Annotated in this window: 114 protein-coding genes, 2 tRNA genes and 1 pseudogene (1 of these 117 only partly in view); 52 read left to right on the forward strand and 65 right to left on the reverse strand. The window is 61.4% G+C overall.

The window, feature by feature from the left end:
- From NA8A_RS00005 to NA8A_RS24970, 4 genes are all read left to right on the forward strand, one after another.
- Window positions 1-414: hypothetical protein (locus NA8A_RS00005; protein WP_009449152.1), on the forward strand; the 414-nt coding region annotated here is incomplete at its 5' end.
- Between the two features lie 88 nt (window positions 415-502).
- Entirely contained in the window at window positions 503-2,806 is a 2,304-nt protein-coding gene (locus NA8A_RS25620) for an ICP22 family protein (protein WP_009449153.1), read from the forward strand.
- Between the two features lies 1 nt (window position 2,807).
- Window positions 2,808-3,227 carry a hypothetical protein gene (locus NA8A_RS00015; RefSeq protein WP_009449154.1) on the forward strand — a complete coding sequence of 140 codons (420 nt, stop codon included), beginning with the start codon at window positions 2,808-2,810 and terminating at the stop codon, window positions 3,225-3,227.
- The gene (locus tag NA8A_RS24970) at window positions 3,220-3,780 is read left to right on the forward strand and encodes a hypothetical protein (RefSeq protein ID WP_143088159.1); all 561 of its coding nucleotides are present in this window, start codon (window positions 3,220-3,222) and stop codon (window positions 3,778-3,780) included. The genes NA8A_RS00015 and NA8A_RS24970 overlap by 8 nt, the downstream gene beginning before the upstream one ends.
- A gap of 206 nt (window positions 3,781-3,986) precedes the next feature.
- On the opposite strand, the gene NA8A_RS00025 is transcribed toward NA8A_RS24970, so the two are convergent.
- Together NA8A_RS00025 and NA8A_RS00030 are read right to left on the reverse strand one after the other, a co-directional pair.
- On the reverse strand, window positions 3,987-4,328 hold the full coding sequence (locus NA8A_RS00025; protein WP_009449156.1) for a helix-turn-helix domain-containing protein: 342 nt from the start codon (window positions 4,326-4,328) through the stop codon (window positions 3,987-3,989).
- Window positions 4,325-4,699: a type II toxin-antitoxin system RelE/ParE family toxin gene (locus NA8A_RS00030; protein WP_040671444.1), complete on the reverse strand. Its 375-nt coding sequence runs from the start codon at window positions 4,697-4,699 to the stop codon at window positions 4,325-4,327. Before NA8A_RS00030 ends, NA8A_RS00025 begins: the two co-directional genes overlap by 4 nt.
- A gap of 79 nt (window positions 4,700-4,778) precedes the next feature.
- Between NA8A_RS00030 and NA8A_RS00035 the strand changes: the two genes are divergently transcribed.
- Genes NA8A_RS00035 through NA8A_RS24260 form a run of 4 tightly spaced genes read left to right on the forward strand, consistent with a single transcriptional unit; the run spans window position 4,779 to window position 6,310 of the window.
- Window positions 4,779-5,555, forward strand: a complete 777-nt coding sequence (locus NA8A_RS00035) for a glycoside hydrolase family 108 protein (protein ID WP_009449158.1) — start codon at window positions 4,779-4,781, stop codon at window positions 5,553-5,555.
- Window positions 5,555-5,806: a hypothetical protein gene (locus tag NA8A_RS00040; RefSeq protein ID WP_009449159.1), complete on the forward strand. Its 252-nt coding sequence runs from the start codon at window positions 5,555-5,557 to the stop codon at window positions 5,804-5,806. The genes NA8A_RS00035 and NA8A_RS00040 overlap by 1 nt, the downstream gene beginning before the upstream one ends.
- Entirely contained in the window at window positions 5,718-5,963 is a 246-nt protein-coding gene (locus NA8A_RS25410) for a hypothetical protein (protein ID WP_086006145.1), read from the forward strand. Before NA8A_RS00040 ends, NA8A_RS25410 begins: the two co-directional genes overlap by 89 nt.
- Before the next feature lie 5 nt (window positions 5,964-5,968).
- Window positions 5,969-6,310, forward strand: coding sequence for a DUF1515 family protein (locus NA8A_RS24260; RefSeq protein ID WP_009449160.1), 342 nt, complete (start codon window positions 5,969-5,971; stop codon window positions 6,308-6,310).
- Window positions 6,311-7,065: 755 nt separating this feature from the next.
- Here NA8A_RS24260 and NA8A_RS00055 read toward each other — a convergent pair.
- The 13 genes and pseudogenes from NA8A_RS00055 to NA8A_RS00115 form a co-directional block, all read right to left on the reverse strand.
- Window positions 7,066-7,353 carry a hypothetical protein gene (locus NA8A_RS00055; protein ID WP_009449161.1) on the reverse strand — a complete coding sequence of 96 codons (288 nt, stop codon included), beginning with the start codon at window positions 7,351-7,353 and terminating at the stop codon, window positions 7,066-7,068.
- Between the two features lie 143 nt (window positions 7,354-7,496).
- A pseudogene (locus NA8A_RS00060) lies at window positions 7,497-7,733 on the reverse strand (magnesium chelatase domain-containing protein); the annotation flags it as partial.
- 235 nt (window positions 7,734-7,968) lie between these two features.
- Complete coding sequence (gene gshB, locus NA8A_RS00065; RefSeq protein WP_009449163.1) at window positions 7,969-8,916, reverse strand: glutathione synthase; 948 nt, start codon at window positions 8,914-8,916, stop codon at window positions 7,969-7,971.
- 226 nt (window positions 8,917-9,142) lie between these two features.
- Window positions 9,143-9,484, reverse strand: a complete 342-nt coding sequence (locus tag NA8A_RS00070; protein WP_143087939.1) for a septal ring lytic transglycosylase RlpA family protein — start codon at window positions 9,482-9,484, stop codon at window positions 9,143-9,145.
- Between the two features lie 82 nt (window positions 9,485-9,566).
- Window positions 9,567-10,238, reverse strand: a complete 672-nt coding sequence (locus tag NA8A_RS00075) for a class I SAM-dependent methyltransferase (protein ID WP_157174124.1) — start codon at window positions 10,236-10,238, stop codon at window positions 9,567-9,569.
- Between the two features lie 58 nt (window positions 10,239-10,296).
- Complete coding sequence (locus NA8A_RS00080) at window positions 10,297-11,382, reverse strand: glycosyltransferase (RefSeq protein WP_009449166.1); 1,086 nt, start codon at window positions 11,380-11,382, stop codon at window positions 10,297-10,299.
- A 143-nt stretch (window positions 11,383-11,525) separates the two neighbouring features.
- Window positions 11,526-11,909 (reverse strand): hypothetical protein, encoded by a 384-nt coding sequence (locus NA8A_RS00085; protein ID WP_074896611.1) that lies wholly within the window; start codon window positions 11,907-11,909, stop codon window positions 11,526-11,528.
- 181 nt (window positions 11,910-12,090) lie between these two features.
- Window positions 12,091-12,175, reverse strand: a tRNA-Leu gene (locus tag NA8A_RS00090).
- Window positions 12,176-12,324: 149 nt separating this feature from the next.
- Complete coding sequence (locus tag NA8A_RS00095) at window positions 12,325-12,945, reverse strand: 2,3-bisphosphoglycerate-dependent phosphoglycerate mutase (protein WP_009449168.1); 621 nt, start codon at window positions 12,943-12,945, stop codon at window positions 12,325-12,327.
- Between the two features lie 34 nt (window positions 12,946-12,979).
- Window positions 12,980-13,795 (reverse strand): 4-hydroxy-tetrahydrodipicolinate reductase, encoded by an 816-nt coding sequence (gene dapB / locus NA8A_RS00100; protein WP_040671448.1) that lies wholly within the window; start codon window positions 13,793-13,795, stop codon window positions 12,980-12,982.
- A gap of 14 nt (window positions 13,796-13,809) precedes the next feature.
- Window positions 13,810-15,684, reverse strand: a complete 1,875-nt coding sequence (locus tag NA8A_RS00105; protein WP_009449170.1) for an ABC transporter ATP-binding protein — start codon at window positions 15,682-15,684, stop codon at window positions 13,810-13,812.
- Window positions 15,685-15,779: 95 nt separating this feature from the next.
- The gene (locus NA8A_RS00110) at window positions 15,780-16,547 is read right to left on the reverse strand and encodes a sulfite exporter TauE/SafE family protein (protein WP_009449171.1); all 768 of its coding nucleotides are present in this window, start codon (window positions 16,545-16,547) and stop codon (window positions 15,780-15,782) included.
- Between the two features lie 11 nt (window positions 16,548-16,558).
- Entirely contained in the window at window positions 16,559-17,533 is a 975-nt protein-coding gene (locus NA8A_RS00115; RefSeq protein WP_009449172.1) for a complex I NDUFA9 subunit family protein, read from the reverse strand.
- 232 nt (window positions 17,534-17,765) lie between these two features.
- On the opposite strand from NA8A_RS00115, the gene gyrB reads away from it, so the two are divergent.
- Window positions 17,766-20,213 (forward strand): DNA topoisomerase (ATP-hydrolyzing) subunit B, encoded by a 2,448-nt coding sequence (gene gyrB, locus NA8A_RS00120; RefSeq protein WP_009449173.1) that lies wholly within the window; start codon window positions 17,766-17,768, stop codon window positions 20,211-20,213.
- Between the two features lie 96 nt (window positions 20,214-20,309).
- Here the strand turns inward: gyrB and NA8A_RS00125 are convergent, their stop codons facing one another.
- Complete coding sequence (locus NA8A_RS00125) at window positions 20,310-20,798, reverse strand: cytochrome b (RefSeq protein WP_240532710.1); 489 nt, start codon at window positions 20,796-20,798, stop codon at window positions 20,310-20,312.
- Window positions 20,799-20,976: 178 nt separating this feature from the next.
- Between NA8A_RS00125 and NA8A_RS00130 the strand changes: the two genes are divergently transcribed.
- Together NA8A_RS00130 and NA8A_RS00135 are read left to right on the forward strand one after the other, a co-directional pair.
- Window positions 20,977-21,603 carry a CGNR zinc finger domain-containing protein gene (locus tag NA8A_RS00130; protein ID WP_009449175.1) on the forward strand — a complete coding sequence of 209 codons (627 nt, stop codon included), beginning with the start codon at window positions 20,977-20,979 and terminating at the stop codon, window positions 21,601-21,603.
- Between the two features lie 57 nt (window positions 21,604-21,660).
- A complete protein-coding gene (locus NA8A_RS00135) occupies window positions 21,661-22,167 on the forward strand; it encodes a hypothetical protein (protein ID WP_009449176.1) in 507 nt (168 codons plus the stop codon).
- Between the two features lie 160 nt (window positions 22,168-22,327).
- Here the strand turns inward: NA8A_RS00135 and lepA are convergent, their stop codons facing one another.
- A complete protein-coding gene (lepA, locus tag NA8A_RS00140; RefSeq protein WP_009449177.1) occupies window positions 22,328-24,136 on the reverse strand; it encodes a translation elongation factor 4 in 1,809 nt (602 codons plus the stop codon).
- 129 nt (window positions 24,137-24,265) lie between these two features.
- Here lepA and NA8A_RS00145 point away from each other — a divergent pair, with 129 nt between their 5' ends.
- The 3 genes from NA8A_RS00145 (at window position 24,266) to NA8A_RS00155 (ending at window position 27,508) form a co-directional block, all read left to right on the forward strand.
- Window positions 24,266-24,757 (forward strand): MarR family winged helix-turn-helix transcriptional regulator, encoded by a 492-nt coding sequence (locus NA8A_RS00145; protein WP_009449179.1) that lies wholly within the window; start codon window positions 24,266-24,268, stop codon window positions 24,755-24,757.
- Window positions 24,754-25,863, forward strand: coding sequence for an HlyD family secretion protein (locus NA8A_RS00150; RefSeq protein ID WP_009449180.1), 1,110 nt, complete (start codon window positions 24,754-24,756; stop codon window positions 25,861-25,863). The genes NA8A_RS00145 and NA8A_RS00150 overlap by 4 nt, the downstream gene beginning before the upstream one ends.
- Window positions 25,864-25,972: 109 nt before the next feature.
- Window positions 25,973-27,508, forward strand: coding sequence for a DHA2 family efflux MFS transporter permease subunit (locus tag NA8A_RS00155; RefSeq protein WP_009449181.1), 1,536 nt, complete (start codon window positions 25,973-25,975; stop codon window positions 27,506-27,508).
- A 19-nt stretch (window positions 27,509-27,527) separates the two neighbouring features.
- Here the strand turns inward: NA8A_RS00155 and NA8A_RS00160 are convergent, their stop codons facing one another.
- Window positions 27,528-28,745 carry a cation:proton antiporter domain-containing protein gene (locus NA8A_RS00160; protein ID WP_009449182.1) on the reverse strand — a complete coding sequence of 406 codons (1,218 nt, stop codon included), beginning with the start codon at window positions 28,743-28,745 and terminating at the stop codon, window positions 27,528-27,530.
- Entirely contained in the window at window positions 28,745-29,584 is an 840-nt protein-coding gene (locus tag NA8A_RS00165) for a C40 family peptidase (protein ID WP_009449183.1), read from the reverse strand. Before NA8A_RS00165 ends, NA8A_RS00160 begins: the two co-directional genes overlap by 1 nt.
- 136 nt (window positions 29,585-29,720) lie before the next feature.
- Here NA8A_RS00165 and NA8A_RS00170 point away from each other — a divergent pair, with 136 nt between their 5' ends.
- The 5 genes from NA8A_RS00170 (at window position 29,721) to mbfA (ending at window position 34,520) form a co-directional block, all read left to right on the forward strand.
- Entirely contained in the window at window positions 29,721-30,422 is a 702-nt protein-coding gene (locus NA8A_RS00170; RefSeq protein ID WP_009449184.1) for a CerR family C-terminal domain-containing protein, read from the forward strand.
- Complete coding sequence (locus NA8A_RS00175) at window positions 30,419-31,384, forward strand: HlyD family secretion protein (protein ID WP_009449185.1); 966 nt, start codon at window positions 30,419-30,421, stop codon at window positions 31,382-31,384. Before NA8A_RS00170 ends, NA8A_RS00175 begins: the two co-directional genes overlap by 4 nt.
- A gap of 35 nt (window positions 31,385-31,419) precedes the next feature.
- Window positions 31,420-32,337, forward strand: a complete 918-nt coding sequence (locus NA8A_RS00180; RefSeq protein WP_009449186.1) for an ABC transporter ATP-binding protein — start codon at window positions 31,420-31,422, stop codon at window positions 32,335-32,337.
- A complete protein-coding gene (locus NA8A_RS00185) occupies window positions 32,334-33,467 on the forward strand; it encodes an ABC transporter permease (protein ID WP_009449187.1) in 1,134 nt (377 codons plus the stop codon). The genes NA8A_RS00180 and NA8A_RS00185 overlap by 4 nt, the downstream gene beginning before the upstream one ends.
- 69 nt (window positions 33,468-33,536) lie before the next feature.
- Window positions 33,537-34,520, forward strand: coding sequence for an iron exporter MbfA (mbfA, locus tag NA8A_RS00190; RefSeq protein ID WP_009449188.1), 984 nt, complete (start codon window positions 33,537-33,539; stop codon window positions 34,518-34,520).
- A gap of 5 nt (window positions 34,521-34,525) precedes the next feature.
- On the opposite strand, the gene NA8A_RS00195 is transcribed toward mbfA, so the two are convergent.
- From NA8A_RS00195 to NA8A_RS00205, 3 genes are all read right to left on the reverse strand, one after another.
- Window positions 34,526-34,873 carry an antibiotic biosynthesis monooxygenase family protein gene (locus NA8A_RS00195; protein WP_009449189.1) on the reverse strand — a complete coding sequence of 116 codons (348 nt, stop codon included), beginning with the start codon at window positions 34,871-34,873 and terminating at the stop codon, window positions 34,526-34,528.
- Entirely contained in the window at window positions 34,870-35,202 is a 333-nt protein-coding gene (locus tag NA8A_RS00200) for an NIPSNAP family protein (RefSeq protein WP_009449190.1), read from the reverse strand. Before NA8A_RS00200 ends, NA8A_RS00195 begins: the two co-directional genes overlap by 4 nt.
- A gap of 67 nt (window positions 35,203-35,269) precedes the next feature.
- The gene (locus NA8A_RS00205) at window positions 35,270-35,485 is read right to left on the reverse strand and encodes a DUF1127 domain-containing protein (protein ID WP_009449191.1); all 216 of its coding nucleotides are present in this window, start codon (window positions 35,483-35,485) and stop codon (window positions 35,270-35,272) included.
- Window positions 35,486-35,554: 69 nt separating this feature from the next.
- Here NA8A_RS00205 and NA8A_RS00210 point away from each other — a divergent pair, with 69 nt between their 5' ends.
- Entirely contained in the window at window positions 35,555-36,235 is a 681-nt protein-coding gene (locus tag NA8A_RS00210; protein ID WP_009449192.1) for an ArsR/SmtB family transcription factor, read from the forward strand.
- Window positions 36,236-36,605: 370 nt separating this feature from the next.
- Here the strand turns inward: NA8A_RS00210 and NA8A_RS00215 are convergent, their stop codons facing one another.
- The 4 genes from NA8A_RS00215 to dut form a co-directional block, all read right to left on the reverse strand.
- Window positions 36,606-36,974, reverse strand: a complete 369-nt coding sequence (locus NA8A_RS00215) for a DUF1850 domain-containing protein (RefSeq protein ID WP_009449193.1) — start codon at window positions 36,972-36,974, stop codon at window positions 36,606-36,608.
- Window positions 36,971-39,061 carry a TRAP transporter permease gene (locus tag NA8A_RS00220; protein ID WP_009449194.1) on the reverse strand — a complete coding sequence of 697 codons (2,091 nt, stop codon included), beginning with the start codon at window positions 39,059-39,061 and terminating at the stop codon, window positions 36,971-36,973. The genes NA8A_RS00215 and NA8A_RS00220 overlap by 4 nt, the downstream gene beginning before the upstream one ends.
- Before the next feature lie 199 nt (window positions 39,062-39,260).
- A complete protein-coding gene (locus NA8A_RS00225; protein ID WP_009449195.1) occupies window positions 39,261-40,217 on the reverse strand; it encodes a TAXI family TRAP transporter solute-binding subunit in 957 nt (318 codons plus the stop codon).
- 234 nt (window positions 40,218-40,451) lie between these two features.
- On the reverse strand, window positions 40,452-40,937 hold the full coding sequence (gene dut, locus NA8A_RS00230) for a dUTP diphosphatase (protein ID WP_009449196.1): 486 nt from the start codon (window positions 40,935-40,937) through the stop codon (window positions 40,452-40,454).
- 183 nt (window positions 40,938-41,120) lie between these two features.
- Here dut and NA8A_RS00235 point away from each other — a divergent pair, with 183 nt between their 5' ends.
- The 5 genes from NA8A_RS00235 (at window position 41,121) to NA8A_RS00255 (ending at window position 45,147) form a co-directional block, all read left to right on the forward strand.
- On the forward strand, window positions 41,121-42,710 hold the full coding sequence (locus NA8A_RS00235; protein ID WP_009449197.1) for a peptide chain release factor 3: 1,590 nt from the start codon (window positions 41,121-41,123) through the stop codon (window positions 42,708-42,710).
- A 187-nt stretch (window positions 42,711-42,897) separates the two neighbouring features.
- The gene (locus NA8A_RS00240; protein ID WP_009449198.1) at window positions 42,898-43,557 is read left to right on the forward strand and encodes a peroxiredoxin; all 660 of its coding nucleotides are present in this window, start codon (window positions 42,898-42,900) and stop codon (window positions 43,555-43,557) included.
- A gap of 207 nt (window positions 43,558-43,764) precedes the next feature.
- Window positions 43,765-44,112, forward strand: a complete 348-nt coding sequence (locus NA8A_RS00245; protein WP_009449199.1) for an MliC family protein — start codon at window positions 43,765-43,767, stop codon at window positions 44,110-44,112.
- Window positions 44,113-44,179: 67 nt separating this feature from the next.
- A complete protein-coding gene (locus NA8A_RS00250; protein WP_009449200.1) occupies window positions 44,180-44,533 on the forward strand; it encodes an ArsR/SmtB family transcription factor in 354 nt (117 codons plus the stop codon).
- A 65-nt stretch (window positions 44,534-44,598) separates the two neighbouring features.
- Complete coding sequence (locus NA8A_RS00255; protein WP_040671540.1) at window positions 44,599-45,147, forward strand: SRPBCC family protein; 549 nt, start codon at window positions 44,599-44,601, stop codon at window positions 45,145-45,147.
- 95 nt (window positions 45,148-45,242) lie between these two features.
- Here NA8A_RS00255 and NA8A_RS00260 read toward each other — a convergent pair whose 3' ends face one another.
- The 7 genes from NA8A_RS00260 to ubiE all read right to left on the reverse strand — a co-directional run bounded on the left by NA8A_RS00260 (window position 45,243) and on the right by ubiE (window position 51,553).
- Window positions 45,243-46,160, reverse strand: a complete 918-nt coding sequence (locus NA8A_RS00260) for a pirin family protein (protein ID WP_009449202.1) — start codon at window positions 46,158-46,160, stop codon at window positions 45,243-45,245.
- Between the two features lie 143 nt (window positions 46,161-46,303).
- A complete protein-coding gene (locus tag NA8A_RS00265) occupies window positions 46,304-46,828 on the reverse strand; it encodes a GNAT family N-acetyltransferase (protein ID WP_009449204.1) in 525 nt (174 codons plus the stop codon).
- Window positions 46,825-48,069, reverse strand: a complete 1,245-nt coding sequence (gene coaBC / locus NA8A_RS00270) for a bifunctional phosphopantothenoylcysteine decarboxylase/phosphopantothenate--cysteine ligase CoaBC (RefSeq protein WP_009449205.1) — start codon at window positions 48,067-48,069, stop codon at window positions 46,825-46,827. The genes NA8A_RS00265 and coaBC overlap by 4 nt, the downstream gene beginning before the upstream one ends.
- A 12-nt stretch (window positions 48,070-48,081) precedes the next feature.
- The gene (locus tag NA8A_RS24890) at window positions 48,082-48,507 is read right to left on the reverse strand and encodes a type II toxin-antitoxin system VapC family toxin (protein WP_009449207.1); all 426 of its coding nucleotides are present in this window, start codon (window positions 48,505-48,507) and stop codon (window positions 48,082-48,084) included.
- Complete coding sequence (locus NA8A_RS00280; protein WP_009449208.1) at window positions 48,491-48,748, reverse strand: FitA-like ribbon-helix-helix domain-containing protein; 258 nt, start codon at window positions 48,746-48,748, stop codon at window positions 48,491-48,493. Before NA8A_RS00280 ends, NA8A_RS24890 begins: the two co-directional genes overlap by 17 nt.
- Before the next feature lie 443 nt (window positions 48,749-49,191).
- Window positions 49,192-50,766, reverse strand: a complete 1,575-nt coding sequence (gene ubiB, locus NA8A_RS00285) for a 2-polyprenylphenol 6-hydroxylase (RefSeq protein WP_009449209.1) — start codon at window positions 50,764-50,766, stop codon at window positions 49,192-49,194.
- 10 nt (window positions 50,767-50,776) lie between these two features.
- A complete protein-coding gene (gene ubiE / locus NA8A_RS00290; RefSeq protein WP_009449210.1) occupies window positions 50,777-51,553 on the reverse strand; it encodes a bifunctional demethylmenaquinone methyltransferase/2-methoxy-6-polyprenyl-1,4-benzoquinol methylase UbiE in 777 nt (258 codons plus the stop codon).
- Window positions 51,554-51,747: 194 nt separating this feature from the next.
- On the opposite strand from ubiE, the gene upp reads away from it, so the two are divergent.
- The gene (gene upp / locus NA8A_RS00295; protein WP_009449211.1) at window positions 51,748-52,377 is read left to right on the forward strand and encodes a uracil phosphoribosyltransferase; all 630 of its coding nucleotides are present in this window, start codon (window positions 51,748-51,750) and stop codon (window positions 52,375-52,377) included.
- Window positions 52,378-52,476: 99 nt separating this feature from the next.
- Window positions 52,477-53,049 (forward strand): TIGR02281 family clan AA aspartic protease, encoded by a 573-nt coding sequence (locus NA8A_RS00300; protein ID WP_009449212.1) that lies wholly within the window; start codon window positions 52,477-52,479, stop codon window positions 53,047-53,049.
- A 42-nt stretch (window positions 53,050-53,091) separates the two neighbouring features.
- Here the strand turns inward: NA8A_RS00300 and deoA are convergent, their stop codons facing one another.
- The 6 genes from deoA to NA8A_RS00330 are packed head-to-tail and all read right to left on the reverse strand — an operon-like array spanning window position 53,092 to window position 59,252.
- On the reverse strand, window positions 53,092-54,408 hold the full coding sequence (gene deoA / locus NA8A_RS00305; RefSeq protein ID WP_009449213.1) for a thymidine phosphorylase: 1,317 nt from the start codon (window positions 54,406-54,408) through the stop codon (window positions 53,092-53,094).
- A gap of 4 nt (window positions 54,409-54,412) precedes the next feature.
- Complete coding sequence (locus tag NA8A_RS00310) at window positions 54,413-55,219, reverse strand: purine-nucleoside phosphorylase (protein WP_009449214.1); 807 nt, start codon at window positions 55,217-55,219, stop codon at window positions 54,413-54,415.
- Window positions 55,216-55,611, reverse strand: coding sequence for a cytidine deaminase (locus tag NA8A_RS00315; RefSeq protein ID WP_009449215.1), 396 nt, complete (start codon window positions 55,609-55,611; stop codon window positions 55,216-55,218). Before NA8A_RS00315 ends, NA8A_RS00310 begins: the two co-directional genes overlap by 4 nt.
- A complete protein-coding gene (locus NA8A_RS00320) occupies window positions 55,611-56,582 on the reverse strand; it encodes an ABC transporter permease (protein WP_009449216.1) in 972 nt (323 codons plus the stop codon). The genes NA8A_RS00315 and NA8A_RS00320 overlap by 1 nt, the downstream gene beginning before the upstream one ends.
- Window position 56,583: 1 nt before the next feature.
- On the reverse strand, window positions 56,584-57,723 hold the full coding sequence (locus tag NA8A_RS00325; RefSeq protein WP_009449217.1) for an ABC transporter permease: 1,140 nt from the start codon (window positions 57,721-57,723) through the stop codon (window positions 56,584-56,586).
- Window positions 57,720-59,252 carry an ABC transporter ATP-binding protein gene (locus tag NA8A_RS00330; protein ID WP_009449218.1) on the reverse strand — a complete coding sequence of 511 codons (1,533 nt, stop codon included), beginning with the start codon at window positions 59,250-59,252 and terminating at the stop codon, window positions 57,720-57,722. Before NA8A_RS00330 ends, NA8A_RS00325 begins: the two co-directional genes overlap by 4 nt.
- A gap of 257 nt (window positions 59,253-59,509) precedes the next feature.
- On the opposite strand from NA8A_RS00330, the gene NA8A_RS00335 reads away from it, so the two are divergent.
- Both NA8A_RS00335 and NA8A_RS00340 read left to right on the forward strand, forming a co-directional pair.
- Entirely contained in the window at window positions 59,510-59,713 is a 204-nt protein-coding gene (locus NA8A_RS00335; RefSeq protein ID WP_009449219.1) for a SlyX family protein, read from the forward strand.
- Window positions 59,714-60,071: 358 nt separating this feature from the next.
- On the forward strand, window positions 60,072-61,748 hold the full coding sequence (locus NA8A_RS00340) for an RNA-directed DNA polymerase (RefSeq protein WP_009449220.1): 1,677 nt from the start codon (window positions 60,072-60,074) through the stop codon (window positions 61,746-61,748).
- 344 nt (window positions 61,749-62,092) lie between these two features.
- Here the strand turns inward: NA8A_RS00340 and rpsA are convergent, their stop codons facing one another.
- The 4 genes from rpsA to aroA form a co-directional block, all read right to left on the reverse strand.
- On the reverse strand, window positions 62,093-63,796 hold the full coding sequence (gene rpsA / locus NA8A_RS00345; protein ID WP_009449221.1) for a 30S ribosomal protein S1: 1,704 nt from the start codon (window positions 63,794-63,796) through the stop codon (window positions 62,093-62,095).
- 143 nt (window positions 63,797-63,939) lie between these two features.
- Window positions 63,940-64,593, reverse strand: a complete 654-nt coding sequence (cmk, locus tag NA8A_RS00350; RefSeq protein WP_009449222.1) for a (d)CMP kinase — start codon at window positions 64,591-64,593, stop codon at window positions 63,940-63,942.
- Between the two features lie 3 nt (window positions 64,594-64,596).
- The gene (locus NA8A_RS00355) at window positions 64,597-65,301 is read right to left on the reverse strand and encodes an SDR family oxidoreductase (RefSeq protein ID WP_009449223.1); all 705 of its coding nucleotides are present in this window, start codon (window positions 65,299-65,301) and stop codon (window positions 64,597-64,599) included.
- A gap of 29 nt (window positions 65,302-65,330) precedes the next feature.
- A complete protein-coding gene (aroA, locus tag NA8A_RS00360; protein ID WP_040671542.1) occupies window positions 65,331-66,668 on the reverse strand; it encodes a 3-phosphoshikimate 1-carboxyvinyltransferase in 1,338 nt (445 codons plus the stop codon).
- A gap of 307 nt (window positions 66,669-66,975) precedes the next feature.
- Between aroA and NA8A_RS00365 the strand changes: the two genes are divergently transcribed.
- The 3 genes from NA8A_RS00365 (at window position 66,976) to NA8A_RS00375 (ending at window position 69,420) form a co-directional block, all read left to right on the forward strand.
- Window positions 66,976-67,383, forward strand: a complete 408-nt coding sequence (locus NA8A_RS00365) for a TIGR02300 family protein (RefSeq protein ID WP_009449225.1) — start codon at window positions 66,976-66,978, stop codon at window positions 67,381-67,383.
- A gap of 167 nt (window positions 67,384-67,550) precedes the next feature.
- Window positions 67,551-67,626, forward strand: a tRNA-Ala gene (locus tag NA8A_RS00370).
- A gap of 204 nt (window positions 67,627-67,830) precedes the next feature.
- Window positions 67,831-69,420 carry an ABC-F family ATP-binding cassette domain-containing protein gene (locus NA8A_RS00375; RefSeq protein ID WP_009449226.1) on the forward strand — a complete coding sequence of 530 codons (1,590 nt, stop codon included), beginning with the start codon at window positions 67,831-67,833 and terminating at the stop codon, window positions 69,418-69,420.
- 18 nt (window positions 69,421-69,438) lie between these two features.
- Here the strand turns inward: NA8A_RS00375 and NA8A_RS00380 are convergent, their stop codons facing one another.
- A complete protein-coding gene (locus tag NA8A_RS00380; RefSeq protein WP_009449227.1) occupies window positions 69,439-70,437 on the reverse strand; it encodes a LysR family transcriptional regulator in 999 nt (332 codons plus the stop codon).
- A gap of 115 nt (window positions 70,438-70,552) precedes the next feature.
- Between NA8A_RS00380 and NA8A_RS00385 the strand changes: the two genes are divergently transcribed.
- From NA8A_RS00385 to NA8A_RS00400, 4 genes are all read left to right on the forward strand, one after another.
- On the forward strand, window positions 70,553-70,888 hold the full coding sequence (locus NA8A_RS00385) for an EthD family reductase (RefSeq protein WP_009449228.1): 336 nt from the start codon (window positions 70,553-70,555) through the stop codon (window positions 70,886-70,888).
- A gap of 30 nt (window positions 70,889-70,918) precedes the next feature.
- Complete coding sequence (locus NA8A_RS00390; protein WP_009449229.1) at window positions 70,919-71,908, forward strand: TRAP transporter substrate-binding protein; 990 nt, start codon at window positions 70,919-70,921, stop codon at window positions 71,906-71,908.
- The gene (locus NA8A_RS00395; RefSeq protein ID WP_009449230.1) at window positions 71,899-72,408 is read left to right on the forward strand and encodes a TRAP transporter small permease subunit; all 510 of its coding nucleotides are present in this window, start codon (window positions 71,899-71,901) and stop codon (window positions 72,406-72,408) included. Before NA8A_RS00390 ends, NA8A_RS00395 begins: the two co-directional genes overlap by 10 nt.
- Before the next feature lie 83 nt (window positions 72,409-72,491).
- Window positions 72,492-73,796, forward strand: a complete 1,305-nt coding sequence (locus tag NA8A_RS00400) for a TRAP transporter large permease (protein ID WP_009449231.1) — start codon at window positions 72,492-72,494, stop codon at window positions 73,794-73,796.
- A gap of 26 nt (window positions 73,797-73,822) precedes the next feature.
- Here NA8A_RS00400 and NA8A_RS00405 read toward each other — a convergent pair whose 3' ends face one another.
- On the reverse strand, window positions 73,823-74,638 hold the full coding sequence (locus NA8A_RS00405; protein WP_009449232.1) for a hypothetical protein: 816 nt from the start codon (window positions 74,636-74,638) through the stop codon (window positions 73,823-73,825).
- A gap of 62 nt (window positions 74,639-74,700) precedes the next feature.
- Here NA8A_RS00405 and NA8A_RS00410 point away from each other — a divergent pair, with 62 nt between their 5' ends.
- The 3 genes from NA8A_RS00410 to NA8A_RS00425 are packed head-to-tail and all read left to right on the forward strand — an operon-like array spanning window position 74,701 to window position 77,904.
- Entirely contained in the window at window positions 74,701-76,380 is a 1,680-nt protein-coding gene (locus NA8A_RS00410; RefSeq protein ID WP_074896580.1) for a thiamine pyrophosphate-binding protein, read from the forward strand.
- The gene (locus tag NA8A_RS00415; RefSeq protein WP_040671457.1) at window positions 76,380-76,559 is read left to right on the forward strand and encodes a hypothetical protein; all 180 of its coding nucleotides are present in this window, start codon (window positions 76,380-76,382) and stop codon (window positions 76,557-76,559) included. Before NA8A_RS00410 ends, NA8A_RS00415 begins: the two co-directional genes overlap by 1 nt.
- Window positions 76,552-77,904 (forward strand): amidase, encoded by a 1,353-nt coding sequence (locus NA8A_RS00425; RefSeq protein WP_009449234.1) that lies wholly within the window; start codon window positions 76,552-76,554, stop codon window positions 77,902-77,904. Before NA8A_RS00415 ends, NA8A_RS00425 begins: the two co-directional genes overlap by 8 nt.
- A 7-nt stretch (window positions 77,905-77,911) precedes the next feature.
- On the opposite strand, the gene NA8A_RS00430 is transcribed toward NA8A_RS00425, so the two are convergent.
- From NA8A_RS00430 to NA8A_RS00440, 3 genes are read right to left on the reverse strand one after another with little or no spacing between them, the layout of a single operon-like run.
- Complete coding sequence (locus tag NA8A_RS00430; RefSeq protein ID WP_009449235.1) at window positions 77,912-79,390, reverse strand: tripartite tricarboxylate transporter permease; 1,479 nt, start codon at window positions 79,388-79,390, stop codon at window positions 77,912-77,914.
- A 13-nt stretch (window positions 79,391-79,403) separates the two neighbouring features.
- On the reverse strand, window positions 79,404-79,910 hold the full coding sequence (locus NA8A_RS00435) for a tripartite tricarboxylate transporter TctB family protein (protein WP_009449236.1): 507 nt from the start codon (window positions 79,908-79,910) through the stop codon (window positions 79,404-79,406).
- Complete coding sequence (locus NA8A_RS00440) at window positions 79,907-80,869, reverse strand: tripartite tricarboxylate transporter substrate binding protein (protein WP_009449237.1); 963 nt, start codon at window positions 80,867-80,869, stop codon at window positions 79,907-79,909. The genes NA8A_RS00435 and NA8A_RS00440 overlap by 4 nt, the downstream gene beginning before the upstream one ends.
- A 200-nt stretch (window positions 80,870-81,069) precedes the next feature.
- On the opposite strand from NA8A_RS00440, the gene NA8A_RS00445 reads away from it, so the two are divergent.
- Window positions 81,070-81,864 (forward strand): IclR family transcriptional regulator, encoded by a 795-nt coding sequence (locus NA8A_RS00445; RefSeq protein WP_240532711.1) that lies wholly within the window; start codon window positions 81,070-81,072, stop codon window positions 81,862-81,864.
- 136 nt (window positions 81,865-82,000) lie between these two features.
- Here NA8A_RS00445 and NA8A_RS00450 read toward each other — a convergent pair whose 3' ends face one another.
- The 3 genes from NA8A_RS00450 to NA8A_RS00460 form a co-directional block, all read right to left on the reverse strand.
- On the reverse strand, window positions 82,001-82,900 hold the full coding sequence (locus NA8A_RS00450) for a dihydrodipicolinate synthase family protein (protein WP_009449239.1): 900 nt from the start codon (window positions 82,898-82,900) through the stop codon (window positions 82,001-82,003).
- 108 nt (window positions 82,901-83,008) lie between these two features.
- Entirely contained in the window at window positions 83,009-84,082 is a 1,074-nt protein-coding gene (locus NA8A_RS00455; protein ID WP_009449240.1) for an ABC transporter ATP-binding protein, read from the reverse strand.
- Between the two features lie 105 nt (window positions 84,083-84,187).
- On the reverse strand, window positions 84,188-85,576 hold the full coding sequence (locus tag NA8A_RS00460) for an FAD-dependent oxidoreductase (RefSeq protein ID WP_009449241.1): 1,389 nt from the start codon (window positions 85,574-85,576) through the stop codon (window positions 84,188-84,190).
- A 127-nt stretch (window positions 85,577-85,703) separates the two neighbouring features.
- On the opposite strand from NA8A_RS00460, the gene NA8A_RS00465 reads away from it, so the two are divergent.
- The 5 genes from NA8A_RS00465 to NA8A_RS00485 are packed head-to-tail and all read left to right on the forward strand — an operon-like array spanning window position 85,704 to window position 90,471.
- Complete coding sequence (locus NA8A_RS00465; RefSeq protein WP_009449242.1) at window positions 85,704-87,038, forward strand: ABC transporter substrate-binding protein; 1,335 nt, start codon at window positions 85,704-85,706, stop codon at window positions 87,036-87,038.
- Window positions 87,039-87,096: 58 nt separating this feature from the next.
- Window positions 87,097-87,999: a carbohydrate ABC transporter permease gene (locus NA8A_RS00470; RefSeq protein WP_009449243.1), complete on the forward strand. Its 903-nt coding sequence runs from the start codon at window positions 87,097-87,099 to the stop codon at window positions 87,997-87,999.
- Complete coding sequence (locus NA8A_RS00475; protein ID WP_009449244.1) at window positions 87,996-88,853, forward strand: carbohydrate ABC transporter permease; 858 nt, start codon at window positions 87,996-87,998, stop codon at window positions 88,851-88,853. The genes NA8A_RS00470 and NA8A_RS00475 overlap by 4 nt, the downstream gene beginning before the upstream one ends.
- A gap of 26 nt (window positions 88,854-88,879) precedes the next feature.
- Window positions 88,880-89,878, forward strand: a complete 999-nt coding sequence (locus NA8A_RS00480; RefSeq protein ID WP_009449245.1) for a dihydroxyacetone kinase subunit DhaK — start codon at window positions 88,880-88,882, stop codon at window positions 89,876-89,878.
- A complete protein-coding gene (locus NA8A_RS00485) occupies window positions 89,875-90,471 on the forward strand; it encodes a DAK2 domain-containing protein (protein ID WP_009449246.1) in 597 nt (198 codons plus the stop codon). Before NA8A_RS00480 ends, NA8A_RS00485 begins: the two co-directional genes overlap by 4 nt.
- A 90-nt stretch (window positions 90,472-90,561) precedes the next feature.
- Here the strand turns inward: NA8A_RS00485 and NA8A_RS00490 are convergent, their stop codons facing one another.
- Window positions 90,562-91,224: a GntR family transcriptional regulator gene (locus NA8A_RS00490; protein WP_051017931.1), complete on the reverse strand. Its 663-nt coding sequence runs from the start codon at window positions 91,222-91,224 to the stop codon at window positions 90,562-90,564.
- 170 nt (window positions 91,225-91,394) lie between these two features.
- Between NA8A_RS00490 and NA8A_RS00500 the strand changes: the two genes are divergently transcribed.
- The 6 genes from NA8A_RS00500 to NA8A_RS00525 all read left to right on the forward strand — a co-directional run bounded on the left by NA8A_RS00500 (window position 91,395) and on the right by NA8A_RS00525 (window position 97,818).
- Window positions 91,395-92,342, forward strand: a complete 948-nt coding sequence (locus NA8A_RS00500; RefSeq protein ID WP_143087919.1) for a tripartite tricarboxylate transporter substrate binding protein — start codon at window positions 91,395-91,397, stop codon at window positions 92,340-92,342.
- Complete coding sequence (locus tag NA8A_RS00505) at window positions 92,333-92,794, forward strand: tripartite tricarboxylate transporter TctB family protein (protein ID WP_009449250.1); 462 nt, start codon at window positions 92,333-92,335, stop codon at window positions 92,792-92,794. The genes NA8A_RS00500 and NA8A_RS00505 overlap by 10 nt, the downstream gene beginning before the upstream one ends.
- A gap of 1 nt (window position 92,795) precedes the next feature.
- Window positions 92,796-94,280, forward strand: coding sequence for a tripartite tricarboxylate transporter permease (locus NA8A_RS00510; RefSeq protein WP_009449251.1), 1,485 nt, complete (start codon window positions 92,796-92,798; stop codon window positions 94,278-94,280).
- Between the two features lie 46 nt (window positions 94,281-94,326).
- Window positions 94,327-95,763 carry an aldehyde dehydrogenase gene (locus NA8A_RS00515; RefSeq protein ID WP_040671551.1) on the forward strand — a complete coding sequence of 479 codons (1,437 nt, stop codon included), beginning with the start codon at window positions 94,327-94,329 and terminating at the stop codon, window positions 95,761-95,763.
- 37 nt (window positions 95,764-95,800) lie between these two features.
- A complete protein-coding gene (locus NA8A_RS00520; protein ID WP_009449253.1) occupies window positions 95,801-96,700 on the forward strand; it encodes an NAD(P)-dependent oxidoreductase in 900 nt (299 codons plus the stop codon).
- A 170-nt stretch (window positions 96,701-96,870) separates the two neighbouring features.
- Complete coding sequence (locus NA8A_RS00525; RefSeq protein ID WP_009449254.1) at window positions 96,871-97,818, forward strand: LysR family transcriptional regulator; 948 nt, start codon at window positions 96,871-96,873, stop codon at window positions 97,816-97,818.
- Window positions 97,819-97,881: 63 nt separating this feature from the next.
- Here the strand turns inward: NA8A_RS00525 and NA8A_RS00530 are convergent, their stop codons facing one another.
- The 7 genes from NA8A_RS00530 to NA8A_RS00560 all read right to left on the reverse strand — a co-directional run bounded on the left by NA8A_RS00530 (window position 97,882) and on the right by NA8A_RS00560 (window position 104,350).
- Entirely contained in the window at window positions 97,882-98,853 is a 972-nt protein-coding gene (locus tag NA8A_RS00530) for a TRAP transporter substrate-binding protein (protein ID WP_009449255.1), read from the reverse strand.
- 17 nt (window positions 98,854-98,870) lie between these two features.
- Window positions 98,871-100,145, reverse strand: coding sequence for a TRAP transporter large permease (locus NA8A_RS00535; protein WP_009449256.1), 1,275 nt, complete (start codon window positions 100,143-100,145; stop codon window positions 98,871-98,873).
- Window positions 100,146-100,148: 3 nt separating this feature from the next.
- Window positions 100,149-100,688 (reverse strand): TRAP transporter small permease, encoded by a 540-nt coding sequence (locus NA8A_RS00540; protein WP_009449257.1) that lies wholly within the window; start codon window positions 100,686-100,688, stop codon window positions 100,149-100,151.
- Between the two features lie 26 nt (window positions 100,689-100,714).
- The gene (locus NA8A_RS00545; protein WP_143087920.1) at window positions 100,715-101,623 is read right to left on the reverse strand and encodes a dihydrodipicolinate synthase family protein; all 909 of its coding nucleotides are present in this window, start codon (window positions 101,621-101,623) and stop codon (window positions 100,715-100,717) included.
- A 162-nt stretch (window positions 101,624-101,785) separates the two neighbouring features.
- Window positions 101,786-102,499 (reverse strand): GntR family transcriptional regulator, encoded by a 714-nt coding sequence (locus NA8A_RS00550; protein ID WP_009449259.1) that lies wholly within the window; start codon window positions 102,497-102,499, stop codon window positions 101,786-101,788.
- Window positions 102,500-102,597: 98 nt separating this feature from the next.
- Complete coding sequence (locus NA8A_RS00555; protein WP_009449260.1) at window positions 102,598-103,620, reverse strand: acyltransferase family protein; 1,023 nt, start codon at window positions 103,618-103,620, stop codon at window positions 102,598-102,600.
- Window positions 103,621-103,795: 175 nt separating this feature from the next.
- Complete coding sequence (locus NA8A_RS00560) at window positions 103,796-104,350, reverse strand: PadR family transcriptional regulator (RefSeq protein ID WP_009449261.1); 555 nt, start codon at window positions 104,348-104,350, stop codon at window positions 103,796-103,798.
- Window positions 104,351-104,421: 71 nt separating this feature from the next.
- Between NA8A_RS00560 and NA8A_RS00565 the strand changes: the two genes are divergently transcribed.
- Window positions 104,422-105,015, forward strand: a complete 594-nt coding sequence (locus NA8A_RS00565; RefSeq protein ID WP_177203374.1) for a hypothetical protein — start codon at window positions 104,422-104,424, stop codon at window positions 105,013-105,015.
- A gap of 170 nt (window positions 105,016-105,185) precedes the next feature.
- Here NA8A_RS00565 and NA8A_RS00570 read toward each other — a convergent pair whose 3' ends face one another.
- The 6 genes from NA8A_RS00570 to NA8A_RS00595 form a co-directional block, all read right to left on the reverse strand.
- A complete protein-coding gene (locus NA8A_RS00570; protein WP_009449263.1) occupies window positions 105,186-105,893 on the reverse strand; it encodes an ABC transporter ATP-binding protein in 708 nt (235 codons plus the stop codon).
- Complete coding sequence (locus NA8A_RS00575; protein ID WP_009449264.1) at window positions 105,890-106,648, reverse strand: ABC transporter ATP-binding protein; 759 nt, start codon at window positions 106,646-106,648, stop codon at window positions 105,890-105,892. The genes NA8A_RS00570 and NA8A_RS00575 overlap by 4 nt, the downstream gene beginning before the upstream one ends.
- The gene (locus NA8A_RS00580) at window positions 106,645-107,532 is read right to left on the reverse strand and encodes a branched-chain amino acid ABC transporter permease (RefSeq protein ID WP_009449265.1); all 888 of its coding nucleotides are present in this window, start codon (window positions 107,530-107,532) and stop codon (window positions 106,645-106,647) included. The genes NA8A_RS00575 and NA8A_RS00580 overlap by 4 nt, the downstream gene beginning before the upstream one ends.
- Complete coding sequence (locus NA8A_RS00585; protein ID WP_009449266.1) at window positions 107,532-108,395, reverse strand: branched-chain amino acid ABC transporter permease; 864 nt, start codon at window positions 108,393-108,395, stop codon at window positions 107,532-107,534. The genes NA8A_RS00580 and NA8A_RS00585 overlap by 1 nt, the downstream gene beginning before the upstream one ends.
- 67 nt (window positions 108,396-108,462) lie before the next feature.
- Window positions 108,463-109,683 carry an ABC transporter substrate-binding protein gene (locus NA8A_RS00590; protein ID WP_040671559.1) on the reverse strand — a complete coding sequence of 407 codons (1,221 nt, stop codon included), beginning with the start codon at window positions 109,681-109,683 and terminating at the stop codon, window positions 108,463-108,465.
- A 42-nt stretch (window positions 109,684-109,725) separates the two neighbouring features.
- Window positions 109,726-110,727, reverse strand: partial view of a metal-dependent hydrolase family protein gene (locus tag NA8A_RS00595; protein WP_009449268.1) — the 3' portion only. Its footprint extends 234 nt past the window's final position; 1,002 of the gene's 1,236 nt are visible here — the last part of the coding sequence; its start codon lies beyond the right edge, outside the window; its stop codon occupies window positions 109,726-109,728.

A 110,727-nucleotide genomic window follows, 5' to 3' on the forward strand; every position in this document is an offset into this window, starting at 1 on the left:
AAGTTCTTCAAGATGTATGGGCCAAGTGGTAATGTCGCCTATGCTGAAGGTGGAACCACCATTCTTTCTGCCACAGGGCTATCTGGCTCAGTTGGCGATGTTTGGGAAATCCAAATCCGGGAAGCATATATTCAAACGAATCTTTCGCAAACTGGCGCCTCCACAAAGTTTGATATCGGCATATATTTCGATGGTGAATCGTCACCGCGGTTTGTGCTGGTTGAAATCACTGGCACCTTCGATTCTCTCACCTCTGGTTCGGCGCGAGAAGACAGTTTTTATTATATCTCCGTGGACGATGTTGCGACACACACGATTAGCCTGAAGGCTCGGCGCTCATCCGGCGGACTCGCATCCGGCAGCCGCATTGCCCGCGCCACCATGAACATTCGCCGCCTGACGCCGTCGGCCTAAACCAAACCTGAAATCACCATCTGCAGAGCATCGCCGCGCTTTTCATCAGCGCGCGATAGCCCTTGCGCATATGTGAGGAAACCCACGCATGCCGATCATCAAGCCCTCGACCGCGTTCAAGCAGAGTGCCGATTGGGTTTCGGCGGAAGTTCGCGCCTACATGAAAGATCAGGTCTCCACGCATGTCGATACCGTGGCCGATGTGCGCGACAATGATTTCGAGCAGACGCGGTTTATCTTCGTCAAATCCAAAGCTGCGCTCTATCGCCTCGATCTGTCCAGCGGTGCGGCTGACGATGGCGATACGGTCCTGCGTGACAATGTCGGCCGGCGATATGTTAAGGTGGCCGGCTCCACCATTTCCCTGCTTGGCATCCCGCAAGTTGATGACCTCACGGCTCGGGGAGATTATGACAATGAGGACCCTGGTTTTATGGTCCTCGTGTCCGATACGGGATCGGGCAGGGCCGCGATCTACACCATGAGCGATGGCGGATCGGGTGATTGGAGCGATCCGGCTTATTTGACTGGCACTGAAGGGCCGCCCGGCACTCCCGGTCCCGCTGGCGAAGGCTTCAACCTCGCCGGGGAGTGGGACAACAGCACCAGTTACGATGCCAACGACACTGTTTGGTTCGGCAGCCGCACTTTCGCATCGAAGGTGGATGGGAATGTCGGGAACGAGCCTCCTAGCGCCGACGAGGATGACGAATACTGGCAATTCGTCCCGGCCGCACAGGGCGCGAAGGGCGAGAAAGGTGACAAGGGAGACAAGGGAGATCAGGGCGACACGGGTCCAGAGGGGCCTCAAGGCCCCGAAGGCCCTCAGGGTCTAAAAGGTGATAAGGGCGACAAGGGGGATACTGGACCTGCTTGGGACGGATGGCAGGGCGAGTGGGCAACATCGACCGCCTACGAAAAGTTAGATACCGTCGAGCGGGGCGGATCGTCCTATATCTGCACATCCGCCCACACATCAGGTTCGACCACAGAGCCGGGGGTAGGGGCCGATTGGCAGACTGTCTGGGATCTTGTCGCGGCCAAGGGACAGGATGGCGCAGGCACAGGCGATGTTGTCGGGCCGCCCGGTGGCGTTGTCGACAATGAGATTCCTCTTTACAGCGGAACGACTGGAAAGCTTATCAAGGGTTCCGGCCTGAATGTTTCTCAGATTGCTTTGACGGCATCTTTGGGTGATGCCGCTTTTCGAAATACTGCGACCAATTGGGCCGGTAACGCCACAGACGATAACGTTATTCCTCGTTTGGGTTATGTTGCAAATCTTGTTTTACAGGATTTTGGAGATTATTACACCGGGACTTCAGCGCTGAATATCGATACCGATTGCAATGCAGGATTCAAGGGCCTTGTTGCAGCCACTGGTACGAATACTGGAACATTCCCGCCATATTCTCCCACTCAATCGTTTTGGCACATTCAGGTCGAAAATATCTACTCACAGGACTTATCGCTGCGCATCATAATGCGTGCAGTCACTTACCCGCCAACCACAACGGGCACCACTTCACCGGTCATTTATATTCGTCACAAGGGAAACGACACGAGTTGGGGCCCATGGACCCGGGTAATGACCGATGCGGGGGGTGAGTTCAAAAGCGGCATCAGCTTCGGTTCGCAGTGGGCGGCGGATGCCAGCAACCTCTCCAGACACATTGCCCTATACGGGTCAACGGTGGGCATAAATGCCTACAGCAACGGAATGAACCATGTCGTCGAAGACGGCTACACTTTTTCTTGGTATCAGGGTACCAGTCGTGCGGCTCTGATCTCCGACTCGGGCCATTTCTATTCAAAAGGTAGTATGTATGTCGGTGGCGTTCGCTCCAGCAATGGCTCAGCGACCCTTGGCTTCAAGACTTTCGCCTCTGGCGTCTATGATACCGCAAGAATTGTTGCCACGGGTGGGACTAGCGGCGACACAGGTTCGGCCACCTTGGCCGCTAGTTGTTCCGCTTTCAGTGTCAACGGGAATATCGTATGGGATGCTGGAAATTTCGACCCTGACGATTATGCTACGCTGACCGGCGCAGAAGTCATCTCCGCGAAGCGCATCATGCCTCGCGTGTTCATTTCGACAACCGCCGCATCGATAACCCCGGATCTCGATTCATACGATCAATATTCCCTGTCCGCCCAAGCGGCTGCCCTTACCATCAATGCGCCTATCGGCACGCCGCAGGACGGCGAAAAACTTATGATCCGCCTCAAGGATAATGGGACATCTAGGGCGCTGACGTGGGGCGCTGGTTTCCGTGGCATCGTCGACGCATTGCCGTCCGCAACCGTTCTCGGAAAGCAGATGTATTTCGGCTTTCTCTACAACAGCGGAGCTGCGAAATGGGATATGATCGCTTACGCTGTGGAGCCTTGATATGAGTGACCGCATTTTCACCATTCTAGATCCTTGGCAGGATTGGGTGACGGCGTGCCGCGATGCTGATTCCAGCCGTGAAGGCTTCGACCCAGATGAGGGGAATTGTCAGATAACGACTTTTTCCCGATCTGTCGGAGAAGTCACGATTGAAGAAGCCTTGCGTTCTATGGAATCCATAGATGACGCCAGAAAGATTATGGCTCTTCGTTGGTCGATCATGAATATGTGGGGTGCGATGAGCCCTGCGCTTCAGGATTTGTTCCTTTGGTCTATTTCGTCAAGCCCGCAAACGTGTGCCGCAATCTATTCGGCGCACGATGGAATGACGCCAGCGCACTATGGCGTCCTTTGGAATTCATTTAAGGACGTTATGACTGTTGTCGCAGCGCGCTTCGAGAAGGATCCGAAGCATGGTTGATACAGGTTGGAAAGCAATCAGCACTGTCGTTTCGGAAACGGTGAGCGGCGCAACAGTATGGACCAACTCAGGAGACGCTGGTGATGGCGTCTACTACGGAACATATTCGACCGCTGTAGACGTCGCCAAAGATGGCGGATTGACCGACCGTCTGAAGGCTACAGGTTTCGGCTTCTCTATACCGGATGGGTCAACGATACTCGGAGTTGAAGTTCGTTACAGATGGTGGGCGGAAGGCACTTCTGACGATGGCCCAAGAGATAATTCTGTCCGCCTTGTGGTAAGCGGCTCTCTGGCGGGCGATGACAAGGCTACAGGTACGCAGCTTGCATATGAGACAAATCAGTCTCGTACCTATGGCGGGGCCGCTGATGTTTGGGGAAACTCTCTGACGACTGCCATCGTGAACGCTTCAAACTTCGGCGTTGCTCTCCAGATGCGCAATGACAACAGTCTCAACAATCGTGATATCCGCGTCTACACCATCGAAATTCGCGTCACATATGAGGAGCCAGAGGTAGGAAATACCGGAGCGTTCTTCTCGTTTTTCTGACTTCAACACCAACAGGAAAGACAGAATTCACTCTCTGCTCGCTACCGCTTAAATGGCCTTGAACGGGATTCTGGAGTGAAGTCACCTCAGTGCGCTTCTCTCGCACATCCATTCCACAATGAAAGGAAACTGGAGATACGTGGCGTCAGGCGCATACACAAAGCCCCGCACGGGGCGGGGCCAAGTAGTAGGTGTTTTGATATCTGCTACATGGCAGCGGCCATAGAGCCGTTGTCATCATCGTGGTTAGATTGCCTGATCTCCTCAAGCATCTTGCGAACAAGCTTGGGGTTCTTGGCGATCATCAGCAGGTATACGCGGGCATTGTCCAGCGGGCGGCTGCGTCCCTGTTCCCAATCGCGAATTTGCGAGATGGAAAAGAAAAACTCGGCCGCAAAATCCTCTTGCGACAGCCCAAGGGCCTTGCGAATAGCTTTGATATCGATCTCGGCAGGAACATGAAGCTTGCGCGGTTTGGCCGTGCCACGGGCGACGGCCAATGCCTCGTTCATGCCCTCCGCGATCTGGTCGAAAACCTTTTTGCTCATGTCCGTTCTCCAGAAGCGAGCGGCAATACACGCCGCCCATACTCATCAACAATCTGATCCGAAATCTTTTTCAGACCGTTACGTTCCGCTTTGGAAAGGGAAACCTTTTGGCTCTTGCCAAAGACGGTAAGCAGAAACACCGGCAGATCATCGCCCGAGAATAGGGTGATTGTACGAACGCCGCCGCTCTTGCCTTTATTATTGCCCCGAATGCGAAACCTGACTTTGCGACACCCGCCCGTACCGGGGATTTCATCCCCGGCATCAGGATTGTTCGCGAGGTACGCAATCAAATCCTGAATGTCCTCATCAGACATGCCCGCCTCTTCGGCAGCACGTCGAAAGCTATTGAGTTCAGCTACGGTTTGCATGGCTCGTGATTACGGGAAATACGTAGTTCGGTCAAGTTGAATTTCAATCCACCCAACACCATCAGAGAAGGAAACTGCAATGGACCGCAATTTCGCGCGGGCGCTTCCGCTTGTCCTGAAACATGAGGGCGGATGGGCCGACAATCCGAAAGACCCTGGCGGCGCGACAATGAATGGGGTCACGCTGGCCACCTTCCGCCGCTATGTGAAGGCGGACGCCAGCAAGGCCGATCTGCGCGCTATCTCCGATGATCAGGTGGCAACCGTCTATTATCGACACTATTGGGCGGCGGTGAACGCGCAGGCGCTTCCGTCAGGCATCGATTATGCGGTGTTCGATTTTGCCGTGAATTCCGGGCCAGCCCGCGCGGCAAAGTATCTGCAATCCATCGCTGGCGTGTCTGTCGATGGGCGCGTTGGTCCGCAGACTATTGAAGCCGTATCGGCCATGGATGCTGCCAAGGTCATCAACAAGCTCTGCGACGCTCGCATGTCGTTCCTGCGCAAGCTGAAGCATTGGCCTACATTCGGGAATGGCTGGACGCGTCGTGTCGATGATGTGCGGCGTGATGCGCTTGCTATGGTTGGGCAACCGGCAGACGTAAAGGAAGTCACTGTAACGAAGCCTGTTGTCCCTGAGGCCGTCGAAGAGAAGGTCAAGGAAAAGACCGGGCTCTGGCAGAAGCTCACGGGTTTCTTTGGTGCAGGTGGTGTCGGCGGCGGGCTCTTATGGGGTGTTGACTGGCAGACGCTCGCAGTGATCGCAGGGGCGGCAATTCTGGTGCTGCTTCTGATCGTTCTCTTGCGCCGGCAGATCGTCAACGCAGTGAAGGATATCCGGGAAGGGCTGGCGTGATGCTTGGCTTCATCCTCTCACCCATAGGGAAGGCCGTGGGCAGTGTTCTGACGGTCGCAGCTCTAGTGGTCGGCGTCTACGCCTATGGCTATCAGCGCGGTCGCACGGTCGAACAGGTAGCTTTCGCGCGAAAGATCAATCATGAAAACAAGGAGGCCGGCAATGCGGCTGAAGACTGGCGGGCTCGCTATCGCCGCTGCGCTGAGCGTGACGGGCTGTACGACTTCGAAACCGGTGCCTGCGACGAGTGACGGCCTGCGCTCCGTGGTCGGAACGTCGCTGATCGGGGCGAAAGGGGCAACCTCGCGCGATCAAGGCAAGATTGATGAGACGGTTGCAGGTCTCTGCGGTGCATCGATCTGGACGCCATCGGAATGCGCCCGCCATGGGCGAGCGGTTTGGGAATAGCGGGCATGACTCAGGCAAGCGTGGAGCGCACCCTTGGGCAAATCCTGGGGGAGCTCAAGGGGATCGACGATCGGCTGAAGCGCGCCGATGACAGCCGCGCCGTGGTGCATCGCCGCCTCGATGAGGTGAGCGAACGCCTTTCGCATGTGGAAGGTGAGGTCGAGGCGACTAAGAAGACGGTCAACGACATGAAGCCGGTCACCGATGATATGGCGCAGTTGCGCACTCAGGCTGCCGGCGCCGGAACACTCGGGCGATGGCTCATTCGGATCGGCATCGGGGTGGTAACGCTCGCGAGCTGGATCGTTGCTGGGTACACGTGGCTGACGGGACGCCCGCCGCCGTGATTTGTGCAACATGTGTCACATTTTCACCTGCAGGACGATAGGGCGGGGCATTGGCGCGGTGCGGTGCCGCGTCAAACAAAGGTTGTGGGCCCGAACCTTTACGGGGTGGCCGGAAGTAGGCAAGTTTTCCGGCTTAACCCGCTGATCCTGTTCGCTTGAGGGGTGGCCGGTTCATCCCCCAATGGGGGAAGTTCGATCACGCCCCGCCGTGCCATGCTTCGGCAGGTCCTTGGTTTCATGAGATGTTTCGACCAATTGCGGGAAAATCCCGTGTTTGGCCGATTCATCCGCCATTGGCGGAAGTCGTTGATTTCCAACGGCTCAAATCTGAGCGCCCCGCCGTGGGGCGAGTGAGCCGGTTGGTTTGCGCCAGCGTGGCGCGAACTGGAAACGAGCCCAGATTTGGACCCATGGGTCCGGTTTGCGCTCCCCAGAAATGGGGGCCTCACTGCCGATCTTATAACGGTGATAAGATGCGTCCAGATTTGGACACATCGGCAAGCGTTACCATCTGGGTAACGGACGTGCGCCACGGCGGCGCGGGTAGGAGGCTTATCCTTCGCGCCCTGACCTTTCCGCATCCTCCCCAACTGCCCCGCTGGCCTCGCGCTGGCGGGGCTCTTTTTTGCGTTTGGGGATGGCGGATGAGTATGACGCGGCACCGCACGGCGTCAATGTCGGAAAATCCGACAATGAGATTGCAAACCGGACGTTGCCCATGGGCGACAAAGCAGACACAGGGGACGGACTTCAGGTCAATCCCAGGGCTTGATGATCACTCCACCGTTAGGGCGGAAGGTCAGGCGAAAGACGGCTTTGGGATAGACGCCTTCGCTCTCAGCCGGCCCGCAATACACCTTCGTGACGGTGCCGTAGGCATCCTCTCCTTTGGCGTAGGCCAGCTTCACCAAGGGGCAATTAAAACCTGCTTGCCGGATGCCCGCGGCTACGTCCCGAGCCATCACTGGTGTCACATCGATTTCGCTGCTGTTCGCTGGAACAACGGCTGCAGCTAGGGCCGCGCTCGCAATAAGAGCTTTCAAGGTAGCCTCCCCAATAAAACGAGGCGAAGGTGCCGCAGGTGGGGCGGGCGGTCAATGCTGCCTTCGCGCCAGCGGTGAGCATTCAGTGAGCGAATATTCTAAAATCCCACAAGCTATTGTTTTACATGGGACAAATAGAATTAGTGGCTGCCCTCTTTGGGCAGGTCCGCCGGCGCCAGATTTACGGTGACCTTCTTGGGCGGCATGGAAAGGCCGGACGCGTGAAGCGCTGCCTGCACGCGCTCGCGGCTTTCCGCCACCGCCTTGTCGGCAAGCCCCACGATCTGCATCCCCATTTTGCCGGGCGCCACCATCACCTGGACGTCGACAGGAATGGCTTCAATGCCCTGAAATGCAATCGTGCGAACCCGCGAAACCATACCTGCCCCCGGAACACCACTCGGCTGTCAGCGGCAGTTGATGAAATGCACGCATAACAAGCATCTAATGATTTAATACAACCATACAAAACCAGCTTTTTTCGATCAAATCAAGAACATTAAGAGAACAATTTTCCGCTTGGGTTGCAATAAGGTTGCAAGCGGTTGCTCCAGGAGAACAAAAAGCCCGGCCGTTTCCGGCCGGGCAGGGTCTGAACATCCAGTGCGGATACGATTATGCGGCTGCGCGGCGGGCTTCCACGGCATCCCAGAAGAGAGCTGCGATATCGGGACCGCCAAACCGTTTCACTTCGCGCACGCCGGTGGGCGAGGTAACGTTGATTTCCGTCAGCCATCCGCCAATGACATCAATGCCGACCAGGGTGAAGCCGCGTTCGCGCAGGGAGGGGCCGATGCGAGCGCAGATTTCATGTTCGCGATTGGTCAGTTCGGAGGGCTCGGCCTTGCCGCCCACATGCATGTTCGAACGGGAATCGTGCTCTGCGGGCACGCGGTTGATCGCTCCGACGGGCTCGCCCTCGATCAGCAGGATGCGCTTGTCCCCGCCGCGCACCTCGCTGAGATAACGCTGGACGATGAAGGGTTCGCGAAACGCCTGCATGAACATTTCCAGAAGCGAGGCGAGGTTGCGGTCGCCCTCGCGCAGGTGAAAAATGCCTGCTCCCCCGTTTCCGTAAAGCGGCTTGACGATAATGTCGCCGTGCTGGCGACGGAAATCGTCGACCTCGCGCGGGTCGCGGGTGATCAGCGTTTCGGGCATCAGGTCGGCGAATTCGGTGACGAAGATCTTCTCGGGGCTGTTGCGCACCCAGGCCGGATCGTTGACCACGAGCGTCCTCGGGTGGATACGCTCCAGAATATGCGTTGTGGTGATGTAGTTCATGTCGAAGGGCGGATCTTGACGCAGGAGAACCACATCCATCGTGGAAAGATCGAGCCGCTCCGGTTCACCGAGCGTGAAATGATCTCCCTTCACGTCGCGCACCGTGAGGCGTTCCGCCCAGGCAATGACCTTGCCGTTGGCCATGGACAGGCGGTCGGGCGTGTAGTGCCAGAGGGCGTGGCCGCGCGCCTGGGCTTCCAGCGCCATGGCGAAGCTTGTGTCGCCGGCGATCGAAATGGTGGAAACATGGTCCATCTGTATGGCGACTTTGAGCGACATGGGTGGGACTCCAGGCAGGGGCTCGAAGAGAGCTTGAGACGAGGGCTAGAGCATTCCGCGGCCAAAGGTAACTCACTGGCTTCGCACGAATGCGGCTGAGACCAACAGATAAGAGGGGCAGATGACGGCGCAAGCCCCCTTATGTCAAGCGACGTTACGGCATGCTTCCTTGAAAGAAAATCAACCCGCCCAACGGTGCCCCGCATGAATGCGCAAAAGCAAAAAGCTAGCGCGCCTCGATGCATACCTTTGTGTGGCCGGCCTTGATGAAGCCGAGCCTCGAAGCGGCAGCCTTGGAGAGATCGAGAATGCGCCCGCGCACGAAGGGGCCGCGATCGTTGATCCGCACGACGACGCTACGGCCGTTGCGCTTGTTGACCACGCGCAGCTTCGTGCCGAAGGGCAGGGAGCGGTGGGCGGCAGTCATTGCAGCAGGGTTCATGCGTTCCCCGGAGGCGGTTTTTGAGGTCAGTGCATACCAGGAGGCGCTGCCGCACTGGGCGAAGGCAGGGGTAGCGAGTGTCCCGAGCAAAAGCACGGCAAGCGGCATCGCCACGCGGCGATGCATTCCATGATGCTTCATGAAGTTTATCCTGATCCGAAATACTGCCGCGCCGATAAAGGCGAAATGCGGCGAGGAAACGGCAAGATCAGTTGCGCACCTTGCGCATGAAGGCGCAGGCCGGCAAACCGTCTTTGTTGGTGAGTGTCAAAACGGGGTCGGCGATAGACTTCAGAATGTCGTGCGCGGGCCCGGTGGTGGGCCAGTCTATATCATCGAGAACGACGATGCCGCCGACCTTGAGCTTCTTCGCATAAAGGACGACATCCTCGGCAGCGTTGAAGACGGAGTGGGCGCCGTCGATATGCAGGAAGTCGATCCTGTCGAAAAGCACATATGCCTCCCGCGAAGGACATTCGAGCACTCGGATTTGCCGGGTAAGGTCATGCTTCGCTATGAAGGCGAGGAAGTTGCGTTTGATGCCGGGGAAATCGACCTCTTTCCACCAGGCGTCATTTTCCTCGCTGGTGAAGTGTTCGGTGGCAACCGCCGGGCTCCATGTTTCGATACCATAGACCACGCCGCTACCGTTTTCCCGCAATGCCGCCGCACAGGGCACGATTGAGCGCCCGCCGAAAATTCCGATTTCAACGCAGATGTCGGGCTTTTCCTGCCTGATGAGATCAACGAGCGCCGCAGCCTTTTCCCGGCTGCACCAGCCTTCGAGCTTCTCCTCGGCGAGACACAGGACTTCCCGCACGGAGCCGGGTTCTGCTGATTGGCCGCGCTTGCTGCTCAAGCTCGATGACAATTTTCTCATGGCACCATGTAACATATCCTGCCCCCCAGTTGCCCAATGTCTTTGCGCTGCAGAGTGATCAGGATCCGCCCAGACGTCCCAGAAGGCCTTCGGCCATCGCAGTCCAGCTATGATTTCCAGCGTAAGCAAGCGCGTTTTCAGCCAGCTGTTTCTGCAGGGTTTTATCTGTCGCCACTTTCTCGATTGCCTCGGCGAGGGCTTTGGGATCCTTCGGCGGCACCAGCTCGAAGCAGCCGGCCTCCTCCTGAATTTCGCGAAAGGTTATCGTGCGTGATGCAATGATCGGGCGTCCATGACATATGCCCCATGTCACAGCGCCCGAGCCTGCCGGTCCGTTCTCGTGATAAGGAGCCAGAACGATGTCCGTCCGCTCCATGATCGCGGGAATATCCTCTTCTTCCAGCCAGCCGGTTATCTCGATGCGCGGGTCCTGGGCTTCCTGCAGGCGGCGATACGTGTCGTCCAGCGTGTTTCCCGGGTGTTCTCCGCCGGCGATCAGAAGCCGGTATTTGCCGGGCAGCAGATCGAGAGCGGCCAGAATCTCATCATATCCCTTATATTTGGCAATAAAGCCGAAGATTGTCAGCGTGACATCGCCAGCGGAGGATTTCTTTTTCCTGATCTTGTGCGGTTCAGGGAGGGGGTGGCGGGTCGCCCAGATTGCTTGTTCCGACAATCCCGCTTCCAGATATTGCTGACGTGCCGTTTCACCATGCACCACGGTGAAAATGCGTGGGTTCTCGTTGATAAGGGTGCGAATGCGTTTCCAGTAGTGGCGTTTCTTGGAAAGGAAACGGCGCGAGGTTCTCGGTTCCGAATGAAAGATGATGGCGGTTGGCTTGTTTGCCGCAACCACGGATTTCATCACATGGGCAAAGACTTTCTGTGCGACGCCCGATGGAAAGCGCCCACCGAAAAGTCCGTATTCATGCTGGATGATGAGTGCATCGCAGCCGGCAAGCTTGGCTTCGAAGCTGTCGAAGCAGTATGGCAGCTGACGGGGGGAGAGCTTGCGGGCGGTGGCCACATCAACGGGATGGATATCGACCGAATGCCCCTTGTTCCGAATGGCGTGCACCAGCGCGTCATTATACGTCGCGATGCCGCAGCGTTCACCAAAGGTGGAAAGTGCCAGAATATGCATATGTATATTTATCTGAACTGGGTGAGTGTAACAATGCCCGATCGGAAAGGAGTACTGAAGCACAAAGGCTGTGCGGGCTGTAGTTACGAAAGCCCAGCGTTATTGCAAAATAATCCAGAAGGCTTCCGGAGCGACGGAAGACCTCAAAGGGTTTGCATCGCCTCGCCCGGAAACATGAGCATAAAGGCGGCCATGCCGGTCAGATAGGCCACAGCCACGATCCCGCCGAGAAACAGCGCGAGGGCCGCCAGGGCGTTAGGCCATTCTCGGGTCTGGAAGAGGTAGATGGCGAGTCCGGCCGGGACGAAAAGAAGCGTCATTACCTTGCTGAGCGTGCTCCGTTCCTTGCCCAGAACAATCGCATCCTCTGCCTGCCACCAATAGGCGAGAAAGAGGATCCCGATCAGCTGGACGAAGTCGTTCCAAGTCATGCCGCTCGCGCCGTAAGGCCAGAAAATCACGTCGAGCACAACGCCGATGGAAATGAAGACGGCAAGGGCGAGATAGATCAGGTTACGTTTTCTCACCGGCATCTCTCCGCCATTTCGCATTATTTCATGGAGCATAGGCTATCGCCCGAGGCAAGCCGAAGGCCGGGCTGTCTGAAGCCACCGCTAAGAACTGCAACGCCGTTTTGCGTCGAAGATGTTCAATTGTCTGGAAACACAAAGCGCGGATGAATTGGCAGGTGGTCACGCGCTGGAAAGATGGTGCCCAGGAGAGGACTCGAACCTCCACGCCTCGCGGCACACGGACCTGAACCGTGCGCGTCTACCAATTCCGCCACCTGGGCAGGTGTGCGCTGCCGATGTAAGGGCCAAGCCCTGATATGTCAACGCGAATTCTCGATCCTGCGGTGGAATTTTAAAGCCGCCGGCGTGCGGCTCCGAAGATCGGCGTGCGAAGCCGGCTGGCCCGCTTCGCACGCCGTATTCGCATGTCTCAGTCTTCCAGGATTTCCTTGGAAGCCACGGTGGAATCCGCGTTCAGCCTGTAGATGATGGGCACGCCCGTGCCGATCTCCATCTTGACGATCTCATCGCCGCTCAGCCCGTCGAGCGCCATGACGAGCGAGCGCAACGAATTGCCGTGCGCCGCCACAAGAACCGTCTCGCCACGCAGCACATGCGGCAGAATGTCGTGCAGGAAATAGGGCCACACGCGTGCACCCGTATCCTTCAGGCTCTCGCCTCCGGGCGGCGGCGTGTCATAGGAACGGCGCCATATGTGAACCTGTTCCTCGCCCCATTTCTCGCGCGCATCATCCTTGTTCAAACCAGAAAGGTCGCCATAGTCGCGTTCGTTGAGCGCCTGGTCGCGGATCGTCTTCAGCCCGTCCTGGCCGAGTTCATGGAGAATGTGATCGCAAGTCACCTGCGCCCGAGAAAGCGCGGAGGTGAAGGCGATGTCGGGCTTGAAGCCGAGCGCTTTCAGCTTGCGGCCGGCTTCCTTTGCCTCCTCATGACCCTTTTCGGTCAGGCCCGGGTCGCGCCAGCCCGTGAACAGGTTCTTGAGGTTCCATTCGCTCTGTCCGTGGCGGACGAGGATCAGGGTTCCGGACATGGATGCTTCCCTTGCAGTTTCGAAAAATGGACAATCACGGATTGAGCCCGAGCACGTCGAGCATGGAATAAAGGCCGGGCTTGCGCCCATGTGCCCACAGCGCCGCCTTCACAGCGCCCCGGGCGAAGATCGACCGGTCGTCGGCATGATGCGAAAGGGTTATCCGCTCGCCTGGGCCGGCCAGGATCACCGAATGCTCTCCCACCACGGAGCCGCCGCGCAGGGTGGCAAAGCCGATGCTCGAGGCTTCGCGCGGGCCGGTAATGCCGTCGCGTACGCGCACGCTGTGCTCTGCAAGCGAGATGGCGCGTCCCTCGGCTGCCGCCTGGCCCAGCAGATAGGCCGTGCCCGAAGGCGCATCCACCTTGTGGCGGTGGTGCATTTCCAACACCTCGATATCGAAGTCGTTGGCATCGAGCGCTCTGGCCGCCTGCTTCACCAGCACCGCGAGAAGGTTCACACCAAGGCTCATATTGCCCGACTTGACGATGGTCGCATGGTGAGCCGCGGCCTTGATCTTTTCGTCATGCTCGGCCTCGCAACCCGTGGTGCCGATCACATGGACGATACGTGCCTGGGCGGCATATCCCGCAAATTCGACGCTTGCCGAAGGGCTCGTGAAATCCAGAACGCCATCGGCCTTGGCGAAGGCCGCCAGGGGATCGTCGGTAACAGGAACATCGATGACGCCGACGCCCGCGATTTCACCGGCGTCCTTTCCCACGAAGGGAGACCCCTTGCGCTCCACTGCGGCAGCGACGCGAACGCCCTCCATCCCCTGAATGGTCCGGATGAGTGTTTGCCCCATGCGGCCCGCGGCGCCGACGATCACCAGCCCCATTTCGCTCATTGCCCATCACCCATTCACTTGGTCTCCTGTGCCGCAGGCTCGACCGGCGCCCCAGTGCTGGCTTCGGTGTTTGCCCCGATGCTGGCTCCGATGCCGGCCGTAGTGTTGGCAAGCAGATCCTCGCCCTTTTCGCTCTGCATCTTGTGGAAGCGTGCATAAATGCCGTGGGGTTTGCGCACAAGGGAGGCATGCGTGCCTTCCTCCACCAGGTGACCCTCTTCCAGGACGATGATGCGGTCGGCGTTGACCACGGTCGAAAGGCGATGCGCGATCACCAGCGTTGTGCGCGTCTTCATGATCTGTTCGAGCGCTTCCTGCACGCGCGCCTCTGATTCATTGTCTAGCGCCGAAGTCGCTTCGTCGAGCAGGAGGATGGGCGCGTCGCGCACGATGGCGCGGGCAATGGAAAGACGCTGGCGCTGCCCGCCGGAAAGTGTTGCTCCGTTCTCGCCCACCAGCGTGTTGTAGCCTTCGGCCTGCTGGCGGATGAACTCGTCGGCATGGGCAAGCCGCGCTGCCTCTTCCACTTCCTGGTCGGTCGCATCGGGTCTGCCGTAGCGGATGTTGTCGCGGATCGTGCCCTCGAACAGGTAGGGTTGCTGCGAGACATAGGCGATGGCGCCGCGCAGGGAACTCTTGGTGACGTGCGAGATGTCCTGTTCATCGATCCTGATGCTGCCGTCATCGATATCGTAGAACCGCTGCAACAGCGCAAACAGCGTCGACTTGCCGGCGCCTGAAGGTCCCACGATAGCGGTCGTCTGGCCGGCCTGCGCCGTAAAGCTCACGCCGTGAAGCACCGACAGGTTTTCGCCATAGGAGAAGGCGACCTTGTCGAAGATAACATCGCCCTTCGTGACCTTGAGCGGCACGGAACCGTCGGCGTCGCGCTGCTTTGGTTCGATGTCGAGGATTTCGTAGATCATGCGTGCGTTCACGAGCGCGCGCTCCAGATTGACCTGAACGCGGGCGAGCTTGCGCACGGGATCGTAGGCGAGCAACAAGGCCGTGATGAAGGCGAACACCGTGCCAGGCGGCTGCGAAGCGACGGAAGCGCGCCAGGCCGCGTAGCCGATAACGCCGGCAATGGCGAGACCGGCCAGAAGCTCGGTGATCGGCCCAAGCCGCTCCGAGACGCGGGCGATCTTGTTGGAACGCTCTTCCGCATAGGAGATGAGGCCGGTCATCTTCTGCGAAAGCTGTTCTTCCATCGTGAAGGCCTTGATGATCGCGATGCCCTGCACGGATTCCTGCATGGCGCCGAGCAGCCGGGAATTGACCTCCACCGCCTCGCGCGTGACGCGACGCAGACGCCGCATCAGATAGTTGACCGAAATGATGAGTGGCGGACCGATGACGAGCGCGATGGCCGAGAGCAGCGGATCCTGCATCACCATCACCGCGACGAGGCCGATCAGCGTCACGAGATCGCGCGCGATGGAAGCGACTGTCATGTTGAGAAGATCGCGGATACCGCCGACATTCTGGCTGATCTGCGCGGAAAGCTGGCCGGAGCGCGTGGCCGTGAAGAAGCCGATGTCGAGCCGCATCAGATGATCGAAGACGCGCTGCTGGTAGCGCGCAACGATGTTGTTTCCGATCTTGGCCAGCATGACCGATTGGCCGTAGGTGGCAAAGCCGCGAATGGCGAATGCGGCGACGATGGCTCCGCAGATCCATGCGACCAGATGCCATTGCTGGCGGTAGAAGACCTCGTCGATGATGTCGCGCATGATCCAGGCGCTGAACGCCGTGGTCGCGGCGATGGCGAGCATGCAGACGATCGCGATGGCATAATGGCCGAGATACTCGCGGCCGTTCTCCGCGAAGATCCGGCGAATGACGGGGATCACCGCGCCTGAATCCGTCTTGGCTTTTCCGATCTTCAAATCATCCGTTCCTGTTCCGTCAGGCACCCACCCTGAAAGACAGGCTATGCCTGTTCATGGCTTCTCATGCAACGGCGAATTGCCATCGGCCCGATTCACAGAAGTCCCATCAGTCCGCGTCGCGCCAGGTCCAGCGCAAGCAGTGTAAGTCCGATCTTGAACCAGCGGCGGAAGGTCTCTTCCGGCATTTTTTCCAGGAGCTTGCTGCCGTAGATCGTGCCCATATAACCGGAGGCGATCATTACGGCGATGAGCGGCAGCCAGCGCCAGAAGGCAAAGCCGGCCACTGCGAAAACGATTACTTTCAGCGCATGCTGGATGGTCATGCCGGCGGCATGGGTGGCGATCAGCGCCTTGCGATCGTCGGGAATGATCTGCGCGAAGAAGGCTGAAAGCAGCGGCCCAGTGGCCCCCACGAACATGCTGGCCAGCGCCAATACGGCGCTGCCGATTGCCAGTCCCGCATGGCCGAGCCTTGCGGCTCCCGGTATCTTTGCCCAGGTCACGACGATGACGAATATGCCGAGCACCAGCTTCAACAGCGCGTCGGGCAACTGCACCACGAAAAACGCGCCCGCGGTCGCCCCCACGAGGCTGCCGATGATGAAGGGCGTGGCAATCGAAAAGCGGATATGCGCACGCTGATGCCAGGCCCGGCCCGTATTGGAGCCGAGTTGCACGGCCCCATGCACGGGAATGAGCGCGGCCACGGGAATGAAGAGACCGAGCAGGGCGAGCATGGCAAGCCCGCCGCCGACGCCGAAAACCGCCGTCAGCGCAGAGGTGAAGAAGCTTGCAACGATGAGCAGAAGCGCCGGCAACGCCCCGAGCGCTTCCGGCAGAAGCGTTTCCCAGCCGCCCAAGGAAGCGGACCCTACTGGACTTGCTTGCGGGTGAACTGGCCGGCCGGGCGGAAACGCCAGAGATACATCGGCAGGATCGCAGCCAGTGAATGGCCGGCGATGCCGAGACCCTGAAGCGTGCGCTTCTCCCGTGCGGCTTCTTCCGAAACCACATTGTCCTTTTCGAGCAGTTTCACCTGGTCGAGCGTCAGAAGGGGGTTCGGCAGCAGGCCAAGTATACGCCCCTGCAGCCGGGCGATTGCCCAGGGCACCGAAACCAGCCAGCGCTTGCGGCAGGTAACGTCCAGCATCTGCTCCATGCACTGGCGGAAGGTCAGGACCTCGGGGCCGCCGAGTTCATAGATTTTGCCGCCTTCGAGATCGCCGTCGACCGAGCGGGCGAAGACTTCGGCGACATCGCCGACATAGACGGGCTGGAACTTCGTCTCGCCCCCGCCGATCAGGGGAATGAAGGGCGAAAAACGTGCCATATTGGCAAAACGGTTGAAGAACTTGTCTTCCGGGCCGAACACGATGGAGGGGCGGACGATCACCGCATCCTTGATCGTTTCGAGAACGGCCTGCTCGCCCAGCGCCTTGGTGCGGGCATAGTCGGAAGGCGAATTGGGATCGGCGCCGATGGCCGAACCATGGGTCAGTCTGGCACCGGCCGCACGGGCGGCCTCGGCAACCGCGCGGGCGCCGAAATTCTGCAGGACGTTGAAGGACTGGCGCCCGGATTCATGCAGGATGCCAACAAGGTTGATGACGTGGTCGGAGCCCGCCACCGCGCGGTCGATCGAGGCGCGATTGCGCAGATTGGCCTGTACGGCATAAACCTGTCCGACATTGCCGAGCGGCAGAAGATGGATGGCGAGGTTGGGATTGCGGCACGCCACGCGCACCCGGTATCCACGCTTGGTGAGGGCCTGCACCAGATGGCGCCCGATGAAGCCAGTGCCGCCGAAAATGGTGATGAGCTTTGGTTTCTGGCTGATGGTGGCCATATGCCCCGGTCTCCGCCTCGGTCTTGGATTGTGTAGAGGCTACATAATCGGTTTCTTGCCAAAGGCAAAGGGCCGCGGCCGACAGATTTCATCCCCAGGCGCGAATCGGCCCGAAACTTGGAAAAGGGGGCTGAAACCCCTATATCTTTAACCACGCGCGCCGCATGATTCGCGGCGGTTTTTCCTGCTGTCCCGAAACCCGTTTCGGGCGCCTCCTGAACGAAAGACACCGATGAGCGACACGCCCGAAACCCTTCCTGGCGAACCGGCCGAATACGGCGCGGAATCGATCAAGGTTCTGAAGGGGCTGGATGCCGTCCGCAAGCGGCCCGGCATGTATATCGGCGACACGGACGATGGTTCCGGCCTGCACCACATGGTCTATGAGGTGGTCGACAACGCTATCGACGAGGCGCTTGCCGGTCACGCCACGTTGGTCACGGTGACGCTCAATCCCGACGGCTCCTGCACGGTGACCGACAATGGTCGCGGCATCCCGACGGATTTGCATTCGGGCGAAGGCGTCTCGGCCGCCGAGGTCATTATGACGCAGCTTCATGCCGGCGGTAAGTTCGACCAGAACTCCTACAAGGTGTCTGGCGGTCTCCATGGCGTGGGCGTCTCGGTCGTCAACGCTTTGTCGGTCTGGCTCAGGCTGAAGATTCGCCGCAAGGGCCGCATTCATGAGATGAGCTTCACCCATGGCGTGGCCGATGCGCCATTGGCCGAGACGGGCGATGCCGGAGATGAGACGGGCACGGAGGTCACCTTCCTGCCGTCGTCCGAGACCTTCACCATGGTCACGTTCGACTACAACACGCTTGAGCATCGCCTGCGCGAGCTCGCCTTCCTGAATTCCGGCGTGCGCATCCTTTTGACCGACAGGCGCCATGCGGATGAGAAGGTGCAGGAATTCCTGTTCGACGGCGGCATCGTCGAGTTCGTGAAATATCTCGACCGTTCCAAGAAGCCGTTGATCGACACGCCGATTTCCATTCGCGGCGAGCGCGACGGCATCACGGTGGAGCTTGCGATGTGGTGGAACGATTCCTACCACGAGAACGTGCTCTGCTTCACCAACAACATTCCGCAGCGCGATGGCGGCACCCATATGGCTGGCTTCCGCGGCGCTCTCACCCGCCAGGTCACCGGCTATGCCGACACGTCGGGCCTCACCAAGAAGGAAAAGGTCTCGCTCACTGGCGACGACTGCCGCGAAGGCTTGACTGCCGTCCTGTCGGTGAAGGTGCCCGATCCGAAATTCTCGTCCCAGACAAAGGACAAGTTGGTTTCCTCAGAGGTGCGCCCGGTGGTGGAAAGCCTCGTCAACGAGGCGCTCGGCAGCTGGCTCGAGGAGCATCCCGGCGAAGCCCGCACGCTCGTTGGCAAGGTGGTGGAGGCTGCCGCCGCCCGCGAGGCTGCGCGCAAGGCCCGCGAACTGACGCGCCGCAAGGGCGTTCTCGACATCAGCTCCCTGCCCGGCAAGCTCGCCGATTGCCAGGAGCGCGACCCGGCCAAGTCCGAACTCTTCATCGTCGAGGGTGACTCGGCTGGCGGATCGGCCAAGTCCGGCCGTTCGCGCAAGAACCAGGCGATCCTGCCGCTGCGCGGCAAAATCCTCAATGTGGAGCGCGCCCGCTTCGATCGCATGCTGTCTTCCGACATGATCGGAACGCTCATCACCGCGCTTGGCACGGGCATCGGCAAGGACGAGTTCAACGCCGACAAGCTGCGTTACCACAAGATCATCATCATGACGGACGCCGACGTCGACGGCGCTCACATCCGTACGCTGTTGCTCACCTTCTTCTTCCGGCAGATGCCGGAGCTGATCGAGCGCGGGCATCTCTACATCGCGCAGCCGCCCCTTTATAAGGTCACGCGCGGCAAGTCGGTGCAGTACATCAAGGACGAGGCTGCTTTCGAGCGGTTCCTGATCGATACCGGCTTGGAGGAAGCGACGCTGGAGATCGCCAATGGCGAGGTCCGCAGCGGCCATGACCTGAAGGCAGCCGTCGATGACGCGCTTGCGGTGCGCACCCTGATCAACGGTCTGCACACCCGCTATAGCCGTGGGGTTGTCGAGCAGGCGGCAATCGCCGGCGCGCTCAATGCGGCCGTGCTTGCCGATCCGGGGCGCGCTGCGACAGCCGCTGACGAGGTGGCCAAGCGTCTGGACATCATATCGGAGGAAACCGAGCGTGGCTGGCAAGGTCGTGTGAACCCCTCGAACGAGGGAACCGGCGGCTATCTTTTCGAGCGTACGGTGCGTGGCGTTCGCGAGGTCGTGGTGCTGGATTCGAGCCTCATCGGCTCGGCGGATGCGCGCGCGATCGACCGTTACACGGCACGGCTGCAGGAAGTCTATTCCAAGCCGCCGGTCCTGCGCCGCAAGGACAAATCGGAAGTGATCTCCGGTCCCATGGCATTGCTCGACGCGGTCTTCGCCACGGGCCGGCGCGGCCTCACCATGCAGCGTTACAAAGGTCTTGGCGAGATGAATGCCGAGCAGCTTTGGGAAACAACGCTGGACCCGAACGCTCGCTCGCTGCTTCAGGTGAAGGTGCCCGATGCGACCGACGCCGACTCCCTGTTCTCACGTCTCATGGGCGACGAAGTGGAGCCGCGCCGCGAGTTTATCCAGGATAACGCCCTATCGGTCGCCAACCTGGATATCTAGAGCATTTTGCAGTCGGATGGGGTCATCTGACGTCCGCATAGATGCGGAAGCAAGGGGATGGAGCAGGGCAGCGTTTCCACGAGATGATGGGCCGCTTTAGGGCTTCCTGTTGCCCGGTGTTGCTGCCGGGCGGTTTCCGAACCGTGGCTTCATACGTTCTGCAATGCCGTCGCGCCTGACGATATGGATCAGCGCGGCGACGATGTGCGCAAATGCAAGCGTCAGCGTGACATTCCAGAGAAAGGCGTGAACAGGCGCCGCCTTGCCCGTCAGATAGGATGTGGCAAGACCGGTCGCTGCCTGTGCGAGCAGCGAGGCATAAAGCCCCCACTGCACGAGAAAGGCCGCCTGTTTCTGCCATGCGGCCAACCCTGCTGGCGGCTTCACGGGCCGCATCAAGCGCAGGACGATCCGAAGCGCTACCAGAACCCCGATGACCATACCGCCGTAATTGTGCAGCGAATGCAGAAGCAGATCGGTCGAAGAAGGCGGGATCAGCGGATTGTGCGTCCGCGCTATCGAGTCCGAGGTCAGCCATTGCGCGATGATCAGCGCAACCACCATCCAGTGGAGCGCAATCTGCACGTTGCTATATCTGTTGTTGTGCAACGCGAAACCCTCGTTCTGGCTGGGCCGGAGCTTTTTGACGTCCGGCCTTGGCTGGCACTTGTCGAAATCTGCAACGGCGATCGTTAATGCCCGCTTTCCGATGCGATTGACCAACCGGCTAAATACATTTAGATGGTTTTCAGGGAGTCCCGCAATGAATGGCTCAGTTGATGGCGCATGGCCGGTTCCGTTCCGTTTCGGCGGAAGGCTTTGCCTCGACTTCGTGAACACGGTGAACAGTCGCTCGCGTCCCGCCACGCGCGACTATCTGCCCGATTGGGCAGCGCTGGCCGGCTGGTGCAGGCAGACCGCATTGTTCGAAGCCGACGTGATGGCACGCCTTGAGAAAACGGGTTTGCATGATGGCGAGGGAGCAACCGCTGCTCATCGCGAGGCTGTCGCGTTTCGCGAGGCGCTCTACGGCCTTTTCAAGGCGTTGATCGATAATGAGGCTGTGCCGGGAGTTTCTTTGAGCGCTCTCAACGAAAGCCTGCGCGCAGCCCGAGACAGGCAGGTGCTTGCCGATGCAGGGCGCAGGTTCGACTGGCGATGGGATGCATCGCGGCTCGACCTTGCCGCGCCGGTTCACGCCGTTGCGCTTTCGGCCGGTGCAATGCTCTCGCAAGACGATCTCGGACGCCTGAAGGAATGCCCGGGCCCTGACGGCTGTGGGTGGTTGTTTTTCGACGAGACCAGAAACGGGTCTCGCCGATGGTGCAGCATGGATCATTGCGGAGGCGCGGCCAAGGCCCGGCGGTATGCCGCTCGCCACGCCGGCTAGGGCATTTTGCAGTCAGGCAGCACAACCGACTGCGCCGCTTCAGGACGGAGGATTGCAATGCAAATACTCTCTCTTAAATCCATCGTCGCCGGAGGGCTGGCGTTGTGCGTGGTTTTGTTCGCCATCGGCTGGTACACGCGCGACAACCCGGCCAACGCCCCCTATCTGAAGATTCTGGGCGGCGGCTTCATGTTCAACTATCGTGAGGGTGAGGTGTTCTACGGCTTCACCGCTCTCGTGGTCCGGCCCCTGGCAAGCGGGTCGATTATCGAGGCAAGCTTTGAAAATCCCGCTGGCGGAGCGCCGCTGGTCGTTGCCGAGCGGGTCAGCACCATGACGAACCGCTATGCCTTGCGAACCCCACCGCTTCGGGGCGTCGAAGCCAAGAAGCCATATCATGTCGCGATCAAGGTCTATGACCGGGAAAAGAAGGCACTCCTCTGGGCGGAGGAGCACAGCTATTCGAGCCAGATCAGCGATACTGTCGTTCCCGAAAAGCCGCTGACCATAGGCCCCGGCTATCATTTGAACCCGGATAACCCCGAGAACCGACGACCGGGTTGATCCTGCCCATCCCGATGGGGGATGGCGACAGGTCACGTAGAGGGTGAGGCGGAAGCGCTTAGAGTATTTTGCAGTCAGGTGGAATCACCTTACGTCTGCATACATGCGGAAAAACAAAGAGATAGATCGGTTCAGAGTTTCCGTGAAACGGTGAACCGATCTAGTCGCTCATCTTCAGCGCCTGGATGAAGGCTTCCTGTGGAATCTCCACCTTGCCGAACTGGCGCATGCGCTTCTTGCCCTCTTTCTGCTTCTCCAGCAGCTTGCGCTTGCGGGTCACGTCGCCGCCATAGCACTTCGCAGTCACGTCCTTGCGCAGGGCGGAGAGCGTTTCGCGCGCGATCACCTTGCCGCCGATGGCGGCCTGGATCGGAATCTTGAACATGTGCCGGGGGATGAGTTCCTTGAGCTTCTCGCACATGGCGCGACCGCGCTTTTCCGCCGCCTGCCGGTGCACCAGCATGGAAAGCGCGTCCACCGGCTCTTCATTGACGAGTACCTGCATTTTCACCAGATCGCCTTCGCGATAGCCGGTGAGCTGGTAATCGAAGCTGGCATAGCCCTTGGAAATGGATTTGAGCCGGTCGTAGAAGTCGAACACCACCTCGTTGAGCGGCAGCTCGTAAGTCACGAGCGCGCGCTTGCCGACATAGGAAAGGTCGGTCTGGATGCCGCGCCGGTCCTGGCAGAGTTTCAGGATGGAACCGAGATATTCATCCGGCGTCATGATCGTCGCCTTGATCCACGGTTCCTCGATGGAGGCGATGCGCACCACGTCGGGCATGTCTGCCGGATTGTGCAGTTCCAGCATCTCGCCCGAAGTCAGGTTCATGCGATAGACCACGGAGGGCGCGGTGGCGATCAGGTCGAGGTTGAACTCGCGCTCCAGCCGTTCCTGGATGATTTCGAGATGCAGAAGCCCGAGGAAGCCGCAGCGGAAGCCGAAACCCAGCGCCGCCGAAGTCTCCATCTCGAACGAGAAGCTGGCATCGTTGAGGCGCAGCTTGCCCATGGCGGTGCGCAGATCCTCGAAATCGGCGGCATCGATCGGGAACAGGCCGCAAAAGACCACCGGCTGCGCCGGCTTGAAGCCGGGAAGCGCTTTCGCCGTGGGCCGGCGATCCTCGGTGATCGTATCGCCAACGCGGGTATCGGCCACTTCCTTGATCGAAGCGGTGATAAAGCCGATCTCACCGGGGCCGAGATCCTCGACCATCAGCATTTTCGGCGTGATGACGCCGACCCGGTCGACCGGGTATTTCGCTCCGGTGCCCATCATGCGGATGGTCTGCCCCTTCTTCAGGCGCCCGTCGATGATGCGCACAAGCACGATGACGCCGAGATAGGCGTCGTACCAGCTATCGACCAGCAGCGCCTTCAATGGTGCGTCCGGGTCGCCTTCCTTGGGGGCCGGCAGGCGATGCACAATGGCTTCCAGGACGTCGTCGATGCCGACGCCTGTCTTGGCCGAGATGGGGATCGCGTCGGAAGCATCGAGACCGATCACTTCCTCGATCTGCTCCTTCACGCGCTCCGTGTCGGCGGCCGGCAGGTCCACCTTGTTGAGCACGGTCACGATTTCGTGATTGTTGTCGATTGCCTGATAGACATTGGCCAGCGTCTGCGCCTCCACGCCCTGTGAGGCATCCACCACCAGCAGCGAGCCCTCGCAGGCCGAGAGCGAGCGCGAGACTTCATAGGCGAAGTCCACATGGCCGGGTGTGTCGATCAGATTGAGCACATAATGCTCGCCATTGCGGGCATCGTATTCAAGGCGCACGGTCTGTGCCTTGATCGTAATGCCTCGCTCGCGCTCGATGTCCATGGAATCGAGCACCTGCTCCTTCATCTCGCGGTCTTCCAGCGAGCCGGTCATCTGGATCAGCCGGTCGGCGAGCGTCGACTTGCCATGGTCGATATGCGCGACAATGGAAAAATTGCGGATATGGGAAAGCGGCGTTTTCGTCATGTCGCAGGCTCTAGCAGGCGGCCATGCCTTCTACAAGCAGATAGCGCGGTAGCAGCGGCGTTCGGAGCGCGGAAAGCACACGGCATAATAGCTATTTGCGCTATTGATTAGTAAGCATGCTTATAATATATGACGCTCATGAAAAACGCGAATGTCGAGAAACTCGGCTTTCTGATCCATGACACGGCGCGCCTGATGCGCAAGCGTTTCCAGGAAAAGAGCAGCGAGTACGGTCTTTCAGCCGCCCAATGGCGGCTTTTGTTTCGCCTCTTCAAGGAAGAGGGCGTGCCGCAGGCGCGTCTGGCGGAGCTTCTGGAAATCGAGCCCATCAGCGTGTCGCGCCTGATTGACCGCATGGCCGAAGGCGGATGGGTGGAGCGCCGGCAGGGCACGACCGATCGCCGGGTGCGCATGGTCTATGCAACCGCGAAGGCGCGCTCGCTTTTCGGCGATGTGAAGCAGGTTGCCACGGTCGTCTATGACGAGGCGCTGGCAGGAATGAGCGAACACGAGCAGCTGGAGCTTGTCCGGTTGCTGAAACAGATGGCTGACAATCTGGGCGCGCCGGTTGGCGAATGCCCCGTCAGCGGCAGGTCGGGACAAGAGGGTTGGACGAAATGAACGCCAAGGCCGAAATTTCCGGTGAAGCAAAGCCGGTCGAACTTGCTGAAAAGGCTCCGGCGAAGAGGCGCAGGGGTCTGCGTCTCGGGTTGATGCTGGCCCTGCCGCTCGCGCTCGTCGTGGGCGGCGGTTACGTGTGGATCACGGGCGGTCGCTTTCAGGAGACCGAAAACGCCTATCTTCAGCAGGCCAAGGTTACGATAGCGTCCGAGGCTTCAGGCCGTGTGATCGAATCCGACGTCGAGAACAATGTGCATGTGAAGCGCGGTGACGTGCTCTTCCGCATCGACCCCGAGCCTTACCGCATTGCTCTGGCGCAGGCCGATGCCTCGCTGGCGGCGGCACGTCTGACCGTTGAGCAGCTGCGCACCAGTTACAGCCAGGCGGTCGCGCAGCAGCGTTCGGCCGAAAGCGAGGTATCCTATCTGGATACCCAGCTTTCCCGGCAGAAAGACCTTTCCACCAAGGGCATAAGTTCCAAATCGGCTCTCGACGAGGCCGAGCGTGATTTGCGCCGCGCCCGCGAAAGCCAGATTGCCGCCGAGCAGGCGGCCGCTGGAGCGCTTGCCGCGCTGGGCGGCGACGCCAAGATCGAGACGGACAAGCATCCGAGTGTGCTTGCAGCGCTCGCCGCGCGTGACAAGGCTGCCTACACGCTCAATCAGGCGACTGTGCGCGCGCCGGCCGATGGCATCATCTCGCAGGCTGCCTCCTTCAAGACCGGTCAGTTCGTCACCGCCGGCAGTTCGCTGTTCTCACTGGTCGAGACCGGCGAGACCTGGGTCGAGGCGAATTTCAAGGAGACGCAGCTCACCAATATGCGCCCCGGCCAGACGGCTGAGATCATCTTTGATACCTATCCGGATCGTCCGGTCGAGGCGACGGTTGAAAGCATCGGTGCGGGCACCGGCGCGGAATTCTCCCTGCTTCCTGCGCAGAATGCCACGGGCAACTGGGTCAAGGTCACGCAGCGCATTCCCGTGCGTTTGAAGCTCGATGGGCGTGAGGCGGATCTCCTGCGCACCGGCATGAGCGCGACGGTCACCGTCGACACCAAGGTCGCACGCGGGTTGAATTTTCTCGGCACGGCAAAGGCCGCCGAATAGAGCATTGCGCGCACAGACAAGGAAATGGTGCAGGGCGCAGCATTTCCTTGAAACGGTGAATTGCTCCGGGCCGGGCTTTCGAAGCAGGAAACAGAACGGGTAAAGAACCATGTCGGCAGCCGCCGCGTCCTCGCACGAGGCCGTTCCTCATCGTGGGCTGATCACACTTTCGATCATGCTTGCCACCATCATGCAGGTGCTCGACACGACGATCGCCAATGTCGCGCTGCCCGCCATGACGGGAGATCTCGGCGCTTCGCCTGACACGATCAACTGGGTTCTCACCTCCTACATCGTTGCTGCGGCCATCATGACCCCGATGACGGGGTGGCTGTCGGACCGTTTCGGCAGGCGCGAGTTCTTTCTGGCAAGCGTCGTCGGCTTTACGGTTTTCTCCATGCTCTGTGGCCTGTCCTGGAGCCTGGAATCCATGGTGATGTTTCGCCTGTTCCAGGGCATTTTCGGCGCGGCCATCGTGCCGCTTTCCCAGACGTTCCTGCTCGACATCAATCCCAAGGAAAACCATGGTTCGGCCATGGCCATGTGGGGCGCCGGCATCATGGTCGGGCCGATCATCGGCCCGACGCTGGGCGGCTGGCTCACGGAAACGATGAACTGGCGCTGGGTGTTCTTCATCAACCTTCCGGTCGGCATTCTTTCCTTCCTGGGGTGTGCGGCCTACCTGCCCAACATTGCAAGACGCTTGCGCGGCTTCGATTTCTTCGGCTTCGCCATGCTTTCGCTCGGCGTTGGCGCGCTCCAGCTCATGCTCGATCGCGGTGCTGAGGTCGATTGGTTCTCGGCAGCCGAAATCTGGATCGAGCTGGGCCTGTGCCTGATCGGCTTCTGGGTGTTCACCATCCACCTGATGACCGGCAAGGACACCTTTATCGACGCGCATATTTTCCGCGACCGCAACTTCGTCACCGGCCTGGTGTTCATCTTCATCGTCGGCATCATCCTGCTTGCAAGCCTGGCGCTGCTGCCGCCCATGTTGTCGCGGCTGTTCGGCCATTCGACCATTCTCACCGGCCTGGTGATGGCCCCGCGCGGTGTCGGCTCTCTGGTGTCCATGATCCTTGTCGGCCGTCTGGTCCGCTTCATCGATGCGCGCGTGCTGGTCGTCGTCGGGCTATCGCTCACGGCATGGTCGCTGCACATCATGACCGGCTTCACGCCTCAGATGGACGATCACCTGATCATCCTGTCGGGCGTCGTTCAGGGGCTGGGTCTTGGGCTGGTCTTCGTTCCATTGTCGACGGTCGCGTTCGCGACCCTTGATCCGAAATATCGAACCGATGGCACCAGCCTGTTCAGCCTCACGCGCAACATCGGTTCGAGCATCGGCATTTCGGTGGTCACGGTGCTGCTCACCCGCAACACCCAGATCAACCATGCCGAGCTCTCGACGCATATCAATCCGTTCAATCCCGCGCTGCAGGCCATTCCAGGTGCCGCACAGGGCAATCCGACCGGGCTTTCCATTGCCGAGCAGCTGGTCAATCAGCAGGCGTTGATGATTTCCTACATCGATGATTTCAAGCTGATGATGATCGTCACGCTGGCCGCCATGCCGCTGGTGCTCCTTCTGCGCATGCCCAAGCGGGCGCCTGCGGGCGATGCCGTTGCGGCTGCGATGGAATGACGGCCCATCTATCTTACAGTCAGGTGGAACCGCTCTGGCGGGGGAAGAAGACCCGCTGCGCAAAGGGCGCGCTCGCGCCGTGCAGGATCACCGAAAGCAGGATCGCGAAGACGGCGATGTTCGTCACGTCGCCGGCGACATCGAAGCCGGACTGATCGACGACGAGGATCAGATAAAGCACTGAGGCAAGGCCGCGTGGACCGAACCAGCCGACGAAGAGGCGTGCCTTCATGCTGGTGTCGGTGCCCAGCATGGCGATGAAAACAGGAACCATCCGCACGAGCGTGAGGCTGAGGACGGCATAGAAAAGTGCAAGTCCGACCTCTCCGTCGAAGGCGCGCGGCAACATGACGGCTCCGAAGATCAGAAAGGTGAGATTGGTCAGGATCGAACCTTCCGTCATCGCGAAATTGCTTGCGTCCCGCACCGTCTCGGCGGGTAGCCGCCAGCCGAATGCAAGACCGGCGGTGAAGGCGGCAAGGAAGCCGTTGCCGCCCAGAAGCTCGGCCGCCAGATAAGCGAAACCCGCCAGAGCCACCATGATGGGCGTGCGCCCTGCCGGATAGGACACACGGTCTCGGAAGGCGCGCAATGCAGCAGCAGCCCCGGCATATCCAACGGCCAGTCCCGTGATCGGCCCGAACACGACCTGCCGCGCGAAGAAGGTGGCATGGCCTGCCATGCCTTCCCCGCTTCCTGTATCGGCAGCAAGGGCGAGCGCGATCAGAAGAAGCGGCAGGCAGAGCCCGTCATTGAGGCCGCTTTCCACGTCGAGCGCCTCCCGTTCGATCTCGGGCAGACCGTCATTGCCGAAGACGGGTTGCGCCAGTGCCGCATCCGTTGGGGTCAGCACGATGGCGAGCACCAGTGCGCCGAACAGGCCGAGAGCTGGAAAGAGCGCCAGCCCCGCCAATGTTCCCGCAAGGATGGTCAGGGGAATTCCGAGAAACAGAAGCCGGGCCGAAAGAACCGCGGTTGCCTGCCTGGCGATAACGCTGGGGATACGGATATTGGCCGCATCGCGAAACAGGATGATGGCGAGCGTCGAGGTGGCCAGAAATTTCACCACCGAGTTGTTGAGTGGTGAAATCAGGCCTGCGTCGATGCTGAGAAAGCCATAGCCGATGGCGGTGAAGAGCATGGGGCCTGAAAGGATGGAGGCTTCCAGCCGCCGGGCCACCAGCGAATAGACGACAAAAAAGAAGAAGAGCAGCGTCAAGGCGACGTGGAGCTCCATCAACCGGTCTCCTTCGGCGCTTCTGCGGTTGTTTCCCCGGGGCCGGTTTCCTGTGTTTGGTCGGGTTCATGGGCCCAGACGAGCCGCTTGTAGTCGAAGCCGTAGACGAGCGTCGGCTTCACGATCTCGAAATAGGGCGAGAGGTCGAAGTCGCGCGGTGTGTAAAGGGTGTGGTGACGAATATGCAGAATCTCGCGCCGAGAATAACTGGAATGTGCCGCGGTGCGGCCCGGCGCATCGGTGATTTCCGGCAGGATCGGATAGCGCACCTTCTGGAAGGCCTCGGCGATCAGCGAGGAGCAGATGGCGCGCGTCGGGTCGCCCGATCCCAGGGCGATCATGCGCCGCCGCCAGCGCACGGGCACCGGTGGCGTCGGCATGAAATAGCGCAGAAGATCGAATATATTGCGCATGTCGTAGCGCGACCCGATCTTGCTGATCATGAAATTGACGATGACCTCGCGGTCATCCGGGGTCAGGCCGCTCGCCCGGCAGATGCGGGTATTGTAGGTGCGGTATTTGGAGAGCGGCACGCCAATGCAGCCTTCGCCGAGATTGACCTCGATCAGCCGCGGGCGATCCGAACCGTCCTCCGGTTCCGGCAGAGCGTCTCCCACATAGAGCGCGGCATGGCTCCAGGTGGACTGGGTCAGATATTTGATCGCCGCCGAAATCCGCTGGTTACCCTCGATGAGCAGGATGTCGCCGGGATGCAGTGTCCGGTGCAGGATTTGCGGGTCGGATGGCGTGTAGGGCTGATAGCCGGAAGATTCGCTTTGTAGCCGCCGCGCCAGAAATCGGCCGAGCCGGTCGAGCATGGTGCTGGTCTGTTCGCTCATCGGCCTCACCGCATGCGTGTTTAGATAAAACACGGGGGAACTTAATGCATTTTACCGCCCGCCGGAAACCGCAGCGGAGAGCTTTTTGAAAAAGGCTGCCGTTGACTTTAGTCAATCGATTGATTAAACGGCAATTATGACGACGATCGAGAATCTTTTGAACCCTGGCAGGAAGAGGCTGACATCGGCAGAGCACACGCGGCTCGCGCTCGTTCTGGCTTCGCTCAAGCTGTTCGGCGAAAAAGGGTTCGAGGGCACGACCACACGCGAGATCGCGGCGGCGGCGAAAGCCAATATCGGCTCGATTTCCTATCATTTCGGCGGCAAGGACGGCCTGCGGGTCGCCTGTGCGGATCATATTATCGCGCTGATAAGCCAGATTGCCGGCCCGGTACTCGATCTCGATGGTGAAGCCATCGAGCCGGCCACGCCCCAGGAGGCGCGGGCAACGCTCATGCGCGTTGTCGAGACGATGACTGAATTTGTGGCTGCCCAGCCCGAAGCCGGTCTCATCGTGAATTTCCTGCTGCGGGAATTGACCAATCCGACGGTTGCTCTCGACCGCATCTATGAGGGGCTGTTCGAGCCCATGCACAAGCGGCTTTGCCGGGTGTGGGAGGCTGCAACCGGTGAACCGGCCGAAAGCGAAACCACACGGCTTACCGTTTTCACCATGATAGGGCAGGTGGTCTATTTCCGCATTGGCGCGGAAGCCGTCCGCCGGCGCATGGGATGGGCGGAGATAACCCGTCGCGAAGCCTCGATGCTCTCCTCTGTCGCAACCGATAATCTGCACGCCATTCTCGACCGGCATCTTTCCGGAAAGGAAAAGAAATGAGCTTCGTCTGCGCCATTCCCTTCATCGCCGGCTTTTTCAATGCCTGTGCTCCGGCAGCGCCGCTTGCGGTCGGATATGTGGAAGGCGACTATGTGTTGCTTGCCCCGACCGAGGTCGGCCAGCTTGCCGCCGTGGCGGTCAGTCGCGGTGCCCGCGTCGAGGCGGGGGAGACGGTGGCGCTGATGGATCCGACAGGGGCAGAGATCGCCGTTACCCAAGCCGAAGCCGCCCTTGCCGAGGCTGAAGCCCAACTTGCCGATCTCAAGGAATCCAAGCGGCCGGAGGAAATCGCGGTCCTGGAAGCGACGCTCGTATCCGCCGATGCCGAAAAGGTTGAGGCGGGCAGGGTTCTTGCCCGTACGCAGGATCTCTTCAAGCGCGGCATTGCCACCCAGGCCGAGCTCGATAAGGCGCAGACCTCGAAGGATCTCGCCGACGCCCGTGTCGGCCAGGCCAAGGCCAATCTCGCGGTGGCGCGCCTTCCCGCCCGCGCAGAGGCGATCAACGCCGCTGCCAAGCGGCGCGATCAGATGCAGGCCGCACTGGAACAGGCGCGCTGGCGTCTCTCCGAGCGTACGATCAAGGCCCCTGCGGCCGGTCGCATAGATGACATCATCCGCAATGGCGGCGACATTGCAGGCCCCTCCGCGCCCGTTGTTTCGCTCCTGCCCGACGGTGCGGTGAAACTGAAGGTCTATGTACCGGAGGAACAGTTTTCGAGCGTCGAGACCGGCATGCGCCTCAGCGTCAATTGTGACGGTTGCCGCGAAGGGCTGACGGCGCGCATTTCATATGTTTCTCCCGATCCCGAGTTCACGCCCCCGGTCATCTATTCGCTCGAGACCCGCCAGAAGCTCGTCTATCTCGTCGAGGCGCGTCCTGAGGACATGAATTCCGGCCTCCAGCCCGGTCAGATCGTCGATGTTCATATCGACCGCGAAGGGGCCGACAACGGCAGCTGAACCATCATCTCCGGCAGCCGCCGAAAGGAGCCGAAATGAACGCCATCGACGTCCACGGCCTCGTCAAGCGCTACGGCGACAAGACGGTCGTCAACGATGTCTCCATGACGGTGCGCAAGGGAGAGATCGTCGGCTTTCTCGGTCCCAACGGGTCAGGAAAGACAACCACCATCCGCATCATGTGCGGCCTTCTGACCCCGGACGAGGGGCATGGCACGGTGCTTGGCTACGATCTGCGTCGTGAAGGTCTGCTCATCAAGCGCGAGGTGGGGTACATGACCCAGCGCTTCTCTTTTTACGAAGACCTGACCATCGCCGAAAACCTGGCCTTCGTGGCGCGCCTCTACAAGCTCAGCCCGGTCAAGGACTATGTGGATCGCACGCTTGCCGATCTTGGCCTGTCCTCGCGGCGCAACCAGCTTGCCGGCACGCTTTCGGGAGGCTGGAAGCAGCGCCTCGCCCTTGCGGCCTGCATCATGCACAAGCCCAAGCTCCTGATGCTCGACGAGCCGACCGCCGGCGTCGATCCGAAGGCGCGCCGCGATTTCTGGGATGAGATTCATTATCTCGCGGGCGACGGCCTGACTGTGCTCGTTTCCACCCATTACATGGACGAAGCCGAGCGCTGCCATCGCATTTCCTACATTTCCTACGGAACCATGCTCGCCACGGGAACGGTCGACGAGGTGGTCCGGGATGCGGGCCTGACCACCTATCTCGTCGACGGGCCGAAGCTGGAGCGGCTCGCCAAGGAACTGCGCGACAGGCCGGGTGTCGAGCAGGTAGCGCCGTTCGGTGCGAGCCTGCACGTGGTTGGTTCCGACGAGGCGTTGCTTAAATCTTCCCTGGCCGATCTTTCCACCCGTGAGGGCGTTTCGGTTCGCCGTGGCGAAACGAGCCTGGAGGATGTGTTCATCCAGTTCATGGCCAAGTCGAAGGACAATATGCAATGAGCCGCATCCTCGATTTCGGCCGGCTTTCCGCGCTTCTGGTCAAGGAATTCATCCAGATGCGGCGCGACCGCATCACCTTCGGCATGATGCTCGGCGTGCCGCTGATGCAATTGGTTCTGTTCGGCTTCGCCATCAACAACGATCCCAAGGCCCTGCCGGCAGCGCTTCTCGCGCTCAGCCAGGACCATTACAGCCGGGCGGTCGTTTCGGCTCTCGAGAACACCGGTTATTACCGCTTCGATCACATCGTGCGCACGGCCGGCGAGGCGGAAGCGCTCATGGCGAGCGGCGAGGTGGTTTTCGTCGTCACCATTCCGTCTGATTTCGCGCGCCGCGTGGATCGCGGCCAGAACCCCGAAATCCTGATCGAGGCCGATGCGACCGATCCTTCGGTCGCTTCCGGCGCCATCTCCACGCTTGGCACCGTGGCCTCCCAGGCGCTTGTGCGCGAGAGGGGAACCTCTCCCGATGCGGCGGAACAAGCCGCCCAGCTCCAGGTCGTCGTGCATCGCCGCTACAATCCCGAAGGCATCTCCCAATACAACATCGTTCCGGGCCTTCTCGGGGTCATTCTCCAGATGACCATGGTCATGATGACCTCCATTGCGCTGACGCGTGAGCGCGAACGGGGCACGATGGAAAATCTTCTCGCCATGCCGGCTACGCCGCTTGAAATCATGCTTGGCAAGGTGCTGCCTTATCTGGTTGTCGGCGCGGTGCAGGTCGCGGTTATCCTAGGGGCGTCGAAGGCCCTGTTCGGCATCCCTTTCGTAGGCAGCGTCATCCTGCTCCTGTTTGCCGTGCTCATCTTCGTGTCGGCGCTCGTGCTCCTGGGCTACAGCTTCTCCACCTTCGCCCGCACGCAGATGCAGGCCCTCCAGCTCACCGTTTTCTTCTTTCTGCCGTCCATCCTTCTTTCCGGTTTCATGTTTCCTTTCCGCGGCATGCCGGACTGGGCCCAGTGGATCGGCGAAACCTTCCCGCTCACCCATTTCCTGCGGGTGATTCGTGCCGTCATGCTGAAGGGTGCGGCACTGCCGGAGGTCGCCTTCGAGATGGGCATCCTTGCTCTGTTTATCCTCATTTATGCGGGCATCGCGCTCCTGCGATTCCGTCGCACCCTCGATTGATCGATGCGACCTTGACGGAGGGGGAGGTAGTCCATAATTTAGAATTATTCTAAAAACTGGATTGCCTCGATGTTTTCACGTTTCTTTGGCGCCAATCGACGCCCGTTCTCGTCCTTGAGCGAGCAGGAAGTCCTCGCGCTTGCCATTTCCTCGGAAGAGGACGACGCCCGCATTTATCGCGCTTATGCCGACGGCCTGCGTGACGAGTTCCCCCATTCCGCGAGCATTTTCGATGAGATGGCGGAAGAGGAGGATGGGCACCGCGCTGCCCTCATCGCTCTTCATCAGCAGCGTTTCGGCGATCGCATTCCGCTGATCCGCCGGGAGCATGTGAGCGGCTATTACAACCGTAAGCCCGATTGGCTGGTGCGGCCGCTCGGCCTCGAAAAGGTGCGTGCCCAGGCCGAGACGATGGAGGAGCAGGCGCATCGCTTCTATGTGGAGGCGGCCAAGCGAACGCAGGATGCCGGCACGCGCAAATTGCTGGGTGACCTCGCTGCGGCCGAAAAGGGGCATGAGTCGCTTGCCCATCGGCTGACGGAAAAACATCTTGGCCCCGACGAGCGTGCGGAGGAAGACGACACTGCACACAAGCAGTTCGTGCTGACCTATGTTCAGCCCGGCCTCGCGGGCCTGATGGATGGCTCCGTCTCGACGCTGGCTCCGATCTTTGCTGCCGCCTTTGCCACCGGTGATACCTGGCAGACCTTCCTGGTCGGCCTCGCCGCTTCCATCGGCGCGGGCATTTCCATGGGCTTCACGGAAGTTGCATCCGACGATGGCGTGATTTCAGGGCGCGGCTCTCCCATCAAGCGTGGTGTGACCACCGGTCTGATGACGACATTGGGCGGCCTCGGCCACGCGCTTCCCTATCTCATCCCGCATTTCTGGACCGCGACCGTCATTGCCTTCATTATCGTGTTCCTGGAGCTCTGGGCCATCGCCTGGGTGCAGAAGCGCTACATGGATACACCATGGAGCCGGGCGATCTTCCAGGTGGTGCTCGGTGGCGCCCTTGTCTTCGGCGCGGGCATGCTGATCGGCAACGCCTGACGATCCTACGCGCCATGCGCCGTGCGGCTGTCGCGCGGCGCTTCACCGCGTTCGTGCATGCCGTAGTCGCGCACCACATGCGCGATCCGAAGTCTATAGCCGGAAAATATACCGCCCCGCCCCGCATGCTGTGCCTGCCGGTGTTCCTCCGTGTTGCGCCATGCCTTTACCGCTTCCTCGTCTTTCCAGAAGGAGAGAGACAGGATCCTGTTCGGGTCGGCCAGGCTCTGGAAGCGCTCGATGGATATGAAGCCATCTATTTCATCGAGCAAGGGCCTGAGCCTCGCAGCGATATCGAGATATGCGTCGCGGTTTCCCTCGGCGGGCTCCACCTCGAAGATGACGGCAATCATGACTCGTTCCCTGAAGCGGGCGGTGTCGATACAAGTTTCAGGAAAAGCCGGTCCTCCTTCAGGATAAACCGCTCACGTTTTGCGAAGGCATAATTCTCGCGCCCTTCCGGGCTTGTAGCGAGCCTTGCACGATAGGCCTCGTAGGCGGCAAGGTTGTCGACGGTATAGACGCCATAAGCAGTGGTGGCCGAGCCTTCGTGGGGCGCGAAATAGCCTATCAGGTCCGCACCCGCGGCCGGTATCGCGTGGCCCCAGGCCTGGGCATAGGCCTCGAAGGCCTCGCGCTTGAACGGGTCGATTTCATATCGGATGAAACAGGTAATTCCCATGCGTGTTTCCTTTCGGTGTTGTAGTTCATGCTTCGCTGAGCATGGAAGTATGCGGCACGATCTTCGGTTAGACTTCCCAGAACGGTCTTGCACATTCGCGGTCCACATCGCGGCGGGTAAGCCCGATATCGGCAAGCTGGTCGGCATCGAGTTCGGCCAGATGCCGCCGCTGGCGGTAGCGCTCGCAGGCGTGTGCAAAGCGCCTGACAAGACCGCGGCACCCCGGCAAGGCCCAGGGCGCGCGCTTGGTGGCAGAACCGGCAATGGAGATGAAACGGCGCATGGCTGGCCTCCTTTCGACGGGAAGAGAATAGCCATTGCTGCGCATCAATAGTTTGGTTAGGATCGAACTATGAAAGCAGGAACGGACCTCGCTCAGATCGCAAGCCTTGTGGGCGATCCCGCCCGCGCGAACATGCTTGCTGCGCTGATGGGGGGAACGGCCCTGACCGCGAGCGAACTGGCGCTTGAGGCGGGAGTCACCCTGCCGACAGCGAGCGCGCATCTTTCCAAGCTGACCGAAGGGGGCCTGCTCCGCGTGACGCGTCAGGGACGTCATCGCTATTACGCTCTGGCTGGCCATCATGTGGCGGGGATGCTGGAATCCATCATGGGCGTGGCTGCGACGCTCGGGCCGAGGAAGGTTCTGCCAGGCCCGCGCGACAATGCCATGCGGCAGGCGCGGGTTTGCTACGATCATCTCGCCGGTGAGGCCGGGGTCGCCATGTTCGATGCCTTTGGCGGGCATGGTTTTCTGAAGGTCGATGACGAGGCGGTCACCCTTGCGGCGAAGGGGGAGCGCTTCTTCGAGGATTTCGGCCTCGATCTCACGGCGATGCGCAGCAAGCGCAGGCCGTTGTGCCGTGCCTGCTTGGACTGGAGCGTGCGCCGCTCGCATCTGGCCGGTAGCATTGGCGCGGCCATGCTCGACCGCATTGTCGAGATGAAATGGATCCGCCGCGAGAAGGATAGCCGCATCCTTCGCTTCTCGCCCACGGGGCGGCAGTCTTTCGAACGGATGCTGCGCGGCTGAGCTGCTGCCTTTCTGTGGCGCTTTGGCAACAGACCGGCGCAACCCGCCTCTTGCCTCAGCTTTGCCCGGATTCCCTCACGTTTCGGCCATCCCGGCGGGCTTCAACAGCAACGTGCATTCACGGAGTATTCATTCCGCTTATGTACACTTAACCCGAGACTGAAACCGGTGGCACTGGAGGAGCCGCCAACCACGAGAAAGATCATGGGACTGTTGGCACAGTTAATGCGTATTGCGAGCAGCATTCGGGAGTTCATCTCTCCCCGTTACCACCCCGAGCGTCATTATATGCGTGGCCCTGGCCCCGCTTGCCAGAAGCGTGGCGAGCATTCGGCTCACGCCTGACAGCGTTTTGCGGGTGAAGTGAAGCTCAACCACAGGGCTTGAGAATGACCGGCGCCTCTTTTTGGGCGCCGAGCGTCATGCATTGGTTCTCAGCGCCCCCAACACAAAGCAGCCAGCCCTCGCCGGTCGCGCCCGAAGCGGCGAGATTGAGCTCCGGCAACGGCCCGAGCAGGGGCTTGTAGGACCACCATCCGTTATTGAATCTTGCTTCGGGTGGAGGCTCCATTCCAGCGCCCGACCCCTGTACGCGCGCTTCAATGATTTCAAGACCGGCGGGCGTTACCCGCCAATCTTCCTCCCAGCGGATTTTCTCCACCGAATGTGTCCAGGACAGCGTGAACAGCGTGGCGGCGATCGCCGCCACCTTGCCGCCGGCCAGGACGCACAGGCTCATTGATTTGCCGGCTTCTGTTCGGTCACCCCGCGCGTGCGATACCAGTGCAGGCCGAGGAACAGGACGGCCAGCGCGAAGCCAAGCTCATCGGTGATCGGGAGCGAGGCCACCAGCGTGAATGCCGCCACGGCTGCCAGAAGCCTTTCCCAGATAACGAGCCGTGTCCGCAGGAAGCCGATGACGGCGGCCCCCCATAACATGATCGCGAGCAGGGCCTTGAACACGATATAGGCCACGGCGGGATAATAGCCGATAGCCTCGGCGAGCGGTCCGCCATCCTGCAGCATCAGCGCTGGTGTGTAGACAGCCATGAACGGAATGACGAAGCCGGCCGCCGCGACCTTGATCGCTTCCATTGAGATTTTCAGCCCGCTCTCCTTGGCGATGGGACCTGCCGCGAAGCAGGCAAGCGCCACGGGTGGCGTCAGGTCGGCAAGAATGCCGAAATAGAAGACGAACATGTGGCTGACGATCAGGGGCACGCCAAGCGCCAGAAGGGCGGGGCCCGCAATCGACGAGGTGATGATGTAGTTGGGAATGGTCGGAATGCCCATGCCCAGGATGATGCAGGTAATCATCGTCAGGATCAGGGACAGGAACAGGCTCTTCTGCCCCACTGAAACGATGAACTGGCCGAATGTATTGGCAACGCCCGTCAGTGTCATCGTGCCGATGATGATGCCGACCACCGCACAGGCCACGCCCACCGGAAGCGCCGTCTTTGCGCCCTCGGCGAGCGCGTCGCGGCACACGATCAGCGTCTTGCGCCCACCCTCCATGAAGACATTGGCGACAATAAGCAGCGCTGCCGCAACAAGGATCATGTTGATGCCGTAGCGGAAGAAGCTGGCAGCCACGATGCCGAGGCCGATCCAGAAGATGAACCGCAGAACCTGCGAGGGCAGGCCAAGCGCCACGGACCCGCCGAGGATCAGGAGAACGGTCATTGACAGACCGACCGTGCCGGCGAAAAGCGGCGTGTAGCCGGAAAACAGAAGATAGACGAGCACGGCGAGCGGCAGGATCAGGAACCAGCCCTTTTTCAGGGCGGCGGCGGCGGATGGCAACTCGGCGCGTGGCAGGCCGTAAAGCCCGTATTTTCCAGCTTCCAGATGCACCATCCAGAAGGCGGAGATGAAGTAGAGGACGGCGGGAATGATCGCCGCCTTGACCACCTCGTAATATTCGATGCCCAGCGTCTCCGCCATGATGAAAGCCACTGCGCCCATGACTGGCGGCATGATCTGGCCACCCATCGAAGCGGTCGACTCCACGCCGCCGGCGAAGGCTGCGCGATAACCGAAGCGCTTCATAAGCGGGATGGTGAACTGGCCGGTGGTCACCACATTGGCGACACCTGAGCCGGAAATCGTGCCCATCAGGCCCGACGAGATGACCGACACCTTGGCTGCACCACCGCGCGCATGCCCGACAAGACCGAGCGATACATCGGTGAAGAGCTTGATCATCCCGGCGCGCTCCAGGAAGGAGCCGAACAGGATGAACAGGAAGATGTAGGTCGCAGAGACGTAGATCGGAATGCCGTAAATGCCCTCGGTGCCATAGGCCATATGGTCGATGACCTGGCTGAAGTCATATCCGCGATGGTTCAGCGGCGAGGGAAGATATTGCCCGAGCAGGCAATAGGCGAGGAAAGCGCCTGAAATGATCGGCAGGGCGGGCCCCATCAGGACGAAGGCTGCCGCGAAGACGGTGACGAGTGCGATCACCCCGAAGACGATATCGATCGTCAGCGGATCGCCGGCCCGCAGGAGCAGTGGCTTGTACTCGATATACTGGTAGAGCGCCACGGCCACGCCGGCCAGCGCCAGCAACCATGCGAGCGCCTTGAACAAAGGCTTTGCATCGCGCGCCTGCGCGATGAACGGAAACACCAGAAGCATCAGAAAACCCACATGGAAGGCGCGCAGGACCTGGCTGGGCAGATTGACGATGTGCGCTGCCGTGGCGATCTGGTACAGCGAGAACAGGACAGCCACCCAGAACAGGAAGCGGCCGATCCTGTCTGTGCCGAATTCGCCATGGCTGTGTTCAAGCTGTTCGGCCGAGGGGGCGGTGGCGGTCATGAGACGCTCCGGAGAAGAATCTGGATTTTGATCGGTAAGGAAGAGGATGGATGCCCACCCGCATCCATCCTTGGCAGAAATCCTTGATCCACAGCTGAAAGCATACGCCGCCCCTCACCCGGCACGGCCCTGCATAGAGGGTTGCAAGCGGGGTGGAGGCGGCGGATTCCAGTGGCGGTCAAGGACCTGCCTTGCGGGCTTAGAGTATGCCCTTTTCCTTGTAGTAGCGTTCAGCGCCGGGATGCAGCGGAATCGGCAGACCCTTAGCGCCGTTCTCGAGGGAAATTGCCTTTGCAGCGGCATGAGCGGCCACCATGTCGGGCAGGTTCTCGAAGAGCTGTTTGGTCATCTGATAGGCCGTCTCGTCGGAAACGTCGGAATGCGTGACCAGGATATTGGTGATGGCAAGCGTCGGTACATCTTCCGTCTGGCCTTCATAGGTCCCGGCGGGAATTGTCGCGGCCAGGAACGGCGCACCGAGCTTTTCGGCAACCGAAGCCGGAACGGAGACCACGGTCACCGGCAGAGAGAGCGCCAGATCCTTGATCGAAGCAACGCCAAGGCCAGCGGACTGCAGGGTGGCGTCGAGCTGACGGTTCTTGATGAGTTCCACCGATTCGCCGAAAGGCAGATACTCGGTCTGGCCGAGATCGTCATAGCTCATGCCCATGGCGTCGAAGATGCGCCGTGCATTGAGCTCTGTGCCCGATTTCGGTGCGCCGACTGAAAGCCCTTTGCCCTTCAGGTCCGCGAAATCCTTCACGCCCGAATCCTTGGACGCCACGATCTGGATATAGTTCGGGTAGATTGCTGCGATACCGCGCAGCTTGTCGAGCTTGGAATTGAAGCCGGCTTCCGCATCGCCTTCCCAGGCCGATTTCACGGAATCGCCGAGCGCGAAGCCGATCTCGCCCTTGCCCTGCTGAAGCAGGTTCAGGTTTTCAACCGACGCCTTGGTGGACTGCACCTGTGTCCGCGCGCCTTCGATCTTCTCGCCATAGATTTTGGCGAGCTGCGCGCCAAGCGGATAATAGACGCCCGAAGTACCGCCCGTCAGGACGTTGATGAATTCGTCCGCCTTTGCAGCGTTCGACGCCATGCCGAGCGAAAGCGCCATGGCGCCGGCGGCTAAGAAAGTTTTGCCTGCGTGAAACATCGTTGTCTCCTCCACTGTCCAACTTTGCTGACAGGCCCCAGGGCCCAGCCATGGGGTGAACTGTAGACCACAGCGCGGGCTTGCCAACAGGAAAGCGGCAAATAAGGGCCGGCAGAGGTTATTTCAACGCGAAAATACGCGCTGCAAACCTGCCGCAAACCCTTCAAATGCAGGGTCTGCGCCATTTCTTTATACGAAAGTATGATGCATTCGTGCAGGCTCTATGCCCTTCGCTCAGGCGGTTCCGGTCGATCCGAAGCCGCCGCTGCCGCGCTGTGTATCGCCGGCATGGCTGCGTTCTTCCACCTGCGCCCGGCACACCGGGGCGATGAGAAGCTGGGCAATGCGCAGGCCGCGTGTGACGGCGAAATCGTCCTCGCCATGGTTCACCAGCAGCACCTGCACTTCGCCGCGATAGTCGGCATCGATGGTGCCCGGTGCATTGAGGCAGGTAATGCCGTGCTTGAGCGCCAGCCCCGAGCGAGGCCGGACCTGCCCTTCGAAGCCTTCCGGAATCTCGAGAATGAAACCGGTTGGTACGAGCACGCGGCGACCCGGCAGAAGGACGATGCGCCGGTCCTCGGGCACCGCGGCGCGCAGGTCCATGCCAGCCGCCCCCGATGTCTCATAGGCAGGCAGAGGCAGACCCTCGCCGTGGGGCAGGCGCACGACACCGAGGGTGGTTCCGATGACGGGCATGGAAGAAGAGAAACTGGGCATGGCAGCGATCCTGTTCCGGGCAGCAGGGTGGCGACCTTTTCCGTCTCGCCTTTTTCTTAGGCGAATTCAACCGCTCACGATGCAGCTTGGCAGGCTACGCACTACAAACTCGAAGCACTTTCCGTTCGACAGGCGGCGAGCTGCTTGGTACAAGCGCCGGGCTTCAAACACAATCAGATCGTGATGACCGAAAAAATCGCCGATGCGGTGGCGCGCCGCCGCACCTTCGCAATCATTTCGCACCCCGATGCGGGCAAGACGACACTCACGGAAAAGCTGCTGCTTTTCGGTGGCGCCATTCAGCTTGCCGGTGAGGTGAAGGCGAAGAAAAACCGCGTCCAGACGCGCTCGGACTGGATGAATATCGAACGCGAGCGCGGCATTTCGGTCGTTACCTCGGTCATGACCTTCGAATTCGGTGACCATGTCTTCAACCTGCTCGATACGCCGGGCCACGAGGATTTCGCCGACGACACATATCGCACACTGACGGCTGTGGATTCGGCCATCATGGTCATCGACGCTGCAAAGGGCATCGAGCCGCGAACGCTGAAGCTGTTCGAGGTCTGCCGCCTGCGCGACATTCCGATTGTGACTTTCGTCAACAAGCTCGATCGTGAAAGCCGCGATCCCTTCGAAATCCTCGACGAGATCGAGCAGAAGCTCGCGCTCGATACCGCGCCCGTCACCTGGCCGATCGGCCGGGGCAAGAGCTTTGCCGGAACCTATAATCTCGCTGCCAACACCATTCGCCGTTCCGACGACGATGTGGTGCCCATCGCTGTGAACGGACCGGAATCCGAGGCTGTCTCGGGCCTTCTCCCCGAACATGAACGCGAGATGCTGGTGGAGGAAATGGCTTTGGCGCGCGAGGCCTGCCGCCCCTTCGACATGCAGGCATTTCGTGAAGGCCATCTGACGCCGGTTTATTTCGGCTCGGCATTGAAGAATTTCGGTGTGCGCGACCTGATCGAGGCGCTTGGCGCCGTCGGCCCTGCGCCGCGTGCGCAGGATGCGGATTCGCGCCGGGTGGAGGCGACGGAGGACAAGATGACCTCCTTCGTGTTCAAGATCCAGGCGAACATGGATCCCAATCACCGCGACCGCATCGCCTTTGTGCGTGTGTGCTCGGGGCGCCTGGAGCGCGGCATGAAGGCGAAGCTCGTACGCACGGGCAAGCCGATCAGCCTTTCCGCGCCGCAGTTCTTTTTTGCCAAGAACCGTATCACCGCCGACGAGGCTTTCGCCGGCGATGTGGTGGGCATTCCCAACCATGGAACCTTGAGGATCGGCGATACGCTGACGGAGGGCGAGGAGCTTCTGTTCCGTGGCGTTCCGAACTTCGCTCCGGAAATCCTGCGGCGCGTGCGCCTCGGTGACGCGATGAAGGCCAAGAAGCTGAAGGAGGCCCTTCAGCAGATGGCCGAGGAAGGTGTGGTCCAGCTTTTCCTGCCCGAGGACGGGTCGCCGGCAATCGTTGGCGTGGTCGGTGCGCTTCAGCTCGATGTTCTCAAGGAGCGCTTGAAGCTGGAATATTCCCTTCCCGTCGATTTCGAGATGGCGCGCTTCACGGTCTGCCGCTGGATTTCTTCCGAGGAGAAAGGCGAGGTGGATCGCTTCATCGCCGCTCATCGCGGCGACATGGCGCGCGATCTCGATGAAGACCCGGTATTTCTGGCACAGCATGCCTTCGGCCTCAACTATGAGGCTGAGCGCTGGAAGGCGATCAGTTTTACTGCTGTGAAGGACTATCAGACCCGCAAGGCGGCCTGAGCAGCCGGTTTTCGCAAGACCGGGCTTTCAGAGAGCTATTTTTCTGCCATAACTCTCTTTTGGGAATGAAATTCCAGGCAACCGCGGCAATTTGCGCCTAGATGAAGGTAAGCCGCGCATGCTTGGCTTCATCCTGCTGCGCCAGCATTGTCAATTGCGTTTTATCTCACCCAAGGAGGAGAGAACGATGAGCCTTCGCATCAACGATACGGCCCCTGATTTTACCGCCGAGACCACCCAGGGTCAGCTCAGCTTTCACGAGTGGATCGGCGATGGCTGGGCGGTTCTGTTCAGCCACCCCAAGGATTTTACGCCCGTTTGCACCACCGAGCTTGGCACCATGGCTGGCCTTGAAGGCGAGTTCGAGAAGCGCAACACCAAGATCATCGGCATTTCCGTCGATCCGGTCGAGGACCACGTGCGCTGGAAGGCCGATATCGCCAAAGCGACCGGTCATAATGTCGATTATCCGATGATCGGCGACAAGGATCTCAAGGTCGCAAAACTCTACGACATGCTGCCGGCCGAGACTGGCGGTTCTTCAGAAGGCCGCACGGCCGCCGACAACCAGACCGTGCGTTCTGTCTATGTGATCGGCCCGGACAAGAAGATCAAGCTCGTGCTCACCTACCCGATGACGACGGGCCGCAACTTTAGTGAAATCCTGCGTGCCATCGATTCCATCCAGCTGACGGCGAAGTACCAGGTTGCCACACCGGCCAACTGGCAGCAGGGCGATGACGTTATCATCACGCCCGCCGTTTCCAATGAGGACGCGGAAAAGCGTTTCGGTTCCTTCGAGACGATCCTGCCTTATCTGCGCAAGACCAAGCAGCCCTCCGCCTGATCGGGGCGGTTTGCAGCGCCCTGTTGTTTGCTTCCGCTGATGGGTGGAAGTTTTCGATGCCAGAACCCCGGAGGTTTCTGCCTCCGGGGTTTTGTTTCGGTGTATTCTAAAATTTTTCAGCTCTGCGGCCCTTGCGGGACCTGGTTGTCTTGAAATGGACAAGCTGGAGGGCGAATCTCGCTCGACAGGATCAGGAGGGAAAATCCAATGCGTGGCTTTGCAGCAATAACCGTCTCCGTTTTGGCTGGCAGCGTGTCGACGGTTCAAGCCGATGTGCTCCAGATCGAGCTTCCCGGAGCCGTCGAGCAGGTCGAAGCCGTCTATCGCTGCCCGGACACGGAGATTTCAGCCACCTATTACAATGCGGAGAGCAACGCGCTTGCCGTTCTGCGTTTTGGCGATCAGACCCTCGTGATGACCAATGTCCTCGCCGCTTCGGGCGCAAAATATGCCGGCGGTCCCTATGTCTGGTGGACCAAGGGTGAAACCGCTGATCTTTACGACCTGATGAAGGGCGAGGATGCCGCTCCCGTGTCCTGCACCGAAGTGAAATAGCAAAGCGCGCTCCGGAAAAGTAAACCGAACGGTTGACAGTTTGCTTTGCAAGCTGTAATTAAATCATATGGTTGAATATCAGTCGCCCTTTCTTGATGCTGTTTTTCACGCGCTTTCGGACCCGACACGGCGCGCTATGCTGCACCGGCTTGCCTCAGGGGAGCAAAGTGTGAGCGATCTCGCGCGCCCTTTCGAGATGTCGCTGGCGGGTGCCTCGAAACATGTGAAAGTGCTCGAAGCTGCAGGCCTCGTCCATCGCCGCGTGTCCGGCCGCACCCATTATTGCCGTCTGGAGGCCCGGCGCCTTGCCGAGGCCCAGGCATGGCTCCGTTACTACGAGCGATTCTGGAGTGATCGTCTCGACCGCCTGGAAGATCTGCTCAACACGGAAGACGAAGCATCCGGCAAGGTCGCGAAGTGATCTTTGGCTATGCCGGCGGATTCATATCCGGCGAATTTCTATCTGAACGACTGGAGGATAAGGTCATGAATGTCATCGACACGGATGCCTACGGAATTGCCACTGCACCTGACACGGTTCGCTTCGAGCGCGTGCTGCCGGGGCCTGTGGAGCGGGTCTGGGCCTATCTCACCGAGGCGGACAAGCGCCGTCAGTGGCTTGCCGGTGGCGCCATGGAATTGCAGCCCGGAGGGGCTGCCCCACTTGAATTCCGCCATGCCGATTTTTCCGATGAGACGCCGCCTGAACGCTATCGCGATGTGAATGAAAAGGGCTTCGTCCTGCGGAGCCGGGTTCTCGAATGCGACCCGCCGCGCCTGCTCGCCATAAGCTGGCCGGGAGAAAAGACGGAAAGCGAAGTGGTTTTCGAGCTTTTTCCGGAGGGCTCCGAGGTCATGCTTGTGGTCACCCACAAGCGGTTGCCCGGTCGTGACGAGATGCTCAATGTCTCGAGCGGTTGGCATGCGCATCTGGGGATATTGCAAGCTGTTCTTGCAGAAACCGCAATGCCGCCCTTCTGGGCGCGCATAGAGAAACTCGAGACTGAATACCGCGAGCGCTATTCAGGCGTTTGAGGCTACCGCTGTTTCAGCGGGTCGAGAATGCCTCTCTATATAAAGAGTGATAACTCTGGCGGGTGTTCGGGCGGCAGGTGCCGCCCGAAGCCACTTTATTTGCCTGCCTTTTCCCGGATGAAGGTGCCGGCATTCAGTTCATTGAAGGCCTGAACCAGCTCTTCGCGTGTGTTCATGACGATGGGGCCGTGCCAGGCGACGGGTTCCTGGATGGGGCGCCCGGAAACGAGCAGGAAGCGAATGCCTCTTTCGCCGGCCTGCACCACCACCTCGTCACCCGTGTCGAACACGACGAGCGTACGGTCGCCGCTCATGTCGCGCAGATGCACCTCCTCGCCGTTGAGCTCTTTCTCAAGCAGTACGCCGAACGGCTTCGAGGCATCCCGGAACGTGCCCGAGCCCTCGAAAATATAGGCGAAGGCACTGCGATAGGTATCGACCGGCAGGACCTTGCGTTTACCGGGCGGCACCCAGATGTCGAGATATTGCGGATCGGCGGCGATACCGTCGACCGGTCCGCGCTTGCCCCAGAATTCACCGACAACGACGCGCACGCGCGTGCCGTCATCATCGACGATCTCGGGAATGTCGCCCGCCTTCACGTCCTGATAGCGTGGTGTCGTCATCTTCTTGTCGGAAGGCAGGTTGGCCCAGAGCTGGAAACCGTGCATCCGGCCATTGGGATCGCCCTTCGGCATCTCCTGATGCAGGATGCCGCTGCCTGCGGTCATCCATTGCACATCGCCCGCCCCCAATGAGCCTGCATTGCCGAGACTGTCGGCATGGTCGACCGAGCCGGCGAGCACATAGGTGATCGTCTCGATGCCGCGATGCGGATGCCAGGGAAAACCGGCGCGATAGTTCTCGGGACGGTCGTTGCGGAAATCGTCAAACAGCAGGAATGGGTCGGCAAGCTTCGGATCACCGAAACCGAAGGCGCGATCAAGCCTGACGCCTGCGCCCTCCATGGTGGGTTGCGCGTTTGATATCTGCTTTACGGGACGAATGGACATGGGAATGTCTCCATCTGTTGCTTGCAGCAAAGATAGGCCTTGTGCGGCTGCATGGCATCGCCATTCGCCGAAACGCGCTGTTCACTTTTATGAAACAGTGAGGAGAGGTTTCAGTCAGATGGAAACATCGGACCGTATCATCGTCAGTTGCGCTGAAAAACGAAGGTTGGGCGGTTCTTGTATTCAGTCAGCGCCTTCTCTTTGAAACCCAGGCGCGCCGCGAGTTTCAGCGAGGGGGTGTTCTCCCTGTCGATGATGCAGGTGATGGCCATGTCGGGATGCGTCGCATCGCACCATGCAAACACCGCTTCCATACTTTCCCTGGCATAGCCCTTGCCGTGCGCTTCGGGCAGGAAGGTCCAGCCGGCTTCCATGCTGCCTTCAAGCGTCGGCGTGATGTCGCGGCGGCACTCCTGAACGCCGGCCGCACCGATATAGGTGCCGGTCGCCTTTTCCCGGATCGCGAAATAGCCGAAACCCATCAGCGACCACATTCCGCGATGCATCGCCAGACGTCTCCAGGCATCTTCGCGCGAAAGAAGAGCGCCAGAGGTGAAGCGGGTGACCTCCGGTGAGTTCCACAACTGCGCAAAACCATCGAAATCATCGATGGAATGCACTTTCAGCGTCAGGCGTTCCGTTTCGAGAACAGGAAGTTTCGAAGTCATTCTGCCTTTCCCAGGCGATCGGCGATCAATTGCGCGAGGCGGCTGGCCACATCGTCCTTGCTCATTTCGGGCCATTCATCATGCCCTTCGCGGCTGACGATGACGACGCTGTTGCGTTCGCCGCCCATCACGCCGCCAGGTCCCACACCGCTGTCGTGCGACACGTCGTTGGCGACGATCAGATCCGCCCCCTTCTTGTTGAGCTTGGCGCGGGCATTCTTGAAGAGGTCCTGCGTCTCGGCCGCAAATCCGATGACCAGGGTCGGGCGCTTTTCATGATGCCCGATGCCAGCAAGGATATCGGGGTTCTCGGTCAGGGCGAGCGGGGGCGGCCCTTCTCCGGCCTTCTTCTTGATCTTCTCCGCAGTTTCCGTTGCCGGGCGCCAGTCGGCGACCGCGGCGACGAATATACCGGCATCCGCCGGCAGCAGCGCCTCGACGGCGGCCCGCATCTGACGGGCACTTTCGACATGAGTGGTGGCGACGCCGAGCGGATCGGGTATCGAGACGGGCCCCGACACCAGATGCACCTTCGCTCCAAGCCGGGCGAGCGCGGCGGCGATGGCGTGGCCCTGCTTGCCGGAGGAACGGTTGGCGATGTAGCGCACCGGGTCGATCACTTCATGGGTGGGGCCTGACGTGACGATGATCTTGCGGCCGGCGAGCGGCTTTTCCTTGCCGTCGAGCATCGTCTCGATGGCGTGCGCGATCTCGATCGGCTCGGCCATACGGCCTTCGCCCGCTTCGCCGCTTTCGGCCATCTCCCCCTTGTTGGGGCCAACGAATGCGATCCCGTCCGCTTCAAGCGTGTCGCGATTGCGCCGCGTTGCCTTGTGCTGCCACATGCGCGGGTTCATGGCTGGGGCCATGAGAACCGGCTTGTCGGTGGCCAGCAACACGGTCGATGCCAGATCGTTTGCAAGGCCGGTGGCGAGCTTGGCCATCAGGTCGGCGGTGGCCGGCGCGACAACGATGAGATCGGCTTCGCGCGAAAGGCGGATGTGGCCGATATCGTGCTCGTCCTGCCGGTCGAAGAGATCGGTGAAGACGTGATCCGCCGAAAGTGCCCCGACCGACAGCGGTGTAATGAACTCCTGCGCAGCTTTCGTCATCACGCAGCGAACGACGATGCCGCGTTCGCGCAGGCGGCGAATGAGATCGAGACATTTATAGGCGGCAATACCGCCGCCGATCACGAGCAGGATACGCGCTCCGTTCTGATCTGCTTTCTTTTGAGACATGAGCGCCTTTCCTCAGGCCGGTGTCAGGGCGGGAACGATATCGGTGTGAACGAAGTCGTCACCCTTGAAAAGAAGCGGCATGTTACGGCTCTTGGCAAGAGCGTAGGCAAAACAGTCGCCGATATTGAGCGATGCGGGGTGCCCGGTATTACGCCCGTAAAGTGCGTAGGCGCTACGGGCGATTGTCAACTGTTCTTCATCGAACTCGACGGTTTCAGGCGCGATTTCGAGGAGTAGCGTGCTGAGCCTTGCATTACCGTCTACGAGAGCCGGGTGTTTGGCTACATAGTGTGCTTCGAAGATGGTGGCCGGGCTGATGAGGATCGTGCCGGCGGTCACGAAGGCCTGCCGGAAGAACTCGGCATCGGGCTCGTCGTTCAGCACCGAGATCAGCGCCGAGGTGTCGACGACAAAGGATGGATCAGAGGGTACGCGCATTCCAGATATCATCGCTGATCGCCTTGAGGTCGAACGTGTCGACCGGGTTGGCGCCGACCTTGCGCAGCGCGTCGAGCCGGCGGCGGCGTTTTTCCTGGCGGGCATTTTCCTCCGATGGGCCGACGCTGCGGGCGAGAATACGCCGGACCTCTTCTTCCATCGAGACGTCGTTTTCGGCGGCGCGCTTGCGCAGCGCCTTGCGCACCTTTTCATCGACATTGCGAATTGTGAGTGTTGCCATCTCAGTCCTCCGGGCCGGATTGCCGGCCGCATGACCGCACTGAAAGCAATGCCTGTGCGGCCCATTGCAGCACAGGCGTCAGTGCATGCAGGCTTGTGCGCAGCGATGACGGCATTGCTTGCGGGTGCAGTTCCGGAGATGCCAGCAGTGCTTTCATGAGCCTATTTCTGCGACGTCATGCTCTTAAAAAAATTAAAGGCGCTTCGAATTCCGATTAGGAAAAGCTACGCGCTTATACAGTTTGCCGTCATTGCTGTCATTATCAGCAACGCTTCAGGCCAAATTGTCCAAAACAAAAAAATGCAATAAATTTTAATAACTTGAGTACGGTTTGCTAGCAACGCTGTCATTGCAGGCTAGCGCTGGATTCGCTGATTGTTGAATTAGCTTGCAGGCACGCTGTCATTGCCGAAACTGAAAGCCCGGCAATGCGGTCGATGCTGTCAGGAAAGTTGCCAGGCTATTGCTGCAAGTGCGAGGGCGATGACCCACAGGGCGATCCTGCCGCTCCGCGTGTGGCGCGCCTCGGCACGTCCGATCGCCTCGGCGGTCTCCGGGTCGAAGCGCAGGCCGCGTTCGGCCATGACATCGAGTTCCCGCGAGAGACGTTCGCCCCTTGCCGCCAGCTCCGGTGCTTGCTTTGCTAGCGCCAGCAGGGCGGACACCCCTTGGCGTGCTTCGGACAGCATGGCCCGAGGGCCGAGATTGCCTGCGATCCACTCCGAGACCACCGGCTCGGCCGCCTTCCACATGTTGAAGTGAGGGTCGAGCGTGCGAGCCACGCCCTCCACGACCACCATGGTCTTCTGCAGCATCAGCAATTCGGGGCGGGTCTGCATGTCGAAGAGCTCGGTCACCTCGAACAGGAGGGTCAGCAGCCTGGCCATGGAGATGGTTTCGGCCGACTGGCCGTGGATCGGTTCGCCTATGGCGCGCAGGGCCTGGGCGAAGGCAGCCACATCATGATGTGCGGGTACATAGCCGGCCTCGAAATGGACTTCGGCCACCCGGCGGAAGTCACGCGTAATGAAACCGTATAGGATTTCGGCGAGGAAATGCCTCTCCTTGCGCCCGATACGTCCCATGATCCCGAAGTCTACGGCAACGATGGTTCCGTCACCCTCGACGAACAGGTTGCCGGGATGCATGTCGGCATGGAAAAAGCCGTCCCGCAGCGTGTGCCGCAGGAAGGATTGAATGAGCGTGCGCGCGAGCGCTTCGAGGTCGTGGCCCGCCTCGCGCAGGGCTTCGACGTTTGACATCTTCGTGCCGTCGATCCACTCGAGCGTGACGACGTCGCGCCCGGTGCGCTGCCAGTCCACTGTCGGAACGCGGAACCCCGGGTCCCGTGCCGTATTCTCGTGCATCTCCGAAATGGCTGCGGCCTCCAGCCGCAAATCCATTTCGATCTTCGTCACCTGCGCCAGCGTCTCCGCCACCTTCACGGGCTTGAGCCGTCGTGTGGCCGGCATCAGCCGCTCCTGCAGATGCGCCGCGAGGAAGAAGCTTTCCAGATCGTTGTTGAAGCGCCGGCGCACGCCGGGCCGTATGACCTTCACCGCAACCCGTTCGTTGCCGGTAGCGGTCGCCACTTGCGCATCGTGAACCTGTGCGATGGAAGCGGCCGCCACGGGCTCGCCGAAGGAGATGTAAAGCTCTTCCACGGGCAGGCCGAGGGATCCTTCGACAGCTGCACGCGAAAGCGCGGACGGGAAGGTGTCCATACGGTCTTGCAGACTTGCCAGATCGCGGGCGAGGTCGTGGCCGACGACATCGGGGCGTGTTGCAAGAAATTGTCCGAGCTTCACATAGGACGGGCCGAGGCGATTGACGGCCTGCGCCAGGCGTTCGGGCCGGTCGCGCCGTGCCGAGCGCCGCCGCGAAAAGAGCTTGGCCACGCGCCAGCCAAAACGAGGCATACCGTCGAGCTGGTCGCCCGGCAGTGCCGCCACCACGCCCTCACGCACGAGAATCCAGCCCGCACGGGCAAGGCGAAAATATGCGCCGACCACACTCATTGCCAGCCCGTCAAATCTTCCAGCCCGAGTGCACCGTCGCGATGCCGCCCGAATAGTTGCGCCAGGTCACGCGTGAAAAGCCGGCATCGCGGATCATGGCGGCGAAATTCTCCTGATTGGGGAATTTGCGGATCGATTCCACCAGATAGCGATAGGGCTCACCGTCGCCGGTCACCGCCTGTCCGATGCGCGGAATGGCGTGGAACGACCAGGCTTCATACACCTTGTCGAGAATGGGCATCTCGACTTCGGAGAATTCGAGGCAGAGGAAGCGTCCGCCGGGCTTCAGTACACGGAAAGCCTCACTCAAGGCCCTGTTGATGCGCGGCACATTGCGGATGCCGAAGGCGATCGTGTAGGCGTCGAAGGAATTGTCCTCGAAGGGCAGCTCTTCTGCATTGGCTTCAACGAAAGCCAGGTTGTCGGAAAGCCCGAGCTTGCCCGCCCTTTCCGCGCCCACCTGCAGCATGGAGCCGTTGATATCCAGAACGGTCACATGCGCGTTGCGGCGTGAGGCCTCCACGATGCGGAAGGCGATGTCGCCGGTGCCGCCTGCCACGTCCAACGTCCGGTAGCCCGGCCGCTTTGCAGGAGAGAGCCATGAAACCATGGCGTCCTTCCACAGTCGGTGCAGGCCGGCGGACATGAGGTCGTTCATCACGTCGTAGCGTTCGGCCACCCGGTGGAACACCGTATTGACCAGTTCCTGCTTCTCGCCCTTGGCGACTTCGCGGAAACCGTAGGCCGTCTCCATGCCGCCATCGGCTGTGGTACGCTGTTCCGACATTTTTACCCTTCTTGAAAAACGCCGGGACCATAGCCCATTGACCGGCAGGGCGCCATCGGCAAAAGCGCGGTGAAGAGCCGCGCCATCGGGGTGGGTGGGTGTGCACAAAATTGTGGCTGGCCGCGCGTTGCGGTATGCCGCCCGGCCCTGAGCCGTTAAGATCGCCGGCAAAGCACGCTTTTGGAGTGAAGCACATGCAGGGCGTAACCGTTGTCGATCATCCGCTTGTCCAGCACAAACTCACCATCATGCGTGACAAGGAAACATCCACGGCGGGCTTTCGCCGGCTCCTGCGCGAGATTTCGCTGCTGCTTTGCTACGAGGTCACGCGCGATCTGGAATTGACGACGCGCCGCATCGAGACGCCGCTTCAGACCATCGATGCTCCTACGCTCGAAGGCAAGAAGCTGGTCTTCGCCTCCGTGCTGCGGGCCGGCAACGGCTTGCTCGATGGCATGCTCGATCTGGTGCCGGCCGCCCGCGTTGCCCATGTGGGCCTTTATCGCGATCATGAAACGCTGCAAGCGGTCGAGTATTTCTTCAAGGCGCCGAGCGATCTCGAAAACCGTCTCGTGATCGTGGTCGATCCGATGCTGGCAACCGCCAACTCGGCAATCGCGGCGATCGACAAGCTCAAGGAGCGAGGGGCAACGAATCTTCGCTTCCTTTGCCTTCTGGCGGCTCCTGAGGGAATACAGCGTTTTCGCTCCGCTCACCCCGACGTTCCGGTCTTCACCGCTTCCATCGACGAAAAGCTCAACGAAAAGGGTTACATCGTTCCGGGCCTTGGCGATGCGGGCGACCGTATGTACGGCACGAAATAACCTTCGCTTAACCACCTCGCGGATTGCTGCACTGCGTTAAGGCAATTGTTGTCCGCCATTGCTAACCTGCCCATGAAAACGAGCTTTGGGTGGGCGGACATGGTTCGCAAATTGATTTTTCTGGCAGCGCTTGTGGGGACGGCAGCTTCGGTCCCCATGATTTATCAGAGTTCTCCGGAGACATATCAGGAACTGGTGGCGTCCTTCTTTCGCGACGAGGAGCCGGCGGCGGTTGCATCCACACCGTCCGGTGCCCGCTTGAGCCGCCTCGAGGTAAGCGGTGAAACAGCCGTCCTGGCGGGCAAGAAGGTTTCCATCACACCGGATGCGCGCGGTCATTTCATGGGTCAGTTCAAGATGAACGGACGCGAGATCACGGCGCTGATCGATACGGGCGCGACGTATATCGCCATGAACAAGGCGACCGCCTCGCGCATCGGCATCCGTCTTTCTCCAAGTGACTTCAAATATACGGTCAGCACCGCCAACGGTCAGACCAAGGCTGCAAGCGCCCGCATCGACACCGTTCAGATCGGCCGCATCTATCTTGATAATGTCGAGGCCGTGGTGCTTTCTGACAGCGCGCTCGACGGCGTCCTTGTGGGAATGAGTTTCATGAAGCGCCTTGGCCGTTTCCAGGTTCAGAACGGAGCCCTTGTGCTCGAACAATAATGTCGGGCCAGAAGGCGGGCGGTGGCATCTTGCAATACTGCCTCATGCGCCGGCGAGGCGGCGAAGAACCGTCTTTCGTGCGCGCGGCTTTTCCTCGGTGAAGCCATAGGCGGCAAGAACCGTCGCGGTCGCGGCTTCGGCCTGGGCAGCCGTTCGTGCATGCACCATCGCCAGGGGCTCGCCGCGGATTGTCTGCGCACCAACCGGCAGGCAGTCCGTCAGACCGACCGAATGATCGATCGTGTCTTCCGGTTTGCGCCGACCCCCGCCCAGCTCGATCACGGCAATCCCGATGGCGCGGGCGTCGATGTCGTGGACAAAGCCATTGCGCGGCGCTTTCACCGGTTGGACGATCTCCGCTTCCGGCAGATAGGCGCGGGCCTTCTCCACGAAATCGCCCGGTCCGCCCAGAAGGCTGATCATCCGCCCGAAGCGCTCGGCTGCCTCGCCGCTGTCGAGAGCATGCATGGCCCGGTCGAATGCTTCCCGCGGGCTCGGTGCAATGCCGGAGGCAAGAAGCATCTCCGCCGCCAGGGCCATCGTCACGTCTTCCAGGCGCCTGTCGCGTCGGCGCCCGGTGAGGAAGTCGACGGCGTTCAGCACCTCCACGGCATTTCCGGAGGCCGAGGCGAGCGGCTCGTTCATATCGGTGATGAGTGCGGTTGCCGACAGCCCCGCGCCGCCCGCAACCGCAATGAGGTTCTCGGCAAGCTGCCGTGCCGCGCGCGTCTCGGTCATGAAGGCGCCGTTGCCGGATTTGACGTCGAGAACCAGCGAGGAGAGGCCGGCGGCGAGCTTCTTGGAAAGAATGGAAGCGGTGATCAGAGGAACCGATTCCACAGTGCCGGTTACGTCGCGCACCGCGTAGAAGCGTTTGTCGGCGGGAGCAAGGTCCGCTGTCTGGCCGATGATGGCGCACCCTGTTTCCCGCACGGTGCGGGCGAAGAGCCTGCCTCCTGGCTGGCTTTTGTAGCCGGGGATGGAATCCATCTTGTCCAGCGTCCCACCGGTATGCCCCAGCCCGCGGCCCGAGATCATCGGCACGAAGGCGCCGCAGGCCGCCACAATGGGCGCGAGCATCAGCGAGACATTGTCGCCCACTCCGCCCGTCGAATGTTTGTCGGTCACCGGTCCCGGTAGGTCCGACCAGTCGATGACCGAACCTGAATCGCGCATGGCAAGGGTCAGCGCCGTGCCTTCCTCCGGGCTCATGCCGTTCAGGAAAATGGCCATGGCGAGCGCAGCGATCTGGCCTTCGCTCCATGTTCCCCGGGTGAGGCCACTCACGAAATCCGCGATCTCATCGAGGCTAAGCTCCCCGGCATCGCGCTTTTTACGGATGATCTCCTGCGGCAGCATCGCGTCAGCCTTCAGGCAGGCCGTCGGCGCACAGCCGTGTCAGGATGCGGGAGAGCTTCTCGCCGCCGACAGGCGCCATGTCCTTGGTCTCCTGGTGCGACAGTTCGCCGGCGCTCATGCCGGCACCCAGATTTGTGATCACCGAGCAGGCGGCGACGCGCAGGCCGAGATAGCGGGCGATGATGACTTCCGGAACGGTGGACATGCCCACCGCATCGCCGCCAAGCAGCCGCGCCATGCGAATTTCCGCCGGCGTCTCGAAGGTCGGTCCCGAGAACCACATATAGACCCCGCGATGCAGGTCCACGCCGCTTTCGCGCGCGGCTTTCGAAATCGCGCTGCGCATTCCTGCGTCATAGGCCTCGGTCATGCCGACGAAGCGGCGGTCGCTTCCCTCGCCGATCATCGGGTTGGCGCCTGAGAAATTGATGTGGTCCTCGATCATCATCACCGAGCCGGGCGGCATGTCCTTGCGCAGCGACCCCGCCGCATTGGTCAGGATCAGTTGTTTCACGCCAGCGCCCCATAAGGTCTCAAGCGCCGGGCGCATGGCGGCCGGGTTGCCATGCTCGTAGTAATGCGCGCGTCCGGCAAGCATGATGACGGGCAGGCCCGAAAGATAGCCGGCCACGATCTCGCCCGCATGCCCCGTCACGCCGCTGCGTGGAAAGCCGGGCAGTTCGGAATAGGGCAGGCGCACCGGCTCCTCCACCACATCGACGAGCCCGCCCAGCCCCGAGCCGAGCACCAGGCCAAGCTGCGGGGCGAGGCCGTTCAGCTTCTCGATCAAGAGATCGGCAGCTTCTCTCATTTGCCATCCTCGAAGGTGAAGCCGAGCGGGAACACGGCTGAAAAGGGAACCGTCTCGACCACCCCGTCGAGGTCGCAAAGATGCAGCACCGCATCGTCGGCGACGAATTCAGACAGCCGCTGCCGGCAGCCGCCGCAGGGCATGATGCGGGGCATTTTCTCGGCCACCACGGCGATTTCCTTCACCTTGCCGCCGCCCGCCATGACCAAGTGGGACAGCGCGCTGGTCTCCGCGCACCAGCCTTCGGGAAAGGAGGCGTTCTCGATGTTGCAGCCCGCATGGATGGCGCCGGTCTCGGTTTTCAGCGCCGCGCCGACGGGAAAGCGGGAATAGGGCGCATAGGCCCGGTCCATCGCGTTCCTCGCCGCGGAAAACAGGGGGGTCACGCTCATCAGCGTTCCTTTACATAGGGCACGCCGCCGGCGCGCGGAGGAATGGCCTTGCCGATGAAGCCGGCAAGCAGCACCACGGTCAGGATATAGGGCAGCGCCTGCATGAACTGCACCGGCACCTGGCCGATGAGCGGCAGCGGCGTACCCTGTACGCGGATGGCGAAGGCATCGAGAAAGCCGAACAGGAGGCAGGCGAACATCACCGGGACCGGACGCCATTTGGCGAAGATCAGCGCGGCAAGCGCGATGAAGCCGCGCCCCGCCGTCATGTCTTTCACGAAGCCGGCATTCTGCGCCAGCGCCAGATAGGTGCCGGCAAGGCCGGTCAATATGCCGGTGCACATCACCGCCCGATAGCGCAGCCAGGCGACGGAAATACCGGCGGTGTCGACGGCGGCGGGATTCTCGCCCACCGCTCTCAGCCTGAGGCCGAAACGGGTGCGAAACAGCACCCACCAGGTGAAGGGCACCAGCAGGAAGGCGGCGTAGACGATCAGCGAATGGCCCGAGATCAGCTCGGAATAGATGGGGCCGAGCACCGGCACGTCGCGCACGGCGTCGGCGAAGGGGAGCTCGATTGCGCCGAAGCGCGCCGTACCCGGCAGCGAGGGCGTGCGCCCGCCTTGCCGGAACCACGCCTGGCCCAGAATGATGGTGGAGCCGGCGGCGATGAAGTTGATCGCTACGCCCGAGACGATCTGGTTGCCGCGATGGGTGATGGAGGCGAAGCCGTGCACCAGCGCGAAGAACACCGAGACGACAATGGCCCCGCCGAGCCCCGCCCAGGCCGAGCCGGTGACCGCCGCCATCGCCCCGGCAGCGAAGGCGCCGGCCAGCATCTTGCCTTCGAGCCCGATGTCGAAGACGCCCGAACGCTCCGAATAAAGCCCGGCAAGCGCGGCCAGAAGCAGCGGCACGGAAAGCCGCACGGTGGAATCCAGAAGCAGGATGAGTGTTGTGAAGAAATCCATCCTAGCTCCCCTTTCCCGCTTCCGCCTCGATCCCCGCCGAACGGGGGCTCAGGCTTGCAAACAGGGTCTGGATGGTCGGGCGGAACATGTGCTCCAGCGCGCCGGCGAAGAGAATGACGAGACCCTGGATGATGACGATCATGTCGCGCGAGATATTGGGCATCTCGAAGGCGAGTTCGGCCCCGCCCTGATAGAGCATGCCGAACAGGATCGCCGCCGGCACGATGCCCGCCGGATGCGAGCGCCCCATCAGCGCCACGGCGATGCCCACGAAACCGGCGCCGGTGACGAAATCCATCTGCAGCCGGTTCTGGTCGCCCATCACCGGGTTCAGCGCCATCATGCCGGCGAGCGCACCGGAGATCAGCATGGCGATGATGACGATCCTGGTTTCGCTGACCCCGGCATAGCGCGCCGCGCGCGGGCTGAAGCCGCGCATGCGGATTTCATAGCCGAGCCGGGTGCGCCAGATCAGCACCCATACGAGGAATGCGGCAAGGAGCGCCAGAAGGAAGGAGAGGTTGAACGGCGCCGAGCGCACCGAAAGGCCGAACGCCTCAAGCAGGAAGTTGAGTTTGGGTAACTGTCCGCCCTCCACAAAGGTGCGGGTCTGCGGAGCCTGGCTGCCGGCGGGCTTCAGCACATTGACGAGCAGATAGACCATCAGGCTCGCCGCGATGAAGTTGAACATGATTGTGGTGATGACGATGTGCGAGCCGCGTTTGGCCTGGAAATAGGCGGGAATGAAGGCCCAGGCCGCGCCGAACACGGCGGCCCCCGCCACCGCCAGCGGAAACACCAGCCACCAGGGCAGCACGCTGTCGAAGGCGAGGCACACCAGCGCCACGCCGAGCCCGCCCACATAGGCCTGTCCCTCGCCGCCGATGTTGAACAGGCTGCAATGGAAGGCGACGGCCACGGCAAGCCCGGTGAAGATGAAGCTGGTGGCGTAATAGAGCGTGTAGGCGATGTTCTGCCCGCGCCCCAGCGCCCCCTCGATGAGGATGGCCGCCGCGCGGATGGGGTTTTCCCCCACCAGCATCACCACCAGCCCCGCCACGAGGAAGGCGACCGCCAGGTTGACGAGCGGGATCAGCCCGTAATCGGCCCAGGCGGGCAGTTTGGCATAGGGCGCGCTCATTCCGCCGCCTCCTTCTTGTCGACGCCGGCCATGAGCAGGCCGAGCTCGCCCTCGCTGGTTTCAGGCCCGCGCTCGCCCACCACCCGGCCGGCGAACATGACGAGGATGCGGTCCGAGAGCGAGCGGATCTCGTCCAGCTCCACGGAGACGAGCAGCACCGCCTTGCCCTGGTCGCGCATGTCGATGAGCCGCTTGTGGATGAACTCGATGGCGCCCACGTCCACGCCGCGCGTCGGCTGGCCGACGATCAGCACCTTGGGGTCCTGCTCCATCTCACGTGCCAGCACGATCTTCTGCTGGTTGCCGCCGGAGAAATTGGCCGTCTTCAGCCGGCAGTCGGCGGGACGGATGTCGTATTTCTCGATCTTCTCGCGCGCATCCGCGCGGATCGCCTCGATGTCGAGCAACGGCCCCTTGAGATATTTGTCCTGCCAGTGATAGCCCATGATGGCGTTCTCGTTCTCCTCGAAGGGCAGGACGAGGCCCACATGGTGCCGGTCCTCCGGCACATGCGCCATGCCGCGGCGACGCAGGTCGATGGGGTCCGCCTCGCCGGTCAGTTCCACCGGAGTGCCGTCCAGCGTCACCGTGCCGGAGACAGCCTTGCGCACCCCGGTCACTGCCTCCAGGAGCTGTGACTGGCCGTTGCCGGCCACGCCGGCAATGCCCACGATCTCGCCCGCCCGCACGTCCAGCGAGACAGTGTCGACCACGGTCACGCCGCGCGCGTCCTTCACGGTCAGGTTCTTCACCGAAAGCATCACGGGGCCGGGCTTCGCCTCGCCCTTTTCCACGCGCAGCAGGACATGCCGCCCCACCATCAGCTCGGCCAGCTCCTCCACCGTGGTCTCGGCGGTGTGGCGGGTGGCCACCATGGCGCCCTGCCGCATCACCGAGACATTGTCGGTGATGGCCATGATCTCGCGCAGCTTGTGGGTGATGAGGATGATGGTCTTCCCCTCGTCCTTGAGCTGCCGGAGAATGCGGAACAGATGGTCCGCCTCCGCCGGTGTCAAAACGCCGGTCGGCTCGTCGAGGATCAGGATTTCGGCGCCCCGGTACAGCGCCTTGAGGATTTCCACCCGCTGCTGCAGCCCGACCGGCAGGTCCTCGATGACCGCGTCGGGGTTCACCTCCAGCCCGTAGTCGCGCTCCAGCCGCTTCAATTCGGCGCGCGCCTTGCCGATGGAGCTGTTGAGCACGGCCTCGCCCTCCGCGCCCAGCATCACGTTTTCGAGCACGGTGAAGTTCTCCACCAGCATGAAGTGCTGGTGCACCATGCCGATGCCGAGCGCGATGGCGTCGCTGGGGGTCTTGATGGCGGCGGGCCTGCCGGCAACGGAAATGCGCCCGCTGTCGGCCTGGTAGAAGCCGTAGAGGATCGACATCAGGGTCGATTTGCCGGCCCCGTTCTCGCCGATGATGCCGTGGATCGTGCCGGCGGCGATCTTGAGGTCGATGTTGCGGTTGGCGCGCACGGCGCCGAAGCTCTTGCTGATCCCGTTGAGCTCGATGGCCGTCTGAGACATCGGCGGCACGCTTCCCCTTACGCTTTTTACCTTTTGGTCAATGCACTACCACGCCCCCCGTTTCGTGCCAACGCTCCGAAGGTTCAAAGCCGGACAAGCGGCGGGCCGGAGAGGCTGCGAAACGGCTGCGCGGGGCCGGGCGCGCAAGGGGCGCTGCCACCGCCATGGACACTCTCGACAAAAGCGGGTGCGCTTGTCAATTTTTCACGTATGTATCGTGGAGAGAATGCGAAACGGGATGAGCGGGAGCGCGCGCGATGAGCGAAGACAGGATGACGCGGCTTGAGGTGCTGGCTGCCGAGCAGGAGCGCACGATAGAGGAGCTTTCCGCCGAACTGACGCGCCAGTGGCGCGAGATGGAAACGCTGCGTCAGAAGCTCGACCGCCTGACCGACCGGTTTCTGGCGCTGGAAGAACAGACCGCCCCGGACGTGCCGGTGACCAAGCCGCCGCATTGGTGAGGGGCTTTCCGACGGTTTGGTCTCGGGTAGCGAATGAATCAACTGCCATGGAGCGCGGACCGATCTTCATAACCGCTTCCGACCCCAAGTCAGTCCTTCACGATGAGATGCGGAGCACCCGGAACCTACCGTTCATTCAGCACCTGCTTTTGGCTTAAGCTGGGCCGGAGTGAGACTGCCTGGTTTTGGATTCATATCGACGAACGCGGCATCGCGCATTTCACTCCTTATCAGCGGGTCCCATTGCGACGATTGGTACGCGTCGCCTGCGACCCGCCATAACGTCATTACGATAAGTCGTTGATAGCAAATCCCCGCTATGTAATTCCTTCCTTCGGGCCAAGCGGACGGGGAAGTAATGTCCAAAAGCGAACGACTGAAAGCTCTATTGTCGGCTGGGTACTTCCCAGAGGAGTTGCCGCCGGCATTCACGACTGCAGATTTCGCAAAATATCGCCGTGCCATTGGTGATGCGTGGGCAGCACTCCCAAATTATCCGCAGTATCCGAGGACAAATCCGGAGCGATTTAGCATCCCAAAGGTAACTGATTGGCGACGGGAATTAGCGATCGTCAATCCGATCGCGCAGTACCATGTGGCGAAGCTCATTGCCGATGATTGGCAACAAATTCGTAAGCACCTTACTTCGTGTAGCTTTGGCGTCGAAGAGGTTGAGATAAAATTCGATCGAGATAGGGCCGTCCCGACGCCAGACTTCCGACTTGTTTCCTTGAGGCACTCGGAAATCTCGGCGATCCACAATCATGCGCTCGTCGCAGATATCTCTCGATTCTACAGCACACTCTATACTCATGCCATTCCGTGGGGGTTGCATACCAAGGCATGGGCTAAGGCCAACTTGAACAACGCCGCTGTTTATGACCCCTCACTGGGAGCTCGTTTGGATAAGGCTGTTCGCAAGGGGCAGGACAACCAGACTATCGGCATTCCCGTCGGGCCCGACACCTCCCGCATTATCGCGGAAATTGTAGCGGTGTCCATTGATGCCAGAGTGCAAGCCGAGTTGAAATTGGCGGTCGAAAGCATCGTTCGGAACGTGGACGATTGGTACATCGGCTTTGACAATGCTGGGCAGGCCGAAGAGGCGATAGCCGTGCTCGCAGCGGCTGCCCGTGATTACGAGTTGGAGATACATCCTGAGAAGACAAAGGTAGTGAACTCGGCCAACGAGGTACAGGCTGTTTGGCCGACTGCACTACGCCAAAGTCCCATTTCCTCTGACTTTTCCGAGCAATCTAAGACTATCGACCACTATTTCGCTCAAGCTTTCCAATTCGCCGCCGAATATAAACGGTCGAATGTCCTGCGCTTCGCCGTCAACCTTCTCCGAAGCGTCGATATTCTGAAGGTGAACTGGCCTCAGTTCGAGACCTACTTATTGAAGGCGGCTCGGGCGAACGCGACCACCATACCGATGGTGGTGCATCTTTTGGCGCTATACAATGCAAAGGGCTTTCCGGTTAAGAAGGACCGGATTGCAAAATTCATCAAAGATACCATCGCGAAGTGTGGGCCATCGGCCGCCCACTACGAAATTGCGTGGGCCTTGTTCCTAGCCAAAATGCTGAGGATCACCCTTCCAGCGGATTGGGTGCAGCCAGTGACGAAATTGGAGAGCTCGGCTTGCGCTTTGGTCTTGCTCGACCTGCGCCAGATGGGCCTCATTGACGGGGCGATTGATGTGTCGCTGTGGACCCAAGCGATGACCGTAAAGGGTCTTGAGTCCAATCTGTGGCTCGTAGCCTACGAAGCGGACCTGAAAGGCTGGTTGACGCCTCCCACTGCTGGCTTCGTTCAAAACCACCTCTACTTTGCCGAACTCCGACGGCGGAACGTGTCGTTTTACGATAAGGAACGGCGTCTCAAGAATGTTCGACGCAGCAAGCCTAAGAAGCCATCGGATGCCTTCGTGCGCCATATGGCTGCGCTTCGGAGCTGGAAAATGGAAGAAATAGACGCCCAGGATTTGCTCGAGGAATGGGAACTCCCCGGCGACGATTACGGGGGCTATTAGGTGGAAGTGGGGTGCGCAGCCGATTGGTTTTGTCCGCTTTCAGGCAGTTGCTCTCGTAGATTGGATGACCCAAATCAGGGCGCGTTGCCGTCGAAGTGCGGCGGCTACCTGAACGGCCGCCATCCCAGCTTCGCCGCCCAGAAGCCGTCAGGCAGCAATCCACCCCAAGCTGGACTTTGTGCTCGCATACCCAGAACCGCAGCTTTTAGGGATGTTCCGTCCAGCCTGAACGCCCGGATTGGTGGTGCAAAACCGCTGCCGCTCTTCCACCTCTCCCCCCATCAAAAACCCCGCCGGATCGCTCCGGCGGGGTTCTTCATTTCGGCAAAAGCCTGAGGCGGCGATCAGTCGTCGGTGCCCTGCTTCTTCAGAGCCGCGCCGAGAATGTCGCCGAGCGAGGCGCCGGAGTCGGTCGAGCCGTACTGGGCAACCGCTTCCTTCTCCTCGGCGATTTCCAGCGCCTTGATCGAAACGTTGATCTTGCGCGTCTTCTTGTCGAAGAGCGTGACGCGGGCATCCACCTTCTGGCCGACGGAGAAACGCTCGGGGCGCTGCTCGTCGCGGTCGCGCGACAGGTCGGAACGCTTGATGAAGGCGTCGACATCGTGGTCGACCAGCTTCACCTCGACGCCGCCGTCCTTCACGCCGGTCACTTCGCAGGTCACCACAGCGCCCTTGCGCAGGTCGCCGGAAGCGGCGGCCTCGCCCACGGCGTCATGGCCGAGCTGCTTGATGCCGAGCGAGATGCGCTCCTTCTCGACGTCCACGTCGAGAACCTGAGCCTTCACCATCTCGCCGCGCTTGTACTCCTCGATCACCTGCTCGCCGGGGCGGTTCCAGTCGAGGTCGGACAGGTGGACCATGCCGTCCACTTCGCCTTCCAGACCGATGAACAGACCGAACTCGGTCTTGTTCTTGACCTCGCCCTCGACGACGGAGCCGACCGGGTGGTTGCGCTCGAACACTTCCCACGGATTCTCCAGCGTCTGCTTGAGACCGAGCGAGATGCGACGCTTGACCGGATCGACCTCGAGAACCACGACCTCGACTTCCTGCGTCGTCGACAGGATCTTGCCGGGGTGCACGTTCTTCTTCGTCCAGGACATTTCCGAAACGTGGATCAGGCCCTCGATGCCCGGCTCCAGCTCCACGAAGGCGCCGTAGTCGGTGATGTTGGTGACGCGGCCCATAACCTTCTTGCCGAGCGGGTACTTGCCGCCGATGCCGTCCCACGGATCGGCTTCGAGCTGCTTCATGCCCAGCGAGATGCGGTGCGTTTCCTGGTTGATGCGGATGATCTGCACCTTGACCGTCTGACCGATGTTGAGGATCTCGGTCGGATGGTTGACGCGGCGCCATGCCATGTCGGTGACGTGCAGCAGGCCGTCGATGCCGCCCAGGTCAACGAACGCACCGTAATCGGTGATGTTCTTGACCACGCCTTCGACCACCTGGCCCTCTTCGAGGTTCTGGACGATCTCGGAGCGCTGCTCGGCGCGGCTCTCTTCGAGAACCGTGCGGCGCGAAACGACGATGTTGCCGCGGCGCTTGTCCATCTTGAGGATTTCGAAGGGCTGCGGGGTGTGCATCAGCGGGGTGACGTCGCGGATCGGACGGATGTCGACCTGCGAACGCGGCAGGAAGGCCACGGCGCCGTCCAGATCGACGGTGAAGCCGCCCTTGACCTGGTTGAAGATGAAGCCCTCGACGCGCTCGCCCTTGGCGAACTTCTCTTCGAGCTTGACCCAGCTTTCCTCGCGGCGCGCCTTCTCGCGCGACAGCATGGCCTCGCCCAGCGCGTTTTCGATGCGCTCGACATAGACCTCGACCTTGTCGCCGACCTTGAGTTCGCTTTCCTTGCCCTTCGCGCCGAATTCCTTCAGCGGCACGCGACCCTCGACCTTCAGGCCGACGTCGATGATGGCCATGTCCTTTTCGATGGCCGTGACCACGCCCTGGACAACGGCGCCTTCAGCGGCGTCGCGTTCGGTGAAGGATTCTTCGAGAAGGCTCGCGAAATCTTCGCGAGACGGATTGAGTTCTGACATTGATGCTCCTGAAATGCCCCCTTGTCGCGGGGCTGGCGCCGGTGGTTTGCGTTGCGTTCTGCCTTCCCCGGCATCCGAGCTGTTGGCTCAAGGGCCGCTTTCGCGGCCGATCCGGCGCATGAGAATGCGGGTTCAGGCGGTTTTCACTCTGCGTTTGCGCGGCTGGCAAGCCTCTCGTCGATGATGGCTTTTGCCGCACGAAACGCCGTCTCTATATCCATTTCGCTCGTATCGAGCAAGTGCGCGTCTTCCGCGGGCCGCAAAGGGCTTGCCGCGCGCGCCGTGTCGCGCTCGTCGCGGCGTTTGATGTCGGCCAGGATTCCGGCATAGTCGGCGTCGCCGCCATTGGCCTCGATCTCGCGCCAGCGCCGCGTCGCGCGCACCTCCGGCGTTGCGATCACATAGAGCTTCACATCCGCCTTGGGGCACACCACCGTGCCGATATCGCGCCCGTCGAGCACGGCGCCGGGCGGGGTCGCCGCGAAGGTGCGCTGCTTGTCCACGAGGATGGCGCGCACGGTGGGCATCACCGCCACCTTCGAGGCCGCTTCCCCGATGCCATGCGCCGAAAGCACGCCGCGGTCGAGGCCCGCAAGGTCGAGCGCGCGCGCCGCCGCCTCAGCCACCGCCACGTCGTCGAGCGGCTGGCCGGATGCAAGAAGCGCCCGCGCGACACCGCGATAGGTGAGCCCGGTGTCCAGATGGTGCAGCCCGTAATGGGCCGCGATGCGGCGCGCCAGCGTGCCCTTGCCGGAGGCGGCGGGTCCGTCGATGGCGATGGTGAGAAGGTCGGCCATCGCTCAGACCGACCGCGTGATGCCGCCGTCGATGCGGATGTTCTGGCCGGTGATGTAGCTCGCGGTATCGCCAGCGAGAAACAGGGCGAGGTCGGCCACTTCCTCCGCATGGCCATAGCGGCCCATGGGAATGCGCGTGCGCCGGTCTTCCTTTTCCGGCAGGGAATCGATGAAGCCCGGCAGGATGTTGTTCATGCGGATGTTCTCGCCCGCATATTTGTCGGCGAAAAGCTTGGTGAAGGCGGCAAGCCCCGCCCGGAACACGCCCGATGTCGGGAACGTAGCCTCCGGCTCGAAGGTGGCATAGGTGGATATGTTGACGATGGAGCCCGATTTCTGCGCCTGCATGATGGGTGTCACCAGCCGCGTCGCGCGCACCACGTTGAGCAGGTAAAATTCCATGCCCGTGTGCCAGTCCTCGTCGGAAATCTCCAGCACCGGCCCCTTCGGCCCGTGGCCGGCGCCGTTGATCAGGGCGTCGATGCGTCCGAAGCGCTCCATGGTGAGCTCAGTGAACCGGGTCAGGTCCTCCACCGAGCGGTTGGAGCCGGTGAAGCCCAGCCCGCCCAGCTCATTGGCCAGCGCCTCGCCCTTGCCCGAGGAGGAGAGAATGGCGACGGAGTAGCCGTTCCCGGCAAGCTTGCGGGCGGCTGCCGCCCCCATGCCGCTGCCGCCGGCCACGATCATTGCGACTTTTCCGGTGCTCATGGTGCTTTCCTCTCCTGTCTCGTCTCGTTCTATTGAAACCGCGCGCCGAGGCGCTGCATCAGCCCGGTGAAATCGGGGAAGCTGGTGGCGATCATGGCCTGGTCGTCCACGGTCACCGGCTTTTCGGCCGCAAGCCCCATCACCAGGAAGCTCATGGCGATGCGGTGGTCGAGATGCGTCTCCACCGTGCCGCCGCCGAGCCCCTTGCCGCCGGGCCGTCCGGTCACCTTCAGCGTCGCCTCGCCTTCCACGCAGTCGACGCCATTGGCCTTGAGCCCGTTGGCGACGGCTGAAAGCCGGTCCGATTCCTTGACGCGCAGCTCTTCCAGCCCCTGCATCAGCGTGTCGCCTTCCGCAAAGCTCGCCGCCACGGCCAGCACGGGATACTCGTCGATCATGGAAGGCGCGCGCTCGGCGGGCACGGTCACCCCCTTCAGTTCCGAGCCGCGCACCCGCAGATCCGCCACGTCCTCGCCGCCGGCGTTGCGCCGGTCGAGAAATTCGATGTCGCCGCCCATTTCCAGAAGCGTGTCGATCAGGCCGGTGCGGGTGGGATTCATCAGGATGTTCTCGATCACGATGTCCGACCCCGGCACGATCAGCCCCGCCACCAGCGGGAAGGCGGCGGAGGAGGGGTCGCCCGGCACAGCGATGGTCTGGCCGGTAAGCTTGGGCTGGCCCTCGATGCGGATATGGCGCACGCCGTCCGCATCCGTTTCCACCTCGAGCGCGGCGCCGAAGCCGATGAGCATCTTCTCGGTGTGGTCGCGGGTCGCCACGGGTTCGATCACCGTGGTGACGCCGGGCGTGTTGAGCGAGGCCAGAAGCACGGCGGATTTCACCTGTGCGGAAGGCATCGGCACGCGGTAGCTGATGGGAGCGGCGTGTTTGGGCCCGCGCAGCGTGATCGGCAGGCGGTCGCCCGCTTCTGCCTCGAGCACCTGCATGCCCATGAGCCTGAGCGGATCGAGCACGCGCGCCATCGGACGCTTGGAGAGAGAGGCGTCGCCGATGAACCGCGTCGTCATATCATAGCTGCCGACAAGGCCCATGGTAAGCCGTGCGCCTGTGCCCGCATTGCCGAAATCGAGCGGTTCGGTGGGTTCGATGAGAGCGCCGTTGCCGGTGCCGTTGACGATCCACTCGTCGCCGCGCTGCTCGATTGCAGCGCCCATGGCGCGCATGGCAGCGCCCGTACGCAACACGTCTTCACCCTCCAGAAGGCCGGTAATGCGCGTTTCGCCGGCAGCAAGTCCGCCGAACATCAGCGAGCGGTGCGAGATCGATTTGTCGCCTGGAACCCGGGCGCGGCCCGAAAGGGCGGGAGACTTGGCGGCGCTGAGCGGGCGCGGTTGCGAATCGTGCATGACATGGTCCTTGCGGAAGGCGGCCAGGCCTTTCGAAAATCGGCCGCCGGTTCTGGAAATAGCGGTTGAGGCTCTAGCATGATGGCGTGTGCCGGTCATCCCCCGGTTGACGTCTGGCGCAGGAACGGTTTCAAAGGGAATGAGCTCTCGGGAGGAGAACGCATTCCCGTGTGCTTATTATGCTTTGACAGGTGCGCTCCTTGCCGTTAAGGGGACGAAAATTTCAGGAAAAGGCATAGGGCGCTTAAGCGTCGGCCACGATGAGCCGTCGCTGGCTGGGCCGACCGCAAGACGATGAGGCAGTAAGGTGGCAAAACCGGAACTCGGAACAAAACGCATTTGCCCTGAAACGGGCCGCAAGTTCTACGATCTGAACAAGGATCCGATCGTGTCGCCCTATACGGGCCAGTCCTATCCGCGCAGCTATTTCGACGCGGTGAGCGATTCTTCTATCGATGAGGAAGAGGAGGTCGAGGACAAGGAAGTGGATTCGGAAGAAGAGGAAGGCGCTGAAATCGTTTCGCTGGAAGACGCGGACGAGGAAAATAGCTCCGACGGCAAGACCGATCTTCCGGACCTCGACGACGATGACGACGATGATGTCGACCTCGGCGACGAGGATGACGATTCGACCTTCCTTGAGGACGACGAGGACGACGATGACGACGACATGAAGGATCTGATCGGCGTCGGCGACGACGACGAGGATCACTGATCGCGTCATTTGAGGAAGATTTTGCCGCCCGTCATGAGAAATGATGGTAAGGTAAAAAACGGGCTTGATCTTCCTTTCGGGCGAGTCTAGAAGCCGCTCACACGGTTGGCCCGCAAGGGCCGGCCATACCATCAGCCGGAAACGGCTGCCGGCATAATCCGGACGATGGGGCCATAGCTCAGCTGGGAGAGCGCCTGCATGGCATGCAGGAGGTCAGCGGTTCGATCCCGCTTGGCTCCACCAAATCTTCCTCAGATACGATAGATTTTCGTCCATTTGCGACGCTGGTTTCCTTTTGCTCTGGCCTTTGGCTTGCGTCGGCCTGAGACTTGCGAAATCGCGAATCGCACCTATCTTGAAGCCACTTCAGTATCGGAGACGCAATCGACATGGACATGACCCGCGCTGCCTTCACCCGTTTGGTTCCGCTGCGAGAAGTCCTGTCCAATGCCTGCATCCGTTTCCCTGACCGCCCTGTCCTGGTCCACGCCTGACAACGCGACGCTTTTCACTGACCTCACTCTGACCTTCGGCGCGGAGCGCACCGGTATTGTCGGGCGCAATGGCACCGGCAAGAGCACGCTTCTGCGTCTGATCGCGGGTGATCTGCGCCCGGCTGCCGGTCAGGTGCGCATAACCGGCGCTATCGCGATGATGCGACAGGACGCGATGGAGCATTCCGGAGATACCATTGCCGATCTGTTTGGTGCACGACAAGCGCTTGCGCTGCTCGACCGGGCCGAGGCGGGACTGGCCTCCGCCGACGAGCTGGCCGATGCGGATTGGACATTGCCGGCGCGGATAGAAAGCGCGCTGCTGCGCTGCGATCTGTCGGCTTTGCCGCAGACCCCGCTGGCCACCTTGTCCGGGGGGCAGCGCAGCAGGGCGGCCCTGGCAGCACTTATCCTGGCGGAGCCGGATTTCCTGCTTCTCGATGAGCCGACGAACAATCTGGACCGGGCGGGGCGAAGGGCGGTAATCGACCTCATTCGGGGGTGGACGCGAGGCGCAATCATCGTCAGTCATGATCGCGAGCTCCTGGAGGAGATGGATGCGATTGTCGAACTGACCTCGCTGGGCGCAACCCGGTATGGAGGCAATTACACGGCTTTCCGCCAGCAGAAGGATACCGAGCTCGACGCGGCGATGCGCGACCTCGCTCACGCGGAGAAAACCCGCAGTGAGGCGGCTCGCCGCGCCCAGCAGGCGGCTGAGCGTAAGGCGCGGAAGGACAGCGCCGGGCAAAAGGCACGCAAGAAGGGCGACCAGCCGAAAATCCTGATGGATGCCGCCAAGGGGCGGGCGGAAGCGTCTGGCGGGGCGGGAGCCCGCTTGCGCGATGCGAGGCGCGATGCGGCGGCGGAGGCATTGTCCCTTGCCCGCGAGAAGATCGAAATCTTGCAGCCACTGCGAATGGACCTTGCCCCGACGAGGCTTCCGCCCGGCAAGACGGTCTTGCGGCTGGATGGGGTAACCGGCGGATACGACCCTGAACACCCGGTGATCTGTGATTTTTCGCTGAGTGTCACGGGCCCCGAGCGCCTCGTCATTGCTGGCCCGAACGGCAGCGGAAAGACCACCCTTCTCAAGCTGATCTCAGGCCAGATCACGCCCCGGGACGGGCGGGTGGACCTGACGGTACGGATCGCATTGCTGGATCAGCATGTCGGCTTGCTCGATTCGGATCGGACCCTGCATGAAAACTTCCTCCACCTGAATGCCGCTGCGGATGCGCACATGGCCCATGCGGCGCTGGCCCGGTTCGGTTTCCGTGCCGCGGACGCTCTGCGCCGTGCGGGTGAATTGAGCGGGGGAGAACGGCTGCGGGCCGGTCTGGCCTGCGCCCTCGGGGGTACGCCGCCGCCAATGCTGCTCATCCTGGACGAGCCGACCAATCATCTCGATCTCGATGGCATCGAGGCGCTGGAGGCTGCGTTGAAGGGATATGACGGCGCAATATTGGTGGTTAGCCACGACCGGGCGTTTCTGGATTCGCTCGCGCCGGACAGAACCATTCAGTTGGGCGAGCGGCTTTAGCCCGTTGCGTGGCAGAGGCTAGGTGTGAACGGCCTTTGTCTTTTTCGGTGCTTCGAGAATGGGGGCGATCTTGAAGAGCGCATCGCAAAAGCGCTGCACCGAAGGCAGAGCTGGCTCGCTGCGCCGCCTGATCAGCATCACGGGAGCCGGCTGGTAGCCGACGGGCAGGTCGAGCACCCTCACAAGTCCGAGGCGTGAATATTGCTCGGCAAGGCTGTAAGGCAGGAGGCCGATCATGTTGCAGTCCGTCAGGGCCGCCCGCATCACCTCCATGGAGGCAGTCTCCATGCGGATGTCCGGAACGCGCAATCCCGCATGAACGAACATGTCGGTGAGCGCCTGCCGGGCTGCGGTCCGTGGAGGGGTCACGATCCACGGAAACTCCGCTGCGTCCGCGAGCGAAATCTGCCGGTCCGGATTGAGCCCGGTGTGCCTGCTGCTGATCACGGCTGCGAAATGCTGCTGAGCGAGCAGCTTCTGGTCCAGCTCCGCTTCATGTTCGAAGGAATAGCGTCCTATGATGCAATCGAGCTCCTTCGACAGCAATTGCGAGACCAGCGGCGAGGTCGTGCCTTCGTGGACTTCCACGCTGATCGAAATGCCTTCCTCGGCCAGAAGGTTGATCGATTGAGTGATCATTTCCGGCGCGAGGAAAGCAATCGCGCCGATGCGCATGCTGCCGATATGGCCCGCGACGATCGCATCGATCTCATCGCGCGTCCGGTCGATGTCGTTGACCAGCGAACGGGCGCGGGCAATCAACGCTTCGCCAACCCTGTTCGGAATCATGCCGCCCCGGCCGCGCTCGAACATCACCGTTCCAAAAATCTGCTCCACCTCACGGATGATCTTGCTGATGGCCGGCTGGCTAAGCCCCATTTCCTGCGCTGCGCGGTGTGCGTTTCTGTGTTGGCCGATGCTGATCAGCGTAACCAGATGCTGGACCTTGAGGCGGCTGTGGAGCGTGGAACGTTCCGACTGCTCCGCCGCACCCCGGGGAAATTTCTGCCCCATCATTTTGATGCCTATTCGTTATCGTTCAATCAATAATCATCATTATTGACTTATCGATCTGGCGCCATAATCTCAACCGAAATCTTCCTGCGAGGAAGGCATAACAAAAGGGGTTCAAGTGTCAGTTTCGTACTTCATCCGATACGAAGGCGAGCCTGAGGATGCGGAGCGCTTCTTCTCGCATTACCGGACGCAGCATGCCGCGATCATGCGGCAGTACCCGGGCATCCGCGCCTGCAAGCTCCATCACCCGGTGCCGTGGAACGACCCGGTGAACGTCAACAAGGACCGGGTCCTGGTTCTGGCGGAGCTGGTTTTCGACGATATCGATGCGCTCAACGGCGCGTTGAATGCGGAAATCCGCATGATGTCGCGAGAGGACTTTCTGAATTTTCCGAAGATCATCGACGGCAAGATAAGTCATCTGGCTGTCGAGACCGAAACAGTCTTCTAAAACGAAACACTGAAAAAGGGGAACAAAATCATGAAGATAACAAAAGTGCTTGCACTTTCGGCTTCCATCTTCGTCATGGCGGGTGCGGCTTCTGCCGCCGAGTTCGAGTGGCGTTTCTTCACCTATGTCTCGCCGAGCGATTTCCATGCGAAAATGAACAAGGCGTTTGCCGAGGACATCACCAAGGCAACGGGCGGACGCCTCGAGATCACGCATTTCGCTGCTGGCGAACTTCCTTACAAATCTGGCGATGTGCTGAAGGCGGTTGCGACCAACCAGATTCAGATGGGACAGGTCGGGGCTGGTCTTGCGGCGGGCGATGCGCCCGAGATCGATGTTTTCTCCGTTCCGTTCCTGTGCACGAGCTATGCCGGTTTCGCCAAGGCGGTGGATGCGATCGGCGACATTCCCGATGAAGTGCTGAAAGAAAAATTCGGCGTTCGCGTCCTTATGAACTGGCCGATCCCCGGGCAGAACATCTGGTCGGCGAGCAAGATCGAGACCATCGCGGACCTTCGCGACAAGAAAATCCGCACCTGGAACCCACTCCAGGTGGAGATGCTGAAGATTCTCGGCGGCAACCCGACATCGCTTGATCCAGCCGAGGTCGTGCCAGCATTGCAGCGTGGCGTTGTCGACGGTGCGATCACCTCCGCTCTCTCGGCCAATGACTGGAAGGCCTACGACATCGTGAAATTCGGCTTCATGCTCAATTTCACCATGGCCCATCAGATCACGCTGGTGAACAGCGATGCGCTGGATGGCCTTCCCGAGGATCTGCGCAAGATCGTCTCGGACAAGGTCGCCGAATGGACCCCGCGTTACTTCGAGGGTTCCGAAGAGGCGAACGAGGCCGCGTTGAAGAACATGCAGGCCAACGGCGTGACGCTCACCGACCCGAAGCCCGAAGACCTGGCTGAGGTTCGCAAGACGCTGGCGCCGCTGTGGAAGCAGTGGACCGATGCCAACGGGCCGGTGGCCGCTGACCTCCTCCAGCGCGTCGACACGGCATGCAACTGACGACGCCAAATGGCGTGCCCGGCGCACTTGATCGCTGGGCACATCGGTTCGCCCGAGGATCGTCTGCGATTGCGGCCCTTCTGCTTCTTGGCATGTGGGCCCTGATCTCGGTCGAAGTGGTGCTGCGCTATCTGCTGCACAGCTCCACCCTCGTGGCCGACGAATACGCCGGCTACATGTTCGCCGCGCTTGTGTTTCTCGGTCTCAACCAGGCGATCCATCAGGAGAAGCTGATCGGCATCGATGTTTCGGGCCGCTGGGCGAAGGTGGTCTCGCATCCGCTGGTGCGCTTCCTGCGCAATCTCCTGATGCTCGGGCTTAATCTGGCGCTGCTTTACGCCATGACGCTGACGCTGATGACGAGCATGAGGTTTCATTCCCGGTCGATCCATTTCTCCAAAACGGTGCTCGCCTATCCGCAATCGCTTGTGGTCCTGGGTCTCGCACTCGCCTGTTTCGCCTCGCTCGCCCTGCTCGTGCGGGCGCGCAGCCGCCACTAGAGCATTTTGCAGTCAGGTGGAATCACCTGACGTCTGCGGAAATAGATCGGTTCAGAACCGATCTAGTCGAAAGGCACATCATCATGTCCTGGGAGATCATGCTTCTCCTTTATCTCGGGCTGCTGTTCGGCCTGATCGGGATCGGTTGCCCCATCGGGGTGGCGTTGGGCATTACCGGGCTCACCGGCATCGTGATGAAGCACGGTCTGATGCTGCTGCCGACGGTGGGCGACATTCTGTGGAACAACGGAAACTCATTCATTCTGGTGGCGATCCCGATGTTCATCCTGATGGGTGAAGTCATCCTGCAGACGGGTCTTTCGCGGCGCTTCTATCGGGGGCTCTCCGTGCTTTTGTCGCGTTCGCGGGCCGGACTTGCCTATGCCAATATCGTCGGTTGCGGCATGTTCTCCGCAATCTGCGGCTCCTCGGTCGCGACTGCATTGACCATGGGCCAGGTCGCCGCCCCGGAATTGGACCGACGCGGCTATGACCGGGCGATCACGACCGGCACGCTGGCCGCCGGGGGGACGCTAGGCATTCTCATCCCGCCGAGCATTCCGATGATCATCTATGCGATCACGGTGCAGGCGCCCGTCATCGACCTGTTCATCGCGGGCATAGTACCGGGCCTGTTGATCGTGCTTCTGTTCTGCGTGTGGATCTTCATCTATGCGCGGCTGCATCCCGAACATGTTCCCGCACCGGAAAAGACCCCGCTCGACCGGGCAGCGGTCATGCATGCCCTTCTGGATTGCCTGCCGCTGATCGTGCTGATCGTTGCGGTGATCGGAAGCCTCTATTTCGGGCTGGTGACGCCGACGGAAGCCGGAGCGTTCGGTTCCCTGATCGCGCTGGCCATCGGTTTCGGCTACGGCGAGCTCACCTGGGCCAATATCAGGGCAGCGCTGGGTCGGGCCGTGACGATGACGACCACCGTCTTCTACATCATCCTCACCGGCGCCATCCTGTCTTTCGCCATCGTCGATGCCGGCATTGCGCGCGGCGTCAGCAATGCGGTGGTGGAAGCAGGCTTTTCACCTCTCTCCTTCTTTCTGCTCATCGCCGTCATTTATGTGGTTCTGGGCATGCTCATCGAAGGCGTGGCGATGATGCTGCTCACCGTCCCGATACTGTATCCGGCGGTCATCGCGCTCGGCTTCGATCCGATCTGGTTCGGTGTGGTGCTGGTGATCTTCATCGAGATCGGCGCGTTGACGCCGCCGATGGGGCTGAACCTCGTTGCGATTCAGTCCGTCTCGCCGACCACGTCGCTGGCGACCATCATTCGCGGGGCCGCGCCCTACGTCGCGATGATGCTCGCAGGGCTATGCCTCCTCTATGCCTTCCCGGAGATCGCTCTCTGGCTTCCCCAGACGATGAAATGACGATGTCTGCCTTTTTCACCAGCCTGTCAGCCGGCCAGCCAGGCTCTCAAAGCCTGCGCGAGTGGACGGCCCCGCACCATGCCGAGCGCCGCCGCCGCGTCGTTCGCACGGGAGATGACGCCGTCATGCAATGTGGAGCGGGCATCGCCGATCCGTGCGCTCATATAGTCCACGGTGACGGCGGGTATGCCGCGCCGGTCGAGCGGAGCCAGCCGGCCGATGCCTGCATCATCGATGCCGACACCCGCATCGTTAAATGCCGCGAAAGCGCATTCCACATTGATCGCCTTGTGCGGGTCGCCGCCGATCAGGCCGCCATGCGAGCCGGTGATAACCACCCGTCCCGCATCCTCCGGCCTGATCAGCGAAGCGGAATCGATGCAGACGAGCGGCTGGGCTCCAGGAGCCAGGGGCTCCTCATGGCGGGTTTCGGAAACCTCGTCCGGCGTGCCGGGAGCAGTGAAAGCGCCCTGGAGCAAACAGGCCGTCGCGTCCGCAACGCGCATTCCCGGCGTAACGCCCAGCCGCGCGGCAAGTTCGTTGCAGTCGCTGATCGTGCCGCGCGCTTCCATGTCGGCAACATCGCCGATGCGGGCGCTCATATACGAAACGACGGCCGCGGGAGCGCCATATCGTCCGCAAAAATCCAGCGAGGCGACGCCCGCATCGTCGCGGCCTCGTCCGGCATCGTTGAGGATTATGCCGCGCACCCGCGCGGTCACAGCCTTGTAGGCGCTGTAGAGCCCGCCGTGAGAACTGGCGACGACCACGGCACCGAGATCGTTTTCCGAGATGTGGTTTATCGAATTGATCGATCGTGTACTCGGGGTTCCTTCAGTCATCCTGTCACTTCCAATGTATCGGTTCATGTCGTGAATCGTATTAACTATAGCGAGTAAGAAAAATGGTGCAAGAATCAAATAAAAATCTCGCAGATGAGCTTGCGAATACTTTAAAAGCGTGTGACGTGGAGAATTTCTTCATGCTCACAGGCGGTGATCAACCGTTGTGGATCGCCCTGCGCGATCATGGGATCCGGATGCTTGTGGGACGTAGCGAGGCAAGCGCGGTCTACATGGCTGACGGCTATGCCCGCGCCAGCCGCAAGATCGGCGTGACCTACGGGCAGGCCGGCCCGGGCGCTGCCAATGTCGCCGCCGCGTTGGCAGATTCCCTCTGGGCGCAGTCTCCGGTCGTCGCGCTCACGGGCTCGACGGCAACCAATGCGGTGCATGCGAATGAATATCAGGCGCTCGACCAGGCGACCATCTTCGCACCGGTGACGAAATGGAACGGTGCCGCTGCCACTCCTCAGGATGCGCCGCGCCTTCTGCGTCATGCGCTGCACACTGCCGTGGCCGGCAGCCCCGGGCCGACCCATCTCGATGTGCCGAAGGATTTCTTCGCCCGCGAAGTGAAGGGTAGCGCCCGTACAGGCGAGCCTCTGCATCTTGTGGCGCAGCCACCGGTTCTCGACGAGGCCATGCTGGCGAAAGCGCTTGGAAAGCTGGAAAAGGCGCAGCGTCCCGTCCTGCTGGTGGGCGAGGGCGCACGTCTAGGCGATGCGGGCGCCGCCGTGGCCTCGCTTTCTGAGGCCGCCGGCATTCCGATCATGGCCACCATGGGCGGCAAGCCGGCCGTTCTGAGCACGCATGACAATTTCTGCGGCATTGTCGGGCGCTATTCCTCCGTTGCGGCCAACCGGCTTTTGGCAGAGGCCGATTGCGTGATTGCGGTGGGCAGCCGTCTCGGCGGTCTTTCCACGAATGGATACACCATTCCTTCCCCGGCGGCCGATCTCATCCAGATCGACACGGATCCGACCGCCTTCATCAATCCTTATTTTCCGGCGTTGCCTGTTCACGCAGACGCAAACACGGCATTGAATGCGCTTGCTGCCGGAGCGACCGCAAGGGCATCGCAGGCGGGCTGGCTCGATCATTGCCGCAAGGAAGCCGCAGCCTGGGCCGGCCGGCTGGAGGAGCGCATCGCCAGCGATGGCGAGGCGTCCCAGCTGACACCCTTCGCCATCCTTGGCGAGCTGCGCAAGCACGCGAGCGAAATCGCGCTTGTTGCCGATACCGGCTACATGGCTGCGTGGACCGGTGTGGTCTTTCCGATTGAGCGCTATGACGGATTCTTCCGGGCGGTCGGTTCCCTCGGCTGGGCGCTTCCTGCTTCGCTGGGCGTGCAGCTTGCGCGCAAGGAAAAGACGGTCTGCATCATCGGGGACGGTGGTGTGGGATATCACCTGGCCGACATTGAAACGGCGGTTCGCTACCGGCTCCCGGTTCTCGTGCTGGTCTTCAACAATTCCAGCCTTGCTTTCGAGTACCATGAGCAGAAATATCGCTGGAACGGGAATGTGGTTCACGAGGCGAATGATTTCGGAACGGTCGATTATGCAGCTGCCGCCCGTGCGCTCGGTGCCGACGGTTACCGCGTGCAGACACGGCAGCAGCTTGTCGATGCCCTGGCAAAGGGCATGGCTTCCGACAGGCCCTGTGTGCTGGACATCGTGATCGACCGTGAGGCGTTCCCGCCGGTGACGAATTTCGACGCGGTGATGGAGCGCACTCTTTAATGCCGGAAAACGCTGCCCTGCCGCTCTTGCTGGAAGTGTATGGCCTTGAGCCGGATCCGCAGGCAGCGGAGCGCATCGCCGCGGGATTGAGCGGGATGTGCTCACGAATAATCGCGATGTCGGTCGAAAATGGCTGGCATCTCGAATCCTTTGCGAACGACGAGGCCGTTGATGAGTGATCTGGATGCAATTCTGGACGGGTCTCTCCTTGCTGCCGCAGGCCATGTCGCGAAGGGTGAGGTGTCGGCGGCCGAACTCACCGGTGCGGCCCTCCGGCGCATCGGGTCGTCGGAGATGGGGGCGGGCTATTTTCTTCGCTTGCGCCCCGATGAGGCACTTGCCGAAGCGGCCCGCATCGATGCCCTCGGGCGGGATCAGCGCCATGCGCTTCCGCTCTGCGGCGTGCCCTGGGCGCGAAAGGATTTGTTCTCCGTACCGGGGGAGCCGACGAGCTTTGGCGCCCACGCCGGATTCGGCAAGACGGGTCGCGAACGTGCCCCCGTGATCGATGCATTGCGTTCGTCGGGCGGCATCGACATGGGCGCATTGCACATGTCGGAATTCGCCATGGGTCCGTCGGGCTGGAGCTCGGTCTACGGGGCAATCGAAAATCCTCTCGATCAAACGCGCGTCACCGGAGGATCGTCCAGCGGAAGCGCTGCTTCCGTCGGCGGACGCTTCGTTTTTGCCGCGTTGGGAACCGACACCGGAGGTTCGAACCGGATTCCCGCCGCTTTCTGCGGTGTGGTGTCGCTCAAGCCCGGTTCGGACCGCATTTCCACCGAAGGCGCACTGCCCGTGTCGACGACACTGGATACGGTCGGCCCCTTCGCGCGCTCGGTGGAAGATTGCACGGCTGTCTTTTCATGCCTTGCGGGCAAGCCTGCCCGCACCGTTGAGGAGCGACGCCTCCGCTTTGCCGTGCTGGCCTCCGGTTCTTTACCGGTTGCACCGCAACCTGAAGTCGGGCAAGCGCTCGAACATGTCGCGGCGCTTTTGAGCGATGAGGGCTATCCCGTCGAGGAACGGTGGTGGGACGCGTTCGCGGACACGAATATCTTGGCGGGTAGCGTGTTCCTGTCGGAGGCGGCGGCGGCACATCTGCCGAACCTGACGGCACACGCGGATTGGATCGGACCGCAGGTGCGTGAACGCCTGTTGCAGGGACTGGCCACGCCCGCCCCGGTCTATCTGTCGGCGATGAAGGCGCGCGCTGCGCGGAGGCAACGCTTCGCAGAACAGGTCTTGTCGGGCGTGGATGTGCTGCTTTTGCCGGTATCTCCTGCCCGCGCCCCCCTGCGCAGCCAGTATAAGGCCTTGAAAGGCAATGGCGATATCCTGAAGCTGAACGGCCACGTCGCCGCCTACACCGCAGCCTTCAATTATCTGGATTTGCCGGTGCTCTCCATGCCCGCCACCTCCAGGGCGGAGCGCAATACCCTCGGGCTACAGATCGTCGCCCGGCATGGCGACGATGAAACGGCGCTCGCCGCCGGCCGTCTGATCGAACGCCTGCTCGGCTGACTTGGGGTCACGGAGCGCGTAGTCGCCTCGTGAGTTTGATCGCCAGCGGCACCAGCCAGATGGCAATGAACATCACCCCAAGGGTCGCGGAAATCGGCCGCTCGAAGAAGCCGAGAAAATTGCCACGGCTGATGATCATTGATGTCAGGAAATTCTGCTCGACGAGCGGCCCCATCACCATGCCCAGTATGACCGGCGCGATGGGGATTCCGGCCTTGCCGAACCACCAGGCGAGCACGCCGAAGCCGGCCATCACGACGATGCCGAAAAGCGAGTTGACCGCCGCATAAGAGCCGACGATAGAGAAGATCAGGATCACCCCGGCCAGATAGTGGCGTGGAACCGAAAACAGCCTGCGCGCGGTTCGGATGGCCAGCCAGCCCAGCGGGATGATAAGCGCATTCGCGATCACGAAGATGAGCATCACCGCATAGAAGTTCTGCACATTCTCGGTCATGAGCTGCGGGCCGGGATTGAGGCCTTTCATGAACAGGACGCCGACTGCGATCGCGGTTACCGCGTCGCCCGGAATGCCGAACACCATCGCCGGAATCCATGCGGAACACAGGGCTGCATTGTTGCAGGCGCCGGCCTCCACCAGCCCCTCGGGGTGGCCTTTGCCATAGCGCTCGGGCGTTCGCGAGAAACGCTTGGAAAAGGCATAGGCAATCCATGCCCCCAGATCGCCGCCCGCACCCGGTAGTGCGCCGATCAGCGTGCCGAATCCGGCACCGCGAAACAGGCTGTAGCGATATTTCGAAAGTGTCGACCCGACCCCTTTGAACACCCCCCCGACAAGTCCTCCCGACGCGGCACGCACATCGGCATCGCCACGCATTAATTCACCCACGGCAAACAGGCCGATCATCGCCGGCACGAAGGACAATCCGCCGGAAAGCTCCGTGACGCCGAAGGTGAAGCGCGGCGTGGCGGTCAGCGGGTCCATGCCCACCGTTGCCGCCGCAAGGCCGGTAAGCAGCGCAATGACGCTCTTGATCATTCCGCCGCCGCTCACCAGCGCTGCACAGGAAAGGCCGAGCGCCGCGAGCCAGAAATATTCGAAACTGGAAAAGCGCAGGGCGACCTTTGCCAGCATGGGCGCCACGAGCGCCAGTACGATGAAGCCGATGAAACCGCCGATACATGCCGAAACAAGCAGCGTGCCCATGGCGAGCGACCCCTGGCCCTTGCGCGTCATGGCATAGGCTTCCTCCGCATAGGCGGCCGAAGACGGTGTGCCGGGGATGCGCAGCATGACGGCGGGTATGTCGCCCGCCGTGATCGCCATCGTGGTGCAGGCAATCACCGTCGCAATGGCGGGGATGGGATCGAGATAGAAGGTGAAGGGCACCAGAAGGGCGGTCGCCATGGTGGCGCTCAGGCCCGGTATCGCACCGACAAACAGGCCGAAAGTACAGGAGATGGCGATCGCGACAAGAGTTTGCGGGGTCGTGATCAGGCCGACGGCCTGGATGAATGCTTCCATGGCGTTGCCGCCCTCAGTAGATCATGCCCTGTGGCATCTGGATGCGCATGACATCGGTGAACAGGAAATGCACCGCGACGACGATCAGGAGCGCGCAGACGGCCGAGCCGATCCACGGTCCGCCGCGCAGGCGCATGAGTGTGAAACCGGCCAGGGCCGTGGTTGCAAGAAAGCCGATCGTTGGCGCGAGAAGCCACACGGCGACGAGAAGGACGGGAACCGAAAAACCAGCGATCTCGGTGCGCAGGCTCGCGGTCGCGCTGCGGCTGGCATTCGCGTGCGCCAGAAGGTGGCGTGTGCTGTTGGCGAGAAGCAGAAGACCGAGCACAAAAAAGCCCACGGCACAGATGCGTGGAAGAAGCGCGGGACCGATCAGGGTTCCTGGAATGGTGGGCGTCAGCGATGCGGTGCCGATCCACATGCCAGCGCCGGCGGCAGCAGAAACCGCGCCGGCAAGCAGTTCGGAGAGCGTTGAACCGCTCTCCGCATTTATGTCCCTTTCGGGGCTTTTCTCGCTCATTCCTTCGCAAGTCCCGCCGCCTTGAGGGCAGCGCCGAACTGTGCGTCCCGGTCGGCGAGGTATTTCTCGAAATCCGCGCTGCCGAGATAATTCACGCCGAACTGACGCGAATTCATGAAGTCGATGAATTCTTGCGAGGATGTGACTTCGGCAAGCGTTGCCTCGATCTTTGAAACCACCTCGTCAGGTGTGTTCAGCGGGGCGGCGAGCCCGCGCCAGCCGGAGATCGAAACGTCGAGTCCGGCCGCTTCTTCCACGGTCGGCACGTCGGGATAGGAGGCGTTGCGCTTGGTACCAAGCGTGGCGAGCGCCCGCAGTTCGCCAGCTTCAAGAAGCGCGCGGGCTTCCGGAAACTGCACGACGGCGGCCTGAATGGCGCCAGAGGTCAGCAGTTGCAGGGCCGGTGCGGCACCTTCGCTGGGAACCCAGAACGGTTCTTGCCCACCTGCCGCCTGCACGAAGGAGGCCCAGGCAAGGTGGTTGACGCCGCCGATATTCGCTCCGCCGCCCGCAATTGCCTTGCTGTCCTTCTTGACCGCATCGACGAGGTCCTGGAGCGATTTATAGGGTGAGTTCGCCGCAACGAAGATGGCGCCGTAATCGGCGTTGAAGAGGCCGATGGGCTTGAAATCCTTGTAGCTCAGCTCCGTCTGGCCGAGCCAGTGGAACATCGAAAGTTCCGTGGTGATGTTGCCGAGCGTATAGCCGTCGGGGTCAGCCTTGGAGATCTCCGTATGTCCGATCACGGAGCCGCCGCCGGTGCGGTTGACGACATTGAAGGGCTGGCCAAGCTTTTCCTCGAGAAGCTTGGCGACGATGCGCGCGGTCGCGTCGGATCCGCCGCCTGCTGCCCATGGCACGATGATGGTTACGGCCTTTTCCGGATATTCGGCATGGGCTGCCGCCCCGCTCATGAACGTCAGCACGCCAACCGCCGCGAGGCGGAGAAGTCTTTTCATGATTTCCTCCCTTTGGAAGCGGATTGCCCTCGATCGGACAAAAGTCGGATTCCGCTCATCCGCTGATAGGGATACTGTCCCGTATTGTAGGATGAAAGTCAACAGTCCATATTATGGGAAACAATCTCTCAATATTGGCAAGCATCGGAAATTTGCGTTATGTTCGGGCGGGAGAACAGGGAAGAACCATGGATGCGACAGTGAAAGACAAAAAGACCAAAATTCCTCGCCGCAATATCGAGGAGGGGATGAAGTCTCTTGGCAAGCTGGTCCGGGTTCTCGAATGCTTTTCGACTGATGATCGTGCGTTATCCCTGTCCGATATCTGCGCGCGTACGGGCTACCCCCGTTCCACGGCGCACCGCCTCATGGCATCGCTGCGCGAGGTCGGCTTTCTCGACCAGGACCGCGAGCGCGACGCCTACCGGCTGGGCCTGAAACTGTTCGAGCTCGGCAGTGTCGCCCTTTCAAATCTCGATATCCACCGCGAGGCGTATCCCTTCGTGGAAGCTCTGGAGCGCATGACGGGCAATACGGTCACTGTCGCGATATTCGATGGTTTCCGCGCGGTTGTGGTGCGCCGTTCCGGCGGCACGTCCGAGACGGGTGCCAAGCCCGATCAGATCGAGAATGCGCCGGCTCATTGCACGAGCGTCGGAAAGGCCACGCTGGCCTTTCAGCCTGGCGATGTCGTCGAGCGTCTCATTGCGCGCGGTCTCGAGCGCTTCACCGAGACCACGATCACGGATGGCGATGTCCTTCGCGCCGAGCTGGCCGAGATTCGTGAGCGGGGTTATTCGGTCGACGAGGGCGAGCATCGTCCGGGATTGCGCTGCATCGGCGCTCCGATCCGCAATCAGCATGGACGTGTTTTCGCCGGGCTCTCGATCTCCGGCCCCTCCTGGCAGCTTCACAAGGAAAGCGTGCCGGAACTCTCCAAGGTCGTGATCTACCATGCCGACCGCATTTCCCGTGCGCTGGGTTATACGGCATAGGGCGTATCGCGCCTGCTTCTCTCAAGCCCGGTCCGCAAAATAGCCATGGCAAAAAAAAGCCCGCGGGCAGGATTGGTCCGCGGGCTCTTCTGCGTTCGGTTGCAGCCAGCCCCTGTCAGGCCGGCTGCATGTTCAGTCAGATCAGGCCTTTCAGCGCAGCGTCGATCGCCTTTTTCTGCTCCGCGCTGACAGGCTCCATCGGCGCGCGCGGACCATACATGGGCAGGCCCTGGCGGTGCTGGATGTATTTCACGCAGGCCGGCAGGTTGTCGTGCCGCAGGACGTTCCAGAGGCTGTTCAGCTTCCAGTGAATCTCGAGCGCCTCCTCGTGCTTGCCCTCGCGGGTCAGCTTGAAGAGTTTCGAAGTGGCGCCGGGAAGGGCGGATGTCAGCGCCGAGATCGCGCCGTCGGCCCCCATCGCGAATGCCGAATAGAGCAGCGCATCGATGCCGGAAAGAACGAGATTGTCCGGCTTGGCGCTCTGCACCAGATCGGAAAGCGACTTCAGGTCGCCCGAAGACTGCTTCATGCCGACAACGCCAGGCACTTCATCCATGATCTTCAGCATCAGGTCCGCAGACAGATAGTTCCACGGAATGACGTTGTAGATCAGGATCGGAATGCCGCATTCCTCCCAGATCTGGCGGAAATGCTCGATGGTCGCTTCCGGGCCTGGCTTGAAGAGATAGTGGACCGGCGTCACCTGCAGCGCATCGACCTTCATGCCGTCGAGAAGCCTGACGCGCTCGATGGCCTCCAGCGTGGAGTTGACGATCAGGCCGGCGACGAAGGGCTTGCGGCCATTCACGGCCTCGTGCGTCGCCGCCATGGCGTCGCGGAATTCACCGTCGTTCAGGGCGTGACCTTCGCCGGTGGAACCGCCGGCGACCACCGCATCGGCGCCGCTTTCGAAGATCCAGTCGATCTGCGGTGCAATGGCGTTCGGGACAAGATGGCCCTTTTCGTCGAAGGGCATCGTCACCGGGGGCAGAATGCCGGTCAGGCTCTTCTTCAGGGCGGATTTGTCGAGTTTCATTTCGGGTTCGCTCCTCATTGGATGGATGCTTGTTGCGGCCCCCCTTCGGATTGGTTCCTTCGGGTGTCCGCTGACTGGAGATGCGATATGGCCGGTCTGGTACTCCGGTCAGATGCGCCTTCCGTTCTCGCCGGGCTCAAAGAGATGCCAGGCCGATTCATTGGCCGTGAGGCCGATCTGCTCGTTGAGCTGTGCCGCACCGCTGGCTGCGACCACCGTCACGGTTCCGGCATTCGTCTCTACGAGAAGGTAGTCGGAGGGCCCTGTGGGCTCGATCAGCGAGACCCGCCCGTTGAGGCCCTGTCCTTGTTCAACCGGCGCACCGACGCTCAGATGCTCCGGCCTGATGCCCGCCACGGCCTCGCGCGCCTCGCGCGCTCCTGCGCCAAGCGGCAGATGCTCGCCATTGGCGAAGCGGAATGTGCTTCCGCTGCCGCAGGGCTCTATCCGTCCGTCGAGGAAGTTCATCGTCGGCGCGCCGATGAAGCCAGCCACGAAACGATCTGCCGGGGTGTTGTAGAGCTCCATCGGTGTACCCTGCTGGGCGATCTCCCCTTGCCGCAGAATGACGATGCGGTCCGCCATGGTCATGGCTTCCACCTGATCGTGGGTCACATAGACGGTCGTGCGGCCAAGACGCTGATGCAGAGCCTTGATCTCAGTGCGCATGGCGATGCGAAGCTTCGCGTCGAGATTGGAAAGCGGTTCGTCGAAGAGATAGACGTCCGGGTCGCGTACGATGGCGCGCCCCATGGCGACACGCTGGCGCTGGCCGCCCGAAAGGTTCTTCGGATAGCGGGCAAGATAGTCCTCCAGCCCGAGAATGCGCGCCGCCTCGTGCACCTTTGCCTTGATCTGGTCCTTGGGCATGGAGCGAAGCCTGAGGCCGAACCCCATGTTTTGTTCCACCGTGTAATGTGGGTAGAGGGCGTAGTTCTGGAACACCATGGCGATGTTGCGCTGCTGCGGCGGCAGGCCCTGCACCTGCCGGTCACCGATGGTGATTGTGCCTTCGCTTGCGTCCTCCAGCCCCGCCAGCAGGCGCAGAAGGGTGGATTTGCCACAGCCGGAAGGGCCGACCAGAACCACGAATTCGCCTTCCCGGATCTTCAGGTCGATGCTCTTGATGACTTCGAAGGTTCCGAAGCGCTTCACGATGTTTTCGAGCGCGATGGCCGCCATTCATTCCTCCCGATGCTGCCGCCTTTCGGGTGTGGCGGCGCATGCGTTTTCGTTTCCTTGTTGCGTGTCTTCGATCCCGGAAGGCACCGAAGACATGCCTTCCAATCAACCGCGCTGTGCGGGCCCCCCGGCTTCGAAGATCGCTCCGTCCCGGCGAAGCCGGTCTTGCAGGGCGCTGACATCGAGCTGCCGCAGCGGCATATTGCCAAGCGCGGAGAGCGCGGCAGCGGTACCGGCGGCCTGGCCCATGGCCATGCAGGTTCCGGTGATGCGTGCGCTGGCAAGTGCGCGCCTTTCCGCCGAGATGTTGCGGCCCGCGACAATGATGTTCGGTCCGCTCTCCGGCAGAAGCACCGAGAGCGGGATGTCATAGCCGGCGGGCACGTGTTCGGTGCCGTCCATGCTGTTGCCGTGCGCGTCGTGGCTGTCGATTGGGAAACCGCCGCGCGCCACTGCGTCCGTGAACCAGCGCCCCTTGCGCACGTCGTCGTCCATCAGGGTCGACACGCCGCGGATACGCCGGCTTTCGCGCACGCCCACGCAGGAAGCTGTCGCTGACAGAAAGGACTTCTCGTATCCGGGGATCATCTCCCGGAAGAAGCGGGTGAATTCACGGACCTGACGGCGCAGCGCCACTTCGGCACGGGCCATTGCAAACGTGTCCGTCGCATCGGCGGCAAAGCGCGTGACGTTTATTACGGCTTCCCTACTGTGCACATGGCAGGCCACATGCATTTCGTTGCGATCGAGCGAAAGAAGGCCGGCCTCCCGGCCCTTCCTCAGAAGGCTGCCGTAACCCCACAGATTATAGTGGCTGCGCCCCGAAAAATCGGGGAACCCGGCTTCCATCTTGAAGTCTTCCGGGTGTGCCGAAACATAGGCAAGGGCGGCCTCGTGATCGACATTGCCGAGCTTGAACAGCATGGAAACGGGCTGCATAGCGTCCATCGGGTGGAAATCGCAGCCGGCCCGCGCGCACAGATCCGCGTCGCCCGTCGTGTCGACGGCGGCCTTGGCGGCGAACGCGACCCGGCCACTCTTGGTTTCGCAGATCACATGCAGAAGGCCACCGCGCTCGATTGCCGCGGCGACCGGCGATTGCGGCATGACCTGAACGCCCTCGTCGTCGAGCCATTCGACCACGACGGACTTGAAGAGTTCGTGCTCCACCGGCAGGCGCATCCGCGTGTAGCCGGTGTCGTCCGTCACATGACCGGGCGAGCCGCCCGCCTGCTTTAGCCGCTCGACCAGCTCGTCCGGCAATCCGCCAACCACCTTCTGGCCGTTCGCATCATACCAGCCGGCGCTGTGTTCCAGGAGCTGTGTCGCGATATGCCCGCCGAAGAAGCCGCCGCGTTCGAGGAGTATTGTGGATGCACCGGCGCGTGCCGCTGCAATGGCGGCGAGGATTCCCGCTGTGCCACCGCCTGCAACCGCAACGTCATAAGGTCCGTGGACCGGAATGGCGCGCTCGCCCTCCAGAACGGTTTGCATCGTCGAAAGTACCCCCTCCAGACTTGACATAACGGAACAATAGTCCACAATATGGGATAATGGCAAGGGCAAAAGTCTGCCACCTGCCCAAGCGGCCTCGGAGGGGCCGATACCCTGGAGGAGTGAAATGAAGAAAATTCTCAATTACGGTGTCGCCTTGGCGCTGCTGGCGACGTCGGGTCTTTCGACCGTGACGGCGGCCAGCGCAGAGGAGCTGACTTTCTGGACGAACCTGACCACCGCGAGCCAGGCGGATGTAATAAAGGCCCAGATCGACGGATGCCGCGCAGAACAGGATGGCCTTACGGTCAATTTCGAGACCATCCCCTTCGGCTCCATGTACACGCGCCTGATCACTGCCATGCGCAACGGATCGACGCCCGACATCATGAACACGCTTGAGGGCGCGGTCGCCTTCGTTCAGTCACGCGATGGTCTGGTGCCGCTCAGCGATGTGGTCGATGAACTCGGCCGCGACGATTTCCGCAAATCCTATCTGGATGCTGTGTCGAAGGATGGAGACGTGTGGGGGCTGCCTGACTGGGCCCTTCATCAGGAAGTCTGGTACCGCAAGGACCTCTTCGAGAAAGCAGGCATCGCGATACCGAAATCCTGGGACGAGCTTCTTGCGGCAGCCAAGAAGCTGACGGTCGACGAAAACGGCGATGGCACACCGGACGTCTATGGTTTCGCGGTTCCGATGGGCCGCTCGCTGGTCGCGCCGCAGACCTTTTTCCAGTTCTTCTATTCCACGGGCGGGACGATCTTCGATCCGCAAACCGGCGACTACGCCTTCGACAAATATCACGACGAGGCGGTCCGGGCGCTTACCTTCATGCTCGACCTCTACAAGGAGGCCTCGCCCCCCGCTTCGGTTGAATGGACCTGGAACGACTTCCGCAACGGTTATGTTCAGGGCAAGCTCGCCATGACCAACGAATGGGGCGCTGTCGTTCTCATCGCCGCGGAGCAGAATCCCTCGATGCTCGACAATATGGGCGTCTTCCCGATGCCCGGTCCGTCGGCCGACAAGCCGGCGGCGGCTTCCCTGAATGGTGGCTACTATTATCTGGTGGCGAAATCGACGCCCGAGCGCGAGATTGCGGCCAAGAAGCTCCTCAAGTGCATGTACACACCCGAACGCGTTGCCGCCCGCGCCAACAGCCGTCCGATCTTCGCGGTTCCGGCGACCCAGAGCGCCTTCGACAGCGAGACCTACCAGTCGAACGAATATGTGAAGCGCTTCAAGCCGGAGCTGGAGACCATTTTCGGCCAAGTCATGGAGCACTGGTATCGCTATGGCCAGGAGGCAGGCCTCAACCCGCTGACCGGCCAGATCGAGGCCACCACCTTCATCGGTGATGCCATCCAGTCGGCAGCGCTCGGTCGCATCACGCCGGAAGAGGCGATCACCCAGATCGATTCCCAGCTGCAGTACCAGATCTCGATCCTGGGCAACTAATCCCGTGTGAACGCAGGCCGGGCATCGCGCCCGGCCTGAACCGCTTTCCGGAGCCTTCATGTCCAACGCCGCTAATGCCGCCGCGCGCGGACGCGCCTTCACCGGACTGGCCTTTGCCACTCCGGCCATTCTGTTCATGGCCGTCTTCGTGGCTTACCCCGTCTGGGAGGCGATCCGCCTTTCCTTCGTCGCTGTCGACGCCTTTACCGGTGCGGAAAAATTCGTCGGCTTTCGCAATTATCAGGAACTGGCCAATGCTCCGAAATTGTGGCCGGTTCTCATAAACACCGGCATCTGGACTTTCTGGTCGCTGATTGGACAGTTCGGCCTGGGTCTGGTCGCCGCATTGGCGATCAACCGCGACATTCCGGGCATGGGAGCCATTCGTTCCATCCTGCTGTTGCCCTATGTGGTCCCTGTCATTGCGCTCGCCCTCTTCTGGCGCTGGATGCTCGACGGCTCCTTCGGCATCGTGGCCGTATCCTTTCAGGACATGGGTCTTCTGGCGCCCGACCAGTCCCCGCTCGCGCTTCCCTCCGGAGCGATGTGGAGCGTCATCCTTGCCAATATCTGGCGCGGTTTCCCCTTCGTCATGATCTCCTACTGGGCAGCGTTGCAGGCGATCCCGCCGGAGCAGTATGAGGCCGCGCAGGTCGACGGCGCGACCACGATGCAGCAGTTCCGTTTCGTCACGCTGCCCAATCTGTGGAACGTGACGAAGGTTCTTCTGGTGCTTCGTTTCATCTGGACCGTGACCTTCTTCGACATCATCTGGCTTATCACCAAGGGTGGGCCGGCCGGCAGCACCGAGCACTGGCCGATCTGGATCTACCAGGAAACGATGGGCTTCTTCCGTTTTGGCTATGGATCTGCGCTCGCGGTTTCGCTCGGCGTCATGATTCTCGTCGTGATCGCGATCTACGGCCTTGTCATCCGCGCAACCTCGGGAGCCCGTCCATGAGCACGCCCGCGATATCCCCAACGGCATCCAATCCATTGTGGAACCGTTTCGGCAGCTATGCGGTTGCCGTGGCGCTTGCAGCCTTCATTGCGCTGCCACTCGCCTGGATGGTCATCTCCTCCATCAAGCCTGCCGATCAGCTCTTTTCCTCGCCGCCGCGCATTCTCGCCGATCACTGGACGATCAACTGGTATGTCACCGTCTTCCGTGACAGCGGCGCGGCAGTGTTCTTCTGGAACAGTCTGGTGGTCGGCCTTTCGTCGACGATATTCTGCCTGGTCATCGGCACTCTGGCCGCCTATGCGATCACCCGTTTCGATTTTCCGGGCAAGTCCGCCTTCCTGATTGCCGCGCTCGTTACCTATATGTTCCCGGCCATCGTCCTGTTCGTGCCGATCTATATGATCCTCAACACGCTGTCCCTGATCGACACGCGCATCGGCCTGGTGATCTGCCACACGATTCTGACCTTTCCCTTCGCGGTCTGGATGCTCAAGAGCTTCTTCGAAACGCTCCCGCGCGAGATCGACGAGGCGGCATGGGTGGATGGCTGCTCCTATCTTGGAACTTTCATTCGCATCGTGTTGCCATTGTCCCTGCCGGGCATCTTTTCGGTGGCGATCTTCGTGTTCGTCCTTTCATGGAACGAGTTCCTGTTCGCCAGCATCGTCATGACCTCGAGCGACCTGAAGACCGTGCCGGTGGGTATCTCCGAGTTCATCACATCCTTCGACATACGCTGGGGAGAGATCATGGCGCTCGGAACACTGGCGACTGTTCCTGTCGTCGTCCTTTTCAGTCTCGTTCAACGCTATTTCCTGCGCGGTGTCCTGTCCGGCGCGGTCAAGGGTTGACGGAAATTCACCTGGGAGCCTGCCTCATGAAGAAACTCATCAACGATCCCAACAATTATGTAGAGGAGATGCTTGCCGGCCTGGTGTCCGCACATGCCTCTCTCTCGCTGGGTGGGGAAAGCGGGCGTTGCGTCAGCCGCTCGCAGCCAGCACCCTCCGGCCAGGTCGGCATTGCCACCGGTGGCGGCTCAGGTCATCTGCCTCTGTTCACCGGCTATGTCGGAGAAGGCTTCACCGATGCTTGCGCCATCGGCAATGTGTTCGAGGGGCCGACGGCGCAGAGCTGCATCGATGCAATCCGCGCTGCCGATCACGGGGCGGGGGTTCTCTGCCTTTATGGAAATTATGGCGGCGACCGGATGAACTTCGATACGGCGATCGAGATGGCCGAGCTGGACGACATCGCCTGCGACACGGTTCTGGGCACCGATGACGTGGCGAGCGCTGCTCCGGAGGAGGGCAACAAACGGCGTGGCGTTGCCGGCATCGTCCTGGTCTACAAGGCTGCGGGTGCCGCTGCCGCAGAAGGACGCGACCTTGCGGGCGTTGCCGCCGCGGCGCGCAAGGCCAATGCGGCCACGCGCAGCATCGGCGTGGCGCTCGCCCCATGTCAGGTGCCGACGGCGGATGCGCCCAATTTCGAGATTGCCGACAATGAGATGGAATTCGGCATGGGCATCCACGGCGAGCCAGGCATCTGGCGGTCGGAGCTTTCAAGCGCCGACAAGGTCGCCGACGGCATGCTGGAGCGCCTTCTGCCGGAACTCGATGTGAAGCGGGGCGACAAGCTGTGCGTTCTCGTCAACGGTCTCGGGGCGACACCGCTTGAGGAGCTCTACATCCTGTGGCGCCGGGTCGGCGAGCGGCTTGCGCAGGCGGGCATCGAATATCTGCCGCCAGTCATCGGCAATTATGTCACCTCCATGGAGATGGCGGGAGCCTCCCTGTCGCTGATGAAACTCGACGATGAGCTTGAAGCCTTGATGACCGCCCCGGCGAAATGCCCGTTCTGGAGCGTTTCATGAGCATCGGGCCGCAAGCGATAGCAACGTTCCTGGAGCGCCTCAACGAGAACGCGGCGGCGAGCGAGCAGGCGCTCAACGCTGCCGATGCGCGCCTGGGCGATGGCGATACGGGTTCCATGCTGCGGCGTGTAATGGCCGCGATGGCGCATGCGGGGGCAGGTGGGGCCGAAACCGCTTCCGACGCGGCCAAGCGCGCCGCCGCAGCAGCCATGAAGGAAACCGGATCGAGCCTCGGCAGTCTGGTGGCCACGGCGGCCATGACGCTGGCCAGGAAGGCCAAGGAAATCGAGGCGTCCGGACGCACGCCCGAAACGGCGGATCTGCCCATGATCGTCGAGGCGATCCGCGATGCGATCTCCGCACGCGGCAAAGCTTCCGTGGGAGACAAGACGGTTGTCGACAGTTTCGATTATCTGACCCGCTATCTGGCGCAAGGCCCGGTCAGTCTGGAGACGGCACAACGGGCTGCAAACGATGCGCTCGATCAGATGCGGCCGATGCCTTGCCGCATTGGCCGCGCGCGCATGTTCGCCGAACGCAGCATCGGCAGCGACGATCCGGGCATGCTGGCGGTTGCAAAGCTCCTGGATTGAACGAACCGGCTTCGAGCCTCAGCGGCTGATGTCGCGGGGCTCGACGCTGTCGCCGCGCCTGTTACTCATCCCACCTGACGGCCGTATGCTTTAAAGAACGCCGCAGTATTTTTCCTCGTAGAAGGCACGTGCCGGCTGCATATGGTCGATGCAGAGCCGGGCGAGTTCCTCGACATCTCCGTCCCTGATGGCGTCCACCATCGCGAAATGTTCCGCCCTTGCCTTCTCCAGCAGCGAAGGCAGGCCGAGTCCATGCGAGCGGATGCCATGGGTCTTGGCATTCGAGGTCTCGATGGCTTCGGACAGGTAGGCGTTTTCCGTCCCCTCGAACAGTTTGCGGTGAAACAACGTGTTGGTCTGGAAAACGAGCCCGAGATCGCGCGCAGCCACAGCATCGGCATGGGCATCCCGCGCGGCCTCAAGTTCGGCGAACCATTCAGGGTTGGCCGGAATCCGGATACGTCTTGCGGCCGCCTCGTGAAGGATGACGCGGAGCTCGTAAAGTGCAGCGACTTCCGGTCGCGAAAAATAGCGCACAGCCGCTCCCCGGTTCGGGTGGCGCTCGACGATGCCCTTGCGCTCAAGCTCATGCAGGGCAGCGCGAACGATATGCCGTTTCGTCGAGAAGCGGACGATGAATTCGTCCTCGTAAAGCCGCTGCTTGGGCAGGAAACGGCCAAAGATGATATCCTGTTCGAGCACCGAGACGATTTCGGAAACCGCCGTCTCTGTCATGGTTCCGTGCCGCGCCATGGTTCGCCACCTGATTATCGATAATCCTGCCAGCTTTTATATCGGCTTTGGCGCCGCCGCAAATGCCGCCCCAAAAACACTTGCCGGCTTTGCTTCTGGACGTATGGTTCGCCCGCTCAATTCGGCGGACGGGCAAAGTGATCCGACCGCATCATACCTGGGAGGTTATATTGCTTAGAAATCTCATGACCGCCGCTGCGGCCGTTCTCATTTCTGCCGGCCCCGCATTGGCGGATTGGCCCGAAAAGCCGCTTGAACTCCTTGTCGCCTATGGTGCCGGCGGCGGCACCGACGTGACCGCGCGCACGCTCCAGCCCCTGCTGGAGAAGGAGCTCGGCCAGTCGATCGTCGTTGTGAACCGTCCGGGTGCTGCCGGTGAAGTGGGGCATGCCGCCCTCGCCGATGCCAAGCCCGACGGTTACACGATGGGCATTCTCAACCTGCCGCCCATGCTGACCATTCCGATCACCAAGGATGCAGCCTTCAAGCCGGAGCAGATCATTCCCGTTGCGGGTCTGGTGCGTGATCCTTCGGCGATCTCGGTTCCCGGCAACAGCCCGTTCAACACGCTTGAAGAGCTGATTGCATACGCCAAGGAGAACCCAGGCGCAGTCACCATCGGCACCACGGGTGTGGGCACCGACGACCACCTTGCCATGCGCTATCTCGCCAAGGCGACCGGCGCTGAGTTCACCCACGTACCGTTCGCTTCGGCAGGTGCGGCGCGCACGGCGCTGATGGGCGGCCACGTTTCGGCCGCGGCCCTGAACCTCGGCGAGGCGATGCCCAATGCCCAGGAAGGCAAGGTGAAGATCCTCGCCCAGTTTGGCCCCGAAACCTCGCCGCTCGCTCCCGACGTGCCGACCGCCAAGTCGCTCGGCTATGACGTCGAAATGCTCTCCGAGCGCGGTGTCGGCGTTCCGGCTGGAACCGATCCGGCAATCGTTGAGAAGCTCGCGGCGGCTATCGAGGCTGTGGCGAAGAATCCCGCTTTCATCGAGCGCAACAAGGAGCTCTACACAGAGGTCAGCTACATGCCGACCGAAGCGTTCCAGAAGCACGTGGAACAGCTGCGCAAGGACTACCAGGCCATGTGGGACGAGTCCCCGTGGCAGTAGAGCCTGAAAAGCTCGAGGGAAACCCCGTCCGGCCGCTTGAGCGGCTGGCGGTGGCTCTCGCCGTAGCGCTGGCGGGTGGCGTCGTGGTCTGGGACGGCGCGCGGCAGGCCGGGGCGAGTGCCTATTTCCCGATTGCCGTCGGCAGCGCGATGATTGCGCTGTCGGCGGTCTCCGTCGCCAGGCTCGACCGCGAGACGCGCATGACGGAAGAGGCCCCGCTGGTCCGGGGTTTCGTCGGACTTGGCATGCTCGCTGCCTTCATTTTCCTTGCTGGTCAGATCGGTTTCCTGACCGCATCGATCGCATTCATTCCCGCGATGGCGCTTCTCGGCGGAGACCGCAACTTTCTCCGCATCGCCGTCGGCACGGTTGCCTTTGTCATCATGGCTTATGTCGTTTTCAACCTCGCCTTCGCCCAGCCCTTCCCGGCGGAACTGATCCTCGGAGGCTGATATGGTCGAAGTTCTATCCGGTCTTCCGCACGCGCTCATTCTGGACAGCATCCTGGCGATGATCGTGGGCACCGCCGCCGGCATTCTTGTCGGTGCAATTCCCGGCCTTACCGCCACTCTGGCAATGGCGCTGCTTCTGCCGTTCACCTACACCATGTCGCCGCTCGTGGCGCTTGGCATGATGGCCGGCATCTACAATGGCTCCATGTATGGCGGGGCTATTCCCGCAATCCTGATGCGCATTCCAGGCACTCCCTCGGCGGTGGCCACGACGTTCGATGGTTATCCTCTGGCACAGGCGGGGCGGGCGAAATATGCGCTGCACATCGCGCTTGTTTCTTCCACGGCAGGATCGATCATCAGCGCTCTGGCACTCATGGTCATTGCGCCGCCGCTGGTTTCGCTGGCGCTGCAGTTCGGCCCGACCGAGTATTTCTGGGTTGCCGTCTTCGGCCTCACCAGCGTGTCGCTGCTTCTGGCGGGCGCGCCGGCCAAGGGGCTGGCGTCCGCGATGATCGGCGTCGCCGTCGGTCTTGTCGGAATGGACATGATGACGGGGTCCGAAAGGCTGGTCTTCGGCATCAGGCATATTGCGGGCGGCATCGATCTCGCGGTCATGCTCACGGGGCTGTTCGCCGTACCTCCGGCTCTGGCCATGCTCGCGTCCTCCGCGAATGGAGATGGCCGTGCAGATTTGACCGGCGCGGGTCTCAAGGTGCGCGAGGCATTCACGCTCACCAAGACCTGGATCCGGTCCGGCCTGATTGGCGTCGTGATCGGCATCATGCCGGGCGCGGGCGGTAATCTCGCGGGCATTCTGGGCTATGCCGAGGAAAAACGTGCGGCCAAGGACTCCGCCCTGTTCGGCAAAGGTGATCCACGCGGCATCGCGGCTTCCGAATGCGCCAACAATGCCGATAACGCCTCCTCGCTGATCCCCACGCTGGCGCTCGGTGTGCCGGGCAATTCCGTGGCGGCGCTCATGATGGGAGCCATGCTGATCCAGGGTCTCAATCCCGGCCCGGCGCTCTTCAGCCAGCATGCGGACGTGGTCTATGGCTTCATGTGGCAGATGCTGATCACAGCCTTCCTCATGCTGGGCCTGGGGCTGATCGGAGCGAAGCTATTCGTGAACATGCTGCGTATTCCCGCGGCACTGCTGGCGCCGATGATCCTCATCATCTGCTCACTAGGCACCTATGCCTCAACGAATGCGATGGCTGATGTCTGGCTGATGCTCGGCTTCGGTTTGATGGGCTATGTCCTGTCCCGCTCAGGCTATCCGATTGCGCCCATCGTACTGGGAGCAATCCTCGGTCCCATGGCGGAATCCTCCTTCCGCCAGGCGCTTCTCATCGCGCGTGGCGATCCTCTCTCCTTCGTCTCGTCGCCGATCTCGATTGCGCTGGTCATTGCGGTCGTGGCGATCCTCGCTCTCCCGCTGGTGCGCGGGCGCGGCAGGAAGAACGAAGCCGCTTCCACCTGAAATGCGCACCGAACAGACAACACAGAACACAGGCCAGGATAAGGGCATGGATATTCGCACGAACGCCGATGAACTCGTCAGCATCAACCCCGCCGACGGTAGCGAGGTCGCGCGTGTGGCGGTCACCGATCCCGAAGAGCTGGAGGCGATTGTCGCCCGTGCGCAGACGGCTTTTCGCACTTCCGGCTGGAAGGACCTGATGCCACACAAGCGGGCGGAGGTGCTTCATGCCATCGCCAATGGCCTTCTGGCGGAGAAGGAGGCGCTTGCGACGCTTCAGATGCGTGACAACGGCAAGCCGATCTCGGAGTGCCGGGGCATGGTCGATTATGCAGTCGGCACGTTCCGTTACTACGCCTCGGTCTGCGAAACGCTGGAAACCGACGTCACGCCCCGGCGTGGCGACTATGTGTCCTTCACCGTGCTTGAGCCCTATGGCGTCGTGGCGGCGATCACGCCGTGGAACTCGCCGATCATGAACGATGCGGCCAAGGTGGCCCCGGCGCTGGCCGCAGGCAATGCCGTCATTCTCAAGCCGTCCGAGGATTCGCCGCTGCTTGCGCCGGAGCTCGCCCGCATTGCGGCGGCAGCCGGTCTGCCGGATGGGCTCCTGCAGGTCGTGCAGGGGCGTGGCGCAGGCATCGGCGCCGCCCTCGTCGCGCATCCGGGTGTCGGCATGATTTCGTTTACGGGCGGCACTGCGACGGGCCGGGCCATCGGCAGCGTTGCCGGTGAGCGCATCGTTCCCGTGGCGCTGGAGCTTGGCGGGAAGTCTCCCCATGTGGTGTTCGCCGATGCGGACATCGAGCATGCGGTTGCCGCTGTTGCGGCCGGTATTTTCGGCTCTTCAGGCCAGTCCTGCGTTGCCGGTTCGCGCCTCCTCGTCGAGGAGAGCGTCTATGACGAGGTGGTGTCGCGCCTCGTCGAGCGGGCGAAGCGCATCGTCGTTGCCGCTCCTGATGCCAAGGGCGTCGAGGTGGGGCCGCTTGCCTCATTCCATCACCGCGACCGCGTCAGCGCCTTTGTGGAGCGGGCCCGGGCAGAAGGCGGGCGGATCCTGTGTGGTGGTGCAGCGCCTGAAGGCGCCGAGTACGAAGCCGGCGCCTATTACCTGCCGACCATCATCGATGGACTGCCCTACGATGCCGTTTCCTGCCAGGAAGAAGCCTTCGGCCCGGTTCTGGTCGTGCTCTCCTTCAAGGATGAGGCCGATCTGGTGGAGAAGGCCAATGGCACCGATTTCGGCCTTGCCTGCGGCATCTGGACGGAGAGCTTCAAGAAGGCATGGCGCATCGGCCGCGCCCTGGATGCGGGCTCCGTCTGGATCAACACCTACAAGCAGTCCGTAACGAGCACGCCCTTCGGTGGTTTCAAGGACAGCGGTATCGGCCGCGAGAAGGGCATCGACGGCCTCCGGCTCTACGCCCAGGTGAAGAGCATGTTCTTCGGCTTGCACGAAAAGCCTTTGCCGATCGCGAAGTGATCCGTCCTCAACACGAGAAAGAAGTTCTGGAGCATCAATGACCGACATATCGAAAGTTGCCGTCTACGGTCTCGGCAATATGGGCTTTCCGCTAGCAACGCGCATCGCCGCCCGCTTTCCGGTGCAGGTGTTCGACCTGAACGAGGGAATGCTGGCCAAGGCGAAAGCCGAGCTTGGCGCCGACGTCATCGCCGATCCGCAGGCATTGTCGGCCACGCCGGTCGTGGTTCTCTGCCTGCCGAGCCCCAAGGCGTCGGTAGCGGTCCTCCGCCAGATCGGCCCGCATCTGCCCAAGGATGCCGTGGTGGTGGAAACCTCCACCGTCAATCCTGAAGACGTGATCGCGTGCCGCGACGTGCTGGCGCCGCATGGCATTCGCATCATTGATGCCTCCCTCATGGCTGGTGTCAGCCAGATGGAAGCGGGCACCGCCTCCCTCCTCATCGGTGGCGAGGAGGGGGCTATCGCAGCCTGCCGCCCCGTGCTCGACGCGATTGCGGAAAAGCAGATCGTGTTCGGCGATCTGGGAACGGGCGCCGCCGCCAAGGTCATCAACAATGCCGTTGCCCATGCGGTCATGGTGGTTGTGGCAGAGGCCGGCTCCATGGCGACGGCGACCGGCGTTTCCATCGACAAGCTGATCGGTCTTCTGTCCGATCCTCAGATGGGCCTGCATCGTCCTCTGACCTATCGTTTCGCCAAGCGGGTGGTGGAAGGTGACTATGAGGGAGGCATGCCGCTCGACGCTGCACGCAAGGATTCGCGCCTCGCGCTCGATCTGGCCCAGACGGAGGGCGTTCCCCTCTTTGCCATTCAGGCTTCGCATTCGGTCTATGAAATGGCGTCCCGCGCGGGTTATTCGCGCGACGACTATGCAGCCATTGCGAAACTGTGGAGCGATTGGCAGGTGCCTGCCGTTCCTGAGGCCAAGGGTTGATCCCACTCACGGCCAACCGCTTTCTCGTCTGTGCATCATGGGCGGCCCATGGGCCGCCCTTTTACATTCGCCTTCTGTGAGCATTGTCTTCGTGATGCGGACATCTTGCGCCAATCGGATCAACCATGCGATATGCGGGTGAAATAGATCCAGGTTGATCGAATACGCGCATGACTTTCAGCCGCAGCCGAATGCCCGATCTCAATGCGTTGCAGGCCTTCGAGGCAGCGGCGCGCTATGAAAGCTTCACGCTCGCCGCTGCCGAGCTGGACCTGAGCCAGAGCGCCATCAGCCGCCAGATCAAGGTGCTTGAAGAGCGGCTCGGTATCACGCTGTTCGAGCGGGTGCGCCAGCGTGTGGTGTTGTCGGAAAGCGGCAAGCGCCTGTTGACCGACGTGCGCGACATCCTCTCGCGCACCGAACACATGACCCTGCGTGCCATGGGCACTCGGGGGCTGACGGGCGCGCTCACCATTGCCACCCTGCCGACCTTCGCGCGCCGTTGGCTCATTCCGCGCCTGCCGGATTTCTTGGCTCGCCAGCCGGGCATACAGGTCAGTCTGTCCTCGCGCAGCACGCCCTTCGATCTCACCTCCGAGAGCTTCGACCTGGCAATTCACTACGGACGCCCGAGCTGGCCGCATGCAAGCTGCACCTTTCTGTGCAGCGAAATCGTGGTGCCGGTGGCCGCGCCCGGATTTCTGAAGGGGGCCCGGCGCTTCGAGGCGGCGGAGGTCGCTCAGCTGCCGCTTCTGCATCTGGATACAAGACCGAAACTCTGGGAAGACTGGTTCACGCGCAGCGACGTGGCGACCGAACACTCATATCGTGGGCACCGCTTCGACCAGTTCTCCATGGTGATCGCGGCAGCTCTTGCCGGTCTCGGCGTTGCGCTTCTGCCAAGCTACCTCATCGAGGAGGAAGTCGCCGCCGGTCGGCTTGTCATCGTGGCTGACCTGCCGATGGAAACCGAATTCAGCTATTATGTGGTCGTGCCCGAGGACAAGAGCTCGAACGATCTGAGCCTTGCCTTCCAATCCTGGATCATGCGCCAGGTGCGGCCGGCTCCCCTTCTGCCTGGCGATCTGATCGAGAGCCTGGCTGCGAAGGTCAGGTAAGACCCAAAAAGGAACGGCGGCCCGCAGGCCGCCGCAAATCTTCCAGTCCGCTTCTCCGGCGGATTATTTTGCCGTCAGCAGTTCAAGGTTTTCCTTGCCTTCTGGGATATTGGCGAGAAGACCGTCCCAGGCGCCGCGTGCCTTTTCCATGAAGGGAGCAAGGTCTGGCTCGATGATCTCGATGCCGGCTTTCTTCAGCTCTTCAAGGCCGTCCGCCGCGTTCTTCTTGTAGACGTCGATGGATGCGGCGGATGCCTCCTTGCCGGCCTCGCGCACGATGGCCTGCTGTTCTGGCGTCAGGCGGTCGAAGGCGGCTTTCGACATGATCATGGTCGCGGCCATGTGGTGCACGCGCGTCAGGTTGAAATACTTGGTGGCTTCCACGAACTTGTCCTGGATTAGCTGTTCGGGAGAGGCTTCGGCACCATCCACCACGCCGCTCTGTAGAGCGAGGAAGACTTCGCTGTAGGCCATGGGGGTGGACTGGGCGCCGAGCGCTTCATAAGCGCCGACGAAGCCGGGTCCCTGGATCACGCGGATCTTGAAACCCTTCATGTCATCGAGCGAACGCACGGGCTTTGTGCCATAGACGCTGCGCTCGAACACGGAGACGAAGCCGAGACCGACCAGATCGTGCTTGTCAATATAGCTGAGCAGCTTGTCGCCCGCCTTGCCCTGAAGCGCGGCATTTGCGGCGTCGGTCGTGTCGAACAGATAGGGCAGCGAAAGCACGGCAAGCTCGGGAACGGTGTTTTCCAGCGGCGGCTCGCCGGTCACCACGAGGTCGATAGCGCCCGAGCGCGCATTCTGGATCATCTGCACTTCGCCGCCGAGCTGGCCGGCGGGGAAAACGGTCACGTTGATATCGCCCTTGCTTTTTTCCGAAACGAGTTCGGCGAACTTGGTGGCGGCGGCGTGGTAATGGCTGTCTTCGCTGAGCACATGGCCGAGCGTAAGATCGACGGCGAGTGCCTGTGGCACGGCGCCAAGCGCGCCGAAGGCAGACAGGAGGAGAGAGGCTGCAAGTCTTTTCATAGGTGGTTCCCCGGTTGTTATAGAAGGATGGTCGAAAGGATCGGCAGATAGGAGATGAGCGCGAGATTGGTGATCAGCACGGCGATGAACACCAGGAGTGCTCGGATCATCTTCTCGATCTTCAGGCCGGCGACTTCGCTGGCGATGAAGAGGTTCACACCGATGGGTGGCGTCAGCATGCCGATTGCCAGGTTGACGATCATGACGATGCCGAAATGGATGGGTGAGATGCCGTAGGACACGGCGACGGGCGCGAGGATCGGCGCCAGGATGACGATTGCAGCCAGCGTCTCCAGGAACATGCCGACCACGAGCAGGAGAACGTTCACCAGGATCAGGAAGCTGACGGGGTCCTGAGCCACGCTGGCGATCCATTGCCCGACCTGATGTGGAATGCGGTTGATCGTCAGCACGAAGCCGAAGGCGGCGGCCACCGCGACGATGAGCAGGATGCCGGCCGATGTGAGCGCCGAGCGGATGAAGACATGGCTCATTTCCCGCCAGGAGATTTCGCGATAGACGGCCATGCTCACGAAAAGCCCGTAGGCCACCGCCACCACGGACGCCTCTGTCGGCGTGAAGATGCCTGAATAGATGCCGCCGAGAATGAGCACCGGCATGAAGAGCGAAAGAATGGAATCGCCGAAGGCCCGCGTCACGCCGCGTGCCCATTCTGCGGGAGAAACCGAGACCGTATGGTCGAACCCCCGGATTGCCGCCCACACGAAGACGAGCGCCACCAGCGAACCGCCGATCATCAGGCCGGGAATGATACCTGCGATGAACAGGGCGCCGATGGAGACATTGGTGACGAGGCCATAGATGATCATTGGCAGCGATGGCGGGATGATGGCGCCGAGCTCGCCCGAAGAAGCAACCAGAGAGGCGGCGAACGGCTTGGGATAGCCCTTCTTCGCCATGGCGGGAATGGTGGTTGCGCCGACCGCCGCCGTGGTGGCGGATGAGGAGCCGGAGATACAGGCGAAGATCATGCTTGTGAGAACGGCTGCAGCCCCCAGCCCACCGCGCAGCCAGCCCACCATGGCGTTGGTCAACCGCACCAGGCGGTCGGAAATGCCGCCCGCCTGCATGATGTTGCCGGCCAGGATATAGAAGGGCACCGCCATCAGCGAGAAGCTGTCCAGACTGGCGAACATGGACTGGATCGCCGAAACGAGCGGAATGCCCCGTGCGCTGAGGCCGTAGAGAGTCACCAGCCCGAGCGTCGCCGCGATTGGGACGCCGGTCGCAAGCAGAACCGCAAGAATGAGTGGGATGGAAGCGACGCCCATGGATCAATCCGCTGCCGAAGGGGCGAGAATGCGCGAGACTTCGCCCTCGCCGGCGCGAACCAGCGAGTTGATGAAGAGCGCGAGGTTGAAGATCGCGAGAACCGAACCGACCGGCATTGAGGCATAGACGACGGCCATCGGAATACGAAGCACCGTGGCGCTTTCCCCGAGGCTGTTGAGAGCCCATTTCCAGCCGACCACCGCGAGAACACCGAAGAAGAAGGCCGTGCACAGGCTGCTGGCGATGAGGAGCAGGCGGCCGAAGGCAGGTGGAAGTGCCGAGGGCAGGGATGTGACGGCGATCAGGCCTGCCCTTCTGCAAAGGACCGCGGAGCCGAGAAACACGGCCCATGTCATCAGAAAGCGGGCGCTTTCCTCTGTCCAGGGGGCCGATACGACGAAGCCAAGCGGCGGCAGGACAAAGCGAACGACGATCTGCAGAAAGACGGCGGTTGCCGCGAGTGCGAGCAGAAGGCCCACGATCGCGGCAACTGTCTTGTTGAGGCCCCGGTCTATGGTTTCCAATGATTGCATCATTGCCATGGCCCGGGCTCCCCTTGTTTCCGGTATCAGGCTGCCGCGGCGCGGCTGGCCTTCAGCGCTGCGATGGTGTCGAGGATGACGGCGCTCACGCGCTCCCTTTCCTCGCCTTCAAGCGCCAGGCGCGGCGCGCGCACCCATTCCGGTGCACCGGAGGTCAGGTGTTCGGCGATCTTGATGTACTGGACGAGCTTGACGTCCGTATCGAGATGAAAGGCCGGCGTCATGAGACGATAGAGCGGACGCGCCTCGTCGAATTTGCCGGCGGCGCACAGGTTGAAGATTTCAACGCATTCCTTCGGCCAGGCATTGGTCATGCCCGAAACCCAGCCCGTCGCGCCAAGTGCGACGCTTTCGAGGATGAGGTCGTCGACGCCGCAGAAGACTTTGTAACGGTCGCCGACCGTGTTGTAGATGTCGGTGACCCGGCGGATATCGCCGGTCTCTTCCTTCACCGCCATGATCGTGTCCACGTCGGCGAGTTCGGCAAGCAGGTCCGGCGTCACGTCAACCCCATAGGCGATGGGGTTGTTGTAGATCATGATCGGCAGATCGGTCGCCTTGCCGAGCATGCGGTACCAGGCAACGGTCTCGCGCGGGTCCGTCTTGTAGGCGGTCGACGGGAACGCCATGAAGCCTTCGGCACCCCAGGAGGCATAGCGTTTCGCGGCAGCAACGGCGTCCTCGGAGGAGGCTTCGGCAAGCCCGGTCAGCACCGGTACGCGGCCATTGCTGACCTCGAGTGCCGCGCGCAGCACCGCTTCCTTCTCGGCAAGTGTCATGCAGGGGTTCTCGCCCAGCATGGGAAGAACGATCAGGCCGGAAACGCCGCCGTCGATGAGGCGCTCATACGAAGCCTGGCAGGCTGCGATATCGACCTCGCCAGCCTTGTTGAGCTTCGTCGTGGTTGCCGGAAAAACACCAGTTAAGTTCATCACGTCCTCTGGGTCGCAATTTAAAACTGGATACAGTTTTCCAGAAAACAGGATATCTGTCTAGGGGATGTGTGACATTTTTATGAGGGGGAAAATGCGAGGCGCAAAGATGTGGCAAAGGCGGGCTTGGGCGGCCTCAGGGCGTTATAAGGTGCAGGTGGCGTGTCAGTGTTCGCCGTTGGTCCGTTTCGCATTCTGGCGTAGCGCCGGATGCAGAAGCGCCTCGTCGCGGCGCAGTCCGCGGGCGATCTCGACGCTTTCGACGAGCTTGTCGGAGACTTCGAGGATATGCGTGGTGAGGAGAGCGGTGGCGCGCTGGATATCACGCGCACGGCACAGCGAAAGCAGCAGGGAATGGTCCGTTTGCGCCTTGTCGCGCCCGGAGGTCAAGCGCATGTGGATGCGCAGATAGCGCTCGATGCTCTCGTGAATCCTCTGCAGCATCTCGACGGCGGTTTCCTTGCCGCACTTGGCGTAGAGGGCTTTGTGAAAGCGCCAGTTGGCGTCGCCCCAGCCTTCGAAGCCGAGATCGGCCATCTCGTCGATGACTGCTTGTGCCGCCGCGAAATCCGCCTCATCCAGAAAGGGAATGGAGGCGGTCAGGAGCCACGGTTCGAGGACTGCGCGCAGTTCGAAGCTTTCGCGGATGCGGTCGACCGGCATTTCCGCGACCATCGCGCCGCGCCGGGGGATGGTGATGACAAGCCCTTCCGCTTCCAGCTGGCGGATCGCTTCGCGTACGGGAATGCGCGAACAGCCCAGCTCCGCTGCGAGCTTTTCCTGGCGGAGTGCGTGGCCATCCGCATAGGAGCCGGACAGGATGCGCTCCCGCAAGAGAGCAGCGACCCGTTCCGATGTAATCCCTGCGGTGTTCTCCACGGTGCCTCCGCATTAAAACTGTATCCAAAAATACGATGACGCTTACCGGCTGTCCAGCTCGTTTTGGACGCAGATCACAGGCGGATCAAGGGGCAGGTTCAATAGCCGAGAAGAAGGCGGCTTCTGTGGGAGAGAAAACGCCTCGCGGTCACGGCGATGGCGACGCAGATCATCACGGTTTCCATACTGACGAGAACCAGATCCACCCATGGCCAGCCGGTCAGATGGGTGGCGTGCACCCATCCAAGCAGGATGAGCACGATTGGATGCAGGAAGAAAATGGCGAAGCTGGCTTCGGACACCAGGAGCAGGCTTTGGCTGTGCAGGACCGAGCACCTTTCCAGCGTTGCGTAGATCGCGATGGTCAGGAAGAGCTTCTGCAAAAGCATCAGGTCTATTCCTGCGAAGGTGAACATCGGCTTGTGGCCATTGCCTTGCAGCCCCATGCTTGTTTGCACGGCGGCAATGGCGAAGGCCATTGCGAAGAGAAGATATTCCCGCCCCCGGAGTGCTGCCAGCACTGGCTCGCGATAGATCGAGGCCAGAATGCCGAACAGATAGACCGGGGTGAAATAGAGGACTGACTGGAAGACGTTGAGGTTCTCGACTGGCCGTTGCACGAAGAGCGCGACGATGAGGCTGAGGAAAACAACGGCGACCCTCACCATGGGTGCAAGCGCGATGAAGCGCATATGTAATGGTGAAGCGAGAAACATGACGAGAATGAAGGGAATGAACCAGTATCCCACCAGCGGATAGCCGGTGGCGAGCGCCTTGACTGTTTGCAGGGCCGGATCGGCCGGACCCAGCACCTCGGCCATATCCTGAGGATGCCGCAGAACGAAATAGATGCTCATCGGAACGGCCAGCGCCAGATAGGGCATGAGCACATTCCTGCACTTTGCGGCCATGAACTGGCGGTATTCGAAGCGTGGCGCAAACACGTGATTGAACATGTAGCCCGAGATGAAGACGAAGAAAGTCGTCCCGCCGGTAAGCAGGTTTGCGGCATAGCGGGTCGGCCAGGAGACGAGTTCGAGATCCACCGTGGGATAGCAATGTCCCGCAACGATCAAGATGATCGCTATCGCGCGGAAATAGCTGATGGAACTCAAGCGCATGGTTGCCCTCCTGGTGAGCTTTCGCCAAGCTTCACCGGCCGGCCCGTTCTCATTTGCATGCTGCCGATGAGAGCAGGGTGCAACATGTATTGTTCCATCGTTCGAAAGGCTGCGGTGGAGCGCAAAAGGATAGGGTTACCTCGCCGGAAGGCGAGGTTTGGGGGCTCTTCGACTGTCAGATGCTTTCCTGCTCGGGCCATTCCTGCACAGCGGCGATACAGGCCTCCAGCCACTCAACGAGCATTTTCTCGCGGCGCCGGGCGTAGTCGAGCGTGAGCCCTCCGAACCGGACTTGCCGTTTCATCGTCGCAGTGTCGGCTGCAGGCAGCACGAGGTTATCGAAGTGATCCTGTAGTTGCCGGTGCGTGTCGCGCTGTGCCTGAAGAACGCGAAGTATCTGATGGCGGCTCAACATGCGCGCGAAATAGAGTTGCACCAGAAAGCCGTCCTTCTGCGTAACCGGTGGATGGATGGCGGCGAGCCATTCCCGCAGTTCCCGCTCCCCCGCGCCGGTTATCGAATACTGTTTCTGGTTCGGCCGCTTGTCGTTCTCCACGGTCTCGCTGGAAACCGCACCATCTGCCTCCAGAGCCTGGAGCGTGCGGTAAATCTGAGCCTGGTCCGCCGGCCAGAAATAGGCGACGGACTTGTCGAAATAGCGGCTTTTCAGCGTGTAGCCCGACATTGGCTCGAAGGTCAGCAGACCTAGAATGGCGTGACGCAGGGACATAGAGGCTCCTTGCAATATATGTAGAATCATATATGCATCATCATATATAGGTTGAATCACTTCCGAGGATAATGCATCACATGAACGCTTCTCGCTTCCAAATCCTTTCGGGTTCATGCCTCTGTTTGGCTGGAGGGGCCTATCTGCTGGATACGGCACTCGATGCGGCGTTCCCGCTCGCGTCGCCTGGCCTTGGAGCTGTCGTGCCGGTTTTCGGGCTGATCGGCTTCACTGGGTTTTGGAAATTGCTCGAAAACGAAGGGCAGGGAGTTTTCGGGCTTCTGACCTATGCTTTGGCCATGGCCGGCCTGTCGGGGCTGGCGATTGTCACCTTTCTGTTCAACAGATTGGCGCCTGATCTGAGCCCGGATGCTTTGGGTGCTGTGTTAAACGCGGTCCGAACGGAACTTATGGTCATCGGTGCGATTTTTCTGATCTCGGCGGTGCTCGTCTGCATTCTGGCGTGGAAAGCTGACCCCGCAAAACGCACCGGCGCGCTTGCCTACGCCATCGGCGCGATACCGGTGGCCCTGCCACCACTCTTTCCCGAGCCGATTGTAACCGTCGGCGGTATATCGGTAAGCCTCGGTCTTCTTGTCTGGGGCGCAGGCCTGTTGGTGGGCGTGAGGGGAATGAAACAACATTCGGCACCGCTTAATGCCTGACCCCTGCGCAAATTCGAAAACACGAAGAGATGAATCGGATCACGGTTTCCATGAAACGATGAACCGATCTCGAGCATTTTGCAGTCAGATGGAATCATTTGACGTCCGCACAAATGCGGAAAAACAAGGAGATGGAGCGGAGAAGCGTTTCCATGAAACGCTGAACCGATCTAGTGAGAGGCTCCGATATTCCCGAGATAGAGTTCTGCAGCCTTTTCGTCGGCAAGAAGGGTTTTCGCATCCCCTTCGAGCGCCACCAGTCCGCTGTCCAGAATGCAGCCGCGATTTGAGATCGCCAGGGACTGGCGCGCGCGCTGCTCAACGATCAGAACCGAAACGCCGAGCGATGGCAGCCTGCGTATGAGCGCGAAGGAATCCGCCACCTTGTTCGGCGAAAGGGCTGCTGTCGGCTCGTCGAGCAGCATCAGGCGCGGTTTGGGCACCAGCGCGCGGGCGAAGGCGAGCTGCTGGCGTTCGCCGCCCGAGAGGCTGCCGGCGCGCATCCGCCGCCGTTCGGCGAGCAGTGGAAAGGTTTCGAAAAGCTCGTCGATGCGCTGCCGGCTACTGCCCGCCACCACCTGAAGGTTCTCCAGGATGGAAAGATTGGCAAAGACATTTGCCACCTGCGGAACATAGCCCATGCCGAGCCCCATGCGGGCTTCCGCGGACAGCGGCATGATATCCTTGCCCATGAAGGAAATGGTGCCGCTCGAGCGCGGCAGGAGGCCCACGATCGCCTTCGCGAGCGTCGACTTGCCGGCGCCGTTCGTGCCGGCGACGGTGAGGATTTCGCCATCGTCAAGATCAAGGTCGATGCCGTTGAGGATATCGACCTCCGAATAGCCGCCCCGCAGACCACGGATGGTGAGGATGCTCATGCCTCGCCTCCCAGATAAGCGTCGCGCACAGCCTTTTCGGCAAGAACCGCTGCGGGCTCTCCCTCGGCGAGAATGGCGCCCTGATCCATGACATAGAGATGCGAGACGAGCCGTGTCAGCGCCTCGAGGTCGTGTTCGATGATGAAGAAGCCGATGCCGCGTCCGTTGAGCTCGCGGATACGCTCCATGATTTCCGCGATCAGCACCGGGTTCACCCCGGCGAAAGGCTCGTCAAGGAGGATCAGCCTTGGCTCAACCATCAGCGCCCGTCCGAGTTCAAGCAGCTTCTTTTGCCCGCCTGAAAGCAGTCCCGCCGAACTGTCCGCCACCCGGTCAAGCCGCAGGAAGGCGATCACCTCGTCGGCGCGCGCCTTCAGCGCCTTCTCCTGTTGACGGATGAGGCCCGGGCGCAGGAACAGCCCGCTCAGGCTTTCGCCGGCCTGTCCCGGCGCCGCTGCCATCAGGTTTTCGCGCACCGTGAGATGCGAGAACTCCTTTGGCACCTGAAAGGTGCGCACCATGCCCTGGCGGGCCCGTGCGGAAGCAGACATGCCGTCCATGGACATGCCGTCGAACGTCACGTGGCCGGAGCTCGGTGGCATAAACCCCGAGATGACGGAAAACAGCGTGGACTTGCCGGCCCCGTTCGGTCCGATCAGTCCCACGAGCCCGTCGAGCGGCATGGAGATGCTGACGTTCCTGAGGACTTCAAAGCCATCGAAGGCCTTGCAGATATCGACTGCTTCGAATGTCATCGCTTCGTATAATCCCCCATGATGCCTTGCGGCCTGTAGAGCGTGAAGAGAATGAGCAGAAGCCCGATCACGCCGATGCGCAGCGATGCCATTTCCACTTCGGTGACGCCCGGAATGAAGTCGCGCAGGAAGCGCGAGCCTTCGAGGAAGACCATCAGGAGCACCGTGCCCACGATGGCGCCGGAGATGCGCCCCACGCCGCCGATGATGATCGCCATCCAGACATAGAATGTGACCAGCGGCACGAATTGCTCGGGAATAATGAAGGTGATGTAGTGGGCATAGAAGGCACCGGCGAGGCCGGCCAGCGCCGACGAGAGCATCAGCACCTGGATCTTGAAGCGGGCCGGATCCTTGCCGAGCGCCTTCAGGGCATCCTCATTGTCACGGATCGCCTGGATGATGCGCCCGAATGGGCTCTTGATGATGCGCCACATGGCAAGCGCTGCCAGGGTGCAGACCGCGAGCAGAAGCCCCGCCGTGGCAAGCTGCGCCTCGAAACCGACGGGCAGGCTCGAAAAGAGACGCGGTATGCCGGGCACGCCCTGCACGCCGTTGGTCAGCCATTTCTCGCTGACGATAATGATGCGCACCGTTTCCGAAAAGCCCAGTGTGACGATGGCGAAATAGTCGTCCCGTAATCGCAGGGATATGAGCCCGATGGGCCATGCGGTGAGCCCCGCAGCCAGCGCTGCCGCGCAGAAGCTGGCAAAAAGCGGTACGCCCGAAAGCGCCAGGAGCGCCGACGTGTAGGCGCCGATTGCGAAAAAACCCACATGGCCGAAATTGATGAGGCCGACGGAGCCGTATTGCAGCGACAATCCGAAGGACAGAAGCAGATAGATCAGCGTGATGATGGCGATGGCCAGAAGATAGCTGAGCATCAGCGGACCCCCTCGATGCGGCCAAGCAGGCCCGTCGGCCGCCTGAGCAGCACAACCAGCATGATGGCGAAGGAAAGGGCGATCTTGTAGGTGAAGCCGACGAAAGGTGTCGACATTTCCTGCACCACGCCGAGGATCAGGCCGGCAAGCAGGGCGCCGGCCGGGCTGCCAATGCCGCCGAAGATGGCGGCGGCAAAAGCAGGCATGAGCATGTCCCAGCCCATCTCGGGGTTCACCACCGTCTTGACGCCGAGCATCACGCCGCCCGCCCCGGCGATAGCGCCGGCCAGCACCCAAAGTGCTGCCAGGACGCGGCCCGAGCGGATGCCCGAGACACGGGCAAGGGATGGATTGTCGGCGACGGCGCGCATCTGCCTGCCGATGGGTGTCAGGTGCAGCACGGCGAAGGCGAGCGCCAGCATGACGGCTGCGAGAAGCGCCAGTTGCAGGTCCAGCGGATTGATGGCCAACCCGCCGATCCGGTAGGGACGGCTGAGCGGCATGCTGAAAACCATGGGCTGGTGCCCGAAGACCAGCCCCATGATGGAGCGCAGCACAAAGCCGACGCCGATCGAGGCCACCAGAAGCGCAACCACCGATCGCCCGGCCAGCCGCCTGAAGACCAGAAGATGGCTGATCAGCGCCACAGCCGCGGTAACGATCACGGCAAAAATGCCGCTCGCGAGAAGTGATCCGGTCATCGGATAGACGACCAGCCCTGAGAAGGCGCCGACCGTCATGACATCGCCGGTCGCGGCATTGGGAAAGCGCACGATGCCGAACACCAGCGTGATCGACATGGCGGCAAGACTGATCACCAGGCCCTGGACGAGCCCGTTAACGGCAAGCTGCGCGAAATACATAAGCGGTTCCTCGTTCCACCGAAGTGGATGGGCGGGAGTCCGGCCGGTGCCGGAATCCCGCCGCCTGTCAGATCTTGACGACGTAGCGACGATTGATCTTGCCGTCCTCCACGAAGGAGGCGGAGAAATCAGGCGTCACGTCGCCATGCTCGTCGAAATCGAGCACCGAGGAAGCACCCTCATAGTTGATCGGTCCAGACTTCAGCGCTTCCTTGCCCTCGGCAAAGGTGTAGACCTTGGTGCCTTCGGGGTTGGCGACGTCGCGCATCTTCTCGTTCACCTTGGCCATGTCGGTCGAGCCGGCGGCTTCCACGGCAAGGGCGAGCACAGTCATCATGTCCCAGGTCATCGCGGCATACACATTGTCTGTGCCAGGCTTGCCCATGGCGGCCTGGTAGGCCTTGTCATAGGCGGCGAATGACGGGGCCTTTTCGTTGGAGATGGAATCCACCGAGATGATGCCCTCCACCACGTCGGCGCCGAGGGCGGCGACGAGGTCGCTATTGGCAGCCCAGCCGGGGATGATCCACTTCACCGGCTGTCCGGTCTGGTACCACTCGCGCAGGATGATCGTGGTGTCGCCCACATAGGAGCCCGTGACGATCACGTCCGGCTGCGCGGCCAGGATCTGCATGAGCTCCGAGCGGTAGCTCGCCTGCTTCGGCTCGTAAACGACCTCGGAAACGACCTCGCCACCCTTTGCCGTCCAGGCCTTCTTGAAGCCTTCGGTGTTTCCGATACCCGAGGCGTTGTTGAAGGCCATGGTGGCCGGACGCTTGAAGCCTTCCTTCTCCGCGATCTCGGCGAAGGCGCGGCCGAAACGGTCATTGGTCGCCTGGAAGCGGTAGCCGAGCCCCTTTTCGTTTGCCGGCGGAACCGACAGGGCCGGGGCGCCGGAAGTGTGCATCAAAATCTTGCCGGCATCGTTGGTCAGCGGAATGACGGCAAGCGAGATACCCGAGGACCAGGTGCCGAGAACCGCCTCGACCTTGTTCACCTCGATAAGCTTCTTCGCCGCAAGGACTGCTGCCTGCGGGTCGGTCTGCGTGTCCTCTGCGAAAATCTCGATCTTGCTGCCCGCCGCACCGCCGGCGGCGTTGATCGCCTCGGCGGCTGCCAGGATCATCTTCTGCATGCCTTCGCCATAAGGTCCACCCGCACCCGTTACCGGGTTGAGCGCACCGATGCGCAGCGAACCTCCCGACTGTGCAAAGACGGAGCCTGCGAAAAGGGGCAGTGCCATTGCCCCGGCTGTACCTGCCAGAAATTCACGACGTGTCCTGTTCATGGTGTTCCCCTTTTTTGAGACGTCGGTTGCAGTGTTGTTCAATCAGTCGAGAGCGGCCCTTTTCACGAAGCGCCCCGCCTGCATAATGACCGGCATATGCTTGCCCTGGCCGGTGAGCAGGGAGAGCTCCTCGAGCGGATTGCCGTCGACCACGATGAGATCGGCAAATGCATCGGCTGCGATCGTGCCGAGCTTGCCTTCCATACGCAGAAGCCGCGCTGCTACACTGGTGGCAGAGGCGATGACCTCCTGCGCGGGCAAAACGCGGCCGCGAATAACGAATTCTTCCGACTGGTGCCGGTGCATGTTGCCCAGAAGGTCCGTGCCATAGGCCATGGCGAGACCGGCATTGCGCATGGTTTCAAGCGATTTCATGCCGCCCGAGCGCACGTAATCCGCCTTGGCGACCGAATCCGCCGGGAAGCCGAGCGAAGCCCCTTCGCTGACCAGTTTTTCATAGGTCACGAGTGTCGGCACGGCATAGGCGCCGTTTTCCTTTGCAAGGGTCGCGGTCTCGGAGGAGATGAAATTGCAGTGCTCCAGCGAATGGACGCCGCACTCCACCACGCGGCGAATGCCCTCATCCGTGTAGACATGCGCGGAAACATAGGTGCCGGCATTCTGCGCTTCTTCCACGACGGCCAGAAGTTCGTCACGGCTGAAGCCGAGGAAGTGAATCGGATCGGTCGGCGAAGCAGCTCCGCCATTGGCCATGATCTTGATGAATTCCGCGCCGTTCTTGATTTCCTCGCGCGCGGCACGGCGGATGCCGTCCACGCCGTCGCAAATGCGCCCGAGCGCGCCGAGCCGGAAGCGGTTGGTCGGCACCGGCGTATCGTCATATTGGCCGCGGAAATCCGCATGCCCGCCTGACTGGCTGAGCGCCTTGCCGCAGATGAAGAGGCGTGGTGCGGGAAAAAGGCCCTCTTCGACAGCGTGCTTGAGGCCGACATCAGCGCCACCCACATCGCGGACCGTGGTGAAGCCGCGTGCCAGCATGTCACGCATGATGATTGCAGCGCGCGGTGCGGCGAGGCTGTCGGG

It is taken from the genome of Nitratireductor indicus C115, from assembly GCF_000300515.1.
Lineage (GTDB): Bacteria > Pseudomonadota > Alphaproteobacteria > Rhizobiales > Rhizobiaceae > Nitratireductor > Nitratireductor indicus.

Bases quoted from the DNA above. Each gene is read 5' to 3' on its own strand.
- NA8A_RS25410 (WP_086006145.1), top strand. From the start codon at position 5,718: ATGCGGCTGAAGACTGGCGGGCTCGCTATCGCCGCTGCGCTGAGCGTG.
- NA8A_RS00175 (WP_009449185.1), top strand. From the start codon at position 30,419: ATGAGCTTCGTCTGCGCCATTCCCTTCATCGCCGGCTTTTTCAATGCC.
- NA8A_RS00510 (WP_009449251.1), top strand. From the start codon at position 92,796: ATGGTCGAAGTTCTATCCGGTCTTCCGCACGCGCTCATTCTGGACAGC.
- NA8A_RS00335 (WP_009449219.1), top strand. From the start codon at position 59,510: ATGAGCGAAGACAGGATGACGCGGCTTGAGGTGCTGGCTGCCGAGCAG.
- NA8A_RS00130 (WP_009449175.1), top strand. From the start codon at position 20,977: ATGAATGGCTCAGTTGATGGCGCATGGCCGGTTCCGTTCCGTTTCGGC.
- NA8A_RS00040 (WP_009449159.1), top strand. From the start codon at position 5,555: ATGCTTGGCTTCATCCTCTCACCCATAGGGAAGGCCGTGGGCAGTGTT.
- NA8A_RS00030 (WP_040671444.1), bottom strand. From the start codon at position 4,699: ATGCAAACCGTAGCTGAACTCAATAGCTTTCGACGTGCTGCCGAAGAG.
- upp (WP_009449211.1), top strand. From the start codon at position 51,748: ATGCAGGGCGTAACCGTTGTCGATCATCCGCTTGTCCAGCACAAACTC.
- NA8A_RS00455 (WP_009449240.1), bottom strand. From the start codon at position 84,082: ATGGCGGCCATCGCGCTCGAAAACATCGTGAAGCGCTTCGGAACCTTC.
- NA8A_RS00320 (WP_009449216.1), bottom strand. From the start codon at position 56,582: ATGGATTTCTTCACAACACTCATCCTGCTTCTGGATTCCACCGTGCGG.
- NA8A_RS00155 (WP_009449181.1), top strand. From the start codon at position 25,973: ATGTCGGCAGCCGCCGCGTCCTCGCACGAGGCCGTTCCTCATCGTGGG.
- NA8A_RS00580 (WP_009449265.1), bottom strand. From the start codon at position 107,532: ATGCTCAGCTATCTTCTGGCCATCGCCATCATCACGCTGATCTATCTG.
- NA8A_RS00485 (WP_009449246.1), top strand. From the start codon at position 89,875: ATGAGCATCGGGCCGCAAGCGATAGCAACGTTCCTGGAGCGCCTCAAC.
- NA8A_RS00440 (WP_009449237.1), bottom strand. From the start codon at position 80,869: ATGAAAAGACTTCTCCGCCTCGCGGCGGTTGGCGTGCTGACGTTCATG.
- NA8A_RS00235 (WP_009449197.1), top strand. From the start codon at position 41,121: ATGACCGAAAAAATCGCCGATGCGGTGGCGCGCCGCCGCACCTTCGCA.
- NA8A_RS00165 (WP_009449183.1), bottom strand. From the start codon at position 29,584: ATGAGCGAACAGACCAGCACCATGCTCGACCGGCTCGGCCGATTTCTG.
- NA8A_RS00570 (WP_009449263.1), bottom strand. From the start codon at position 105,893: ATGAGCATCCTCACCATCCGTGGTCTGCGGGGCGGCTATTCGGAGGTC.
- NA8A_RS00025 (WP_009449156.1), bottom strand. From the start codon at position 4,328: ATGAGCAAAAAGGTTTTCGACCAGATCGCGGAGGGCATGAACGAGGCA.
- NA8A_RS00095 (WP_009449168.1), bottom strand. From the start codon at position 12,945: ATGTCCGGAACCCTGATCCTCGTCCGCCACGGACAGAGCGAATGGAAC.
- NA8A_RS00220 (WP_009449194.1), bottom strand. From the start codon at position 39,061: ATGACCGCCACCGCCCCCTCGGCCGAACAGCTTGAACACAGCCATGGC.
- NA8A_RS00475 (WP_009449244.1), top strand. From the start codon at position 87,996: ATGAGCACGCCCGCGATATCCCCAACGGCATCCAATCCATTGTGGAAC.
- NA8A_RS00410 (WP_074896580.1), top strand. From the start codon at position 74,701: ATGGTGCAAGAATCAAATAAAAATCTCGCAGATGAGCTTGCGAATACT.
- NA8A_RS00340 (WP_009449220.1), top strand. From the start codon at position 60,072: ATGTCCAAAAGCGAACGACTGAAAGCTCTATTGTCGGCTGGGTACTTC.
- NA8A_RS00315 (WP_009449215.1), bottom strand. From the start codon at position 55,611: ATGAGCGTGACCCCCCTGTTTTCCGCGGCGAGGAACGCGATGGACCGG.
- coaBC (WP_009449205.1), bottom strand. From the start codon at position 48,069: ATGTCTCAAAAGAAAGCAGATCAGAACGGAGCGCGTATCCTGCTCGTG.
- NA8A_RS00525 (WP_009449254.1), top strand. From the start codon at position 96,871: ATGACTTTCAGCCGCAGCCGAATGCCCGATCTCAATGCGTTGCAGGCC.
- NA8A_RS00470 (WP_009449243.1), top strand. From the start codon at position 87,097: ATGTCCAACGCCGCTAATGCCGCCGCGCGCGGACGCGCCTTCACCGGA.
- NA8A_RS00390 (WP_009449229.1), top strand. From the start codon at position 70,919: ATGAAGATAACAAAAGTGCTTGCACTTTCGGCTTCCATCTTCGTCATG.
- NA8A_RS00135 (WP_009449176.1), top strand. From the start codon at position 21,661: ATGCAAATACTCTCTCTTAAATCCATCGTCGCCGGAGGGCTGGCGTTG.
- ubiB (WP_009449209.1), bottom strand. From the start codon at position 50,766: ATGAGTGTGGTCGGCGCATATTTTCGCCTTGCCCGTGCGGGCTGGATT.
- NA8A_RS00240 (WP_009449198.1), top strand. From the start codon at position 42,898: ATGAGCCTTCGCATCAACGATACGGCCCCTGATTTTACCGCCGAGACC.
- NA8A_RS00280 (WP_009449208.1), bottom strand. From the start codon at position 48,748: ATGGCAACACTCACAATTCGCAATGTCGATGAAAAGGTGCGCAAGGCG.
- NA8A_RS00585 (WP_009449266.1), bottom strand. From the start codon at position 108,395: ATGTATTTCGCGCAGCTTGCCGTTAACGGGCTCGTCCAGGGCCTGGTG.
- lepA (WP_009449177.1), bottom strand. From the start codon at position 24,136: ATGACGAAAACGCCGCTTTCCCATATCCGCAATTTTTCCATTGTCGCG.
- NA8A_RS00160 (WP_009449182.1), bottom strand. From the start codon at position 28,745: ATGGAGCTCCACGTCGCCTTGACGCTGCTCTTCTTCTTTTTTGTCGTC.
- NA8A_RS00185 (WP_009449187.1), top strand. From the start codon at position 32,334: ATGAGCCGCATCCTCGATTTCGGCCGGCTTTCCGCGCTTCTGGTCAAG.
- dut (WP_009449196.1), bottom strand. From the start codon at position 40,937: ATGCCCAGTTTCTCTTCTTCCATGCCCGTCATCGGAACCACCCTCGGT.
- aroA (WP_040671542.1), bottom strand. From the start codon at position 66,668: ATGCACGATTCGCAACCGCGCCCGCTCAGCGCCGCCAAGTCTCCCGCC.
- NA8A_RS00245 (WP_009449199.1), top strand. From the start codon at position 43,765: ATGCGTGGCTTTGCAGCAATAACCGTCTCCGTTTTGGCTGGCAGCGTG.
- NA8A_RS00035 (WP_009449158.1), top strand. From the start codon at position 4,779: ATGGACCGCAATTTCGCGCGGGCGCTTCCGCTTGTCCTGAAACATGAG.
- NA8A_RS00205 (WP_009449191.1), bottom strand. From the start codon at position 35,485: ATGCGCCGTTTCATCTCCATTGCCGGTTCTGCCACCAAGCGCGCGCCC.
- NA8A_RS00590 (WP_040671559.1), bottom strand. From the start codon at position 109,683: ATGAACAGGACACGTCGTGAATTTCTGGCAGGTACAGCCGGGGCAATG.
- rpsA (WP_009449221.1), bottom strand. From the start codon at position 63,796: ATGTCAGAACTCAATCCGTCTCGCGAAGATTTCGCGAGCCTTCTCGAA.
- NA8A_RS00555 (WP_009449260.1), bottom strand. From the start codon at position 103,620: ATGCGCTTGAGTTCCATCAGCTATTTCCGCGCGATAGCGATCATCTTG.
- NA8A_RS00520 (WP_009449253.1), top strand. From the start codon at position 95,801: ATGACCGACATATCGAAAGTTGCCGTCTACGGTCTCGGCAATATGGGC.
- NA8A_RS25620 (WP_009449153.1), top strand. From the start codon at position 503: ATGCCGATCATCAAGCCCTCGACCGCGTTCAAGCAGAGTGCCGATTGG.
- NA8A_RS00330 (WP_009449218.1), bottom strand. From the start codon at position 59,252: ATGTCTCAGACGGCCATCGAGCTCAACGGGATCAGCAAGAGCTTCGGC.
- NA8A_RS00015 (WP_009449154.1), top strand. From the start codon at position 2,808: ATGAGTGACCGCATTTTCACCATTCTAGATCCTTGGCAGGATTGGGTG.
- dapB (WP_040671448.1), bottom strand. From the start codon at position 13,795: ATGAGCGAAATGGGGCTGGTGATCGTCGGCGCCGCGGGCCGCATGGGG.
- NA8A_RS00215 (WP_009449193.1), bottom strand. From the start codon at position 36,974: ATGAGCCTGTGCGTCCTGGCCGGCGGCAAGGTGGCGGCGATCGCCGCC.
- NA8A_RS00465 (WP_009449242.1), top strand. From the start codon at position 85,704: ATGAAGAAAATTCTCAATTACGGTGTCGCCTTGGCGCTGCTGGCGACG.
- NA8A_RS00425 (WP_009449234.1), top strand. From the start codon at position 76,552: ATGAGTGATCTGGATGCAATTCTGGACGGGTCTCTCCTTGCTGCCGCA.
- NA8A_RS00255 (WP_040671540.1), top strand. From the start codon at position 44,599: ATGAATGTCATCGACACGGATGCCTACGGAATTGCCACTGCACCTGAC.
- NA8A_RS00435 (WP_009449236.1), bottom strand. From the start codon at position 79,910: ATGAGCGAGAAAAGCCCCGAAAGGGACATAAATGCGGAGAGCGGTTCA.
- NA8A_RS00225 (WP_009449195.1), bottom strand. From the start codon at position 40,217: ATGTTTCACGCAGGCAAAACTTTCTTAGCCGCCGGCGCCATGGCGCTT.
- NA8A_RS00535 (WP_009449256.1), bottom strand. From the start codon at position 100,145: ATGGGCGTCGCTTCCATCCCACTCATTCTTGCGGTTCTGCTTGCGACC.
- mbfA (WP_009449188.1), top strand. From the start codon at position 33,537: ATGTTTTCACGTTTCTTTGGCGCCAATCGACGCCCGTTCTCGTCCTTG.
- NA8A_RS00380 (WP_009449227.1), bottom strand. From the start codon at position 70,437: ATGATGGGGCAGAAATTTCCCCGGGGTGCGGCGGAGCAGTCGGAACGT.
- NA8A_RS00325 (WP_009449217.1), bottom strand. From the start codon at position 57,723: ATGAGCGCGCCCTATGCCAAACTGCCCGCCTGGGCCGATTACGGGCTG.
- cmk (WP_009449222.1), bottom strand. From the start codon at position 64,593: ATGGCCGACCTTCTCACCATCGCCATCGACGGACCCGCCGCCTCCGGC.
- NA8A_RS00565 (WP_177203374.1), top strand. From the start codon at position 104,422: ATGCATCACATGAACGCTTCTCGCTTCCAAATCCTTTCGGGTTCATGC.
- NA8A_RS00250 (WP_009449200.1), top strand. From the start codon at position 44,180: ATGGTTGAATATCAGTCGCCCTTTCTTGATGCTGTTTTTCACGCGCTT.
- NA8A_RS00115 (WP_009449172.1), bottom strand. From the start codon at position 17,533: ATGGCCACCATCAGCCAGAAACCAAAGCTCATCACCATTTTCGGCGGC.
- NA8A_RS00265 (WP_009449204.1), bottom strand. From the start codon at position 46,828: ATGACTTCGAAACTTCCTGTTCTCGAAACGGAACGCCTGACGCTGAAA.
- NA8A_RS00480 (WP_009449245.1), top strand. From the start codon at position 88,880: ATGAAGAAACTCATCAACGATCCCAACAATTATGTAGAGGAGATGCTT.
- NA8A_RS24260 (WP_009449160.1), top strand. From the start codon at position 5,969: ATGACTCAGGCAAGCGTGGAGCGCACCCTTGGGCAAATCCTGGGGGAG.
- NA8A_RS00195 (WP_009449189.1), bottom strand. From the start codon at position 34,873: ATGATTGCCGTCATCTTCGAGGTGGAGCCCGCCGAGGGAAACCGCGAC.
- NA8A_RS00515 (WP_040671551.1), top strand. From the start codon at position 94,327: ATGGATATTCGCACGAACGCCGATGAACTCGTCAGCATCAACCCCGCC.
- NA8A_RS00180 (WP_009449186.1), top strand. From the start codon at position 31,420: ATGAACGCCATCGACGTCCACGGCCTCGTCAAGCGCTACGGCGACAAG.
- NA8A_RS00355 (WP_009449223.1), bottom strand. From the start codon at position 65,301: ATGAGCACCGGAAAAGTCGCAATGATCGTGGCCGGCGGCAGCGGCATG.
- NA8A_RS00430 (WP_009449235.1), bottom strand. From the start codon at position 79,390: ATGGAAGCATTCATCCAGGCCGTCGGCCTGATCACGACCCCGCAAACT.
- NA8A_RS00405 (WP_009449232.1), bottom strand. From the start codon at position 74,638: ATGACTGAAGGAACCCCGAGTACACGATCGATCAATTCGATAAACCAC.
- NA8A_RS00080 (WP_009449166.1), bottom strand. From the start codon at position 11,382: ATGCATATTCTGGCACTTTCCACCTTTGGTGAACGCTGCGGCATCGCG.
- NA8A_RS00560 (WP_009449261.1), bottom strand. From the start codon at position 104,350: ATGTCCCTGCGTCACGCCATTCTAGGTCTGCTGACCTTCGAGCCAATG.
- NA8A_RS00145 (WP_009449179.1), top strand. From the start codon at position 24,266: ATGACGCTCATGAAAAACGCGAATGTCGAGAAACTCGGCTTTCTGATC.
- NA8A_RS00070 (WP_143087939.1), bottom strand. From the start codon at position 9,484: ATGCATCGCCGCGTGGCGATGCCGCTTGCCGTGCTTTTGCTCGGGACA.
- NA8A_RS00450 (WP_009449239.1), bottom strand. From the start codon at position 82,900: ATGAAACTCGACAAATCCGCCCTGAAGAAGAGCCTGACCGGCATTCTG.
- NA8A_RS00540 (WP_009449257.1), bottom strand. From the start codon at position 100,688: ATGGCAATGATGCAATCATTGGAAACCATAGACCGGGGCCTCAACAAG.
- NA8A_RS00260 (WP_009449202.1), bottom strand. From the start codon at position 46,160: ATGTCCATTCGTCCCGTAAAGCAGATATCAAACGCGCAACCCACCATG.
- deoA (WP_009449213.1), bottom strand. From the start codon at position 54,408: ATGCTGCCGCAGGAGATCATCCGTAAAAAGCGCGATGCCGGGGAGCTT.
- NA8A_RS00200 (WP_009449190.1), bottom strand. From the start codon at position 35,202: ATGGGAATTACCTGTTTCATCCGATATGAAATCGACCCGTTCAAGCGC.
- gyrB (WP_009449173.1), top strand. From the start codon at position 17,766: ATGAGCGACACGCCCGAAACCCTTCCTGGCGAACCGGCCGAATACGGC.
- NA8A_RS00460 (WP_009449241.1), bottom strand. From the start codon at position 85,576: ATGCAAACCGTTCTGGAGGGCGAGCGCGCCATTCCGGTCCACGGACCT.
- ubiE (WP_009449210.1), bottom strand. From the start codon at position 51,553: ATGTCGGAACAGCGTACCACAGCCGATGGCGGCATGGAGACGGCCTAC.
- NA8A_RS24970 (WP_143088159.1), top strand. From the start codon at position 3,220: ATGGTTGATACAGGTTGGAAAGCAATCAGCACTGTCGTTTCGGAAACG.
- gshB (WP_009449163.1), bottom strand. From the start codon at position 8,916: ATGTCGCTCAAAGTCGCCATACAGATGGACCATGTTTCCACCATTTCG.
- NA8A_RS24890 (WP_009449207.1), bottom strand. From the start codon at position 48,507: ATGCGCGTACCCTCTGATCCATCCTTTGTCGTCGACACCTCGGCGCTG.
- NA8A_RS00490 (WP_051017931.1), bottom strand. From the start codon at position 91,224: ATGGCGCGGCACGGAACCATGACAGAGACGGCGGTTTCCGAAATCGTC.
- NA8A_RS00170 (WP_009449184.1), top strand. From the start codon at position 29,721: ATGACGACGATCGAGAATCTTTTGAACCCTGGCAGGAAGAGGCTGACA.
- NA8A_RS00310 (WP_009449214.1), bottom strand. From the start codon at position 55,219: ATGAGAGAAGCTGCCGATCTCTTGATCGAGAAGCTGAACGGCCTCGCC.
- NA8A_RS00075 (WP_157174124.1), bottom strand. From the start codon at position 10,238: ATGAGAAAATTGTCATCGAGCTTGAGCAGCAAGCGCGGCCAATCAGCA.
- NA8A_RS00530 (WP_009449255.1), bottom strand. From the start codon at position 98,853: ATGAAAAGACTTGCAGCCTCTCTCCTCCTGTCTGCCTTCGGCGCGCTT.
- NA8A_RS00210 (WP_009449192.1), top strand. From the start codon at position 35,555: ATGAAAGCAGGAACGGACCTCGCTCAGATCGCAAGCCTTGTGGGCGAT.
- NA8A_RS00150 (WP_009449180.1), top strand. From the start codon at position 24,754: ATGAACGCCAAGGCCGAAATTTCCGGTGAAGCAAAGCCGGTCGAACTT.
- NA8A_RS00415 (WP_040671457.1), top strand. From the start codon at position 76,380: ATGCCGGAAAACGCTGCCCTGCCGCTCTTGCTGGAAGTGTATGGCCTT.
- NA8A_RS00575 (WP_009449264.1), bottom strand. From the start codon at position 106,648: ATGACATTCGAAGCAGTCGATATCTGCAAGGCCTTCGATGGCTTTGAA.
- NA8A_RS00400 (WP_009449231.1), top strand. From the start codon at position 72,492: ATGTCCTGGGAGATCATGCTTCTCCTTTATCTCGGGCTGCTGTTCGGC.
- NA8A_RS00300 (WP_009449212.1), top strand. From the start codon at position 52,477: ATGGTTCGCAAATTGATTTTTCTGGCAGCGCTTGTGGGGACGGCAGCT.
- NA8A_RS00375 (WP_009449226.1), top strand. From the start codon at position 67,831: ATGCCTGCATCCGTTTCCCTGACCGCCCTGTCCTGGTCCACGCCTGAC.
- NA8A_RS00395 (WP_009449230.1), top strand. From the start codon at position 71,899: ATGCAACTGACGACGCCAAATGGCGTGCCCGGCGCACTTGATCGCTGG.